The organism is Vibrio sp. ED004 (genome assembly GCF_023206395.1).
Taxonomy (GTDB): Bacteria; Pseudomonadota; Gammaproteobacteria; order Enterobacterales; family Vibrionaceae; genus Vibrio.
In genome coordinates this window covers 2,249,010-2,364,352 of record NZ_CP066149.1, presented here as the reverse complement: position 1 = coordinate 2,364,352, position 115,343 = coordinate 2,249,010, and the positions used below count along the sequence as shown (strand labels likewise).

Genomic DNA, 115,343 nt, shown 5'->3' with positions numbered 1-115,343 from the left:
GGTTAAAAGCCATCAGGCAATAAAAAAGGTGAATGATTGCTCATTCACCTTTCTCTTAACCATCTAAGTTCTACACATAACGTTTGTGAAAAACTACGCTGGTTGAACTCGACGAAGTACCGCTTTTAGCGCTTCGAAATCGTTATCTAGATCTTCAGACAACAACTCCATCGCAGCGTGTTTTGCTAGCGGGCCAGGTAGTTCAATGTCAGAACCTAGGATGTCATCAACCACTTCTTTGAACTTCGCTGGGTGCGCTGTACATAGGAACAAGCCAGTTTCGTTCTCTTGCAGTTGCTCTTCCAATAGACGGTAAGCAATCGCACCATGTGGTTCACATAGGTAACCTTGTGCTTTTAGGTCGCGTACTGATTCAGCGCTCTGCTCGTCAGATACTTTACCCTTACCTAGGGTATCTAAGCCCCAACCTTTCAGTTGGCAAAGCTCTTCGATACGAGGCCAGTTGTTCGGTTGGCTTACATCCATCGCGTTCGATGTTGTTGCAACGGTCGGTTTTGGATCCCATTGACCTGTTTCTAGGTAACGAGGAACCGTGTCATTTTCGTTGGTTGCAGCAATGAAACGCTTCACTGGTAGGCCAAGCGCTTTCGCTAATAGGCCAGCCGTTAAGTTACCAAAGTTACCACTTGGTACAGAGATAACCAGGTTTTCACGCTGTTCTTTAGTCAGCTGAGAAGCCGCTTCAAAGTAGTAACAGATCTGAGCCATTAAACGGCTGATGTTGATAGAGTTTGCCGAGTTAAGGCCAATCTCTTTACGCAGTTCAGCGTCATCAAATGAGTCTTTAACCAGTGCCTGACACGCATCAAAGTCTCCATCAATTGCTACAGTGTGGATGTTCTTACCCAGTGTACAGAACAGCTTCTCTTGTAGAGGGCTGATCTTGCCTTTCGGGTAAAGGATCACAACGTTGATGTCTTCCATGCCGTAGAAAGCATGCGCAACCGCCGCACCAGTATCACCTGATGTTGCCGTTAAGATAGTGATTTGACCACCATCTGAAACTGCTGCTAAAGATTGAGCCATAAAGCGGCCACCGAAATCTTTAAATGCCAGTGTTGGACCGTGGAAAAGCTCAAGTGCGTAAACACCGTCTTTCACTTGGTTGATTGGTGCAGGGAATTGGAATGCTGCGTCAACCATCTGGTCAATTTGCTCTTTCGACAGTTCATCACCGATAAGCGCCGACAAAATCTTTGAGCTACGAGGGACAAAGTCCTCTGCTAGCAGCGCATCGATATCATCAAACTTAGGTAGTTCTGATGGGAAAAATAGACCTTGATTACGGCCTAAACCTTGACGAACGGCTTGGCCAAAAGAGACTTGTTCATCATTTTCTTTGATGTTGTACAGTTTCATAACTCACTTCCTGTAACGATCGAACCCTGCTTATCTAGGCGACAAACGTGAACGAATCCTTCTTCATTTTGTACGTAATTTTGTTCTAACCAGCGTGCAACACGCTCGGCGACATCTTGTTCTTTGCAAATGCTAAATAGAGTTGGGCCACTACCAGAAATACCAGTAGCCAATGCACCTGCCGACAGCGCGTATTTACGAGCGTCAGCAAACCCTGGAAGCAGTTTCTCACGATATGGTTCAGCGATCACGTCTTTGATCATCTTCGCCGCCAGTTCAGGTTGACCTGAGTGACACGCGTGGATAAAGCCCGCTAAGTGGCGACCATGAGCAATGATATCCTGACGACGGTATTGAGATGGTAGGATCTCTCTCGCTTCTGCCGTTGAAACCTTAATGCCCGGATAAGCCATCACCCAGTACCAGTCGTCAAAACACGGCACTTCTTGGCTTATGATGCCTAGCTCTTCAAGCATTAATTGCACGCCACCAAGGTAACATGGCGCAACGTTATCGTAGTGAATACCGCCTGATATCTTACCTTCCATTTCGCCCATCAGAGCAAGCAGTTCAGTTTCATTCAGTGGATGACCGTGAAAACGGTTTAGCGCATCAAGCGCCGCTACGATTGAACATGCACTTGAACCTAAACCAGAACCAATAGGCATGTTCTTTTCGAGTGTCATTTCTAAAGGCTTTAGCGCAACGCCTTTTTTATCAAGCTCTCTAGAAAACACCACCCAGCAGTCGTAGACGATGTTTTCTTTGGCTTCAGTCGGCAGCTTAGATACAAAGCTGCCTGCTGTTTTAAGTGAGAATGGTTCATCACCTGCTTTAACCATAACTCGGTCACCCAGCAGTGTGCCATCCACTGGAGACACAGCGGCCCCCAGCACATCAAACCCTACACTGACATTACCGATTGATGCAGGAGCATAAACGACAACATCCATATCACTTGAACTCATTCCTAAACTCCTAATTTCCAACCAAGAGTACGCATCACATCAGAGAATACGCCTGCTGCTGTTACTTCAGTACCAGCACCGTAGCCACGAAGTACTAGCGGGATTGGTTGGTAGTAACGGCTGTAGAATGCCAGCGCGTTCTCGCCATCTTTAATCTTGAACATTGGGTCGTCGCCATCAACAGCAGCGATACGAACCTTACATTTACCATCGGCGATCTCACCAACATAACGAAGTACTTTGCCTTCTTCTGCTGCGATAGCTGACTGCTCTTGGAAGTAAGCGTCTGCTTCTGGCAAGCGAGCCATGAACTCTTCAACCGTACCTGAATCATCAAAACCTGGTGGAAGCGCTTGGTCTACTTCAACGTCTTCAAGTTCAAGTGCCATGCCAGCTTCACGAGCAAGAATAAGCAGCTTACGCGCCACATCCATACCTGATAGATCGTCACGAGGATCCGGTTCAGTAAAGCCGTTGTCTTTAGCAATGTTGGTTGCTTGGCTTAACGTCATACCTTCATCAAGCTTACCGAAGATGTAAGACAGTGAACCAGAAAGGATACCGTTGAACTTCTCAAGTTCATCACCTGCAGAGATCAGGTTCTGTAGGTTTTCGATTACTGGCAGGCCTGCACCTACCGTTGTTTCGTACATCAGCTTACGACGTGAGTTACGTGCAACTTCACGAAGCTGATGGTAGTAAGCCATGCTTGCTGTGTTCGCTTTCTTGTTTGGTGTTACCACGTGGAAACCCGCAGCTAGGAAGTCTGCATATTGAGCAGCAATACCTTCACTAGACGTACAGTCAACCAATACCGGGTTGATGATGTGGTTACGTTGAACCAGAGCCGCTAAGCGCGCTAGGCTGAACTCTTCTGTCGCGCTCGACATGCGATCACGCCACTGTTCTAGTGGTAAGCCTTCACTGTCTAGCAATAAGCCTTTGCTGTTTGCTAAACCACATACGCGAATCACGATGCCTTTTTCAGCCAGTTTGCCTTGCTGACGTTGGATCTGGTCAACAAGCTCACCACCAACGCCACCAACACCCACAACGAATACATCAAGGAAGTGCTTAGAGTTAAATAGGTTTTCGTGACACGCTTTGATTGCTTCTGAAATTTTATCTTCAGGGATAACCGCAGAAATAGCACGCTCAGATGAACCTTGAGCAATCGCAACTATGTTCACGTTCACTTCAGCCAAAGAAGAGAAGAACTGAGAAGCAACACCGCGTGAAGTACGCATACCGTCACCCACCAGCGTTACAATCGCTACATCGTCCATGAACTCAACTGGCTCTAATAGGTCATCTTTAAGTTCAAGTTCAAATGCGTCAGACAATACTTGCTTCGCTTTTACTTTATCAGCTGATTCAATGCAGAAGCTGATGCTGTATTCAGAAGAAGATTGAGTAATAAGGACAATAGAAACGCCAGCTGAAGACATCGCGCCGAATACACGGCTCGCCATGCCAACCATACCCTTCATACCTGGGCCTGAGACGTTAACCATTGTTAGGTCACTTAGCGTCGTGATGCCTTTGATTGCTAGGTTATCTTCGCCAGTGTCTTGACCGATCAAAGTACCTGCGCCCTGTGGGTTAAAGCTGTTTTTGATCAGACAAGGAATGTGGAATTGTGCGATAGGAGCAATGGTTTTCGGGTGCAGAACCGAAGCACCAAAGTAAGAAAGCTCCATTGCTTCTTGGTAGCTCAGTGACTTAAGCAGACGTGCATCATCGACTAAGCGTGGGTCACAGTTGTAAACGCCGTCTACATCTGTCCAGATTTCACAGCAATCAGCACGTAGACATGCCGCTAGCACTGCCGCTGAGTAGTCAGAACCATTACGACCAAGTGTAACTAGCTCACCTTTATCATTACCCGCAGTGAAACCCGGCATGATGTTAACGTGACCTTGTGGAAGTGGCGATTGACGGAAGTTCTGAGTAGACACATCCACATCAACCATAGCTTCAAGGTGATCACCTTTAGCGTATAGGTATTGAACTGGGTCAATCAGGCTTGCTGGTTGGCCTTTTGCTTCAAGTACCGCTTTCATTAACTGGATAGAGATTCGCTCACCTTTACTGATGATGCGAGCATTGACGTGGTTCGGGCACATACCAAGTAGGTTGATGCCGTTCACGAACTGCTTTAGCTGAGCAAGAGAGGTATCAACCTGCTCTTGGAACGCAGTACCATCAATCGAAGGTACAACCGCTTTAATCTCTGCAAACAGCGCAGTAAATGAAGATTCGATCTCTGTGATTTGTGCGTCAGCTTCACCATTTTTCAGTGCAGCTTCAATAACAGCGACCAACTTATTGGTTGTTTTTCCTGGAGCCGATAGTACAACGGCTAGCTCTTCTTGCTGGGCATTATTAGCGATGATATCAGCAGCTCGTAAAAAACGATCTGCATCAGCTAATGATGAACCTCCAAACTTTAAAACGCGCATCCCTTTCTCCATAAGTCATAAAAATGGTACAAAAAAAGGCCTGTATCTTGTTGGATACAGGCCTTTTTTTAAAATCCGTTACTTAGCAGCCTGCCCCAACAATGTTAATGTCGGTAATAATAATGGTTGTGGTCATTACTAGGTGGCTTACGTGCTGCATATCAAATTCTCTGCTTGTGCTTTACTCTACGTGTATCAATTTTTACCACTAGACGTCAATGAAAAGTTGCGTTTTTTTTACATTCACACCGTTTTTCAGAGCAAACCGTCATTTAAGGGATAAATCACCCTGTATGCACCTGTAATTCAGATCGTGGATTTATCCTATAAACACTCAAGAGTAATTGATTGCATATATAGTCATAACAAAATGCTATATCGATTGTTCAGCAAGCATACAAGAACTGTGCTTTAATTGAACGATAACGTTCAAAGAACAATAATAATGACATCAGGAGTGGGAAGTGAAGAGATTACTTATTCTTTTAGCCTTTGCTATGCCTGTTGTTTGTTCAGCGAACAGCTTACCCCTGTTAAGCAACCTGCCCCTATTACCCGGACAAATCGATCGCTCTTCTCATAAGTTCTTTATCTCAACTCAAAATGCATCGAGCGAAAGTTTCGATACTTGGAAAGTCGATAGTGGCTACGCCTATAGCTTGTTTGATGATGTTGATCTTTATGTCGGTACACGTATAAACAGTGCGTCTTTGAAAAGTGAAAGTGGATTCTTGAGCGGTGTCAGTTATCAGTTCTCTGAAAGAATCTCTTTCAACAGTTCTCTTCATACCTATAAAGATGAAACTGAAGAGAATGAAAAGTCTGTGGCTGCGGAAGTTTCAAGCCGAGTTCAACTGACGGACAACTTGGACCTACATGCCACCCTTGATTATGAAGAGTGGCAGCAAGGTGTTGAAGTGGGGTTAGGGTTTCGCTTCTAATCCAATAAGCTTGTTACCCATTAACAACTGCGAATCAAATCGTCGTTATGATTCGAGCAGCAGCTCCGACGAAATTAACACGCCATTCCAATCTGCATAAATGTAATCACCAGGCTGAATCAGTTGGTTATGCATTGTCAGTGTCACATTCACTTGGCCTACGTCACGCTTCTCGGTTTTGAATGGTGATGCACCTAGTGCCTGAACACCCAAGTCCATTTGCGACATCATGCCAACATCCCGCACAGCACCATTAACAATCACGCCCTCCCAGCCATTTTCTATTGCAAGAATAGCAAGTTGGTCACCAAGCAGTGCTTTCTGGCACGAGCCATTTCCGTCAACAACCAGTACTTTACCGCTGCCGTCGGTCGCTAAAACCTCGCGAACCTTGGAATTATCGTGATAACAACGAACTGTTACAATTTTTCCCCAGAACGCACCACGTTGACCGAAGTTCTGTAATGGAAGGTTAAGTAGGGTGACTTTGCTTTCAAACTCATCACACAAGTCGGGTGTTATATCGTGCATATATCCTCCGTGAGTAAGGCGCTACCTGTTAAGTCAGGCTTACCTCTATGCTTTTATATGTTATTAAAATTAATCCTTTGTTTTCATTGTTCTATGCTCAATTTAATCATTAATTAAAGTTGATTGAGCATATTTATCTACTAGACTCTAAGGACAGCTTTCCGCTTCCTTGGTTCATAATCAGGTCTTTAGCATGCGAGATGTGAAAACTATCTCGAATAACCATTCTGGTTTTGATGCTAAATAATCACCATAACACTGGTTAAGTTGTAGCCATACTATTAAAGTTTGTTGCGATACGGCAATTGATGTAAATCAACAAAGTGAATGGAATTAACATTCTCGCGTTGTTAGCATGCTGTTAACATTATAGAATCCGTTGCAATCACTAAAAGAATGATTGAAAGGCGTACTGGATCTACGTTATTGGGCAATACTTCAAGGAAGGCAGATAGCTGGAAGTAAGTGTTTTTTTGAAAACTTTAAGTTATCATCAAAAATACATTACCTGTATGTTATGTTTTTGCCTAGAATTTATTCTATTAGCACAGTTTCGTCACAAATTTAGGTACCGCCAAATGCAAACCCCGCAGATTCTTATCGTTGAAGATGAGCAAGTAACTCGTAACACTCTAAAGAGTATTTTTGAAGCAGAGGGATATGCTGTTTTTGAGGCTAGCGACGGTGAAGAGATGCACCAAGTGCTATCTGACAACCAAGTTAACCTTGTAATTATGGACATCAACCTTCCAGGTAAGAATGGCCTACTACTTGCGCGTGAACTACGTGAGCAAGCAAATGTAGCGCTTATGTTCTTAACTGGTCGTGATAATGAAGTTGATAAGATCCTTGGCCTAGAGATCGGCGCTGATGACTACATCACTAAGCCTTTCAACCCTCGTGAACTGACTATCCGTGCACGCAACCTTCTTAACCGTTCAATGAGCACAAGCTCTGTTCAAGAAGAAAAGCGTAGCGTTGAGAAGTACGAGTTCAACGGTTGGGTACTAGATATCAACAGCCGCTCTCTGGTTAGCCCAGATGGCGAAGGCTACAAGCTACCTCGTTCAGAGTTCCGTGCTCTACTTCACTTCTGTGAGAACCCAGGTAAGATCCAAACACGTGCTGACCTTCTTAAGAAGATGACTGGCCGTGAGCTTAAGCCACACGATCGTACTGTAGACGTAACAATCCGTCGTATTCGTAAGCACTTTGAATCTGTTTCTGGTACGCCAGAAATCATTGCAACGATTCACGGTGAAGGCTACCGCTTTTGTGGTGACCTAGAAGACTAATTCGATTCGCGTTTCTAGTCGTTTAGCACTTAGTGTTTTAACAGTAGAGGCGCAATCAATAGTTATTAAAAAGGGAGAATGCCTACGCATTCTCCCTTTTTTGTTGTTCATTGTTCGCTAAGGTTTAGTAAACCGTATCAACCTTAACGTCTTTCTCCACCAGCCACTTCACGGTTTCACCATCTTTCAGTTCAACCGCAACATCTACAGGCTTGTCACTGTCGATCTCTAGCTGCCACACAAAAGCGACTTCCCACTGAGTTTCACTGTGCGTTCTTAAATCAAGATCGTCAGCCGTCACTAACAAGGTATCTGCACCTTGCTTTACCGTAACACTTTCAACCGCTAGCGTTGCTGGCAGCTCTGAGTCTGATTCTAGGTAGATAGCACCATGCAGTGTCTTATCTTGAGTCTCTCCGATCGTTGGCATCTTGTTGTGCCAAAGATTGCTTTTCATTGTTACTGTCGTTGCAGATACTTCAACTTGGTTACCTTGCTGCCATTCTACTTGCGGTGCAGAACAACCTGCTAATGCCACTACGCATGCGGCGAATGCTAATTTTTTCATTATTCTTCTACCTTTGGTTTAACCAACTTTTTAGGACTTCAATGTCATTCTGGTATTCGTTATTAATTTCATCGACCCAATCTGAAATATTCTCCCACCAAGCAGGCATATCTGGAGACTGAGCTTTCTGAGCAACTTGCTGTATGCGTTTCAAACCAATCGAACCTGCCGCGCCTTTGATCTTGTGCGCCTCAGAAACGATGCTGGCTTGATCTTTCGCGACCATGTTGGAGTTCAATATTTCCATATACTCCGGCATCATATCTTCAAACATCGCGATGCTATCCAAAACCGGTTTCGGCCCAACAATATCAACATAAGACTCTAGCATATCAATATCAAGCAAAGTGGTGTCAATCGATGAAAGAACTGGCTTACTCTCTTCACTCTTTTCAATATTTCCGACTTTCTCGACCACCTCTGGCGCATCCTCGATAAGCTCGCTGATCACATCTTGGATAGCTCGAACCGACAATGGCTTACTGATCGCCTCGTCCATGCCTTTCTGGAAGTACTCTTGTTTGTTATTTAACACGTTGGCAGTTAACGCAACCAAAGGTGGTAACAGGCTGTACTTCTCGCGGTAGTACTGAGCGATGTCGAAGCCGGTCATGTCTGGCAGTTGGATATCCAACAGTACCAAGTCATAGTCTTCAGGGTTGAAAGCAATTTGCGCTTCTTTACCCGTCATCACCACCGTCACTTCGTGACCTAAGCTTTCAAGTAGAGAGCGAGCCACTGTGATGTTAAGTTCAATATCTTCGACCATGAAGATCTTAAGATTCGACTGCTTTCTTGGCGTTTTAATCAGAGCTTGAGTGTCGTGATTAACAGGAACTCGAATTGATACCGTAAAGGTACTACCAAAGCCCTCTTCACTGGTCACTTCGATGTGGCCGTCCATCATATTGATCAGCTGTTGCGATACAGCAAGGCCAATACCTGTGCCCACCGCATGCAGATTATCCGTCCCAGATTTAACTTGATAATACATCGCGAAGATCTTTTCGATTTCACTTTCAGGGATACCGATGCCGGTATCTTCCACTTCCATCGTAATGTTGGCAAAGTCGCCATCAATGTCGGCGCTGACTGTCATCACCACACCACCATCTTTGGTGAACTTCATCGCGTTACTTACGAGATTCCACAACACCTGTCTCAGGCGAGTGCCATCCACTTCAACGGCCGCAGGGAGATCAGACAATCGTTCTAGATCGAATCTCAATCCTTTTTGTTCAGCCATCAATGCAGAGATACTTTCGATCTCAACAACGAAATCTTCAAAGTTGATAGGGGTTGGGAATAGCTCAAGCTTACGACGGTCGAACTTATCCATGTCGATAATATCGTTGAAAATATTACCCAGTGTCACTGCGCTCACCTTGATAGTTTGCATCTGCTTACGCTGTTCAGTGGTCAGTTGGCTATCGAGCAACATGCGGCTCAAACCAATGATGCCGTTAAGCGGTGTTCTTAGCTCATGACTAATGGTTGAGATAAAGGTGGTCTTATCGCGACTGGCTTTCTCTAGCGACTCTTGATGCTCTTTACGCTCGGTAATATCACGACCAAAACCCACTAAGCCTAAGTGGCGACCATCTTTGCTGTAAAAAGGCACTTTACGCAGTTCGAAGTAGCTCTTACGCCCATCTGGATATTCAAGCCATTGGTCATAAGTGAGCGCTTGGTTGTCGGCAAACACCTTCTTATCGGTTTCGACAACTTGTTGAGCGACCTCTTTGCTGTAGACATCCCAAGGTGTCAAACCGACTAGCTCTTTTTCTGTCTTGCCGGTGAGCTCTTCAACCGCACGGTTACAACCAGAGAAAACACCCTCTTCATTGCGATAGTAAATAAGGTCAGGCGAGGCATCGATAAACGAGCGCAACAATGCAGTACGTTCTGCTAATTCAAGCTGAGTACGTTCACGTTGAAAGACTTCATTCTCGAGATCGTGCATCGCTTCAGCACGCGCTTCTTCGGCTTTTTCACGCTCTTCGATTTCTTGATTCAGCTTTTCGATATTGAGTTGCAGTTTATTGTTGAGCTCTTGGTCTCGCTCACGCATGTCACCAAGCTTAGAGACCAACTTCGCCAATCTTTGACGAGACTCTTCCAGCTGATCAACAACTACAGACAGGAAGTAAACCGCCCAAGGTGTGATCACTAAACCGAAGAAAACTGAGCGGACAATGTCGATATCATCAACATTACCTTTGAGTGCGAGGGTTATGCCGACTTGCACAACAACAGCGAGGGCAACAAGCGCTAGGGCGAGTAAGATAGAAAAGCGGACAATCCCCAGTTTTACGAGTAGATCCACGTAATACTGGGCGAGATTTTTCATGGGTTTCATTTAGCGCTCCATGCGATAAGACTAGCAACATTCTACCCTGTTTGAAGATAGGAGGTAAGCTAGCTACATCACATGCAGCAAGAGAGCTAGGGTTATATTGTTTAAAACAGATACCCCGAGTAAATACTGGTTAAGTCAGTGATAGGTTTGTTTAGCGGATCGACGATGGATGCACGATTGAACGGTTTCGTCCGTCCGATTTTGCTTGGTACAACGCGCTATCAGCCAAGGCAACCGCAGACTCCATTTCATCATCAGGAGTCGGAATGTAAGAGATAATACCAATACTCACCGTGATGAATTCGGAGACTGCCGATTTCTCGTGTATTAGCCCCAGTTTAAGGACTTCACTATGAATGCGCTCTGCCACCAGCTGCGCACCATCAGCCGTTGTATTAGGCAGAATAAAGCCGAACTCTTCACCGCCATAACGAGCCACACAATCTGACGAGCGATTGAGCACCTTTTTAAAAGCCTGAGAGACTTGAATCAGCGCATCATCACCTTGCTGGTGTCCGTAATAATCGTTATAGCCTTTAAAGAAGTCGATATCACACAGCATAATCGTCAGTGGCAACTTCTCACGCACATGATAGTGCCACAGTGTCGACAGCTGCTCATCAAAACGGCGTCGGTTAGATACTTGAGTCAGGCTGTCCATAAAGCTGAGACGCTCAAGCTCAAGATTCGCTTCTTCCAACTTCTGCTCAGCAAGGTAACGTTCGGTGATATCACGCGCCATGATCAGCACACCATTGGTGCTTGAGGCAGGATCTCTAAACGGAGATTTCACCACATCGTACCAAGTGTATTCGCCATCACTAGACACCACCTTATCGATGTAACGCAGTGATTTACCGTGATGCAGTACTTGATGATCGGTGTCTGATATGCGCATGTACATGCTGTTTGGCACCACGTCTTGCAGACGCTTACCGACTAAATCACTCACTTCAGAAATACCAAGCGCCGCGACGAATGGCTTATTACACGCTTGATAAACCATGTTCTCGTTGAAGATACCAATCGAGTCAGGGCTGGCCTCTAAAATGTTTTGTAAGATGGTGTCACGCTGGGCAAGTGCGACTTCGGTATCTTTACGCTTCTCCATCTCGCCACGCAGTTTCTGCTGCATGTCATGCCAATCGGTCACATCATGGCTAATAGAGAGCGTACCTATGGTTTCTCCGTCTTGGGAAAGCAACACACTTTGATAGGTTTCGAGCAGGCAACCTTTGCCGTCTTGGTCGGTTGTCCACGACCGCTCACTGACACGACCTTTTAATGCACCGCCAGATACACTCAAGGTGCCCTCTTCAGGACGACCATGCCAAAACTTTTTAAACGAACGATTACTCGCGACCAACTCACCCTTCTGATCTTTTACATAGATCAGCTCAGACAGAGAATCCAAAGCCGTACGCGCAACATTTAGTTCGCGAACCTCTTGGGACTGCTCTTCATTAGTATTCTTGTAGGGAGAGGCGTGAATCATCCACGCTTTCTTGCTTCTAAAGCGGATCTTACGGGCCACTAAATTGATCTTAAAAGATTCAAATTCAGAAAGAGCCCAAAACGAGATCTGCTCAAATGCTCGAGAGTTGATGTGATTGGTTAAATAGTGGCGAAAGCTGTTCTCACTCTCCACGGTAGGAAAGCGAAAATTAACACCGATTTGGCGGATACCAAGCAACTGCATCGCTTGGCGATTGGCATAGAGGATCTCGCCACTTCGCACATCGACGAAATAGAGTGGCGACGGAGTAGAGAGAAGAAGCTGTTCAATATGCGACTGATAACGTGAATAAAGATGCCAGCAGATGAGAGCAATCAGCAACATGAGAACGATATAAATACCGTAGCCATACGCCCTGTCCCACAACCAAGTCATTACCAGTTCCATTTACTCTCAATCTATACCATAAATTCTGTGAGGGAAATGTTACCACTATTTGTTGGTTTTATCTGCTGTTACCTACTCTCACCTATTTCTATCAATTGGCTGCGTTTAAAACGGGTAGCGTGTACTCAAATGCTGAACCCGCTTTGATGCCTTGCGCGCCAGTTTTATCGAGTGAACGACCAATCTCAGTCATCGCCAACCAGCGGTTTTCACACCATAAAGGCGAGAGCAACGTTGGACGTCTCGCGGCTGATGAAACGCGATGATAAACCACGTTCGCAGGTGTACGTTGAATGATATCCGTAGCAACATCTATGTACTCTTCAAGGCTTGGTGCTTCTAGCTTTCCTGCTTTCCACGCCTTAGCCATGGTACTACCCTCTACTATATGAAGGCCGTGAAGTTTGATGCCATCGGTTCCTACCACTAATACCTTGTCTAAAGTTTCAAGATTGTCCGCTTTGGTCTCTTTTGGCAGGCCAACAATTAGATGAGTACACACCTTGATACCTAACGCACGTGCGCGGTTGGTGATCGTTTCATACACCGCAAAATCGTGTCCGCGGTTAATGCGTTTTAGGGTCTTATCATTGGCGGTTTGCAAGCCAAGTTCCAGCCAGATTTCATAGCCTTGCTTTACGTAACCCGCGAGCAGATCCAACACCGCATCAGGTACACAATCTGGCCTTGTACCAACACAAAGACCAACGATGTCGGCGCCCGGTGCTTTTAGTGCTTCTTCATACATATTCTTGAGCACTTGCACCTCAGCATAAGTGCTGGTGTACGCCTGAAAATAAGCAAGATACTTCTTAGCACGAGCAATTTCACCCGCACGATCTTTTAACTGGTCAGCAATACTTTGAACCTGAGTTTGTTCATCAGCAAAGGAAGCCACATTGCAAAAAGTGCAGCCTCCGCGGCCAATGGTGCCATCTCGGTTTGGACAACTAAATCCGCCGTGCAGTGTTAGCTTGTGAACCTTTTCGCCATAACGACGTTGAAGATCTTGGCCGATAGTATTGACCAACTCATGTAATTGCATATTTTCAAAGCGCTCAAGTAAATAAGAATGAATATCAGTCTTTTTTTGAAAAAAAATTACATCCCTGCAAAATTCGACCAATTAGTTTACTCAAGGCTTTTTGCGAGCAACCTATCAAATATCAATAAACATGCAAAAAATCGGCTCTATTTGCCTAATGTTGCACATTTGTTAGACAAAAAATTCAAAATAAAACGAAAAAAATGGTCTACATGGGTCAACTTTCATTGCAATTCGCCTAGACAAAATTGTAGGATACTTACACATATTGGCTATTTTTGAGTATTTACTTACAACGAAAACTTGCTAATAAGTCGGTGATATCTAACTCCCACCTATATAAACCACTAGTTTGTGGTTAAAAATAAACGGATATCACTAAGGATTGTTTTTCTCGCAATACTTTTCCTGCGAGATACGGAAAGGATTCAAACCGCCAGCATAGGCAGGTTTAGACCCATAAATATAAAAGGACAAGGCTGACTTTATACAAAGAAGTTGCGCCTAGATTTAACTGGAAGGATGTATCTATGGTAGATCAAGAGCAGAACTCACAGGGTCTGTATACTCCTGAACTGGAGCATGACGCTTGTGGTATCGGTTTTGTTGCGCATCTAAAGAATCGCAAATCTCATGATGTAGTAACTCAAGCACTCGATATGCTTGCACGTATGGAACACCGTGGCGGCCAAGGCTGTGATCCGTGTTCTGGTGATGGTGCAGGTATCCTGCTACAGAAGCCGCACGAATTCTTACTAGAAGAAGCCGTAAAGCTTGGAATTAAACTGCCATCTTTTGAAAAATATGGTGTTGGTGTTGTACTTTTCCCTAAAGATGAACACAAACGTGCACAGTGTCGTGACATTCTAGAACGCAATGCACAACGCCTAGAGTTAGAAGTTATCGGCTACCGTGAACTTCCAACTGACAACTCAATGATTGGTGCTGACCCACTAAGCACTGAACCTCAATTTGAACACGTATTTATCTCTGGCGGCCCTGGTATTACTCCAGAAGAGCTTGAGCGCAAACTGTACGTTCTACGTAACTACACCGTTCGTGTGTGCCTAGAAAGCGTGTCAAATATCGGTGATGACTTCTACATTAACTCTATGTCTTACAAGACATTGGTGTACAAAGGTCAGCTAACAACAGAACAAGTTCCTCAGTACTTCCTAGATCTGCAAAACCCAACTATGGTGACAGCTCTAGCACTTGTACACTCTCGCTTCTCTACCAATACATTCCCACGTTGGCGTCTAGCTCAGCCTTTCCGTTACATCGCGCACAATGGCGAAATCAATACGGTTCGCGGTAACCTAAACTGGATGAAAGCGCGTGAAGCGATCCTTGAATCGGATCTATTCACACAAGCTGAAATCGACATGCTACTGCCTATCTGTCAGGAAGGTAGCTCGGATTCATCAAACTTCGATATGGCACTTGAGTTACTTGTTCTTTCAGGTCGTACTCTGCCACACGCATTGATGATGATGATCCCGGAAGCATGGCAAGAAAACAAAAACATGGACCCAACACGTCGCGCGTTCTACCAGTACCACGCGAACGTAATGGAACCATGGGATGGCCCAGCATCTGTATGTTTCACTGATGGTGTTCAAGTAGGTGCAACACTTGACCGTAACGGTCTGCGCCCTTCTCGCTACACAGTGACAAAAGACGATTTCCTAGTGATGGCGTCTGAGTCTGGCGTTGTTGAAATCGCACCAGAAAACGTTGAATACCGTGGTCGTCTACAACCAGGCCGTATCTTTGTTGCTGACCTTGAGCAAGGCCGCATCATTTCTGATGAAGAAGTGAAAGATGGCATCGCGAAAGCACAACCTTACGAGAAATGGGTTGAAGAAAACCTTCTGAGCTTGAAAAAGCTACCAGACGCGAGCAACGAATTTAGCCAACCTTCTCCAGAGAAGCTTCTGCACAAACAACAATCGTTTGGTGTGAGCTCTGAAGAAGTAAACGAAATCATTCTACCTCTTGCGAAAACAGGCTATGAGCCGCTTTCTGCAATGGGGGCTGACTGGCCGCTAGCGATTCTTTCTCACCAATCGCAGCACCTTTCAAACTACTTCAAACAGCTGTTTGCTCAAGTAACTAACCCGCCTATCGACCCGATTCGTGAGCGCATGGTTATGTCTCTGAACACTTACCTAGGTAAAGATCAGAACTTACTTGCTGAAACACCTGAGCACTGTCAAAAAGTAGAGCTTGAGTCTCCAGTACTGTCTAACTCTGAGCTAGAAAAGCTACGTGCAATCGATAACGAGCACCTTCAAGCGAAGACGCTGGATATCGTATTCCAAGCAAATGGCGACCAAGGTAAGTTAGAGCGCGCACTTAAGCGTATCTGCCAATACGCAGAAGACGCAGTAATTGATGGCTACTCTATCATCCTACTGACTGACCGTGCGGTTAACTCTAACCACGCCGCTATCCCAGCAATGCTGGCAGTCGGCGCGGTTCACCACCACCTAATCCGTAAAGGCCTACGTGCTAAGTGTGACATCGTTGTTGAGACGGGTGATGCTCGTGAAACACACCACTTTGCAACGCTTATCGGTTACGGTGCGAACGCAGTTAACCCATACCTAGTGATTGAAACGATTGTTGAACTGCAACGTACTAAAAAGCTAGATCCAAACGTACACCCACGCGAGTTCTTCGATAACTACCGTAAAGGTGTTAACGGCGGTCTACTGAAGATCTTCTCTAAAATGGGGATCTCTACGCTGCAGTCTTACCACGGTGCACAAATTTTTGAAGCACTTGGTGTAAGCAAATCAGTGGTTGAAAAATACTTCACTGGTACTGTTTCTCGTATCCAAGGTCTAACGATCGACGATATCGCACGTGAAGTGCTTGTTCGTCACCGTGTTGGTTACCCAGCTCGTGAAATCCCAGCTCAAATCCTTGATGTTGGTGGTGTTTACCAGTGGAAACAACGTGGTGAGAAACACTTATTCAACCCAGAAACGATTTCTCTACTTCAAGAGTCGACGCGTAACAAAGATTACGGTCAGTTCAAGAAGTACGCAAAAGCAGTCGATGACCAAGGCGACAACGCAGCAACGCTACGTAGCCAACTTGATTTCATCAAGAACCCTGCAGGCTCTATTCCTCTAGCAGAAGTAGAACCAATTGAGAACATCCTTAAGCGTTTCGCTACTGGCGCAATGAGCTTTGGTTCAATCTCGCATGAGGCTCACTCAACACTGGCTGTTGCAATGAACCGCATTGGCGCGAAATCAAACTCAGGTGAAGGTGGTGAAGACCCAGCACGTTTCGAACGTAAAGAAAACGGCGACTGGGAACGTTCAGCAATCAAACAGGTGGCTTCTGGTCGCTTTGGTGTAACGTCTTACTACCTATCTAACGCTGATGAGCTGCAAATCAAGATGGCTCAAGGTGCGAAGCCTGGTGAAGGTGGTCAACTACCTGGTGATAAGGTTGATGACTGGATCGGCGCAACGCGTCACTCGACTCCGGGCGTAGGTCTTATCTCGCCACCGCCACACCACGATATCTACTCAATCGAAGATTTGGCTCAGCTAATCTACGATCTGAAAAACGCCAACCGTAACGGCCGTGTAAACGTGAAGCTAGTATCAGAGGCTGGCGTAGGTACAATTGCATCAGGTGTAGCAAAAGCGAAAGCTGACGTAGTACTTATCGCAGGTTTTGATGGTGGTACGGGTGCATCTCCGATGTCTTCTATCCGTCACACTGGTCTGCCTTGGGAGCTGGGTCTAGCGGAAACGCACCAAACACTACTGAAAAACGGCCTACGTAACCGTATCGTTGTTCAGTCTGATGGTCAGATGAAAACACCACGTGACCTTGCAGTAGCAACACTACTTGGTGCTGAGGAATGGGGCGTAGCAACAGCAGCATTGGTTGTTGAAGGCTGTATCATGATGCGTAAGTGTCACAAGAATACATGTCCTGTTGGTATCGCAACACAGAACAAAACTCTGCGTGAGCGTTTCGACGGCCGCGTAGAAGACGTAGTGACTTTCTTCCAATACATGGCTGAAGGCCTACGTGAAGTAATGGCTGAACTTGGCTTCCGCTCTATCGATGAGATGGTGGGTCAATCGCACAAACTTAAAGTTCGTGACGACATCGGCCACTGGAAGTACAAGAACCTAGATCTAACACCTGTACTGCACATTGAGCAGGCTCGTGAAGAAGATGGTATCTACAACCAGACACAACAAAACCACAACCTAGAAGATGTTCTAGACCGTAAGTTGATTCAAGCTGCAATTCCTGCACTTGAGAAAGGCGAAGCCGTAAATGCGACCTTCCCTATCATCAACACGGACCGCTCTGCGGGTACCATGCTGTCGAACGAAATATCGAAGGTTTACAAAGACCAAGGTTTACCACAACCAATGAACGTTAAGTTCCACGGTAGTGCTGGTCAATCTTTCGGTGCGTTCCTTGCGAAAGGCGTTAAGTTTGAAGTAGAAGGCGACGCGAACGATTACTGGGGTAAAGGTCTGTCTGGCGGTACTTTGGTACTGTACCCAGATGCGAAATCTTCTATCGTTGCTGAAGATAACATCGTGGTTGGTAACGTATGTTTCTACGGTGCGACCTCAGGTGAATCTTTCATTCGCGGTATGGCTGGCGAACGCTTCTGTGTTCGTAACTCAGGTGCGAAGGTTGTTGTTGAGGGAGTTGGTGACCACGGTTGTGAATACATGACTGGCGGTGTTGCTATTATCCTTGGTTCAACAGGTCGTAACTTTGCTGCGGGTATGAGTGGCGGTGTCGCTTATGTTTGGGATAAAGCGGGCGACTTCGAAACCAAGCTTAACTCTGAACTTGTAGACCTAGATCCAATTGAACAAGAAGATAAAGATCTTCTACTAGATATGCTAACCAAGCACGTTGAATTCACAGGAAGTGAAGTTGCTCAGTCTTTCCTAGACAACTTTGAAGCAAGTGTTGCATCACTAATTAAAGTAATGCCACGCGACTACAAAGCAGTTCTTGAGAAGCGTAAAGCTGAAGCACAACAAGCACAAACGGAAGAAGTGGAGGCAGTATAATGGGTAAGCCTACTGGATTTTTAGAACACGGTCGTGAGCTTCCAAAGAAGCTCGACCCGTCAGTTCGTATCGAAGACAACAAAGAGTTCGTACTTAACGAAGAGTTTGGTGACAAGATCAATACTCAAGCATCTCGTTGTATGGACTGTGGCGTACCTTTCTGTCACAGCGGTTGTCCAATTGGTAACATCATCCCAGAATTCAATGACGCGGTTTACCGTGACAGCTGGGAAGAGGCTTGGAACATCCTGAGCTCAACCAATAACTTCCCTGAATTTACAGGTCGTGTGTGCCCTTCACCTTGTGAGAGTGCTTGTGTACTAGGTATTAACCAAGACCCAATCACCATCTGTAATATCGAGAAAACCATTGTAGAAACTGCGTACCGTGAAGGGTACGCAAAACCTAAAACACCTCGTTCTCGTACAGGCAAAACAGTAGCTGTTATCGGTTCGGGTCCTGCTGGCCTAGCCGCTGCTGAGCAACTAAACAGTGCTGGTCACTCAGTAACTGTATTTGAACGTGACGAGAAAGTTGGCGGCCTACTGCGTTTCGGTATCCCAGATTTCAAACTGGGTATGGACGTGATCGATCGTAAGATCAATCTAATGGCTGAAGCGGGCGTTGAGTTTAAAGTGAACCAGCACATCGGTGTTGATGTTAACGCTCAGCAACTACGCCAAGAGTTTGATGTAGTCCTGCTAACAGGTGGTTCTACGGTTCCTCGTGACCTACCAATTCCAGGTCGTGAGCTAAAAGGCGTTCATTTTGCGATGGAATTCCTTGGCCAAAACAACCGTCGTGCCAACGACCTAGATCTGAAAACAGAAGAGATTCACGCTCAAGATAAGCACATTGTGGTTATCGGTGGTGGTGATACTGGTTCTGACTGTGTAGGTACATCAAACCGTCATAAAGCAGCAAGCATTACTCAGGTAGAGATCATGCCGATCCCACCAGAGAAACGCCCTGCAAATATGCCTTGGCCTCAATACCCAATGATCATGAAAACAACAACTTCTCACGAAGAAGGTTGTGAGCGTCACTGGAACATCTTGACTAAAGAGTTCATCGGTAACGAGCAAGGTCAAGTGACGGGTCTACGTATTGCTGACATCGTTTGGCAAGATGCGAAACCTGGTGAGCGCCCAAGCTTTGATGAAGTGGCGAACACAGAACGTGTTATCCCTTGTGATATGGCATTCTTAGCGATGGGTTTCTTACACCCAGAGCCAACAGGTGTGCTAGCTCAACTAGACATTAAACTGGACGAGCGCGGTAACGTCGCATCTGAAGGTTACGCGACTAACCAGAAAGGCGTTTTCGCTGCTGGTGATATGCGTACTGGCCAGTCTCTAGTAGTACGTTGTATTAATGAAGGTCGTGAATGTGCAATTGCTATTGATGACTTCTTAATGGGTAACTCAAACTTAGAAGCGAAAGCTGATTCACTCATGCTTTCCGCATAATATTTCTCGGGCTAGCGTCAATGACGTTAGCCTAGAGGAAAAGCAACACCCTTCCTAACTTTTATATTTGGCTAGCACTCGATGCTAGCCTTTTTTCTATCTGGCCTTCGGCGTTTTCAAAAACACCCTGTTGTATATGTTAAATGCCATTAACATTCACCTTGCGTATCTCATTGATATCCATCGACTATTTTAGATTATTAAGTGGCTAATCGCGTTTATGCATGATAATTAACCATGAACTTGACCTTAAACACAATTAGCTATACGTTGTAAAGCTGATGAAAATAAAATCAATCGGTTTTGTTAACACAACCAATAACGTTTTAACTGGCTAAAGCAAACTATCAGTTTATAAAAAACAACAAGTACATGAATAGTTAGTCATTTACTGTCTGGATGACAGAGAAGCAAAAGGGAGAATTGCAATGGCTCTATATGATCCTAGTCTTGAAAAAGACAACTGTGGATTTGGTTTAATAGCGCAAATGGAAGGCCAACCTAGTCATAAGTTGGTAAGAACTGCTATTTCAGCCCTAGATCGCATGACACACCGTGGTGGTATCGCTGCGGATGGTAAAACCGGAGATGGCTGTGGCTTATTACTGCAGAAGCCAGACTCTTACCTCAGAATTATCGCAGAAGAGAATAACTTCAACCTCGGCAAGCAATACGCTGTCGGCATGATTTTCTTCAGCCAAGACCCAATCAAAGCGCAATCCGCGCAAGACATCGTCAATAAAGAGCTAGCTCAAGAGACACTCACAGTCGCAGGTTGGCGTGTCGTGCCGACTAACACCGACGTTTTGGGTCCAATCGCAAAAGACTCGGTTCCAAACATTCAACAAGTGTTTATCTCAGCACCTGCAGGCTGGCGTGAGCGTGACATCGAACGACGCCTATACATTGCTCGTCGCAGAATTGAAAAACAGATCACCGAAGACAAAGATTTCTATATTTGTAGCCTTTCAACACAGGTAATGGTCTACAAAGGTCTGTGCATGCCGGCCGATCTTCCGCGATTTTACCTCGATCTTGCAGACTTACGTATGGAATCTGCAATATGTCTGTTCCACCAGCGTTTCTCAACTAACACACAACCGCGCTGGCCACTGGCTCAACCATTCCGCTATTTGGCACACAATGGTGAGATCAATACCATAGAAGGTAACCGCCAATGGGCCAAGGCTCGTGCTTATAAATTCTCTTCACCGCTGCTACCCGATTTGCAAACCGCAGCACCCTTTGTAAATGAGACAGGCTCAGACTCTTCAAGCTTAGATAACATGCTCGACCTGTTCCTTGCCGGAGGTATGGATGTGTTCCGAGCGATGCGTATGCTTGTTCCGCCCGCTTGGCAAAATCACCCAGACATGGACCCAGATCTGCGTGCCTTTTACGACTTCAACTCCAAGCACATGGAACCGTGGGATGGCCCTGCAGGTATCGTACTTTCAGATGGTCGTTACGCCGCATGTAACCTCGATAGAAATGGCCTGCGCCCAGCGCGTTATGTGATTACTAAAGACAATCTAATCACGCTGGCATCTGAGGTCGGTATCTGGAACTACGCACCGGATGAAGTTGCAGAAAAAGGCCGTGTTGGTCCAGGTGAATTACTGGTGATCGATACTCGCCGCGGCAAGCTATGGCAATCTAATGAGATCGACAATGACCTCAAAGGTCGCCACCCATATAAAGAGTGGATGGAAAAGAACGTTCACAAGTTAACGCCATTTTCTGCGCTGCAAGATGACCAAGTCGGTAAGCGTAGCTTTGACGATGACACGCTCAAGACCTACCAAAAACAGTTTGCGATGAGCAACGAGGAGTCTGACCAAGTACTGCGTGTGCTTGGTGACATGGGGCAAGAAGCGGTAGGCTCAATGGGCGATGATACGCCGATGGCTGTGCTCTCTTCAAAAGAACGTCTGGTCACCGATTACTTCCGTCAGAAGTTTGCACAGGTCACCAACCCACCGATTGATCCATTACGTGAAAAACACGTGATGTCTTTGGCGACCAGTATTGGTAAAGAGATGAACGTGTTCTGTGAAACAGACGGTCACGCCTATCGTGTCACGTTTGATTCACCAGTACTGCTTTACTCAGACATGCAGCAGCTTTTGCAGTTGAGTCAAAAACATTACCGTCATGTCATTCTCAGCATGCACTACGATCCTAACCACCAAGACCTTGAACAAGCTATCAAAGCGGTATGTGATAATGCAGAGCAAGAAGTCCGCGAGGGTGCGGTTTTGGTTGTGCTGTCGGACAAAGGTTTAGAAAAAGGCAAACTACCAATCCCTGCAGCAATGTTAGTTGGTGCGGTGCAAACAAGACTTGCTGATACCAATCTGCGTTGTGATGCCAACATCGTGGTTGAAACAGCAACGGCTCGTGACCCACACCAGTTCGCAGTGCTACTTGGCTTCGGTGCGACCGCGGTTTATCCATACTTGGCTTATGAAGCATTAGGTAAAATGTTGGATGATGGCTCTTTAGACAAAGACTATCGCACCGCGATGCAAAACTACCAAAACGGCATCAACAAAGGTCTGTATAAGATCATGTCGAAGATGGGTATTTCTACGATTGCTTCATATCGCTGTTCGCAGCTTTTCGAAGCTGTTGGCCTACATTCCGACGTTGTTGAGCTCTGTTTCCGCGGAGTTACTACACGAATCCAAGGCGCGAGCTTTAGCGATTTCCAACAAGACATCTATAACTTATCTCGTAAAGCGTGGACTAAGCGTAAGCCTATCGAGCACGGTGGTTTACTGAAATACGTGCATGGCGGAGAATACCACGCCTACAACCCAGATGTAGTCGGTACACTGCAAACCGCAGTTAAAACCGGCGAAACGTCGGATTACCTATCTTTTGCTAAACAAGTAAATGCTCGCCCTGCCGCGATGCTGCGTGACTTAATGAGCCTTAAAAAAGCCGATAATCCACTAACGCTTGAGCAAGTAGAGCCGAGTAGTGACCTCTTTAAGCGCTTTGACTCGGCGGCGATGTCGATTGGTGCCCTGAGCCCAGAAGCGCATGAAGCACTGGCAATGGCGATGAACCGTTTGGGCGGTTATTCAAACTCAGGTGAAGGCGGTGAAGATCCAAGACGTTTTGGTACCGACCGTAACTCACGCATCAAACAAATTGCGTCTGGTCGTTTTGGGGTAACACCACATTACCTAACCAATGCGGATGTTCTGCAAATCAAGGTAGCGCAAGGTGCGAAACCCGGTGAAGGTGGGCAGCTGCCAGGCCATAAGGTGACGGCAGAGATCGCCAAACTGAGATACTCAGTTCAAGGTGTTACGCTGATCTCCCCTCCTCCGCACCACGATATCTACTCAATCGAAGATTTGGCTCAGCTGATTTTCGACCTTAAGCAAGTGAACCCTAACGCCTTGGTTTCAGTGAAGTTGGTGTCTGAACCGGGTGTTGGTACGATCGCAACAGGTGTAGCAAAAGCCTACGCCGATTTGATCACCATTTCTGGTTACGATGGTGGTACCGCCGCGAGCCCACTGACCTCAGTAAAATACGCAGGATGCCCTTGGGAACTTGGACTAGCAGAAACCCAGCAAGCACTGGTTGCTAACGGACTTCGCCATAAGATCCGCCTACAAGTCGACGGTGGCTTGAAAACGGGTCTCGATGTAATTAAAGGCGCGATTCTCGGTGCTGAAAGCTTTGGCTTTGGTACTGCGCCGATGGTGGCAATGGGTTGTAAATTCTTACGAATCTGCCACCTCAACAACTGTGCAACGGGTGTCGCGACTCAAGATGAAACACTGCGCCGCGAATACTTCAAAGGCCTACCTGATATGGTGGTGAACTACTTTACTGGCCTAGCCGATGAAGTTCGCCAATACCTTGCAGAGCTTGGTGTAGAAAAACTCACCGACCTGATTGGTCGCACTGATTTGCTTGAAGCCGTTCAAGGTCTCACTGCGAAACAGAGCAAATTGGATCTCTCATCAATACTCGAAGATCCTGTTTCTCCAGAAGGTCACCCTCTGTTTTGGACAGAACCAAACGCACCGTTTGATAAGGCGCAACTCAATCAACAGATCCTTGATGATGCACTCGATGCGATTGAGAAACGTCAATCCACCAGCCTTTACTACAACGTGATCAACACAGACCGTTCGATTGGCGCTCGTATCTCTGGCGAAATTGCTAAGCGATACGGCAACCAAGGGATGGCAGGTTCACCAATTAAGTTGTATCTCGATGGTACTGCAGGCCAGTCTTTTGCAGTTTGGAACGCAGGTGGCGTAGAGCTGTACCTAACAGGCGATGCCAATGACTATGTTGGCAAAGGCATGGCTGGCGGCAAAGTCGTTATCAAGCCTCACCAAGGCACTGCATTTACTTGTAACGAAGCGACCATCATAGGCAACACTTGTTTGTATGGCGCAACCGGAGGCAAGCTATTTGCCGCAGGTACTGCTGGTGAACGATTTGGTGTACGTAACTCAGGTACGGTTGCAGTGATTGAAGGTGCGGGTGACAACGCCTGTGAATATATGACTGGCGGTATTGTTGCCATTCTTGGCGCAACCGGCGTCAACTTCGGCGCGGGTATGACAGGTGGTTTTGCTTATGTCATGGATAAGAATGAAGACTTCCAAGGTCGAGTAAATAACGAGTCGGTCGAGGCACTTTCTCTGTCTGACTTATTTATCCACCAAGAACATCTGCGCGGCTTAATTGCAGAACACTTAGAAGAAACAGGCTCAGTGCACGCTGAAGCTATTCTGGCGAACTTTGATGAATGGATTCCGAAGTTCTACCTCGTGAAGCCAAAGACAGCGGATCTGAACACCTTGCTCGGCCATCAAAGCCGCAGCTCAGCTGAACTTCGTGTTCAAGCGCAATAATTGGAAGGAGCCAATAATGAGCCAGAATGTATACCAATTTATTGATGTGAATCGCGTAGACCCAGCGAAGAAACCAATCAAGATACGTAAGATTGAGTTTGTAGAGATCTACGAACCTTTCACCAAACAACAAGCGAAAGCGCAAGCAGACCGTTGTTTAGACTGTGGTAACCCATACTGTGAATGGAAATGTCCTGTTCACAACTACATCCCTCAGTGGCTTAAGCTTGCCAATGAAGGGCGTATTATCGAAGCGGCTGAATTGTCTCACCAAACCAACAGCCTGCCTGAGGTTTGCGGACGAGTTTGTCCTCAAGACCGTTTGTGCGAGGGCTCTTGTACCCTCAACGACGATTTCGGCGCAGTAACCATCGGCAACATTGAAAAATACATCAATGACAAAGCGTTTGAGATGGGTTGGAAGCCAGACATGTCGCATGTCGAATGGACCGACAAAAAGGTCGCAATCATCGGTGCAGGCCCCGCTGGTCTTGCTGCTGCTGACATCTTAGTTCGAAACGGAGTGAAGGCCGTAGTATTTGACCGCTATCCGGAGATCGGTGGCCTGCTCACGTTTGGTATCCCATCGTTCAAACTCGAGAAAGGCATCATGGAAAATCGTCGCCGTATCTTTAGCGAGATGGGCGTTGAGTTCCAAATGAATACCGAAGTCGGCAAAGATGTACAACTTCAGCAATTGGTCGATGATTACGATGCTGTCTTCTTAGGTGTCGGCACCTATAAAAACATGCGTGCGGGTTTAGATAACGAAGATGCACCAGGCGTTTATGATGCTCTGCCTTTCCTAATCTCTAACACCTACAAGGTAATGGATTTAGAAAACCCAACCCCTTTCATCGACATGCAAGGCAAGAAGGTGGTTGTGCTTGGTGGTGGTGATACCGCGATGGACTGTGTAAGAACCTCGATTCGCCAACACGCGGCTAATGTTGTGTGTGCTTACCGCCGAGATGAAGCCAATATGCCAGGCTCTCGCCGTGAGGTAAAAAATGCACGTGAAGAGGGTGTGAAGTTCAAGTTCAACCTACAACCTATTGGCTTAGAACTAAATAGCGCTGGTCATGTGGTTGGCGTCAAAGTCGTGAAAACCGCTTTGGGTGAACCTGATGAAGCAGGCCGTCGTCGTCCAGAACCTGTCGAAGGCAGCGAGCACATTCTTGAAGCCGATGCCGTGATCATGGCATTTGGTTTCCAACCTCACGCAATGGAGTGGCTAGAACCCTTCGGTGTAGAACTCGACCAATGGGGGCGAATTAAGGCACCCGGACAGCAAGAGTTTCAATACCAAACCACCAACAGCAAGATCTTTGCAGGTGGCGATGCAGTTCGAGGATCTGACTTGGTAGTGACCGCTATCGATGAAGGCCGCAAAGCCGCGGAAGGGATATTAGATTACCTAGAAGTGTGATGAGTATAAGGTTTCCTTTATTACTCAAGCCGTTACTATAAAAAAAGGATCCAATTATGGATCCTTTTTTGAATTAGATACGTCTATCACAAGCACAACAAAAATAGCAAACAAACCAATACCGATAACTACAATTAGAATTGAAAACAAGCCATAGGAAACACTATGAAAAAAGCCGCTCTCCTCTCGCTATCACTTTTAACGTTAACCGCATGCAGCCAAGGAATTACGGACATGAAAGACAGAACTTCATCACCTTGTGGAGACAAACCAAACTGCGTATCCACTCAAGATGACCGTGAGCAGCATGCATTGGCCGCGTTTGAGTTATCAGATTCAGCAAACCTAGATGCGATTGAGCAGGTTGCACTCACCTTACCGGGATCGAAAACCGCGAGCAAAACAGAAGATTACCTGCGTGTTGAATGTACCTCTCGCATCATGCGCTTTGTCGATGACTTAGAGCTTAAAATCACCAATGACAAACTGATCGTGCGTTCTGAGTCTCGTACTGGCCATTCTGATTTTGGTGTGAACCGTAAACGTGCTGAACAACTTCGCGCAAGCCTAAAAAGCGAAGGCCTAATCAAATAGATAAAAGAATACGCAGATAAATCGCTGCTATTCGGATGAGAAGTGCCTCAGGGCTGTCGCTCGACACTTCTCTTCCATGCTACAATTTCGCTCTACTGTTTAAATATTTTTATTAAGAGACTACACATGAAAATCGGCATCATTGGCGCAATGGAGCAAGAAGTTGCGATCCTAAAAGCAGCAATTTCAGACATTACTGAAGTTAATAAAGGCGGTTGTACCTTTTTCTCTGGTCAGCTAAATGGTGTTGACGTTGTTTTGCTTCAATCAGGCATTGGTAAAGTAGCAGCAGCAGTTGGTACTTCAATCCTACTAAGCGAATACCAACCAGATGTCGTTCTAAACACTGGCTCTGCTGGCGGTTTTGATTCAACACTGAACCTTGGCGATGTTGTTATCTCGACTGAAGTTCGTCACCACGATGCAGACGTTACGGCTTTCGGTTACGAAATCGGTCAAATGGCAGGTCAACCTGCAGCATTCAAAGCTGACGACAAACTGATGCAAGTTGCTGAACAAGCGCTATCTCAAATGGAAGATAAGCACGCTGTTCGCGGCCTTATCTGTACTGGCGATGCATTTGTTTGTACCGCTGAACGCCAAGAGTTCATCCGTAAGCACTTCCCATCAGTGGTTGCTGTAGAGATGGAAGCTTCTGCGATTGCTCAAGCTTGTCACCAATTCCAAGTTCCATTCGTGGTTGTTCGTGCAATCTCTGACGTTGCAGACAAAGAATCACCAATGAGCTTCGAAGAGTTCCTGCCGCTAGCAGCACAAAGCTCTTCTGAAATGGTTATCAAAATGGTTGCCCTACTAAAGTAAGCGACTAGACATGCAAACACTGTTTGATCAGGTATTTGCAAATGGCGTGCTCCTTGTAATGTGGGGAGCACTGCTTTTTCATTTAATCTTACCTATCCCTCATGCCGCGCACCCCACGACCTTATGGCATAAGTTTGCTGAACTTTTAGCAAGCAAGGTTAATAACAACCACAACTATTCCCAAAGCTTAATCTCGGGCACATTAGCCTGGGGGTTAATGGTATTACCGACTCTGGTTATTCTGTTGGCCTTGCAACCTTTGGTTTGGCAATCTCAGCTGTTTGAGTTAGCACTGCTATTACTCGCAATTGATTGGCGTAATAATGAAAAGCTGGCTAATCAGTTGATCAAAGCACTTGGTCGAGAAGATAAAGCCGCCGCTCGTCAGTTACTGGCTCCAATTGTCAATCGCCAGACCGAATCACTTTCATCACTAGGCCTAGGCAAAGCCGCTACAGAAACTATCATCATGGGTTACGCTCGTAACGTGGTTTGTGTGCTGTTCTGGTACGCCATCGGTGGTGGTATCGCCGCATTAATGTATCGCCTGATTGTCGAGTTGGCTCGAGCTTGGTCACCAAGCCGTAAACAGTTCTCTCCTTTTGGCTCAACGCCAATCAAGATCGTCGCTATCCTAGAATTTATACCAATGCGCTTGTTTGCCTTGATGATCGTCTGTGGTGATAAAGCGTCTCACACATTTAAGATGATGCTCGTTCAAAGTCGCTCTTGGCCTCTACCAGGCCCTGCATGGTTAATTACCGCCGTAGGTAACAAGTTAGAGTTATCACTAGGTGGCCCTGCCATTTATGACAACACCAAAGCCATTCGTGCAAAATTAGGCGGCAGAATCGCCCCATCAGCGCTGCATTTATCTCAGGTTCAAAAGCTACTTTTTGGTCGCATCGCTGTCTGGATATTCTTACAGAGCCTAGCCTTACTCATTATTCACCAAGGGATTTAAAGTGAAACCCTCTCAACTTGTTACACGATGCTCAGCCCTCGCGTTCACTCTCAGCTTCAGTTTATGGGCACCCACTTCACTTGCTACAGAAGTAGCAACAGCCGAACGTGTTATCAGCCTAGCACCTCACGCAACCGAGCTAGCGTACAGCGCTGGCTTGGGTGACAACCTTATCGCGGTAAGTGAACGAAGTGATTACCCACCAGAGGCTGATAAGCTTGAGAAGGTAGCAAACTATCAAGGCATCAAGGTTGAGAAAATCATCGCACTGCAGCCAGATCTGATTCTTGCGTGGCCTGCAGGCAACCCGCCTAGAGAACTCGCGAAATTAGAGCAGTTTGGTTTCAATATTTACTACTCAAAAACCAAAAGCCTAGACAGCATCGCGACCAATATTGAACAACTCAGCCAATACGCCAGCGACCCGAGTATCGGTGAAAATAATGCCAAACAATACAAAGAACAGCTCAACGCGTTAAGGCTAAAATATAAGGACGCCGAACCGGTAAACTACTTCTATCAGCTTAGCGAAAAACCGATCATTACCGTGGCACAAGGACACTGGCCAAGTGAGGTGTTTGAATTTTGTGGTGGTCACAATATTTTTGAAGACAGCGCCTCCCCTTATCCGCAAGTTGGTATTGAACAGGTTGTGCTTAAGAAACCGGAAGTGATCTTCACGTCTCAGCACGCAATCGAGAACGGAACAATGTGGCAAACTTGGGAAGAAGAGATCCCTGCTGTCGCTCAAAATCAGATTTGGTCACTCAATTCAGATTGGATTAATCGCCCGACAACCAGAACTTTGCAAGCGATCCAACAAGTGTGCGATTTCTTCGATAGAGCTAGGCAAAATCACTAACTTTTTGCTGCGTTTTTTCGTACAATTCGCCACCGACCTGTCCCTACAATTTTAACTATAAGAGCACCAGTATCATGGACTCCATGCTGCTTTATATTATCGATTTATTTGGCACTGCCATCTTTGCTATTTCTGGCGTTTTTGTCGCAGGCCGTCTTAAGATGGACCCCTTTGGCGTAGCCGTTCTAGGCAGTGTAACCGCGATTGGCGGCGGTACTATTCGTGACATGGCATTGGGTGCAACTCCAGTGTTTTGGATCACTGACACCACCTACCTTTGGGTAATCATCATTACCTGCTTGCTAACCATGATCATTGTAAGACGTCCCAAGCGTCTGGCGTGGTGGATACTGCCAGTATGTGATGCAATAGGCCTAGCGGTATTCGTGGGTATTGGTGTAGAAAAAGCGCTGATTTACCAAGACTCTGCATTGGTGGCCATTATCATGGGTGTCATCACCGGTTGTGGTGGCGGTATTATTCGTGACGTGCTTGCCCGTGAAGTGCCGATGATCCTAAGAAGTGAGGTCTACGCGACCGCTTGTATTATTGGTGGCGCTTTCCACACCATGGCAATCAGCATGGGTCACGACTCAGAAACGGCATTTTTAGCCGGTGTATTCTCAACGCTGCTGATCAGGCTTGGGGCTATTCGCTGGCACTTATCACTGCCGACGTTCGCCATCAAATAAGCTAGCGCTACACAATTGATTAAAGGCTCCGTAAGGGGCCTTTTTTAAGGTTCATCGCGGATTAGCGGGAACTAAAAACAAAAACGGTAGTAAGTGATATGGTTTAGTCGCCAAACAAAAATCATACACAAACTACCGTTTCCATGCCGAATCATACTTTCCTATCTTCATTCTGGGAAGGCTTTCAAATAGTAAAGTCTCACCAGACAGCATCACTTATTACCCTTACTCTTAAACCTAACTCTGAGGCTAAATGCCTTTGTGGTCTCGAGGCAGAAGCTATCCATGAATATCAATGGCGCAATGTGAAAGAGGCCATGTTACTCGGTGTTCCTGTTGAACTTTCCGTTCAAACACGAAGGGTTAAGTGTAGTGACTGCGGCATAAAAACAGAGTCGCTATCTTGGTTAGAGCCTTATGCTCGTATAACGAAGCGCCTAAAAAGCTATATAGAACAACTTTTACCCCTTCTTCCCATTAAGCATATTTCTCAGCTAACTAGCGTTCATTGGCACACCATTAAAGAGATAGATAAACGCCGACTTAGACAAGTGATACCGCCAGTGAAATGGGAGGGACTAAAACAGCTCGTCATGGATGAGTTCGCCATCTTTAAAGGACATCGGTATGCCACTGTCATCGCTGATGCTAAGACTCACCAAGTCATTTGGATAGGGTTAGGCCGTAGCCGCAAGGACATACGACCGTTCTTCGAGCAGTTAGGCAAGCATGGCAATAATATCGAGGCGGTCGCGATGGACATGAATACGGCTTTTGACCTTGAAGTTCAAGCGCACTGCCCGAACGCAAAAATCGTTTACGACTTGTTCCATGTTGTAGCTAAGTTCGGTCGTGAGGTAATGGATAGAGTCAGAGTCGACCAAGCCAATAAACTCAAGCAAGATAAAAAAGCGAGACAATGGGTCAAACGCTCACGCTGGGTGTTGTTGAAGAACAGAGGCAACTTAAATACTCGGCAAGACAGCTATCTTACCGAAATATTGAATATCAATAAGGACTTGATGACCACTTATATACTCGGAGCCCAACTCAAAGAGCTTTGGTATTGTGAGTCAGAAAGGCACGCTAAGGGGCTCTGGGATGCGTGGTATGAACAGGTACAAGAGAGTGGAATTAAACCATTGAAAGAGTTTGCACGAAAACTGAGTCCTTATCTTCACGGCATTATCGCATCGGCAAGTTACCCGTTAAACACCTGCACACTGGAAGGGATAAACAACAAGATAAAACTAATCAAGCGAATGGGGTATGGGTATCGAGATACAGACTACTTCTTCTTGAAGATAAAAGCGGCTTTCCCCGGAAAGCCGCGATGAACCTTTTTTTAATTCTACTTCATCTTCTAATTCACTCATAAACATCAGTCATTAAATACGAATTCCTCAATTTCACTTTCCAAAGTCCCTCTCTCGTTTCCAAATTTCAATCCAGTTAATAATGTTTTTTGTTTACTTATCTAATTACCAGACTATATTAGTAAACAAATTACTTTATAAATATATTTACTTACTAATGCTAACTACGAGGGTTTAAGGATGAGCAGTAATAAAATTGGAATTGTTTTCTTCTCCAAATGCGGGGCAACCAAGCAAGTAGCAGAGCTCATCGCAGAAGGCTTAAACTCTCAAATGCCTAGCTCGGCATTGCTCATCGAGGTTCTCTCGTCTGAAATCATTGAAGGAAGGTATGACAATGACGATAAGCTCACAGCATTAGACCACTGTGATGCGATTGTCTTTGGCGCGCCAACTTACATGGGGTCACCCGCTGCCCAGTTTAAGAGCTTTATGGACGCCAGTAGCGATACCTACGGTAAGAAAGCATGGAGAAACAAACTCGCTGCAGGCTTCACCACTGGCGGTAGTCTCAACGGAGAACAGCAGCAAACCCTATTCAGCTTTTTCACTCTAGCTTGCCAACATGGCATGATTTGGGCAGGGCTTGATGTATCTAAGCACATCGACGACCTAGGTCTGAATCGCACTGGTTCGAGCATTGGCTTGGTTGCCAGTGTCGACGAGGATCCAAACTCGACAAACAACAGCGTTAATGCGAATGACCTAAAAACCGCTTTCTATTTTGGTCAACGCATCGCGAGCTTGGTTCAAAGTTCGTAGCTTGTTTGATATCTATGAGCTCAAGACTAGAGAATGAATGTTGTTTGAGGTAAGTTGAAACAATCATTCCCAACTTTCATGAATATTACTAAATGCTACTCGAAGGAATCGAAACTCTATTGGCATTGAGTAAAGCAAAGACGATGAGCCGTACCGGCAGTTTGCTTTATATCAGCCAATCAGCGGTCAGCAAACGGATTGCAAATTTAGAAAAGAAGCTAGGTAAAAAGCTCATCGAACCGAGTGGCCGACAGATAAAGCTGACACCGGATGCGGTTGCATTGATCGAGAGTATTGGTCCTACGTTCAATGAGCTTCGTGGTCTTATTTATGAACAACAAGAGTTGGAAGATACTACTTTCATCACCTTAGACAGCTCTAAATCTCTAATAGCGGGCTACTTAGGTGAGATGATGGGGCAATTTATCCAGCAAGATAAATACATCACCATTACCACCAACCACACGCCAAGAATCATAGAGCGAGTGCAATCAGGCAAGGCAACTCTAGGGTTGTGCGCAGGCTTATTGCCACCGCATCATGGATTGATGACTTTCCACCTGTTTGATGAGCCGTTTTACATTGTGAGTAAGCAGCCACTCACGGCTCTTCCTCCATTGGTCATTACCAACGATATGACCAACCCTGCTAACTCTTATCAATTATCTGTGTTAGAAAAATTCGGCATCAAACCCTTGATGGAGATGGATGCCTACACCGCAGCGGCGCAACTTGCATTGGGCGGGACTGGGCCAGCGTTAATCCCGCTCTCTATCGTAAAAACACTCAATATAGAGCCTCAATACTTGTATAGCTTCCCTGAATTAGTAGGCTTAATTCGACCGATTCATATCTGTGTGAGACCAAATAGCTATCAGTCTCCGAGAGTTAAAATACTGATAGAATCCATTGTTGATGCTGTTCCCAAAGCAATTTAGAAGCCATTAGCATCGACATTACGATCACAAAGGGGCGAATCCATTTCTGCCCTTTTGTCACCACGACTTTAGCGCCAAGCTGAGCTCCCATAAAGCCACCAACCGCCATCACTAATCCTAACTCCCAAATTGGCAAACCAGCCAAAATAAAGAAGATCAGTGCAGCGATGTTCGAGGTGAAGTTCAGTACTTTGGTACGTGCCGTAGCATCGACTAATGAGAAATGACCAATCGCAACAAAACAAACCGTAAAGATTGAGCCTGTACCTGGTCCAAAGAAACCATCATAGAAACCAACACCGCCGCCCACACATAGCGCAAACATCGCCTCAGAGATCTTTTGTTTTCCTTCAGAAGCTCTAGTTTGTGGTGCTAATAGGAAATAGAGAGAGATAGCGATAAGCAACAGTGGGATCACACTGGTCAGAAGGCTCGCATCAATGTACTGCACTAATTCTGCACCAATCGCAGAGCCTATAAAGGTACAAAAGATAGCGAGGCGCATCTCCTTAATACTGACGATACCGTTACGTACGAAGTACCAGCTCGCTGAGAAGCTGCCAAATGAGCTTTGGAGTTTGTTGGTCGCCAGTGCTTGCGTGGGTGGCACTCCAGCCGCGAGCAATGCAGGTAGAGTCAACAACCCACCGCCGCCAGCCATTGCATCAATAAAGCCCGCTGCCGTTGCAACAACAAACAATATAGCCAATATTTCCAGAGTGATTTCCATATACCCAACGCCTTAAATTCTTGTGTAGCGACAAGTTACCACCCTGAGCAAACGAACAACAACGAAACACAAGATTCTAACCTATTCCTGATTTTCATCATTTAACACATGCTATTTAACAGGCATAAAAAAGCCCACTCCGGAGAGTGGGCTTTGAGCATTTATATCCGCTTAACAGCGATACACTTTAGGCGATTAAGCTTGAGAAGCTTTAACCTGTGCGTGTAGCTCTTGAACTGAAGTTACTGACGTCTTCGCGTCTGCAGTGTGCGCCATACAAGTCGCGAATGCAGCGTTTAGCGTAGTCGTGTAGTTAACTTTCTCAGCCAATGCGCCACGACGAAGTACTTTAGAATCTTCAATCGCTTGACGACCAGCAGCTGTGTTCACGATGTACGTGTACTCGTTGTTCTTGATACGGTCAAGAATGTGAGGACGACCTTCGTGTACCTTGTTTACTAGACGTGGGTTGATACCCGCTTCGCCAAGGATAACTGCTGTACCGTGTGTTGCGTCTAGCTGGTAACCAAGCTTAGATAGCTTAGATGCTAGGTCAACAACACGCTCTTTGTCGCCTTCGCGAACAGAAAGAAGTGCACGGCCGCCTTCTGGGTAGATGTTGCCACAACCCAATTCAGCTTTAGAGTATGCTTCTGCGAACGTCGCGCCAACACCCATAACTTCACCAGTAGAGCGCATTTCTGGGCCTAACAGTGGGTCAACACCAGGGAACTTGTTGAATGGAAGTACAACTTCTTTCACTGAGTAGTAAGGTGGGATGATTTCTTTCGTAAAGCCTTGAGACTCTAGCGATTGACCCGCCATTACACGAGCTGCAATCTTAGCGATTGGCGCGCCAGTTGCTTTAGATACGAATGGAACCGTACGTGCTGCACGAGGGTTAACCTCGATTAGGTACACTTCGTTGTTCTTAACAGCAAACTGCGTATTCATCAGACCACGAACACCCAACTCGAACGCTAGCTTTTCAACTTGCTCGCGCATTACGTCTTGGATTTCTTGGCTTAGCGTGTATGCAGGAAGAGAACATGCTGAGTCACCAGAGTGAACACCCGCTTGCTCGATATGCTCCATGATACCGCCGATTACAACGCGCTCACCGTCACAAATCGCATCTACGTCTACTTCAACAGCGTCGTCTAGGAAGCTATCAAGTAGTACTGGAGATTCGTTTGATACGCTAACAGCTTCATTGAAGTAGCGACGTAAATCTTGCTCGTCGTATACGATTTCCATCGCACGACCACCAAGTACGTAAGAAGGACGTACAACAAGTGGGAAGTCGATTTCGCGAGATTTCTCAACCGCTTGCTCCATTGTTGTTACTGTTGCGTTCTCTGGCTGAAGTAGGCCTAGACGGTCTACAGCAACTTGGAAACGCTCACGGTCTTCTGCACGGTCGATTGCGTCTGGGCTAGTACCGATGATTGGTACACCAGCAGCTTCAAGAGCACGAGCCAGTTTAAGTGGCGTTTGACCACCGTACTGAACGATAACGCCTTTTGGCTTCTCAACGCGAGCGATTGCTAGTACATCTTCCAGTGTTACTGGTTCGAAGTACAGACGGTCAGATGTATCGTAGTCTGTAGAAACAGTCTCAGGGTTACAGTTAACCATGATAGTTTCGTAGCCATCTTCACGTAGTGCTAGTGATGCATGTACACAACAGTAGTCAAATTCAATGCCTTGGCCGATACGGTTTGGACCGCCGCCTAGAATCATGATCTTGTCTTTGTCTGTTGGGTTCGCTTCACACTCGTCATCGTAAGATGAGTACATGTAGGCTGTATCTGAAGAGAACTCAGCCGCACACGTATCTACACGCTTGTAAACTGGGTGGATATCGTATTGGTCACGTAGACGACGGATTTCGCTTTCCGCTACACCTAGAATCTTAGATAGGCGTGCATCAGCAAAACCTTTACGCTTAAGCTTGTTTAGCTCGTCTTTGTTCAGACCAGCAAAGCCTTTCGCTTTCAGTTCTTGCTCTAGCTTAACGATGTCTTCGATTTGAACTAGGAACCAACGGTCGATTTGCGTTAGGTTGAATACACCATCTACAGACATACCAGCACGGAATGCGTCAGCGATGTACCAAATACGCTCTGCGCCAGCTTCTTTTAGTTCATGACGGATAGTCGTTAGAGCATCAGGTGCATCTAGGTCTACCATTTCGTCAAAACCAGTCGCGCCAACTTCTAGGCCGCGGAGTGCTTTTTGTAGAGATTCTTGTTGGTTACGGCCGATAGCCATAACTTCACCAACAGACTTCATTTGAGTCGTTAGACGGTCGTTAGCACCAGCAAATTTCTCGAAGTTAAAACGAGGAATCTTAGTTACTACGTAGTCGATTGTTGGTTCGAATGATGCTGGCGTTGCGCCGCCAGTGATGTCATTCATTAGCTCGTCTAGCGTGAAGCCAACAGCCAGTTTCGCTGCAATCTTAGCGATTGGGAAACCTGTAGCTTTAGATGCTAGTGCTGAAGAGCGAGATACACGCGGGTTCATCTCGATGATAACCATACGGCCATCTTTCGGGTTGATACCAAACTGTACGTTTGAGCCACCTGTTTCAACACCAATCTCACGCAGTACTGCTAGAGATGCGTTACGCATTAGTTGGTATTCTTTGTCTGTCAGCGTTTGAGCTGGAGCCACAGTGATTGAGTCACCTGTGTGAATACCCATTGGGTCGAAGTTTTCAATCGCACATACGATGATGCAGTTGTCGTTTTTGTCACGAACCACTTCCATCTCGTACTCTTTCCAACCGATAAGTGATTCATCGATAAGAAGTTCGTTAGTTGGAGATAAATCCAAACCACGACGACAGATTTCTTCAAATTCTTCTTTGTTGTAAGCGATACCGCCACCAGTACCACCCATCGTGAACGATGGACGAATGATACAAGGGAAGCCAACCATGTCTAAAACTTTGTAAGCTTCTTCCATCGTTTTCGCAGTATCAGCAGTTGGACACTCAAGGCCAATTGCTTTCATTGCTTTATCGAAGCGTGAACGGTCTTCTGCTTTATCGATAGCGTCAGCCGTTGCACCAATCATTTCAACACCGAACTCTTCAAGAACGCCGTGCTTTTCTAGGTCTAGAGCACAGTTCAATGCAGTTTGGCCACCCATAGTAGGTAGAACTGCATCAGGCTTCTCTTTAGCGATGATGTTACGCACAACTTCCCATTGGATAGGTTCGATGTAAGTTGCATCGGCCATGTCTGGGTCAGTCATGATTGTCGCTGGGTTCGAGTTTACAAGAATAACTCGGTAACCTTCTTCGCGAAGCGCTTTACAAGCTTGAGCACCAGAGTAATCGAACTCACATGCTTGGCCGATAACGATCGGGCCAGCACCTAGAATAAGAATACTTTTAATGTCAGTACGTTTTGGCATTGTCTACTACTCCGAATTACGCTGTGTGCTGTTTGATTAGTTCAATAAAGTGGTCGAATAACGGCGCTGCGTCTTCTGGACCTGGGCTTGCTTCAGGGTGACCTTGGAAGCTGAATGCTGGTTTGTCTGTACGGTGAATACCTTGTAGAGAACCATCAAATAATGATTTGTGCGTTGCACGTAGTGTCTCTGGAAGGGTTTCTTCGTCAGCAGCAAAGCCGTGGTTTTGCGAAGTAATCATCACAACATCACGATCTAAATCTTTAACCGGGTGGTTTGCACCGTGGTGACCAAACTTCATCTTCACTGTCTTAGCGCCTGACGCAAGAGCAAGAATCTGGTGACCTAGACAGATACCGAAGATTGGTAAGCCTTTTTCTAGGAACACTTTTGTCGCTTCAATTGCGTAAGTACATGGTTCTGGGTCACCAGGGCCATTTGAAAGGAAAACACCGTCTGGGTTCAGAGCTAGTACTTCTTCAGCAGAAGTTTCAGCTGGAACAACCGTTAGGCGGCAGCCGCGGTCAACAAGCATTCGTAGGATGTTTCGTTTTGCACCGAAGTCATAAGCAACAACGTGGTATGGCAATTCAGAGTCTGCTTTCGCTTCAGGAAGTCCCCCCGTAAGCGTCCACGAACCTTGTTTCCATTGATACGCTTCTTTTGTTGTAACTTCTTTCGCAAGGTCCATACCTTTCAGGCCAGGGAATTCTTTTGCTTTAGCTAGAGCCAAAGCTTCGTCTAAGTTTCCGTCGTTTACTGAAGAGCCAGCTACAATACAACCGTTCTGAGCGCCTTTTTCACGAAGAATACGCGTCAGCTTACGTGTATCGATATCAGCGATACCAACAACGTTTTGCGACTTAAGGTAATCAGAAAGGGATTGTTCATTACGGAAGTTAGAAGCGATAAGAGGGAGATCGCGAATCACAAGGCCTTGAGCGTGGATTGAAGAGGATTCTTCGTCTTCGGAATTGGTTCCGGTATTGCCAATGTGAGGGTAAGTAAGGGTAACGATTTGTTGAGAATAGGAAGGATCAGTGAGGATTTCTTGGTACCCCGTCATCGAGGTATTAAAAACGACTTCACCAACTGCAGAACCTACAGCGCCAATGGCTTCACCGTGAAATACTGTCCCATCTTCTAGGACGAGTAGTGCTGACTTCTTCAAGACAACCTCCAGAAATAAAAATGCATTAAAATTGATTTAATTTGCAAATCTACCTTCCTGCAACACCAGAAACTGCGTGTTTATGGAAATTAGACAAATTGGCGGTATTTTAGTGATGTGCGTGATACGTGTCAACATTTAACGCAAAAGAAATTAAACATTTGTAAGGACTAATTCAATTTACGCCATCAAAGCTTCAAAAGTTTAACTTTCATGCTCATTTCGGCCGAATATTACGATTTTCTAATTTTCACCCCTCATTTTGACCAACCATAGAGTGATAAAAATATCAGCAACAAAACGCAATCGATAAATACAAAGAGAAAAGTTCGCAATTTAAAGATCTAAAACAAAAAACACACTATAAGCATTAAAAAACAAAGTTAAATAAGGAAAAGTCGACGATCAGAAGAAACTAAAGGGAGGTTTGTAAAAGGGATATTACGAAGGAAAATGTACCAAATAAAGAAAGCGCCGGCAATTGCCAGCGCATAAATATCTATTTACAGGTCATTCAAACCTAGGACATCAGTCATGGTATAAAAGCCGGCTGGTTTATCATTTAACCAGACTGCAGCCTTGATTGCGCCATTAGCGAAAGTCATTCGGTCCGTGGCTTTATGAGTAATTTCGACTCGCTCACCGATATCAGCAAACATAGCGGTGTGTTCACCAATAATGTCACCGGCACGAATAGTAGCGAAACCAATCTCATCTTTCGTACGCTCACCAGTAATACCTTCACGTGACCATACGGCTACATCATTAAGCTCATTGCCCATCGCACCAGCAATCGCTTCGCCCATGCCAATCGCTGTACCAGAAGGAGCATCGACTTTATGACGGTGGTGAGCCTCAACGATCTCAACATCACAGTAATCGCCCATCACTTTAGCGGCCTTTTCTAGCAGCTTAAATACCAGGTTCACACCGACACTGTAGTTAGGTGCCATTACGATAGGCATCTCTTTTGAAGCCGCATCAATCACCTGTTTCTCTTCTTCAGAGAAACCCGTCGTACCAATGATCAGCTTTTTACCGTGACGTTTACAAAGTTCAATATTCGCTAATGTGCTAACAGGGGCAGTAAAATCGACAATCACATCAAACTCTTCGATGGCTTTAGACAAGTCATCCACTAGAGCGACATCAAAACGACCTTCACCACATAACTCGCCAACATCAACACCAACCAAAGATGACTCTGGACGCTCTGAGCCAGCACCAACACTTGCTTCTGAATTATGATGAGCGGCTTTCACCAAGTTGCGACCCATGCGGCCCGCTGCTCCTGCAATTGCAATTCTTACCACTGCGAATATCTCCATTGTTTTGGTTACCGTTGCCACTTATCTCTTGCAGCAACGTTCATTCGATTAATCTCTTTAAACTAACAACAATCTCAAACTCAGGCTAGCAATTACGAAAACTCTTTTACCACTCGCTCTAAAATTGGCACATTTGCTTCAGGGAAGGCGTATTGATTCAATGATTCTAGGCTTACCCATTCACCTTGTTGACCTTCTTTGCCATAAGGCTGCTCTTCAAAATCGGTCACAAGGATGAAATCAAACTTAAGCGACTTATCGGTGTAATCAAATTCAAGGTGTTCAAACAGAGACTGTTCTGTCACCTTAATGCCAACCTCTTCATCCAACTCACGAGTCATTGCTTGTTCAATGGTTTCGCCCGCTTCAACCTTGCCGCCAGGGAACTCCCAAAAACCGCCCTTATGCTTGTCGTCTGGGCGCTTAGTGATAAATACCTGTGACTTATCTTGGTTAAAGATAATGCCCGCTACAATATGGATTCTTTTCATGTGATGGTGTTCCTTAATAAAACGCTTAACTCACATAGTCCCTGAATACGTCATCCTCAAGAAGGAGGAACGACTGAGTTGGGGATCTAAAACAACGTGAGCCTAACTAAACGAGATTCCCTATTACGCTCGTTTCTCGCTATAGGGAATGACGACTTCCTTGTATAACAAAGTAAGCCATGAAATTTACATACAAAAAGAGCCGCCTAAGCGACTCTTTTTATCAAAACTATATTAAGGCAAAGCTGTATTGGTTGAGAACGAGGCGACGACGCGGAGTTTACAAGTGTAAATGAGCATCGCCGACGAAGTTATCAGCCACTACAGCAAAGCATTAGTCAATTTTACCGTGACACTGTTTGTATTTTTTGCCACTACCACATGGGCATGGTTCGTTACGACCCACTTTACGCTCATCACGTACTACCGTTTGTGGAGATGCTGCTTCAGCTTCATCATCACCCAACTGATTTTCAGCCGTTGCATGTTGTGCTTGTGCACGACGCGCCGCTTCTTCAGCTTGAGCTTGACGTTGAGCTTCCATCTTTTCTACTTCTTCTTGTTGCTGAACGCGAACTTTAGAAAGGATGGTAATAACATCTGATTTCAGTACTTCTAGTAGACCTTCAAACAGCTCAAACGACTCGCGCTTGTACTCTTGTTTCGGGTTCTTCTGAGCGTAACCACGTAGGTGGATACCTTGACGAAGGTGATCCATAGCAGCCAAGTGCTCTTTCCAAAGGCCATCTAGCGTTTGTAGCATTACAGATTTCTCGAAGTTACGTAGTACTTGAGCACCAACCACTTCTTCTTTCTGTTTGTAAGAATCAACCGCCATACCTAGGATACGTTCGCGCAGTGCTTCTTCGTAAAGCTTGTCGTCTTCGTCCAACCAACCTTGAATATCGAACTCTAGATCGAAGTCGTTCTTCAGGCGATCTTGCAGACCAGCGATATCCCACATATCTTCAAGCGATTGAGGAGCAATGTACTCATCGATAACCGAAGTAAACACGTCTTCACGGTTATGTTCGATCATTTCGCTGATGTCGTCAGAACTCATCAGTTCATCACGAAGCTCATAAACCACTTTACGTTGGTCATTGGCTACATCATCGTACTCAAGAAGCTGCTTACGAATATCGAAGTTACGACCTTCAACTTTACGTTGTGCTTTTTCAATTGAGCGAGAAAGCATCTTAGATTCGATCGCTTCGCCTTCGTCCATACCACTTTGGATAAGACCTGCCATACGATCTGATGTGAAGATACGTAGCAGTGAGTCTTCCATTGATAGGTAGAAACGAGAAGAACCTGCATCACCTTGACGACCAGAACGACCACGTAGCTGGTTATCGATACGGCGAGATTCATGACGCTCAGTACCAATGATGTGCAGACCACCTGACTCAAGTACTTTATCGTGGATTACTCTCCAGTCAGCTTTGATCTTATCGATCTGCTCTTGAGTTGGGTTATCTAGCTTCTCAACTTGTGCCTGCCAGCTGCCACCTAACACGATATCGGTACCACGACCGGCCATGTTCGTTGCGATAGTTACCGCGCTTGGCGTACCCGCTTGTGCAACGATCTCAGCTTCCATTTCGTGGAACTTAGCGTTTAGAACGTTGTGCTTAATTTTTGCTTTTTTCAGTGCGTTAGACAGTAGCTCAGATTTCTCGATAGAAACTGTACCAACCAATGATGGCTGACCAGCAGCAACACGGTCTTTAATGTCTTCAATGATCGCATTGAACTTGTCTTCTTCAGTACGATAAACCACATCTGGCATATCGTTACGAACCATAGGCTTGTTGGTTGGGATAACCACAGTTTCTAGGCCGTAGATAGACTGGAATTCGAAAGCTTCTGTATCGGCTGTACCTGTCATACCTGACAGTTTTTCGTATAGACGGAAGAAGTTTTGGAAAGTAATCGATGCTAGCGTCTGGTTTTCATTCTGAATCTTCACACCTTCTTTCGCTTCAACAGCTTGGTGTAAACCTTCAGACCAACGACGACCTGGCATTGTACGACCAGTATGTTCATCAACGATAACGACTTCGCCGTCTTCAGTAACGATGTAGTCTACGTTCTTCTCGAACAATACGTGTGCACGAAGCGCTGCATTAACATGGTGCAGTAGGCTGATGTTTGTTGGAGAGTAAAGCGTGTCACCCTCTTCCATCAGACCGTTTTTCACCATTAGCTCTTCTACAAATTCTTGACCGTTTTCAGTCAGGTGAACCTGCTTCGATTTCTCGTCCATGGTGTAGTGACCTTCACCACGGTACTCTTCAGAATCTTCTTTATCTTGGCGCTCAAGGTTAGGAATTAACGTGTTAATACGCGTGTAAAGATCTGAGCTATCTTCAGCAGGACCAGAGATAATTAGTGGAGTACGAGCTTCATCGATTAAGATTGAGTCAACTTCATCGACAACAGCAAAGAAGCGTTCGCGTTGAACACGGTCTTCAGCACGGAAAGCCATGTTGTCACGTAGGTAATCGAAACCAAACTCGTTGTTTGTTCCGTATAGGATGTCAGCTTGGTACGCTTCTTTTTTCTCTGGCGGAGCCATGTTTGGCACGTTCACGCCAACCGTCATACCAAGGAATTCAAATAATGGGCGGTTTGTTTCCGCATCACGCTTCGCTAGGTAGTCGTTCACCGTTACTACGTGAACACCTTTGCTAGGTAGGGCGTTAAGATAAGCTGGTAAGGTTGCTGTAAGAGTCTTACCTTCACCAGTACGCATTTCTGCAATTTGGCCAGCATTTAGAACCATGCCACCAATCATTTGCACGTCAAAGTGACGCATGCCGTAAACACGCTTAGACGCTTCACGTACCGTAGCAAATGCTTCCGGTAGAAGTTGGTCTAGCGATTCACCTTTGTCTAAGCGCTCACGAAACTCAACCGTTTTTGCTTTTAGCTCTTCGTCTGAAAGTGCTTCAAACGTTGGTTCGTAGTTATTAATTTCTTTTACAATTTTTCTAAGGCGGCGCAGTGTTCTGTCATTGCGACTGCCAATTACCTTTGTCAGCAGCTTAGTAATCATGTGCTTGGAATCTCTTCGTTCTCAGATCGTCCGCGATCTATTTTAAATGCCGTCAGTCTCTACTAGCTATGAACTAGTCTTCAGTTACTAACCAAGGATACTGAGATAAATCTAGTATCTTTGATATTGTACTTGAGAGTAGAGTTTTCAAGGCTTGAGTTAAAATTAATGCCCTTTAGTGTAAGTAATTTTCACACCAACGACCATTTATAACCCCATTTGTTTGATGTGCTTGGAACTTTTCTTTCTAATTGCTGACGGATTAGCCAGACTGTAGCCCATTGGTAGTCAACTTTCGGATGTTGACGACACTGTATCTGGAAAATAGATACAAAAAAACCAGGTCAATGACCTGGTTTTCGAAATCTTATATTGTTGTAAACAACAATTACGCTAGAACCATTCCTGGCTCAGCAAATGCAACAGGAGAGCCTACTTCTTCTTCGAATGTTGCCCATTCCCAAGCTTCTGCGTCAGCAAGTACTGCACGTAGTAGTTGGTTGTTTAGGCCGTGACCTGATTTGTATGCACGGAACTCACCAATAATAGCGTGTCCACACATGTACAAGTCACCAATCGCATCCAGTACTTTGTGAGTTACGAACTCATTGTCAAAACGCAGACCTTCTTCATTAAGAATTCGGTATTCGTCTAGAACGATAGCGTTATCGAAGCTACCACCAAGTACTAGGTTTTGAGATTGTAGATACTCAATATCGCGCATGAAGCCGAAAGTACGAGCGCGAGAGATTTCTTTCACAAAGCCTTGTGAAGAGAAATCAAACAACAAACGTTGCTCATCAGATTCAATTGCTGGGTGGTTAAAGTCGATCTCAAAGTCCATACGGAAGCCGTTAAATGGAACAAACTCTGCCCATTTATCGCCATCTTCAAAACGGATAGGCTTTTTGATACGAATAAAACGCTTCGCTGCATTCAGTGTTTCTACACCCGCTTGCTGTAGCAAGTATACGAATGGGCTTGCGCTACCATCCATAATTGGGATCTCTGGTGCATCTACTTCAACAATAATGTTGTCGATGCCCATGCCCGCTAGAGCTGCGTTAAGGTGTTCCACTGTAGAGATACGTACGCCTTCGTCATTAACAAGAGCAGTACATAACATAGTGTCACGAACTGATGCTGGATCAGCTGGGAAATCTACAGGTGGATTTACATCTGTACGACGATAAACAATGCCTGTATTTGCAGCTGCCGGGCGAAGAGTAAGTGTGACTTTACGACCAGAGTGGAGACCCACACCAGTTGTTTTCACAATTTCTTTCAGAGTACGTTGTCTGATCATCTGCTTGCCTCGTTATCAGTGCTACAAATCACGGTCAGTATTTACCGACCGCGAATTTTACCATTAATTCGACTATAGTCAAATTTTGGGTGTTTGTTAATCAGCCTGACGTCGTAAGAATGCTGGAATATCTAAATATCCACTCTCTTTCTCAGCTTTAGGTGCTGCACTTTGGCTAGCGCCTGTACCTGAAGAAACAGGTGACGTTGTTGGCTGTGGCTTAACTTGAGGTTTAACCTCAGTTTTTTCTTGCAATGGCGGTGCCACTTTCTCTTCCACTTTTGGTGCAGTTTGAGCCGCTACCTGTGGTTGAGGAGTTGGTGCAACCTTAGCTTTACCACCAGCAACTAAAGTAATGTCTGGTTTTTTCTCTGTACCGATACCTGTTGCAACAACAGTTACACGGATTTCATCCGTCATATCAGGGTCTAGAGAAGTACCAATCACAACTGTTGCGTTATCAGATGCGAATGCCTTAACTGTGTTACCTACTGTTTCGAACTCATCTAGACGCATATCTAGGCCTGCTGTGATGTTCACAAGAACGCCACGTGCACCAGCTAGGTCGATGTCTTCTAGTAGTGGGCTAGAAATTGCCGTTTCAGCAGCTTCTTCAGCACGGTCTTCACCTTTTGCGATACCGCTACCCATCATTGCATGACCCATCTCAGACATTACGGTGCGAACATCCGCGAAATCGACGTTAATCATACCAGGGCGAGTAATTAGCTCAGCGATACCTTGTACAGCGTTTTTAAGTACATCGTTTGCACTTGCGAAAGCTTCTAGCAGTGTTACGCCGCGGCCAAGTACTTTAAGTAGCTTTTCATTTGGAATCGTAATTAAAGAATCCACATGCTTAGAAAGCTCTTCGATACCTTGCTCAGCAAACGCTAAACGCTTTTTGCCTTCAAAGCTGAATGGCTTAGTTACAACAGCAACCGTTAGCACACCCAACTCTTTCGCAACTTCAGCAATAACTGGAGCAGCACCTGTACCAGTACCACCGCCCATACCAGCTGCGATAAATACCATATCGGCGCCAGTTAGAACTTCTTTAATTCTTTCTCGATCTTCGAGAGCTGCATCACGGCCTACTTGTGGGTTTGCACCAGCGCCCAAACCTTTAGTGATATCACCACCAATTTGGATCACGCTGCTCACGCTTGTTTTACGAAGTGCTTGGGCATCAGTGTTAACACTGATGAATTCTACGCCTTCGATTGATTCACGTACCATGTGCTCAACAGCGTTACCGCCACCGCCACCAACTCCAACGACTTTAATTACTGCATCGTCAGACATTTCCATCATCGGTTCAAACATGTGTTATCTCCGTTTTTTCCTGCAACTCAGGTTAAAACTCTTTTTGTATCCAATTACGCAATTTGCCAAATAAACCAGACATAGAAGGTGCTGAACGCTTAGGTTCGCTGTAATCACCTTCATCACTGATCTGACAATCTCTTGCGTAATGAAGTAAACCAACCGCCGTAGAATGATACGGCTCTTTAACATAGTCAGTTAAGCCACTAACTTCTAATGGCTTACCAACTCGAACTTGATTGCGGAAAACACGTTCCGCACACTCTACCAATCCGTCAATTTGTGCCGCTCCACCAGTGAGAACGACGCCAGCTGCAAGGTGGTGTTTAATACCTTCATCTCGTAGCTGTAATTGAACCGTATCAATAGTTTGGTTAACGAGCCCCATAAGTTCAGTGTAACGTGGTTCAATCACTTCCGACAAAGTTTGTCGTTGCAAACTTCTCGATGGGCGACCACCAACACTTGGGACGTTAACAGAGTCATCCTTGCTTACGAGTTCACTCAGAGCGCAACCATGGTTTACTTTTATCTCTTCAGCATCGCTCACTGGCGTGCCGAAAGCGAAGGCAATATCACTGGTTACTGCATTTCCTGCGTAGGAAAAGACTTCTGTGTGTCGCAGTGCGCCGCCAGTCCAAATGGAAATATCCATCGTACCCGCGCCGATATCCACCACACATACTCCAAGCTCTCTCTCGTCTTCAGTAATTACCGCATTACTTGAGGCAAGTCCTGAAAACACGATCTGTTCTACTGTGAGACCACATCGTTCAACAGCTTTAATAATGTTTCTCGCCATGTCGCTATGGCAAGAAATTAGGTGAACGCTGACTTCCATTCGAACACCAGATAAGCCAAGTGGGTTCTTAATCCCTTCTTGATAATCAATGGTAAATTCTTGTGGGATCACGTGCAGAATTCTCTGCTCATCACCTATTTTAATTGATTTCGCGGTATGGATCGCTCGATCCATATCGTCTTGGGACACCTCTTCATCAGAGATAGTACCCATGCCTTTTTCAATTCGGCTTGCGATATGTTTGCCCGATAGCGAGATAAACACATTGCTGATTTGGCATTCCGCCATCAACTCTGCTTGATCAATAGCTCGCTGAACCGACTTAACTACCGACTCTAGGTCGTTTACACCACCTTTATCCATACCTCTGGATGGGCTTTGCCCAGAACCAATGATATTGATTTGACCATCAGGCAATATTTCACCAACCAGAGCTGATATGGTCGCAGTGCCTATATCAAGACCAACGATTATGTTGTCATCTGCGGTCTTAGTCATCTGTACTCTCTTCTAACTCTTGCTCTGGAAACCAGCCTACAGCGGCTCCCGTATCATACCTGAGGTCGATGTAGCTCACTTGATTCGCCTTACTACCTAACTCGTTGTAAAGCGAAATGAAGCGTTCAACACGCTCATCTAAGGAATCTTTACCTAGTTCTAAACGGATACCGTTATCTAGGATTATTTGCCAAGCGCGACGCTCATTGAGAACGAGCGAGGTAACGGTTAACCCAAGACTGTTAATCAAAGGGGTTATCTGTCGCCACTTTTCTATCACTTCTTGACTGGTGCCGTCTGGGCCGTAAAGCTTAACTCTATCGCCCTTTAATAGGCCGATATCACCATTGAACACCTGACCATCGTCATTCAGCAGCATGTTGCCGTTCCAGATTGCTGCCGCATGGTACTCAGTCAAAAATACTTTTATTGTGTCTGGCCACTGCTTACGAATAGAGACAACAGATACCCAAGGTAACGCTTCTAAACTGTCTTGCAACACGCCGATGTCTTGCGACATAAATGTTCCAATGTGTTCAAGCTCGCCAAAGGCATGTTGAACATCACCAGCGGTTACGTAAGTTAAGTCGCCTTGAAGTACTATTTTGGAGAGAGGCAATCGCTGATCGTCCCACATCCAAGTCAGTGTGGTATAGAAAAGAAACCCAATGAATAGCAATACCATGACAAAAAAAGACCCGCCTAAGGCGTGTTTCTTGAGCGATGGTAAACTGAATAGGTGGCGGTTTTCGCTAAAAGTACTTTCTACCAAAGCCCGCATTCCCTGTCGTTGGTTCGCAATTCTATTCCCTATCTTCGTAATAGAGGTAAAAGCACTTACTTTAACCTATGAATTATACTGAGCAAAATCAAACTATCAAACGTTGATAATAAGATTTTTGGTCAATTTTAGGTCAATCGCAAGAAGTGAGCGATCGACCACAGTATGTAGACGCTATTCTGTTACGCGTTCTGCATTTTATTAATGTCTAATTGTAGCGATTCAAGTTGCTTAGCTACACGACCAACATCACCTGCACCCTGTGTTAAAACAAGGTCGCCGCCTTGAATTACGTTCGCTAGAACCGATGGCAGAGTGTTGATATCAGCAACAAAGATTGGATCAATCTTACCACGCCCACGAATAGTTCGACTTAGTGAACGTCCGTCAGCCCCTGCAATTGGTTTCTCACCTGCTGAATACACATCTAATAAGATTAAGACATCAACCTGTTCAAGAACGTTCGCAAAATCATCATACAGATCACGCGTTCGGCTGTAGCGGTGTGGTTGGAAGATCATCACGAGACGTTTGTCAGCCCAGCCACTGCGAGCCGCTTGAATCGTCACATCCACTTCCGTTGGGTGATGACCGTAATCATCGACCAACATCGCCACGCCTTTACCCGTTTCGTACTCACCAAGGTGATCGAAACGACGACCAGTACCTTCGGTTCCCGCCATCGCTTTTAGAATCGCTTCATCGCTGATGTCGTCTTCAGTCGCAACCGCAATCGCCGCAGAGGCATTCAATGCGTTGTGGCGACCTGGAATGTTCAACGTGATATCTAAGTTCGCTTTACCTTCACGTACAACCGTAAACTTGCCTTGTTGACCTTCTTGTACGTAGTTTTCAATACGGATATCTGCATCTTCTGAGAAACCGTAAGTAATCACTTGGCGGCTTACCTGAGGGATAAGTTCACGTACAACAGGATCATCTACACACATCACAGCCTGACCGTAGAACGGCAGGTTGTGTAAGAAATCAATAAACGTCTGCTTTAACGTTTCGAAGTCACCGCCGTAAGTATCCATATGATCCGCTTCAATGTTAGTTACGATACTAACCATAGGTTGCAGATGTAAGAATGACGCATCACTTTCATCGGCTTCAGCGATAAGGATACGGCTCGAACCTAAACGTGCGTTTGTGCCTGCACTTTTCACCAAACCACCGTTGACGAAGGTTGGATCTAAGCCCGCTTCAGAATAAATCTGTGTAACCAAAGCCGTTGTTGTTGTTTTACCGTGCGTACCTGCCACAGCAATACCATGACGAAAACGCATCAGCTCAGCCAGCATTTCTGCACGACGAACGATAGGTGTGCGCGCTTCACGAGCAGCAATAATCTCTGGGTTTTCTTCGTTGATAGCGGTTGATACCACCACCACACTTGCATCGGCAACGTTACTTGCTTGGTGACCAATGTAAACGGTAGCGCCCTTGCTAACTAAACGATCTGTCACTGGATTTTGAGCAATATCAGAACCTGTGATTTGGTAGCCTTCATTTAGCAGGACTTCAGCGATCCCGCTCATGCCTGCACCACCAATACCAATGAAGTGGATAGATTTAACACGGCGCATCTCTGGCACCATTGCACGGATTTGCGCTAAGTCTTGGGTATGTTCAATCGTCATCAATTCAATCTCATTATTTTGCTAAAGCTTTAATCGCTTCAGCGACGGTCACATCAGCATCAAGCTTGGCTGCTTGACGAGCTTTTGTTGCCATCATTTTTAATTCATTTCTATCAAGCTCGGCGATCGTGTTCGCTAGCTTATCAGCCGTCAATTGAGGCTGTTCAATCATTAACGCTGCGCCACACTCAACTAAGTGATCGGCGTTCAGCGCTTGTTGTCTGTCTTTGTGCATAAACGGAACAAATATAGAGCCCACACCCGCCGCAGACACTTCTGATACGGTTAATGCACCTGAGCGACACACTAATAGATCTGCCCACTCATAAGCTTGCGCCACATCATCAATAAATTCAGTCACTTGAACATTATCTACAGAATGTGATTTGTATTGCTCAATGACTTGTTGTTGGTTGTTCTTGCCCGCTTGGTGCATCACAGTGAAGCCTTCGCCAAGCTGCGCCATAGTCACTGGCAAGGTGTCATTTAGGATCTTAGCGCCTTGGCTACCGCCCATCACCAAGATGCGAGTATCGCCGTCACGCTCCGCCATGCGTTGCTCTGGTTCGGCTAAGGCAACCACATCTTCACGTACAGGATTACCTACAACTTCCGCAGTAGGAAACGCACCAGGGAAAGCTTGGAATACCTTTTTAGCAATTTTAGACAGCCATTGGTTAGTTAAACCTGCCACTGCATTTTGCTCATGCAGTACCACTGGAATGCCAGACAACCATGCCGCGATACCGCCGGGACCACTTACGTAACCGCCCATACCAAGCACCACATCTGGCTGCCATGCTTTGATGTGCTGCCTTGCTTGAAGTATGGCATTGATAATCTGGAACGGCGCTTTAATTAGCTTGCTAATACCTTGACCTCGAAGGCCTTTCACTTTGATGAAGTCGATCTCAATGCCATGCTTTGGCACTAAATCCGCTTCCATTCTGTCTGCGGTTCCTAACCAGCGAATTTTCCAACCTTGCTGCTGAAGCTTTTTAGCTACCGCTAACCCTGGGAAAACGTGACCGCCAGTACCACCAGCCATCACTAAAAGTTTTTTGTTTTGTTTCATCACGTTAGATTCTTATTCTACTAATTCGTTTTGATTGTCGGCTTGTTCTTTTTGTTGTATCCGGCATTCGTGATCGATACGCAGCAGCATAGAAACCGCCACCGACATCACGATAAGACTTGAACCACCATAACTGATCAATGGCAAGGTTAGACCTTTAGTTGGAACAATACCTGAAGCAGCGCCTACGTTAACAAGCGTTTGAAAAGCAAACCAAATACCAATACCGAAAGCCAAATAGCCACTGAACACTTGATCGTTATCGAAGGCTTTTTTGCCAATAAGAATGGCTTTAAACACCAAGCTAAAGATCAGCATCAGCACTAAGGTAACACCAACGAAACCGAGCTCTTCTGCCAATACAGCAAATACAAAGTCAGTGTGTGCTTCCGGTAGATATTCGAGTTTTTGAATTGAGTTGCCAAGCCCTTGCCCCATCCAATCACCACGACCGAACGCCATCAATGATTGGGTTAACTGGTAGCCACTGCCGAACGGGTCATTCCAAGGTTCCCAGAAAGAGGTCACACGTCGAACACGGTAGGGTTCTATGACAATCAAGCCAACAACAGCGGCAATGCCTGCCACCATCAAGGCAATAAACTGCGAAAGTTTTGCACCGGCGATAAATAACATGCCGAACAGGGTAACCAGCATTACGACTACGGTACCTAAATCGGGTTGACCGAGCAGCAACACAGCAAAGGCGCCAAACACCATGATAGGTTTACCGAAACCACCGAAGAAGGTTTTCCTTACTTCGTCTTGTTTTCGAACCAAGTAGCCCGCCATAAAGATAAACAGTGATAACTTAGCGACTTCGGCTGGCTGAAGGTTAAATAGGCCGAGAGGGATCCAACGCGATGCACCGTTAACCGACTTACCGACCGCTAATACCACGATCAGCAAGAAGAAGGACAGGCCCAATAGGTACATACTGTACTGAAACCAGCGCTGCATCGGAATCTGCAATATGACGCTGGACACGCCTAATGCCAACACAAGGAATATGGCATGACGGAACATAAAGTGAAACGGCTGATCGGTTAAACGAGCACTGATTGGGAACGAAGCCGACGTTACCATCACCAAGCCCGTCAGCATCAGTCCAAGAGCAATCCAAACCAATTGACGATCGTAGAGCGCCTCTGGTGTGGCGCGGTTAAGCCATTGCCAAATAGATTGATTGATCTCTTTCACTCTTTGCACTGAATGTTAGTCCTTCAACACGTTAGGCAAACTCATGAGCAAGTTCAGTGAACGCGTCACCTCTCGCCATGAAATTATTAAATTGATCGAAGCTCGCGCACGCAGGAGACAGCATCACCATATCTCCAGCAACCAGTTGTGGTGAGATAGATTCGATTATCTGCTGCATGGTCTCGAACTTTTGTGCTGATGGATGCAGCGGCATAAATTGCGCAGCATCTTCACCGAAGCAACACAACTGAACACGATCTAGTTGCGCCAATACAGGTTTAAGCTCGCTAAAGTCAGCACTTTTACCAACACCGCCAACCAAGAGATACAAAGTACCTTTGTATTCTAAACCAGACAGAGCCGCTAATGTACTCGCTACGTTGGTTGCTTTTGAATCGTTAACCCATTTGATTTCGCGCTTGTCAGCCACCACTTGGCAGCGGTGCGTCAAACCGTTGTAGGCTTTCAAAGCGTCAAGGCTTTTACTGTAATCGATGCCAACTTGCTTCAATAAGGCTAATGAGACTAACGCATTCGCCACATTATGACGTCCAACCAATGTTAAATCTTGAGTAGCAAGTACTGGTTTACCGTTATCGATTAACCATTCTGTACCATCAATAATTGATACACCAAACTCTTGGTCATCGAGTCCAAATGTCACCAATGGCATTGTGTGGTCTGGGTTAGTCTCTTTATCTTCGCGATTTACAATCGCACACTGCGCGTTATTGAAGATTCTTAACTTAGCCTCGCGGTAGTCAGCCATGCCTTGATAGCGATCCATGTGATCTTCAGACAGGTTCAAAAAGGCTGCCGCTGCAAGGTTCAGATTCGATGTGGTCTCTAACTGGAAGCTTGATAGCTCAAGCACATATAAATCTGCATCAAGTTCAAGAAGGTCTAAAACCGGAATACCAATATTGCCACCGACACCAACGTTAAGGCCTGCCGCTTTAGCAAGCACACCAGTCAAATCCGTCACGGTACTCTTGCCATTTGAACCAGTGATCGCCACGACGGGTTTATTCACCGCCCAGCCAAACAACTCGATATCACCGACAACAGGCGTACCTGCTTGAAGCACGTCTTGAATTTCAGGGGTTGCTAAGGCGATACCTGGGTTAGCTACCACTAAATCAGCCTCAGCCAACCATTGGCTATTCCAGCTTCCAGAATGCAGTTCTACCGATTCAGGCAAAGACTCTCTGCCCGGTGGTAGCTCTCGCGTATCAATGACCTTCACATGAGTGTGAGGTTGATATTTTACGAGATGTTTAACGACAGAGAGCCCGGTAATACCGAGCCCCACAACCACTACATTTTGAATATTTTGCCAACGTTCCATTTAAACAAGATGCTCTTAATAGTTTTAAAGAGCCTCTACTCAGAGGCTCGCATAGGATTAACGAACTTTTAGTGTCGCTAGGCCAACCAGTACTAATACCATTGAGATGATCCAGAAGCGCACGATTACGCGCGGTTCAGGCCAACCTTTAAGCTCATAGTGGTGATGAATCGGCGCCATGCGGAAAATACGCTGGCCACGCAATTTGTAAGAACCCACCTGCAGGATTACTGACAAGGTCTCCATTACAAACACACCGCCCATGATAACCAGTACCAACTCTTGGCGAACCAACACAGCAATCACACCCAGTGCACCACCTAGTGCTAAAGAGCCAACATCGCCCATGAATACTTGTGCTGGGTAAGTGTTAAACCATAGGAAACCAAGGCCAGCACCCACGATAGCAGTACATACCACAACCAGTTCAGAGGTGTATGGGATGTATGGAATGTGTAGGTATGCCGCGAAGTTAACGTTACCCGTCGCCCAAGCGATAACAGCAAAGCCAGCCGCAACCATAACCGTTGGCATGATCGCCAAACCATCTAAGCCATCCGTTAGGTTTACCGCGTTACTGGTACCCACAATAACAAAGTAAGTTAGTACAATGTACAGTAAACCAAGCTGTGGCATCACATCTTTGAAGAAAGGAACAACCAATTGCGTTGCAGCGGTGTCGTGTCCGTGAGCATACAGAGCGAATGCCACGACCAATGCAATCGCTGATTGCCAGAAATACTTCCAACGCGCAATCAAGCCATCGGTGTTCTTACGAACAACTTTACGATAGTCATCAACAAAGCCAACCGCACCGTAGCCACCAAGCACAACCAACACAGCCCAAACGTAAGGGTTGGAAAGATCAGCCCACATCAATACTGTAATAATGATGGCAGCAAGGATCATCACACCACCCATGGTTGGCGTACCACGTTTGCTGAAGTGAGATTCTGGACCGTCATTACGAACAACTTGGCCAATTTGTAGCATTTGCAGACGCTCAATTAAACGAGGTCCAATCCACAGCGACAGACATAAAGCAGTCAAAATACTCGCGATTGCACGAAACGATAGGTATTCGAACAAACGGAAGAAAGAAAAGTGTGGCTGTAGTAGCTCTGCAAGCCAAATTATCATGAAAAGTTCTCCTTTAAAGCAGCGGCTATTTTACTCATTCCTGCACTATTCGCGCCTTTTACCAACAAGGTATGTGACGCGTTTTCTGGCAAGCTTAAGTGCTGCTCTATGTGCGCGATCATCGCTTGATGCGTTGCAAAGTGAGTCCCATTACAGACCTCACTAATCACCTTGGTATCATCACCGTAAGTGAGTACATGCTCAAAAGCGAATGGGGCAGCATATTCACCGACTTGACGGTGAAGTGCAAGGCTTTCGTCGCCTAATTCAGCCATATTGCCTAAAATCAACCAACGTTGACCTTTGAAGCTCGACAGCAATTTAGCTGCGGCCTTCATTGCAGGTACGCTGGCGTTATAACTGTCATCTATCAGCTTGATATTCTGACTTAATTGTTGAACCTCAACTCGACCTTTAACCGAGATAAGGTTTGCTAAACCGCTTTTTATTTCCTCAAGCGTGGCACCAAATTGAGTGCTTAACGCTGCAGCCGCCAACGCATTTGCCACGTTGTGCTGACCAATAATGCCAAGTTCGACTGCCATTGCACCTTGCGGAGTCTGCATATCAAAGCACGCTTCACCCTGCTCATTAATGCGAATATTCTTAGCAAAGTAATCCGCCTTGCTGTCGCTTTCTGAAAATGTCAGTACGCTTTTATCTGCAAGTACGTCATTCCAAAAATCACCACCGTTGCTTTCTAGATTAACAATAGCAGTATCACCGGCAGCAAGCCCCTGAAAGATTTCACCTTTCGCTTGCTTAACACCATCGATAGAACCAAAACCTTCTAAGTGCGCCGCAGCAACATTGTTCACCAAAGCAACCTGTGGTTTCACTAGGTGAGTGGTGTAAGCAATTTCACCGATATGGTTCGCGCCCAGTTCGATCACCGCATAGTCATCGCTTGGCTCACTGCGTAGCAGAGTTAGCGGTACACCAATATCATTATTGAAGTTACCCGCTGTAAACAGCACCTTGCCACGTTGTTGTAGAATACTGGCGACCATCTCTTTAACGGTCGTCTTGCCGCAGCTACCTGTAATCGCCATAGTTGGGACATTACATTGCTCGTGAATCCAAGCACTTAGCTGACCTAAAGCAAGTTTAGTGTCTTCAACAACAACTTGAGTAATATTTAGGTCAAGTTTTTGTTCGACTAACAACGCGCTCGCATTAGCCTCTACCGCTTGATGACAAAAGTCATGCGCATCAAAACGTTCACCAACAAGAGCAACAAACAGTGCACCTTCTTCAACAGTGCGAGTGTCAGTAGAAACCGCATTAATAACACTATTGCTCGACTTGCCAGCCTCAATCAGCTGACCGCTCACCGTTGAGCAGATCTGCTCGAGTGATACATCAATCATTATGAAATACCTAAAAGTTGTAGCGCAGACTCGCGATCTGAGTAATGGATCGTTTTGTCTTTCAATACTTGGTAATCCTCATGGCCTTTACCAGCCAAAAGAATAATGTCATTACTACCAGCCTGTTCTAGGGCAAACTTAACCGCTTGATAGCGATCGTGCTCGACGAATGCAGATTCAGGTTCGCTTAAGCCAGCTAGCATGTCTTTAACAATCAAAGCAGGATCTTCGCTGCGAGGATTGTCATCTGAAATAATAATTTTGTCGGCAAACTGCTCAGCCGTTACCGCCATCATTGGGCGCTTGCCGGTATCTCTATCACCACCGCAGCCAAAGATTGCCCATAGTTTTCCAGAGCAGTGAACTCGTAGTGCCGCCAATGCTTTTTCTAGAGCATCTGGCGTGTGCGCGTAATCGACAACGACTTTTGCTTTGCTCGGAACTTGGAACAGTTCCATGCGGCCAATCACAGGTTGCAGTTGAGGTGCTGTGTCGACCAAGATTTGCTTGTCGATGCCTAATGAAAGCAGAGTCGCGAAAGCAACCAATACATTTGATGCGTTGAACTGACCAATTAAAGGAACCGAAAGCTGGCCTTGCCCCCAACTACCATCAAAAGACATCTGAATACCTGTTTCTGCATAAGCGACATCAGAGGCCCACACCGACTGTTGGTAACCAGACAACGGAAGCAATGAAACCGCTATCGCATTGGACAAGTCTGGCATCCACGCTTTGCCGACCTCATCATCCACATTGATCACTGCATGTTTGCATTTGTGTTGAGTAAACAGGCTTTTCTTAGCCAATGCGTACTCTTCCATCGTGCCGTGGTAATCAAGGTGATCACGGCTCAGGTTAGTAAAGACACCAACCTCAAAATCCAACGCTTTTACTCGGCCTTGAACCAAACCATGAGAAGAGATTTCCATCGCGGTATAAACGGCGTTTTCTTCAGCCAACTCACTCAGTGTGCGCTGTATTTCAATCGCGCTGCCTGTGGTGTTAGTTGCTGTTTTTAGATTATCTAAGAAGCCATTACCTGTAGTGCCCATTACCGCAGAGCGTTGACCAACGAGATCAAGCCATTGAGCAATCAATTGAGTGATAGTGGTTTTGCCATTGGTCCCTGTAACGCCAATCAGATTGGTCGCTTGAGAAGAATAAACTCGGCCAGCCAGTTCAGAGAGAATTGAATTTAGCTCTGCTACATAAACAACAGGAACTGCATTTAACCACTCAACCAAGCCATGAGCTTTGTCATCACTAGCCTGTGCAATAACGGCTTTCGCACCTTGAGCGACGGCTTTGTCGATAAAGCGACGACCATCAATGGCATGCCCTACAATGGCAACAAAGATATCACCGTCCTTGATCGCACGGCTATCCAACTCCAACTGCTCAACAGCAATCGCATCTAGCTCAGAAGAACTGAAGTCTCCCCAAGGAGAAAGTAAAGATGACAGCGTGAGGCTATTACTCATATTGAATCCTGATTAGCTCTATTCTTGAAACTTGTTTTCATCAGCAGGGACATTAAGTATTTGCAGTGCACCCTTCATGATTTCAGAAAAAACGGGGGCAGCGACGGAACCGCCATAGTAAAGGTCGCCTTGAGGTTCGTTGACCACAACAACCAGCGCGACTCTTGGGTCACTAACTGGGGCAAAACCAGCGGTAATCGCAATGTATTCATCACTGTATCCGCCCGCTTCAGCCTTACGAGATGTACCCGTTTTGGCTGCTACTCGGTAACCTGGTACCGCAGCTCTTGTTGCCGTACCGCCTTTTTGGGTTACGCCTTCTAGCATATTCAAAACCAATTCCGCGTTCTCGCGCTTGATGATCTGCTTAGAAAAGTCTTGGTCGTTACTCTTAATAATATGAATTGGTTCATACATGCCTTTGTTTGCCAACGTCGCATAAGCATGCGCCAACTGCATCGGCGTCACTGACAAGCCATAACCGAATGATAAGGTAGCAATTTCAAACTTAGACCAACGACGTCGATTCGGGAAAATACCACTGGTTTCACCGATTAAGTTCAGACCAGACATCTCACCCAAACCAACTGAGCTATACATTCCAAGCAAGGCTTCAAGTGGCATGTTAAGTGCCAATTTCGCCACACCGATGTTACTCGACTTCTTGAGGATCAAAGCCAAGTCAGCCTTACCCACTTTAGAAGAGTCTCGTACACGGCTACCACCGATCTGCATAATGCCGTTGCCAGTATCAATAACGATATCTGGGTCTGCGGTACCGTTCTCTAAGGCTGCCAAAACCACAAACGGTTTTACTGTAGAGCCGGGCTCCATCGCATCGGTCAGCACGCGGTTACGCATTTTAAAACTTTGTAAGTCAGCACGATTGTTCGGGTTGTATGAAGGGGCATTAACCATAGCCAACACGGCACCGGTTTTTACATCTAATAAAATCGCAGAGCCAGAAGTCGCCTTATGATCGGCCACGGCCTGCTTAATTGCTCGATACGCAATGGCTTGTAATCGTTGATCGATCGTTAATTCAAGAGGCTTACCCTCTTCACGCTCTTCTAGAGCAATGTTTTCAACAACACGCCCGTAACGGTCTTTACGGATAGTTCGCTTACCCGCCTCGCCCGTTAGCCATTTATCATAGCTGCGCTCAACGCCTTCTAGGCCGTGACCATCTATTCCGGTCACACCAATAAGGTGCGCACTGACTTCGCCTGCTGGGTAGTAACGTCGAGATTCAGCTTTAAGGCCAACGCCCACTAGCTTTAGCTCACGAATATACTTAGCCATTGCAGGGCTAACTTGTCTTTGCAGGTAAATAAATCGACGGGATTTGTTGCTAGAGATCTTATCGATCATCGATTGACGTTCTAGACCAAGTACATCGGCTAGCGCATACCAACGATCAATCTGAGCCATGCCATTTTTATCGAAAATGGTCTTAGGATCGGCCCATACCGCTTCTACCGGAACACTGACGGCAAGCGGTTCGCCATTGCGGTCAGAGATAATACCGCGAGCGGAAGGAATAGCTTTGACACGTACCGAGCGAAGGTCGCCCTGACGAATTAAGTTATCTGGTTCAATGATTTGGATGTAAGCCACACGACCTACGAGTGCAGCAAAGGCAAGAAACACGAAAGCAATAACAACGTTAAAACGCCATTTAATCAGAATGGGATCCGAATCCTTTTCGCTCTTCACACGCTCTTTCGTTGATTTCTTAACGGTTTTCGCGGCTGCTTTTTCCTTTTTACCGGTCATTTCAGTGTGATCACAACTTCTTTGTCAGAGTCTGGACGTTTCATGTCTAGCTCTCGTTTTGCCGATGCTTGAACGCGGCTGTGTTCAGCCAAAGCCGTCTCTTCAAGCATTAAATTTCGCCACTCATCATCAAGCTGTTCTCGCTCCACTAATGCCATATCTTTTTGCGTAATAGCCTGACGTGACATATGTGTCGTAAGAACGACCCCCATCGCACTCGCAAAGATACAGATAAGAAGCACCAATGGGACCTTGCCCGCGGAGATCAAATCAAAAAATATTATCTTGGCTAAGTTTGGTTTGGAGGTCTTCATTGACTATAGCTTTTCTGCGATTCGTAATACTGAGCTACGTGAACGAGTATTCTCATCCACTTCGCCTTTCGATGGTTTGATCGCTTTACCTACTGGCTTAAGATCTGCACTGCCTAGCGCTTTGATCTGCTCTTCAGTCAAAGGCAAGCCGTGTGGAACTTGAGGGCCTTGGCTCTCTTTACGGATAAAGCGTTTCACCATACGGTCTTCAAGTGAGTGGAAGCTGATAACAGACAAACGGCCTTCTGGAGCAAGAATGCTTGCCGCGCCTTTTAGTGCTGTATCAATCTCTTCAAGTTCACTGTTGATGTAAATGCGGAATGCTTGGAAAGCACGTGTCGCTGGGTGCTTTTTCTCTTTGAAGCTTTTTGGTGCTACATCAGAGATCAACTTAGCCAACTGGCCAGTACGCGTTAGCGGTTCGTTCTCTTCGTTTTCTTGATAAGCAATGATGCCTTTCGCGATACGGCGAGCGTGTTTATCTTCACCGAACTCACGAATAACCCATGTGATGTCATCTAGGTCTGCTTCAACTAACCACTGAGAAACAGGGATGCCTGACGTTGGATCCATACGCATATCAAGCGGGCCATCTTTCATAAAGCTAAAGCCACGCTCAGCGTCATCTAACTGTGGTGAAGAAACACCTAAATCCAGTAAAACGCCATCCACTTGACCGACTAAGTCGTAACGCTCTGCATATTCAGCCATACCTGAGAAAGGGCCGTGAATAATAGTAAAACGAGGATCATCAATCTTTTGCGCTTCTGCAATCGCTTGTGGATCGCGGTCGATACTAAAGAGTCGTCCATTCTCGCCCAGTTTAGACAGGATTGTACGGCTGTGACCACCACGGCCAAAAGTACCATCGATGTAAGTACCGTCAGGTTTGATCGCAAGTCCGTCAATAGATTCGTTAAGCAATACTGAAATATGTTTGAATGCTTCTGTCATAGTCTTCTCAGTGAGTGGATTGAGCCAATAGTTCGGCAATAATTTGTTCTGTTAACGTTTTAGTGTACTGATTTCGCGCTGTATCTCCACCATATTGTGTATAGGCTTTGGGAATTTTTGACCCAAGCTCATATCAGGATGAAGGATTCTAAGGAAATCTAAATAATTTACGTCAATATAAAGCAAAAAACCCATCACTACCGTTAAGTAATGATGGGTTCTTTAGATAGGTGGAGTTGACACATACGCCGGGTTCTGTTCCGCTTGCGCGGCGGTAACCATTCGTCTAGGCCTGCAATCGCTCACAGGCTCAAGCAATCTACCCGCCCCCATACGCGAGCAACGCAATGTGAGGGCCTATTTGATCTTGCTCCGGGTGGAGTTTACCTTGCTACGAACTGTTGCCAGTCGCACGGTGCGCTCTTACCGCACCCTTTCAGCCTTACCTGTGCCTCTTCCGAAGAAATGAGGCCATCGGCGGTCTTCTCTCTGCTGCACTTGTCGTGGGCTCGCGCCCCCCAGACGTTATCTGGCACCCTGCTCTATGGAGCCCGGACGTTCCTCCCCTCTGCCAGTCTCCCGAAGGACTTCAACGTCAGTTTCCCGAAGGACCTCAACGTCAGTCTCCCGAAGGACATCAGCAAAGCAGCGATTACCCGTTCAACTCCGAGGGCGGATTGTATAGAGATTAGAGTGCAGTGTCTAGCGAGATCACAAATATGCTGCAAACCGCTAAGTAAACGCATGAATTTCACACAATCCAGACAAAAAAAGAGGAATGAAGGGACTACCCTCATTCCTCACAAGCTTTGAAATAGCGCTCTGGCAACTTATCCACTGAGCGACTATTTAGTTATATAGTTATTCAGCGTTAACCATCTAGGTGCTCAAGGCCCCACTTGTATAACGCGTTCTTTTTCAGGTTGTAGATTTCTGCAGTCATTGCCGCCGCTTTTTTAAGAGGTAACTCTTTGGTTAGGATACCCAGCGTACGAGTCGCTTCGTCTGGCAGTTCTGTACTCGCTTCTTCACGGTGACCATGAATCAGTAACACCATCTCACCGCGCTTACGGTTCGAATCTTCTTCAATCCACTCAATAAGCTCACCCAATGGCAATCCTTGAATGGTTTCGAAGGTCTTAGTCAGCTCACGCGCCAATACCACTTCGCGGTCTGGGCCTAAGATCTCAAGCATGTCTTGTAGAGAGTCAGAAATGCGGTGTGGTGATTCGTAGAAGATACACGTGCGTTCTGCTTTCGCGATCTCTAGGAACTTATCTTTACGACCTTTGCTCTTTGGCGGTAAAAAGCCTTCAAAGCTGAAACGATCAGACGGTAAACCAGACGCACTCAACGCCGTAATCACTGCACAAGCACCAGGAAGTGGCACAACTCTCACACCCGCTTGACGACATTGTGATACAAGATGGTAACCTGGGTCACTGATTAAAGGTGTACCCGCATCAGAGACTAATGCGATAGACTGACCTTCTAATAACCTTTCGACTAGAACTTGCGCTTTAGTTTGTTCATTATGATCATGTAAAGCGAACGTTCTGGTTGATATATTGAAGTGAGCAAGCAGCTTACCCGTGTGGCGTGTGTCTTCGGCTGCAATAACATCGACACTTGATAAAATTTCAATTGCTCTTTGAGTGATATCTCCCAAATTTCCGATTGGGGTTGGCACAATGTAGAGAGTTGGGCTCTCTGTGAGCAAGGTTTTGTTATCTGTCATTTGTTTACCATCACTTCAACGATTAATATAGATACAAATTTATACGGAATTTAAAGAACTCATGGCAACGATGAACCATAAGAGACTCAGTGTACCACGCTTACTAACTCCAATTGCATTAGCAATTACATTGGCGGCTTGTTCTTCAGGTCCTCAAGCACCAACGAGCGTTGATATTACACTAGATCCAGCGCAATCAACTGAAAGTTACATGATGCAGGCGGATAGTAGCAAAGGAAGTCTACAAAACGACTGGTTAATCATGGCGCTTAAGTCTTCTGTGCAAGCTGGGAAAACCGATCAAGCAACGCTGCTTATCAAACGCTTAGCAAAACAAGAGCTCACTGAAGTTCAACAAGCGGAATGGCAATTAGCTCGCGCTCAGCTGTTAGTCAATAACTCACAGCCTGATCAAGCTTATAGCCAACTGAATTTCCAACCTTGGTGGAAACTGCCTAACGAACAGTGGAAAGATTATCACGAGCTACGCGCGAACATCTCAGAGATGAAGAGTGAGTATTTCGAGGCAAGCCGTGAATTAGTGCTCTATTCAGAGTACCTAGACGCTGATGAAGAGCTTCAACAGCAAACTGCCGACCGTATTTGGCAAAACCTGAATAGCTACTCTCAATACGAGATTCTAGAACTGAAAACATCGCCGACAGAAGATGTGCTTTCAGGCTGGTTGCAACTGGCTATCTACATGAAGACGCTGAACTCGAATTTACCAAACCTACAGGAAACCCTGTCGGATTGGTTAGCAGAGAACCCTCAGCATCCTGCTGCTACTTACACACCTCAAGCGATCACCGACATCTTGGCGCTAGAGATCAGCAAGCCAACTAGCACTGCACTGTTGCTGCCGCTAACGGGTAAATACGGTAAGCAAGCACAACTGGTACGTGATGGCTTCATCTTTGCGATGATGAACGACAAAGAACGCGAAGAAGATGCAACGCTGACAGTAATGGATACCAACGTGCAAAGTGCCGCTGAGATCAAAGCGACACTGGAAGAGAACAACGTTGATTTCATTGTTGGCCCGCTGATTAAGAGCAACATCACTAAACTTCAGCAAGCACAGAAAAACCACGAGAACTCGATTCCAGCTTTAGCTCTGAACATTCCAACTCAACTAGAGCCTGATACCAATATTTGCTATCTCGCTCTATCGCCTGAACAAGAAGTAGCTCAAGCAGCGAAGCATCTTTTTGCTCAAGGCTACAAGTATCCGCTTATCCTTGCTCCAAAAGGACGTCTCGGTGATCGCGTTGAACAAGCGTTTAAAGAAGAGTGGAAAAAATACAGCAGCAACGATGTAGCAATCAGCTTCTTCTCAGACAAGCGTCAACTACAGCGTAATGTGAATCAGGTATTCGGTTTACAAGAGAGCCAACAACGTATCGCTCAAATGGACGGTCTACTTAACCTTGATCTAGAAACTGAGCCGCGCAGCCGTCGTGACATCGATTCAGTTTACATTGTGGCTAAGAACTCAGAGCTAACGTTGATCAAGCCTTTCATTGAAGTGGCGATTAACCCAGATGCTAGCCAGCCTGCTCTGTTCTCGAACTCACGCAGTAACAGTGGTGATAAGCAGTATGAAGACCTGACAGGTGTATTCTACAGCGACATCCCACTATTGGTTGAGAACAAGAACGAGCTTAACAAAGAGCTAAACGACCTATGGCCTTCATACTCAAATGGCCAAAAACGTCTGCAAGCACTTGGAATGGATGCTTACTACCTAATGGATGCTCTTCCACAGATGAAGGCAGTTCAGGGTTACAGTATTCCAGGTGAAACAGGTGTGCTCACTATCGACAACAACTGTGTTGTTCAACGTGAAATCAGCTGGGCAGAGCATGGGGCTTTTTAGCCGAACGTTCTTAGCGAAACCAACTATCACCCACAAACAGGTGGGTGATAAATACGAGGCCGTGGCAAAATCTTATCTGATTAACCACGGTTTATCGTTAATTCAAGAAAACTTCATAGCAAAATGTGGCGAGATTGATCTTATAATGCGCCATAACAACACGATTGTGTTTGCCGAGGTAAAATACCGCAAGCAAACCCGCTACGGACATGCCGCAGAAATGGTGACAGCCAAGAAGTCACAGAAGCTACTCAAAACAGCTAATATTTGGCTGATGCAGCAAGGCCTGTCGGTGCACTCTACAGATTTCAGATTTGATATCGTTGCCATTGAAGGGCCGAATGACAATATCAATTGGATTCAAAACGCGATTACCCAAGGATAAACATGCTAGACAGCATTAAAGAAAGTTTTACAGAAAGTATTCAAATCCAAATTGCGGCTGCAGAAGCACTGCCAGACGCAATCACGCATGCCGCTCAAGCCATGGTTGCAACCTTGCTTAACGGAAACAAAATTCTTTGTTGTGGTAATGGTGGTTCGGCGTCGAATGCTCAGCAATTTGTATCGTGCCTACTTAATCGCTTTGAAACCGAGCGCCCTAGCCTTCCAGCGATGGCGCTAATGGCAGACAACACCACGCTAACGGCAGTTGCTAACGACTACCACTATGAAGAGATCTTCTCTAAGCAGGTACGTGCGTTTGGTCAAACTGGCGATATCCTGTTAGCTATCTCTACCAGCGGTAACAGCAAGAACATCATCAAGGCAATGGAAGCGGCAGTAACTCGTGACATGACGATCATCGCCTTTACGGGTAAAGATGGTGGTGAAATGGCAGGTTTACTTGGTGAACACGATGTCGAAATTCGTATCCCTTCACACCGTACCGCGCGCATTCATGAAGTACACATGGTGACACTGCACTGCCTATGTGACCTAATCGATCAAGTACTCTTCCCTGCTCACGAAGAGTGATATACGGAGCATCACAATGAAATCATTAACCCCTATGAGGCTGTTTAAGCTGATTAGTGTTTCGCTACTTACACTGTCCCTATCTGGTTGTGCTGGCATTTTCATTGCTGGTGCAGCAACCACTGCAAACCTAGTCACGGACACTCGAACCACTAAAGAGATTTGGAACGACAACAATATCGAATTTGAAGTCGCGGCCATCACCAACAAACAACCTTACCGTGGCAATGTTCGCATCACAGCGAGCTCTTACCGAGGTTCAGTTGTACTGATGGGACAAGCGACCACAGACGCCGAGCGCCGTGCTTTTGAAAGCCAAGCTAAAGATGTAGCTGGTGTAGAGAGCATCCACAATCAGGTTCGAGTTAAACAACCATTGTCTATCAGTGCCATCAGTAACGACAGTTGGATTACTACTAAGGTGAAATCTGCACTACTGGCTAATGCTGAGTTAAATGGTATTAAAGTGAAGGTAATTACTGAGGATTCAGAGGTCTTCCTGCTTGGACTAGTTTCTCGCGAGCATGCGGATATCGCAACCGAAGTGGCTCGCAATGTCTCTGGTGTAAAACAGGTGATCCGAGCGTTTGAATATGGTGAAGAAGAGACAGCCGTTAACTAGCGTTTTATTTGAAGGCTTGTAGAAAGCAGCGTATTGCACAAAAAGAAAAAGCAGCGACGAGTCGCTGCTTTTTTATTTGGTTCGTTATGTAATACCAATCGTAGTAAATAACTGGTCACCCTAGCTTGTTAAAAAACTTGATAACTGCGTTAAAATTTTTGATTGTAGAATAACTACTTACCAAAAAATTCTACCTTGCTCTCAAGCTTTTTTCCTGCGCTATCTTTGATCACTTACTTACTGTGATTGGTATAGCTACCATTATTTGATAACACGAAGGCTTGGGCGACCTTTTGCTGGACGAGGTGGCTCAGGGTCTGAGTCTGGCTCTTCAGCATCTACGTCTGCCGTTGCTACGCTCAAAGATGGGCCTTTTTCTGGTTCTTCAAAAGGAGTTTCTTCAATCCCTTCTTCAAACGCTTCCATGTAAGCCTCTTCAGGTTCAAACATGGTGCCAGCACCGTTCTCACGAGCGTAAATCGCTTGTACTGCGTAAAGTGGCACGATCACAGAGTGTGGGCGACCACTAAAGCGTGCACTAAACGTCACAGCTTCGTTACCCAGTTCAAGTTGTCCAACAGCACGAGGCGCGATGTTCAGAATGATCTGACCATCTTGAACAAACTCTTCTGGTACTCGCACACCCGGTAATGTTGCTTCAACAACAAGGTGAGGAGTCAATTCGTTATCAACCAGCCAATCGTAAAATGCACGAAGCATGTATGGACGGCGTGGTGTCATATTTGAAATATCCATAACGCTTAGCGAACGAGTCGCATCTCGCGCTCAGCTTCAGTTAGAGAAGCTAGGAATGAATCACGTTCAAATACGCGGTTCATGTAAACTTTAAGTTCTTTAGAACCAGGGCCAATCAGTTCAATACCAAGCTCAGGTAAACGCCATAGTAGCGGAGCTAGGTAGCAATCAATTAGGCTAAACTCTTCGCTCATGAAGTATTCATACTCAGCGAAGATTGGTGCAAGAGTCAGTAGGTCGTTGCGTAATTTAACGCGAGCTGCTTCAGATTCTTCAGCGTTGCCTTTAACGATCTTCTCTGCAACTGAATACCAGTTACGCTCAATGCGGTACATCATTAGACGACTGTTACCACGAGCAACCGGGTATACAGGCATCAATGGTGGATGAGGAAAACGCTCATCTAGGTATTCCATGATGATCTTTGAGTCGTATAGAGCAAGCTCACGATCAACAAGAGTTGGTACTGATTTGTACGGGTTCAGTTCAACAAGCTCTGCTGGTAGATTTTTCTCATCAACCAACTCAACTTCAACACTTACGCCTTTTTCAGCAAGAACGATGCGCACCTGATGGCTATACATATCAGAAGCACTTGAGAAAAGAGTCATTACAGAACGTTTATTGGCAGCTACAGCCATGGAGCCCTCCAGTACACTTTAAATAAAAACAATGGAGGCCTAAAGCCTCCATTGAACATTAACATAATTTGGGAATTAGCACGGTATTATAGCACAATTAGTGCACATCACGCCAATACTCTTTCTTAAGCAAAATCACGATGATAGTGAAGATGACTAAGAAGGCCATTACCCACCAACCCATAGCGTGACGCTCAAGTTGAACAGGGTCGCCTGAGTAAACCAAAAAGTTAACAAGGTCACGAACCGCTTCGTCGTATTCACCGGAACTTAGTTCACCAGAACCGTCAGTTTCAGTACCAACAACCACAGTTACCTCTTCACCATCTACCATGTGAGTATCGTAGATTGGTGTCGGGATACCTTGCAGCTCTTCAAGAACGTGCGGCATACCAACACTTGGGAAAACAATGTTGTTCACACCAAATGGACGTGATGGATCTTCATAGAAAGTACGAAGATACGTGTATAGCCAATCGGCACCACGAACACGAGCAACCAAGGTTAGGTCAGGTGGCGGAGCACCAAACCAACTTGCCGCTTGCTCTGAAGGCATCGCGTTAACCATCAAGCTACCGATTTTCGCTTCAGGGTCGAAAATTAGGTTTTCCTTCATTAGATCAACTGGGATCTCTAAATCATTCGCAACACGTTCATAGCGCTGGTACTGCGTTGAGTGACAAGCAAAACAGTAGTTCATGAACATCTTAGCGCCATTTTGCAATGAAGCTTTATCTGTTAAGTCGTTGTTTGCTTTGTCTAATGGTACGTTTGCACCCGCTGCCATCGCCAATGACGGCAACATAGCAAATAAAATTACAATCCACTTTTTCATTTGAATGTCACCCTTTCTGGTAATGGTTTCGTCGCTTCATTTTTACTGTAGAACCACAGTAGAACGAAGAACATGAAGTAACCTAAGCTAAAGATTTGAGCTAGTAGCGTGTATGTTGGCGTTGCTGGAAGCGCACCAAGTACACCAAGCGCAATAAAGCTTATTGTGAATTGGATGATGTTAATCAAATGCAGTTTGCTACGGTAACGGTAAGAGCGCACTTTACAACGGTCGAACCATGGCAGTAGGAATAGCACAACAATCGAAGCGCCCATTGCTACTACACCTAGCAGCTTATCAGGAACAGCACGAAGTACAGCGTAGAACGGCGTGAAGTACCAAACTGGAGCAATGTGCTCTGGTGTTTTCAGTGGGTTTGCAGCTTCAAAGTTAGGCGGCTCAAGGAAGTATCCACCCATCTCTGGGTTAAAGAACAGCACATAACAGAACAAGAATAGGAAACCAGCAACACCTACCATATCTTTCACAGTCCCGTATGGGTGGAAAGGAATAGAGTCGATGATGTCGTATTTCTTAGTGTAATCCTTGTGGAATGGGAACTGAGTTTTGTAGTCGTCGCCCATTGTGCCTTTCGGAAGCTTAGTCTCGATACCGTCTGGGTTATTCGAACCCACTTCGTGCAGAGCCAGTACGTGAAGTACGATAAGCAGCAGAAGAACAATTGGTAGTGCGATAACGTGCAGTGCGAAGAAACGGTTCAGCGTTGCACCAGAGATGATGTAGTCACCACGGATCCAAAGCGTTAGGTCATCACCGATAACAGGGATCGCACCAAACAGAGAAATGATTACCTGAGCACCCCAGTAAGACATTTGACCCCATGGTAGTAAGTAACCCATGAAAGCCTCAGCCATAAGCACTAAGAAGATCAACATACCGAAGATCCAAAGTAGCTCACGAGGTTTTTGGTAAGAACCGTAAATTAGACCACGGAACATGTGCAAGTAGATAACAACGAAGAATGCCGAAGCGCCCGTCGAGTGCATGTAACGTAGTAGCCAGCCGTATTCCACATCACGCATGATGTATTCAACAGAAGCAAATGCACCGTCGCCAGACGGTACGTAGTTCATTGTCAGCCAAATACCTGTAAGGATTTGGTTAACTAACACCAACATTGCCAAAGAACCGAAAAGGTACCAAAAGTTAAAGTTCTTAGGCATTGGGTATTCAGATAAGTGCTTTTTGTAAGCATTCATCGCGGGTATACGTTTTTCTACCCAGTCTAGTAGTCCTTGCATTATGCATCTCCCTCGTCAATACCGATAAGGATCTTGGTGTCGCTTAAATACATATGCTTTGGCACAACAAGGTTCAACGGTGCAGGTACGCCTTGGAATACTCGACCAGCCATATCAAATTTCGAACCATGACACGGACAGAAGAAACCAGACTTAACACCCTGAACTTGTTCTGCAAAAGAATCTGGCAGGTAAGTTGGAGAACAACCTAAGTGCGTACAGAAACCAACAGCAACGAAGAATTCCGGCTTAATTGAACGGAATTCGTTCTGTGCGTATTCAGGTTGTTGTTCAGCTTCAGATTGAGGGTCACGAAGTTGACCACCAATAGACTTTAGGTTTTCTAATACCGATTCAGCACGGCGTACAACCCATACAGGTTTACCTTGCCACTCGACACGAACCATTTGTCCCGGTTCCAACTTACTGACTTCCACTTCCACCGGCGCGCCCGCAGCTTTCGCCTTGGCACTCGGATTCCATGATTTAATAAAAGGCACGGCTACAGCAGCTGCTCCTAAACCACCAACAACGGCTGTTGTTGCGGTTAAGAAACGCCTGCGACCGTTATTTAAAGGCGCGTTGCTCATCCAAACATTCTCCCATTTGCTCCTTATGGATTGAAATTATTCCGATTAAAGAGCATGGCTAACAAAATATGTATTTAGTTCTATTTATTGACGGCAAATGATAAATAAAACCCTACTTTTTGACAAGATAAAGCTACCTTTTTGTAACAATCATGAGGCAAAGCGCACATTGGGTTACAAAAGCTTTCAAAATATAAGAATTTGGAAATAAAACGAGGGAGGGAAAGCGTTTAGCGGGGGTATAAAAACAAAAAGCCCGGCATATAGCCGAGCTTTGAACCACAATTCCAGTAATAAAACTGGGGGCGTGTACTTTTTCGTAAAGAAAAATTAACGCTTAGAGAATTGAGGTTTACGACGTGCTTTACGTAGACCAACTTTCTTACGTTCAACGCAACGAGCGTCACGAGTAACGTAGCCAGCTGCACGTAGAGCAGGACGTAGAGTTTCATCGTACTCCATAAGAGCGCGAGTGATACCGTGGCGGATTGCGCCAGCTTGACCAGAAATACCACCACCAGAAACAGTGATGTAAAGGTCAAGTTTCTCAGTTAGTTCAACTAGCTCAAGAGGTTGCTTAACAACCATACGAGAAGTTGGACGACCGAAGTAAACATCAAGGCTACGCTTGTTGATTACGATCTCACCAGAGCCTGGTTTGATGAAAACACGAGCTGCTGAGCTTTTGCGACGACCAGTGCCGTAGTATTGATTCTCTGCCATTTTCATAATCCCCTTAGATGTCTAGTACTTGTGGCTGTTGAGCAACATGGTTGTGCTCAGTACCAGCGTACACTTTAAGCTTACGGTACATCGCGCGGCCTAGAGGACCACGTGGAAGCATACCTTTAACTGCTAGTTCTAGAACCATTTCTGGTTTCTTAGCAATTAGCTTTTCAAAAGTGATAGTTTTAAGACCACCTGGGAACTCAGAGTGACGGTAGTAAACCTTACCCTTAGCTTTGTTACCAGTTACAGCAACTTTCTCAGCGTTAACAACGATGATGTAATCACCAGTGTCTACGTGAGGAGTGTATTCTGCTTTGTGCTTGCCGCGTAGGCGAGAAGCGATTTCACTTGCTAGACGGCCAAGAGTTTTGCCTTCAGCGTCTACAACATACCAGTCGCGTTTTACAGTTTCTGGTTTAGCAACGAAAGTTTTCATGCTAATAATTACCTATTTAAAAAATTTACACTTAAGGAATACTCGCGTATTCCCACTGTCTAAGAGTTACCATTCATCACCCCTTCGAGTGTTGGAAAACTCTTGGCATAACGTGATTTTACTCATCGCTAGAGGCCCGCAGTAACGGTAGGTCGCAGGATTATAGAGAAGAGCGAAGAAAAAATCACCTCTTTTTGAACAAAATCACGATTTTTTTAATTCTATTTCTTATTCGAGATAATCAGAGCTAACTTAAGTGTTCTTTTGCCAAATATTCATGGCTCTGCATTTCGATTAAACGCGACTGACAACGTTTAAATTCAAACTCTAGCTGGCCATGGGTATACAGTTTTTCTAGCTCAACTTCCGCTGAAATAATCAATTTCACATTACGCTCGTAGAACTCATCTACCAACGCAATAAAACGTCTAGCTGCGTCATCTGAAGTCGCGCCCATTTGCAGTACATCAGCCAACAGAACGGTATGGTAAACACGTGAGAGCTCAATGTAGTCATTCTGGCTACGAGCCGACTGACAAAGCTGAGCAAAAGTACCATGCAGTACGCCATCGCTCGCTTCAACGACATCCAGTTGACGGTGGTTAACCTCGATCTGCTTAAGCTTCTCTTTATCTTCACCGACTAACTGTGCGTAATATTTTTCTAGGTTGATATTCGCTTGGCTATCCAACGGGTAATGATAAATTTCAGCCTGCTCTAAGGTACGTAGACGATAATCAATGCCGCTATCAACATTAAGAATATGGCAGTTATCTTGAATCAGCTTAATTGCAGGTAAGAAACGCGCGCGTTGCAAACCGTTACGATACAGATCTGCCGGCGGAATGTTTGAGGTTGCCACCAAGATAACGTTACGAGCGAATAACTCTTGGAACAAAGTTCCTAGGATCATGGCATCCGTAATATCGGAAACAAAGAATTCATCGAAGCAGATAATATCCGCCTCTTCTTTCAATTTATCCGCGACCAAAGGCAATGGTTCGCTAACGTTACCTAATCCCTTCAACTCATCATGCACTCGATACATAAAGCGGTGAAAGTGAACACGCATTTTTTTAGTGGTCGGTAGGGCATCGTAGAACGTATCCATTAGATAAGTTTTACCGCGCCCTACACCGCCCCAAAAATAGAGACCTTTCGGTGGTTGTGGCAGTTCTGGCTTTTTACCCATTAATTTCTGGAATCGAGTCAGTTGAGGAATGGGCGTATTCATGTAATCTTGGAATTGATGAAAGAGTTCATCTAAAGATTTAACTGCTTGCTCTTGTGCTGGATCTCTTTGAAATCCATGTTCTTTTATATCTTGTTCGTATTTTTTGACGGGATTCATGACGACATTTCCACAATGAAAGCGATATTCAGACAGCAAATAAAAATGGGCTCAGACAGTACGATAGATTAAGTAATGCGGTGAATAATGCAGCACTAAACTGCTAACTAGCGCACACGCATTTCTCTTTATACTGCGGCTCTCTCATAGTACCATGGAGCCGTAGCACGTGTAACTAAGCAGTAACAAACATGTTAAAAACAATAATAAGGAGCTGTTATGCCTTGGATGTATGCCGTTGCCGGTTTACTAGTCGGAGTTATTTTAGGGGTCGCTATTTCTCGTCTTATGACACCTGAATACAAAAAACAAAAGAACGTACAGAAAGAATTGGATAGCGCAAAGTTTGCCCTGGAACAGCAGCGACAAGAGCTGGCTGACCACTTTGCGAAATCAGCAGAAATGTTGGACACCTTAGGTAAGGACTACACGAAACTGTACCAACACATGGAAAAAACAAGCTCAGAGCTGATTCCCAACCTGCCAGAGCAAGATAACCCGTTTGTGAAAACAGCTGCGGCTCATTCGGACAAATCACAAGATAAGCCTTCAATTAAAGAAGCGACTCTTGAGGAACAACCGAAAGATTACGCGAATGGCGCAACCGGTTTATTTACAGAACAGAAGAAAGAGATCATTGATGCTCCTGATGTAGTGACAGCAAAAGCATCATAAACATTTAACACTTCTGTGAACTTTACAAAGGTTTTTGAGTCATAACTTTCACTCAGGTCATTTGAAACTTCTCATACTTATTACACGTAGTGAGAGGGGTAAGACCTTAACTAGAGAGGAGTTTATGATGAAAAAACCTTTGCTTGCTTTATCAGTACTGACTTTAAGCTTAAGTTCAATCATCACCCCCATTCAAGCAACAGCCGCACTGCCATTAAGTGTGGGTAACGAACAATTACCAAGCCTCGCGCCTATGCTTGAACAAGTGACCCCCGCTGTGGTTAGTATTGCCGTAGAAGGCAAACAGGTACAACGTCAGCAAATCCCTGAACAATTTCAATTCTTTTTTGGTCCCGAACAAACACGAGAGCGCCCATTCCGCGGATTAGGCTCTGGTGTGATCATTGATGCCAAGAAAGGCCATATCGTGACTAACTACCATGTGATTAATGGTGCCGACGATATCAAAGTAAAACTTCATGATGGTCGAGAATACGATGCCGAGCTTATCGGTGGCGACCAGATGTCAGATATCGCACTACTTAAACTCGAAGAAGCGAAAAACCTTACCCAGATAAAAGTCGCAGACTCGGACAAGTTAAGAGTCGGTGATTTTAGTGTCGCAATCGGTAACCCATTTGGGCTCGGTCAAACCGTGACATCCGGTATTGTTTCTGCGCTTGGTCGCAGCGGCCTGAATCTAGAGAACTTTGAGAACTTCATTCAAACCGATGCAGCAATCAACAGCGGTAACTCTGGTGGCGCACTAGTGAATCTCAACGGTGAACTGATTGGTATCAACACTGCCATTCTTGGCCCTAACGGAGGTAATGTCGGTATCGGCTTTGCAATCCCATCCAATATGATGAAAAACCTGACAGAACAAATCCTCGATTTCGGTGAAGTAAAACGTGGCATGCTTGGTGTTCAAGGCGGAGAAGTCACCTCTGAATTGGCAGAAGCACTAGGTTATGAATCCAGTAAAGGGGCCTTTGTTAGCCAAATTGTACCTGACAGTGCCGCAGACAAAGCAGGCCTGAAAGCGGGCGATATTATTGTCTCTATCAACGGTAAGCGCATTGATACCTTTAGTGAACTGAGAGCCAAGGTGGCAACTCTAGGTGCGGGTAAGCAAATTGAACTTGGTGTGGTTCGCGATGGAAAGAGTAAGACCTTTGACGTAACCCTTGGTGAATCAACCAACAGTAAGACACAAGCAGAAAAGCTCCATGAGGGACTTGCTGGCGCTGAACTCACCAACACAACAGACAGCGACTCAGCAACAGGCGTGAAGGTGTCAAGTGTGGCTCAAGGCTCACCAGCAGAGGCTTATCAACTTCTCAAAGACGACATCATTATTGGCGTCAATCGCCAAACCGTTAAGAACCTTGCTGAATTTAGAGAGATTCTTGAGAAACAACCGGGCGTCTTGGCGCTAAATATCCAACGCGGCGACAGAACTATCTACCTCGTTATTAGATAGTCATACGTCAGCGTAATAACAGGGAGGCTCGGTAAGTTTGCTTTAAACTTACTCAGTCTCCCTTTTCTTTAGATGAATCAAAATGCTATGCTTCACTAGTAATCAAGTCAGTCATCCATCTACGGAGGCTTCACACCTTACTTGTTGAAGAGGGAAACATGCTGTCCTTTCTATTTCGTTCTATTTCCCTTGGACTCGTTTCAGCGGCGCTTATTCTTCTCGCATTCCCGAGCTTAAGACCAGCGATTGTTGCTGACGTCACTAGCCCTAAAGTCGATAACATTGGCTCTCTTCAGATTTCATTTAACCAAGCAGTTCGCCGCGCGGCACCCGCTGTGGTTAACATTTATAGCCGTAAATACGCTGAAAGCGATCGCAACAAACTGCTCACTCAAGGTTTGGGTTCTGGGGTAATTGTCAGCGAGAAAGGCTACATCATTACCAACTTCCATGTGGTGGCTCAAGCTGACCAAATCGTAGTGGCACTTCAGGATGGCCGAGTAGCCGCAGCACAACTTGTCGGCTCAGACAAACGCACCGATATCGCGATACTGAGAGTCAGCGGTGACAACCTACCAGTAATTCCATTAAACCCAAGCTACAAAGCTAATGTCGGTGATGTCGTACTGGCGATCGGTAACCCATATAACCTAGGCCAAACAACAACCTTCGGCATCATCTCAGCAACGGGTCGCTCTTCGATCAGTGCCGATGGCCATCAAGCCTTTATCCAAACCGATGCGGCGATCAATGAAGGTAACTCTGGTGGTGCACTGGTTAATTCACAAGGTGAGTTAGTTGGCATCAACACCGCTTCTTTCCAGCAAGCTACGGATATGGAAACCTACGGAATCTCGTTTGCTATCCCTTACCCACTGGCGAATAAAATCATGGAGAAGATCATCGCTGATGGTCGTGTGATTCGTGGTTATATCGGTATCGACGGACAAGACATCAATTCAGTCACGTCACGTTTACTTGGTACTAAAAATATCGGCGGGATTGTTGTACTGGGTATAGACCCGAACGGGCCTGCAGCTGATGCAGGCTTTGAAGCGCAAGATATCATCGTTAGCATCAACAACACCCAAGTTAATGGACGTCAGAGCGTGATGGACATTGTTACTGACTTACGCCCGGGCACGGTTATTGATGTCGGTATTTTACGCCAGGGTGAGAACAAGACTCTTAAGGTCACCATCGCTGAAGATACTCGTTTGTAGGCTAAACGCTTACAGGTAACCGTTAAAGTACGAATACAAAAGAATACAGATACAAAAAACCCAGCTCTCAGGCTGGGTTTTCTTTTATCCGAAGATACTTTCAAGCGTCTCTATGACTCACTTGGCTCATCGATATCGATACGAGTCACTCGCTGTAGTCCTCTCGGCAGTAACCCACCACGACGACCACGCTCACCACGGAAGTTCTCGAGATCCGATGGTTTCAAACCAAGCTTACGTTTACCCGCGTAGATAGTCAGCGTCGCATTCTCTGGGATAGCCATCAAGTGCGATACAAACTCTTCACGCTCTTTTGCTTTCGCAGAAGGGATGTTGATGATCTTGTTACCCTTACCTTTACTCAGTTGAGGTAGGTCTTTAATCGGGAACAACAACATACGTCCTTGGTTCGTAATCGCTAGAATCTGGTTACTGTCCAAATCAGCAATCGGGCTTGGCATCATCACTTCAGAAGACTGTGGCAAGTTAACTAACGCTTTACCGCTCTTGTTCTTCGAAAGCAGATCACTGCCCTTACAAACAAAGCCGTATCCGGCATCAGAACCGACTAACCATAGCTGCTCATTCTCTCCCATCACCACTTGGCGAATAGAAGTACCAGGGCTCACGTTCAGGCGACCTGTAATCGGCTCACCTTGGCTTCGTGCCGACGGTAATGAATGAGATTCAAGGGAGTAGCTTCGGCCATCACTGCCTAGGAACACCGCTTGTTGGTTACTCTTACCCTTAGCGCTCGCTAAGAATTTATCACCTGACTTGTAGTTCAAGCCCTCAGCGTCAACCTCATGCCCTTTCGCATGACGAATCCAACCTTTCTCAGACAGCACAACCGTGATTGGCTCACTAGGAACAAGGTCACGCTCTGTTAGCGCTTTCGCTTCTGCGCGTTCTACCAATGGAGAACGACGATCGTCACCATATTTCTCGGCATCCGCTTGGATTTCTTTCTTGATCAGGGTGTTTAGACGACGCTCAGAACCCAGTAGTTTTTCAAGCTTATCGCGTTCCGCTTCAAGCTCTTCTTGCTCGGCACGAATCTTAAACTCTTCTAACTTAGCTAAGTTACGAAGTTTAATATCTAAGATAGCGTTTGCTTGTGTCTCAGTAATATTGAAGCGGCTCATCAGTACAGGACATGGTTCGTCTTCTGTACGAATGATTTCAATCACTTCATCAATATTGAGGTAAGCAACCAGCAAGCCTTCTAAGATGTGTAGGCGAGCTAATACTTTGTCTAGACGGTATTGCAGACGACGACGAACTGTTGTGCGTCGGAACTCAATCCACTCTTTCAGGATTTGAACCAGACCTTTAACTTGAGGACGATTGTCTAAGCCAATCATGTTCAAGTTAACTCGGAAGTTCTTCTCTAGATCCGTCGAAGCAAACAGGTGACTCATCAGCTGATCACAATCGATACGATTCGAACGAGGAACCACTACGATACGCGTTGGGTTCTCGTGATCCGACTCGTCACGCAGATCGTCAACCATTGGTAGCTTCTTAGCGCGCATCTGGTTAGCGATTTGCTCAAGCAGTTTAGCGCCTGACACTTGATGAGGCAGAGCTGTGATAACAATATCAGAGCCTTCTTTATGCCAAACAGCGCGCATCTTGATGCTGCCTCGGCCTGTTTTGTAGATCTTTTCGATATCCGACTTCGGAGAGATGATCTCAGCTTCTGTTGGATAGTCAGGACCTTGCACGCTTTCCATGATGTCCGATAGCTCAGATTTAGGGCTATCAATCAGCTTAATGGTTGCGTCCGCAATCTCACGCACGTTGTGTGGTGGAATGTCGGTAGCCATACCTACCGCGATACCCGTGATACCGTTCAGTAGGATATGAGGCAGACGTGCTGGCAACATTTGTGGCTCTTTCATCGTGCCATCAAAGTTTGGCTGCCATTCAACCGTGCCTTGGCCTAATTCACCCAGCAGAACTTCAGCAAACTTAGACAGTTTTGCTTCAGTATAACGCATTGCAGCGAATGATTTCGGATCATCCGGAGCACCCCAGTTACCTTGACCATCTACCAATGGGTAGCGGTAAGAGAACGGCTGCGCCATCAGTACCATGGCTTCGTAACAAGCAGAGTCACCGTGTGGGTGGTACTTACCTAGTACGTCACCAACGGTACGTGCTGATTTTTTATATTTCGAAGCAGCTGATAAACCAAGCTCAGACATCGCATAGATAATACGACGCTGTACAGGCTTAAGGCCGTCACCGATATAAGGCAATGCACGATCCATGATCACGTACATTGAGTAGTTTAAGTAGGCGTCTTCGGTGAACTTGCGCATTGGCAACTGTTCAACGCCATCAAATGTAATTTCGTTAGACATCCATTATACCTCGGCCATATCACCGTTAGTCTGTAGCCATGTGCGGCGATCATCAGCACGCTTTTTACCTAGCAGCATGTCCATCATCTCAAGAGTCGCTTCGTTGTCATCAATGGTTAATTGAACAAGGCGACGAGTGTTTGGATCCATGGTGGTTTCGCGCAACTGAAGTGGGTTCATCTCACCCAGACCTTTGAATCGTTGTACGTTGATTTTGGATTTCTTCTTAGACAAACGCTCAAGCACGCCATCTTTTTCATCATCATCCAATGCGTAGAACACCTCTTTACCACAGTCGATACGATACAGTGGCGGCATTGCTACATAGATATGACCCGCTTCAACTAATGCACTGAAGTGACGAGTGAATAGCGCACATAGAAGTGTTGCGATATGAAGACCATCCGAGTCCGCATCGGCAAGGATACAGATCTTACCGTAACGCAGGCCTGATAAATCGTCGTTGTCTGGGTCAATGCCCAAAGCAACTGAGATATCGTGCACTTCTTGTGAAGCCAGAACTTGGTCTGCTGACACTTCCCACGTATTTAGAATCTTACCGCGCAGTGGCATTACCGCTTGGAACTCACGATCGCGAGCTTGCTTAGCAGAACCACCCGCCGAGTCCCCTTCCACGAAGAAGATTTCGGTACGGCTTAAATCTTGAACCGAACAGTCAGTTAGTTTCCCCGGCAGTGCTGGGCCAGATGCGATTTTCTTACGCACAACCTTTTTGCTCGCGCGCATACGGCGGTGAGCATTGGCAATACAAGCTTCAGCTAGCTGCTCTGCCAATTGCGGTTTTTCATTCAACCATAGGCTGAACGCATCTTTTACCACACCGGAAACAAATGCTGCGGTTTGACGAGACGATAGACGCTCTTTTGTTTGACCAGCAAACTGAGGATCTTGCATCTTCACCGACAGAACGTATGAACAACGATCGAAGATGTCATCACCCGTTAGCTTTACACCACGTGGCAGTAGATTACGGAATTCACAGAACTCACGCATTGCATCAAGCAGACCTTGGCGAAGGCCGTTTACGTGTGTACCACCTTGCTTGGTCGGTACTAAGTTCACGTAACTCTCGGTGATCATATCACCGCCTTCTGGTTGCCAGATAATAGCCCAGTTAGCCATTTCCGTTTCAGCAACGAACTCACCCACATAAGGTTCTTCTGGCAACAGGGTATAACCTTTCACGCCTTCAGCAAGGTAGTCTTTTAGACCATCTTCATAGAACCATTTGTGCTCTTCACCACCAACTTTGTCGACAAAAGTGATTTCTAAACCTGGGCAAAGTACTGCTTTTGCTCGTAGGTTGTTGATAAGGCGAAGTGTCGAAAATTTAGGGCTGTCGAAGTATTTTGGATCAGGCCAGAAGTGGACTGATGTACCGCTGTTACGATGACCACAAGTGCCTGTTACAGTCAGTTCTGTTACTGCATGACCACCTTCAAGTGCGATCTCGTGAACCTGACCTTCTCGACGAACGGTCACTTCAACACGTTTTGATAGTGCGTTTACAACCGAGATACCTACCCCGTGCAAACCACCAGAGAACTTGTAGTTGTTGTTTGAGAATTTACCGCCAGAGTGGAGCTTAGTTAAGATCAGCTCAACACCTGAGATCCCTTTTTCAGGGTGGATATCAACGGGCATACCACGGCCGTCATCGGTAACTTCTAACGATTGGTCTGCATGAAGCACAACTTTGATCTTCTTAGCGTGTCCCGCTAGTGCTTCATCGACCGAGTTATCAATGACTTCTTGGGCAAGGTGGTTAGGTCTTTCTGTCTCGGTATACATTCCCGGGCGGTGTCGCACAGGATCGAGACCTTCAAGTACCTCGAGGTCTTTTGCATTATATTGTTCAGTCATAATACGGAGTTTACTCAAAAAGTTTGCGTCAGTTCGCTGGCTCTAGTTTCACTAAAGCAGAATCATTACTATGAACCGTCATAGTAGAGCGAACGAGCGAAGTATTGGGGAATATAGTCTGGAAGCTGAGTAATGATGTCAAGCTAGTTCAAAAACTAAGACATCAAACTATGATATTTCACCATTGATAGATGAAATAACAGGCAAACAAGAGAAAATCACTCGATTGGTGGAACAGATTAAAGATTTAGAAAGGTGATGATTTGCTGTGGGTAGCGTTCAAAATCAACAAAGCTATGATCCCCACCCTCTTCTACTGTCTGTGTTGCACCTTGGTACTTCTCTACCGCTTGTCGGTAATCCAGAACTTCGTCTTCCGTTTGCTGAAGCAGCCAGAAGTCGCTCGGCTTTTCGATAGCCGGCACATCTAACGCCTTCAATTCATCAATATGCTTTGTTTCCAGTACATATCGTTCATCTGTGTATGGGTTTACTTGCTCACCTAAATAGTCAGCCAACAACTCATAAGGCTTCACTGCAGGGTTAACGACAACTGCTTTAAAACCATAGTGACTATTAAGCCATGTTGAAAGGTAGCCACCCAACGAGCTGCCGACTAATGCGATCTGGTACTGATCTTTATATTGCTCCACTAGCGTTTGCAAATGAAGTGCCGCTTGCTGAGGAAAACTCGGCAGTTGAGGGGTAATCACCTTGATATCAGCGCGATGCTCTGCACAGTAATCTGCCATCACCGTCGCCTTGTGGGAACGTGATGAGCTGTTAAATCCGTGAATATAAAGAAGCAGTGATGGCTTAACTGTTTGTTTATCGGTGCCAGTCATTAATAACCGCCTGCAGCAAAGTCAGGTAGGAATTGCCCATGAGGTAAACGGCGAACTTGCGTGGTCACCGTGCCATCTTGATGCAATTCAATCTCTCGCCAACCTGGAGACAAAGTATCCACCGCAAAGTCATTCGAGTTAGGTTTGAATTGAACACAAGTCGACGGTGTTGCCATGACTTGTACACCATGATGGTCTCGATTCATGTCTTGGTGAACATGACCACACAACACGGCTTTCACATTGGTGTGTTGTTGAACCACATCCCAAAACTGATCTGCATCTTTAAGATTGTGTTGATCCAACCATGCACTACCAACCAAAAGCGGATGATGGTGCAATAGAACCAAGGTATTGCGTTCTGGGAATTCTGATAGTTTTTGCTCGAGTAGATCGAGCTGTTGATCACTGAGTCGCCCGTGAGGCACACCCACGACTTGCGAGTCCAACATCACCATCTGCCAGTTATCACCTAGCAAGACATGCTCAACGCATTGAATTTGTGGAGATGGTAATACGCTGCCCATATTCGGCTTGAAGTCATGGTTGCCCGGAAGCCAGTAACAAGGCTTTTCTAAAGGCTGAATCCCTGACTCAAATTTCTGGTAAGACTCAGCACTGTGATCTTGCGAGATATCACCCGTCGCTAAGATCGCTTGATAGTCAAAGCCCTGACTAACAATGCCATCGACTACAGCACGAAAGCTATCTTGAGTGTTGATGCTTAATAAGCTGCCATTGCTCGGCGCAAATAAATGCGTGTCCGTTAGCTGTACAAGCTTAATACTGCTCTCATCAAATTTTGAAGTGTGTGATAATTCCAAAATAACAAATCCAGATACGTTACTGTTTAGACTTTAAAGTGTTCTTAAATAGGCTCAATTAAAAGGCAATTGGGGTTCGGCTGATACCAGTTTTTAAACAAAACGTTAACCATTCCCCAAGAAATTTATTCAATTGAAATTTCTCGTCCTTTTGCAGAAGCTTAGTGTTGGGATAGTCATATTTCGCTTTGACACGCGAAAAATCCCCGCTAGCGCACACTTCTGCAACTCGAGCGTCGTGATATAGCCTGACAGACATTTTTGGCAAAGGAAACACTGGCATCGCGTCACTCTGACATATATCTATTAATGTGGTGTATTTTGTGACCTCATTCACTGTCAATTGATACACCATATTAACGGCTTGGTAACAGCGAACGTCACCAACCTCATGCCCAACCGGTAACAAAGCGTTAAGTTTGGCATAGTTAGTCTCGTAAACTCGCATCAATTCAGCAAGATCAACATGATACGGTTTTTTGACCGCTATATTTGGCATGACGTTAATCTATCCACTCTGACTGTAATTCTTGGTAGTTCAATTGTAGCCACTGTAGCGCAATGATCGTGGCTCCATTTTCAAACACACCGTCTTTTACTAACTGATAAGCGGCTTCGCGACTCATCACTTGTACACGAATGTCTTCACCTTCGTAATCCAGTCCGTGCACCCCTTTTGCTGTCGTGGCATCAACGCAGCCAACAAAAACGTCGAGCTTTTCTGAGCAACCACCAGATGAAGGGTAATACGAAGTAATAGGCAACACAGATCCGACTTCGACTCCCGCTTCTTCCATCGCCTCACGACGGGCAACGTCTTGCGGTGATTCATCGGTATCAATGATCCCGGCAACAATTTCGTATTGCCATGGGTTCTCATGCTCTAAGGCACCGACACGAATCTGTTCGACGATCACCACTTCATCACGCACGGGATCATAAGGTAGCAAAGCGGCAGCATGACCACGCTCAAACATCTCACGCTGTATTGGTTGGCTCCAGCCTCCCTCAAACAGTCTATGTTTAAATGTGTACTTAACCATTTTGAAAAAACCACGAAACAGCGTCTCTTTTGAGACTATTTCCACATCTTGCGGAGTAAACTCATGTCGTTGATTGTCATACTGTTGCATTTGGTACCTCACTAAGTGATCTTTATAGTTTACTCATTGTCCGAGTTAACTACCAAGGATAAGGTTCAACTTTTTATATAAAATTTATAATTAAAGTTAAGTTTTAAAAAATAAATATTGCACAAGTGGACAGTTAAATGTAAAAAAGTGCAAAGTTTCGAGTAAATTACCACCAAACTGGGTTAAACTCTTTTAAAGAAAATTCCATAAAAGGCAGGAATAGGAAAATGAAGAAACTGCTTCCACTATTTATCAGTGCAGCAATTGGCAGCCTGAGTTCGTCAGCTTTTGCTGATACGCTAGCTGAAGTTTACGACCAAGCAAAACAGAACGATCCACAACTTCTTCGTTCAGCAGCGCAGCGCGATGCCGCTTTTGAAGCAGTAACGTCAAGCCGTAGTGATTTGCTACCTCAAATAAACCTAACAGCAAACTACGATATTAATCGTGGTGATCGAGACACGTCAGGTGTTGGTAGTTCAAGTATCGATAACAATACTTGGGGAGCTGCGATTGGTTTTTCTCAAGAACTTTACCAACGCTCTTCATGGATCACTCTAGATACCGCCGAGAAAACGGCTCGTCAGGCTGATTCAGCATACGCGGCAGAGCAACAAGCGTTGATTCTACGTACCGCGACAGCTTACTTCGACGTACTTCGTGCTCAAGATAACCTAGAATTTGTTCGTGCTGAAAAAGCAGCGGTAGCTCGTCAACTAGAGCAAACTAAGCAGCGTTTTGAAGTTGGTCTTTCAGCAATCACCGATGTACATGATGCACAAGCTCAGTACGATGGCGTTTTGGCTGATGAAGTTCTTGCAGAGAACGATCTGACTAACAGCTACGAAGGTCTACGTGAGATTACAGGTCAAGAACACTCTAACCTAAGCATCCTAGATACTGACCGCTTCTCAGCGAGCAAATCTTCTGAGTCGGCAACCGCTCTTGTTGAACAAGCCGAGCAAAAGAACCTTAGCCTACTAGCAGCACGAATCTCTCAAGACGTAGCAAAAGACAACATCTCTCTAGCAAGTTCTGGTCACCTACCAAGCCTAACGTTAGACGGTAGCTATGCTCTAGCAGATCAATCAAATAGCTCTCAAGATTATGACCAAGACAACCTAAACATTGGCTTGAACTTAGTTGTACCTCTATACACGGGTGGTAACACAACTTCTTTGACTAAACAGGCCGAATACAACTACGTTGCAGCAAGTGAAGATCTAGAAGCGACTTACCGTAGCGTTGTGAAAGACGTACGTGCATTCAACAACAACATCAGTGCTTCGATTGGTGCTCTACGCGCTTACGAACAATCTGTAGTGTCTGCTCAGTCTGCTCTAGAAGCAACTGAAGCAGGTTTTGATGTTGGTACTCGTACGATTGTTGACGTACTTGATTCGACTCGTCGTCTATACGATGCGAACAAAAACCTGTCAGATGCTCGTTACAACTACATCCTAAGTGTACTTCAGCTTCGTCAAGCGGTTGGTACGCTAAGCGAACAAGACATTGTTGATGTAAACGCAGGTCTAAAAGTAGCAAGTAAGTAATTCAGAATAGCTTACGTTACAGTTACAAAAATGCCGCTCATTGAGCGGCATTTTTATTATCTGTTCTAGAGCTAACTGTGAAGTTTCGAGCTAAAAGGCAAAACGTTAACCTCGACCGCCTTTGATCGCTTTAATGATTTCAGTAGTAGAACAACCGTCTTCAAAGTTAAGCACTTTCACTTCACCGCCAGCTGCAATCACTTCCGCTCCACCCGCTATCTCTTCAGGTTTGTAATCGCCACCTTTCACTAAAATGCTTGGTAGCACTTCAGAGATCAAACGTTGAGGCGTATCTTCAGAAAACGGAACAACCCAATCAACTGCGCCTAAACCAGCCAAAACGGCCATACGACGATCGGTAGGGTTCACAGGGCGACCTGGGCCTTTTAAGCGTTTCACTGAATCGTCAGTATTCACTGCAACGATCAAACGATCGCCTAATTCAGCAGCGTGGTTCATGTAAGAAACATGGCCAGCATGCAAAATATCAAAGCAGCCGTTAGTCATCACCACTTTCTCGCCTTTGGCACGAGCACGCTTCACCGCTTCAACCAGTGCTGCTTCAGAGATCACGCCATAGTCTGTATCTTGGCTACCGTGAATCGCTTCCGCTAATTCAATTGTCGACAAGGTTGATGTGCCCAACTTACCAACCACAACGCCTGCGGCAGCATTTGCTAATGCACACGCTTCATCCAATGGTTTACCAGCAGCAACAGAAGCAGCAAGAACGGAGATAACCGTATCACCAGCACCCGTCACGTCATACACTTCTTTCGCTTGAGTTGGCAAATGGAATGGTGCCTGATCTTTACGCAGTAGCGTCATACCATGCTCACTACGAGTCACTAACAAAGCTTCGAAGTCATACTTATCAATCAAAGCGATGCCTTTCTCGATAAGGTCTTCTTCTGATTTAACCTTACCAGCCACCAGCTCGAACTCTGCCATGTTTGGCGTAAGCAGAGTCGCACCACGATAACGTTCTAAATCAGCACCTTTCGGGTCAATAAATACAGGAACGTTAGCCGCACGCGCTTTTTGAATAAAGCTCTGCACATGCTCCAACGCACCTTTCGCGTAATCTGACAGGATTACAGAGCGAACATTAGGAAGCGCTTGTTCCATGCGAGACAAAACCAATTCAGGATCGGTGTTTTCAAATTTGTCTTCAAAATCAAGACGGATCAACTGTTGACCACGGCTCATCACACGCAGCTTAGTGATCGTTGGGTAGTCTTCTAGCTCAACGAAATCACACTTAACCTTAAGTGCGCCCAAGGTATTTTTTAACACCTCAGCTGGTTCATCTTTACCAGTTAAACCAACAACATGAGCATGACCACCAAGAGAGGCAATGTTCATTGCAACGTTGGCAGCACCACCAGGACGCTCTTCGTTATTTTCTACTTTTACAACGGGTACAGGTGCTTCTGGCGAAATACGGCCAGTTGGACCATACCAGTAACGATCAAGCATGACGTCACCGACAATAAGAACACCTGATTGGCTGTAGTCAGGTAGAATTGGTTTCATTGTTGAACTCCAAAAATCGAATCTGGCTAGAGTCTAGCACACTGATTACAGTGGCTAAACCATATAAAAATGAGTAAAACCTATCTCAATAGGCACTGTGATAGATAAGCAAAAGACAACTTATGCTTCCATCCACTGCTTCCAAGCTTGAACTACATGTTCTCTTTCCATTTCGAACTTATCAATCGCCACATCCGCATCTAGGTTGAGTAGATTGCGGTGATGAATTTCATCCCTTAGCGTTGTATAGGCGTTGGTCAATGCCATGCCTTGTTGCTCGTCCATGATTCCTTGTGATAACAAGCTTTCAAAGATTCGTACATTGTCACACCAGCGAGTCAGTTTAGGCTTTTCATTGCTGTATCGCAGTACTAAGTATTGAGCCAAGAACTCAACATCGGTAATACCACCCGCATCTTGTTTAAGCATGAATCGATCGGCTTTTTTACCGCCAAGATGACCGCGCATTTTTTCACGCATATCCACAACAGATTTTTTAAGCGTGGCTTCATCACGAGCCAAGCACAACACATCATGACGTGTCTTATTGAACGCAGACGCTAACAGATCATCACCATAAATCATACGAGCGCGAGTCAGTGCTTGATGCTCCCATGTCCACGCGTCATTATGCTGGTACTCATCAAAGGCATCGGTTGGGCTAACTAACAAACCGGAAGCGCCCGAAGGACGCAGGCGAGTATCAACTTCATACAAAATCCCAGAAGCGGTTCTGGTCGAGAAAATATGAATAAGACGCTGAGCCAATCTCAGGTAAAATTGGCGTCCATCGATCTCTTTCTTACCATCAGTATAGATGTGTACTGGGCAGTCGTGCATAAACACAATATCGAGATCTGAGTTGTAGCCAAGCTCCCAACCTCCGACCTTGCCGTAACCAACAACCGCAAAACCGCGACCTTCACGATCTTTCACATGAGTCGGTCCACCGAATTTAGCCAACACCTGCAGCCAAGCCTGGTTAACACCCGCCTCAACAATCGCCTCGGCCAAGTAAGTAAGGTGATCGCTGACCTTCATCACAGGCAGTACGCCCGCAATATCAGCTGCGGCTATTCTCAAAATGCAGGTCTGTTTGAACTGACGCAGACCTTCCATCTGCTGCTCCATATCGTCTTCAGGAATACGTGCAAGATAATCACGCAGTTCCGTCTTGTAAGACTCGAGCGGCACTGGGTTATAGAGCTGTTGAGGATCAATAAGTTCATCTAATAGAATCGGATAGCGACCAAGCTGCTCCGAGATCATTGGGCTAGCGGTACATAAACGCACAAGCTGAGTCAGCGCGGCAGGGTGTTCGTCCAATAGCTCTAGGTAAGTGGTACGTGTAACGATTTTATGCAGTAGATGAAGCACTCGAGACAAGCCAAACTCTGCATCCTTAGCGGTATACAAAGCTTGAAAGACTTTTGGCATCAGTCGATTGAGAACTTCACGTCCTCGTGGGCCCAGAGTCTTCTTCGCCAAGTCTGCTTTAAACTGGATGATAGTTTTCGCCGCCTCTGGTGGGTTGGCGATAGCAATATCATGCTCTAGCACATGCTCAATGACGTCCGGCTTATGCGCCATATCCCACAATTCACTAAAGTGACTCGCAATAGGATTTGCGTCTTCTTCATCAACCCCAATCAGGTCTTCAAACACGGTGTGTACATTAGCCATGTGAGCGCGAGTTGCGGTAATCAAACTTTCCCAATCAGAAAACTGCATCGCAACCGCGAGTTGCAGTTGTTCGAACTCCCCATCAGGCAGGGTTTGAGTTTGTTTATCAGCCATAGCTTGCAGTAGGTTTTCAAGACGACGTAAGAACAGGTAAGCATCACGCAGATGACCTACCTCTTCTGACTCTAGTAAATGCAGTGACTCGATTGCCGCTAGGGTTTCCAGCAACCCTCGGCCACGTAGGCTAGGTTCACGCCCACCACGGATCAATTGGAAAACTTGCGCAATAAACTCAACCTCACGAATACCACCAGAACCTAGCTTGATATTGTTTGATAAACCACGACGGCGCACTTCGCTGCTGATCATCGACTTCATACGACGCAAAGATTGAATCGCACTAAAATCGATATAACGACGGAAGACAAACGGGCGCAGCATCTGGCGAAGCTCTTGATATTCAGGGTACATTTCGCTACCCATCACCCGCGCTTTAACCATGGCATAGCGCTCCCAATCACGCCCTTGTTCTTGGTAGTAATCTTCCAGTGCGGCGTAGCTCATTACCAATGGACCACTCTCACCAAATGGGCGCAGGCGCATGTCGACGCGATAACAGAACCCATCAAAGGTTTGTTGATCCAGCGCCTTAATAATACGTTGCCCTAAACGCGTGAAGAACTGCGCATTGGCAATACTGCGTCTAGCGCCTTGGGTTTCACCGTTCTCAGGGTAAGCAAAAATCAAGTCGATATCGGAAGAAAAATTGAGCTCACCGCCACCTAGCTTACCCATGCCAATAATAAGCATCGGCTGCGCTTCGCCTTGTTCATTGCATGGTGTGCCCCACTCTTTACAACAAATATCGTACTGCCATTGATAGGTCTCGAAGATCATCGCCTCAGCCAGCATCGATAGATGATTCAAGCTTTGTTCTAACTCCCAAGCCCTCATGAAGTCACGCCACGCAATATAGGTCATTTCTCGGTTGCGGAATTGGCGCAACACACGCTGACCGCTCATCTCATCAGCACAACCAGAAAGTAATTCAGCCAATCGTCCACGATACCCTTCTGCACGCTCTTCGCATGCCAACATCTCCGGTAAGGTCGTGGATAAGATCGTGTCGCGTTGTAAACAATCCCCCACAAAACAGCTCAAGCCTAATACATGTTTGAGATCTTCAATAAGTGGCTCAGACCAAGTACTAATGGCTTCACTTTGATGCTCTAGCAATTGCTCAAAAGCAGACTGTGAGTGAGTGACGAGTTGAGAAGGCAATGGCATGTTTCTTCCTTGTATAAGCTGCGCGACGAACGTTCGGGTATCAGTTCGAGTCTTCAATAGCGAGTTTTAAAACTAAAGCTAAGTTATACCAAAGTTACGCCAATAAAAAACGCCCACATTAGCAATGTGGGCGTTTATCAGTGAACTTATCGAGTTAAGCCTTTCTCTTTAGAAAGTAGGCTCTAGCAACAAGGATTTGGAGCTTAAAGCTAGACCTTGAATTGCTTAATCTTACCGTCGAGTTCTTGCGCGTTGCTTTCCATTAGTTGAGAAGTTTCTAGAAGCTCGCCAACCACGACAACAGAAGCTTCAACCAGCTCTCTAACATTGGTTAGGTTCACACTCATCTCTTCCGCAACGCTGCTCTGTTGGCCTGCAGCGGTTGCGATTTGGAAGTTCATATCATTGATTTGGTTTACTTGGCTTACGATACCATCTAGCTCAGAACCAGCGTTGGTCACCAGATCAACACCTTCGGCCGCTTCCACAACACTCTTTTCCATCAACTCTACAGCCGAGTTCGCACTACTTTGTAGATGGCTGATCATGTCTTGAATTTCTACCGTCGCTTGTTGCGTACGCTGTGCAAGGTTACGAACCTCATCAGCAACAACCGCAAAACCACGACCCGCTTCACCAGCACGCGCCGCTTCAATCGCTGCGTTTAGTGCCAGTAAGTTGGTTTGTTCTGAAATGCCTTGGATAGTGCCAACAACGCTACCGATTGAGTCAACACGCTCTTCAACTTGGTTAACTGCTGCCGCTGAAGCTGCGATATCAGAAGACAGTTCACTCATCTTAGACACAGAACCCTGAACGAACTTCTGCCCAGTCAACGCTTGACCTGATGCCTGCTCTGTTAGAGAAGAAGCACTTTGTGCATGTTCAGCAACCGTTTGAACCGTAGAGGTCATCTCGCTCATTGCCGTTGCCAGCTGATCGATCTCGTTAAACTCTTCTTGCGCCGACTCTTTGGTTTCAGACATGCTGATGGTCATCACTTCTGTCAAGGCAAACAATTCATCTGAGGATGCAACCTGAGCTTTAACCATGTCATGCAGTTGAACTCGTGTTTTCTCAAGCTCTCGTGCCACATCGCCGTATTCATCTTTACAATCCATGTGAATTGGCACTGACAGGTTCTTGTCTGCCATGGTTTTGATTGCATCGCTTAGATATTGAGTTTGGCGCAGCATCACTCGCGCCGCTGCTAATAGAAGAACCACAAACACAATGATCATCAAGGCTGTTTGCCAAACCACTTGAACTAGGTAAGTCTCGTAATGCTGCTGTGCAACTTGCGCATTGTTCGTTACTGCAAGTAATGAATCGTAAAACGTGCTCGCGTCCCATAACTGCTTCGAAATGATCAAGATAGTGCTGAATATCATCAGCATGACCATTTTTGGAACGAGACGAACGTCAGAGATTACCCTTTCCCACGGCTTGAATGACAGTTTAGTCATTGTCAGTTCTCCATTAACTCTTATATATTGATGGCTTCTATATCCGCGAGATGGCTATTGGAGTCACAGTTCGCGATTTATTTTGAGCCTCGTATGAATGTTAAATAGTATCAAAGACACAACCAAGCCGATGAGCTTATTATCACTGATTCTCTCTTTCTTAGCGTTATTTGTGATCTCTGGCTTGTTGTTTGCGCCGATTGATAAAGAATCGAAACAAGTCCTTATCGGCCTCGATTTTATAATCTGTAGTGTTTTTCTTTTTCAGCTCACGATTGATCTATTCAGATCACAAAACAAGAAAGAATACCTAAAAGTACACTGGATCGATTTCTTAGCAAGCATCCCTATGGTCGAACCGCTTCGTTTCGCTCGCATTTTTCAGATCCTGCGTGTCATCCTCGTTTTGCGTTCAAGTAAACGAGTATTCAGAGAGCTGTTTCGTAATCGTAAAGAGACCACCTTCGCCTCGATCATTCTGCTATTGGTGATTTTGCTGACTATCGGCGCTGGCACGATCTTGCTGTTAGAGCACAAAGCTCCCAATGCCAACATCACTACGGGTCATGATGCTTTATGGTGGGCGTTTGTGACCATCAGTACTGTGGGCTATAGAGACCATTACCCAGTGACAACTTCGGGTCAGTTAGTGGCTTCGATGGTGATCATCTGTGGAGTAGGTGTATTCGGTATGATTTCAGGTTTGATTACTTATCTGATTACCTCTCCGACTGATCTTCAAAATCAGCAACGAGAAAACAAAGAGCGCAAGTTAGATAAGATTTTAGAACAGCAGCAAGTGATACTTGAACGGCTAGACGCTTTGGAAAAACAAACATCGAGTAGGGTGAGGCGTTACCGCCTCATCCCTCTCACAGAACCGTACGTACGGACCTCGTATACGGCTCATGCACACTTCCATTCAGCATATTGGCTGAACACATGCCCTGTCCTTATTGTTCCAAGATTTACCAACCCTTGGTCATTAAACCATTGATTTGGCATCGCATAGCTTGATAGGGGACTCGCTGCACTGACCCAACTTGTCATTGAGATATGTTGGAACGGCGGCTTATACCCTAACTGTTTTAACCTTCGGTGTAACCGTTGAGGCTTCTTCCAAAGTTTCAACTGGATACTACGAAGTCTTCTTCGTAGCCACCCTGCTAACCTTGAGAACTCTCTGCTGCTATTGGTGATCCTGAAGTATTGACTGAACCCTCTTAACACTGGGTTTAAAGCTTTTATGACTTGCTCAAGTGGCTTACCGCACCCTCGCTTTGTCAGTCGCTTTAACTTACTTTTGAACCCTTTCAGTTTCTTAGTTTGAATGCGGGTAAATTGACTCCCGATTTCTACACCTAAGAACTTCACGCCATCACGGCTGTGCGCTATATGTGATTTCGTCTGATTCACTGTGAGTTTAAGCTCTCCTTCTAGGATCTTCGTCGCTTGTGCAAGGGCATTCTCTGCTCCTGCCTTGCTACGACAAAAGATGAGTATGTCATCCGCATAACGAACGAGCCTATGGTCACGCTTTCGCATTTCCTGATCGAAACGCATCAAGGTAGATATTGGCAATCAAAGGACTGATAACACCACCTTGTGGACTTCCTAGCTCTGTCTCCTGCCAACTACCGTCTATCATCACGCCACTTTTCAGAAACTGTTTTATCAGCTCTAACACGCTGCTATCTGTGACTCGCCTTCTGATGCTCTTGAGGATCAACTCATGGTCGAGTTTGTCAAAGCACTTCGACAAGTCCATATCTACGACGTGCTGTAATCCGTATCGGCGGATAAACATCGTGGATTTGTTGATTGCATCGTGACAACTTCGATTCGGTCTATACCCAAAACTTGATGGGTGAAATTGCTCTTCGAAGATGGGGGTGAGGATATCATTGAGTGCTTGTTGGACAACTCTGTCCCTAACGGTTGGGATCCCAAGCAATCGTACCCCTCCGTCTTCTTTGGGTATCTCTACTCGTTTGACTGGCTGAGGTTTGTATTGCTTGGTTTTGAGTTCAGAGAGGAGTTGATCGAGGTTATCACTCAGATTTTCGGCGTAGTCGCTCAGGCTCTGCTCATCTATTCCAGCCGCGCCTTTCGCTTTCTTTACCTTTTTAAACCCTTTATACAGCCTCTCTTTGTTGAGCAGATGACCATATAAACTGTAATAAACTCGCACTTTCTCTCCTTGGGTTGTGTGCTGTGTGGGGACAAGTGTTTCATGTCCAGTGTGGGTGTTATTTCTCTCTGCTATTCAGCCTTCTAGCTCAATGGCAATTTACTGAAGTGTGTCAGAGTTACTCCCCTATACGGTTTCTTAGCTCAGTATCTTGCTTCCACAATCAACCAAACTAGGAATACCCCGATAGCGATTCGGTTTGGGTATCACTGAAAAAAACATCTGTTCATCACAGACTTAAAGTGTACTTCCTCCCTTCGCAGCACTGAGTGCTTTTGGCATTTCAGTGCTCCATCAGACTTGATGCTGATGGTCAGCTAAGTTTTCTCCTCCACACCATTACTGGGCTTCTCGGGCTTAGCCTTACTCACTACTACGGATTCATCTGCCACCTCGCACCAACACAGCTCTTAGCTTTCGCTTCGAGTTTGTGCTTCCAGACTTTTGGATGTGGTGTCAGGCTTCCCCAGTTACTGCACTGGCTCCCTGTTAACAATGCCACCCTCAAGCACAGCATAGGTCTGACTGAGTATAGGGCTTCGCGCTATTTCGGACGCTTACCCACCTATACTGCCGAAGCAGGTTTACTTGCGTTGTGTACTGTTAACTTCCTATCGCTTCCTTCAGACCCTGCCGTTAGCCAGCAACGCCCTTGCGATTCGGATTATCTTCCCCTCAGTCGGGGTGATTCAGGTTTCTTTCAACCTAACGGGTTTGCCAGCTTCGCTGGGCAAACAAAAAAATAGGGCCGAAGCCCTATTTTCAAATTCATGGTTATATTGATACTGGTGTTGAGGTTAGTCTTGCCAGTATGGCTCAACCTCTACACTGATTTGACGTGTCTGTTCCATCGCATGCAGGATAGAGACCTCTTGACGAGCCAACCAACGCTCTAGCTGAACCTTCTCATCGCCTTCTAACTTCTCAGTTAACGGCTCTAATGTTTTAAGTGCCAGCAAGTCATCAATACCTTGTACCATGTCAGCCCAAGGTAAACGGAAGCTGTTGCGCTCTTCATCGTCATACAAGCTCGCGAAACCTACACCTGAGTATAGATTGCGCATCAAACGATATTGCTGATCAATATAGGCTTGGCTGGTCATCACACGTTCAGGTGGGAAAGCTTCCATCAAGTCCGCCCATGTGCGATCAAGCTGCTTCACCGAAAACCATTCGATACCACGAGCCATTTGCTCACGCGCTTTTTCGTCGAGGAAAGGCTGCCAACCACGAGACAGGATCCAACGGCTCAGGTCGAGCAATAAACCGGTGTAACGAGCCGAACTCAGCAAAGTAAGCAAGTCTTCACGATCTGGAAGTTGCTCTTGCATCTCTTTCAGCTCAGCCACCAAGAACTTACGCGCATCGAGTTTACGCAGCACATGGCCTTTATCTTCCAGCAAATCTTCGAAGTGGTCATAGCTTTTTAGCCACTCAAGCTCTTGCTCAAGCCACTTTAGCTCTTGGCGTAAAATCGCACTTGCTCGTCTTGGAACAATGCCGCCATAGATAGTGAAGGTTTGGCGAATAAAACTCAGCGAGTGACTGATCTCATGCAACGCTTCAATCGACTGACGCTCAGTAAAAATCTGCTCGTGATAATGCCAATGAGCGAGAGCATGCTCTAAAGATTGAATGAAACACGATTCAACGGTATCACTTTTGTCAGTATCAACTAAGGTCAAAGGAGTAACTTCATCTCCTTGATAACCTTGAGCAAGACGGTAACCCTTAGCTGCTTTGCTGAGGTTACCTAGGCGCATGCCACCTTGCTCGCAGAATTGACGAGACAGTGTAAATAGGGCATCGGTTTGACCGGATTTAAGTTCTAGTTCGACTTCGCAAATTGGCTCTTGCTGGTCGCCAGATTCAACAAAGCCTTGGTCAAAAGCCACTTCAACTTGGCTACCATCAGGCATACCAATCAACCACTGCTCTCGCGTGAAGTTAGTAGAGAACAGAGGTGTGAGCTCAGCTTGCAGCGTTTCGATGTCTTTACCTGCTGGCCAGATATCTTCTGGGTGCAGGGCGAGCTTAGGCTCATTGCTGTCATGCTCAGCGTTGTATTCCGGCCTTTGATGCAAGCCAGCAACGACACGTCCTGCGGTCTTTACGGTTTGTACAAATACGTCATCAAAGCGTCGAATGCGCAAGCCTGTATCGTGCTTACGTAGCCAGTTGTCAGGGGTGTCAAAGTAGATGTTACCTAGCTCGCGACAACTGTGCTGAAGTACTTTAGTTTCAGCAATTTTATTGCGCAAAGTCTCTGAAAAATCAGGAGAAACAAAAAACTTCAGTTCTATCTCGGTTTCCATAGTTATACCTTTCTGTGAAGATAGGGACAGGATATTGCCAATTTAAAAACTCGGCAAGTCAGAAATATCGCCCTTATGATGATCTAAAACAGTTTTAATGAGAGATTGATTAGGTTAACATGCGCGACTTTGTAGCCATCGCTTAACATTTCACCATGAATATGGTGTATGTTGTTTTAAGGTTATTATTTATTAGGTTGGATGACCATGCCAGTAAATACAATTATGGGGTTATTTGCAAAGTCCCCAATTAAACCTTTGCAGCGTCACGTAGTATGCGTGAACGAATGTTGTTCTCACCTAGTTAATTTCTTTGAAGTTTCTTCAAAGGGTGACTGGGAAAAAGCAGCTGAAATTCGAGCTCAAATTTCTCACCTTGAGAAAGAAGCTGACGTACTAAAACGTGAAATTCGCCTTAAACTTCCTCGTGGTTTGTTTATGCCAGTTGATCGCACCGATATGTTGGAGCTATTAACGCAGCAAGACAAACTAGCAAACCTAGCGAAAGACATTGCTGGCCGTGTATATGGTCGTCAACTTGTCATTCCTGCTCCTCTACAAGAAAATTTCATCGCTTACGTTAAACGTTGTCTAGATGCAGCGAACCAAGCACAAAACGTAATCAATGAACTAGACGAATTACTTGAAACTGGCTTTAAAGGCCGCGAAGTAACACTCGTTGCTGAAATGATTCATCAATTAGATGTAATTGAAGATGACACGGATGCGATGCAGATCGAATTACGCCAACAATTGATGGCGATCGAAGACGGTCTGAATCCAGTTGATATCATGTTCTTATACAAAATTCTTGAATGGGTTGGTGGTATTGCAGATCAAGCACAGCGTGTAGGCGCTCGTCTTGAAGTAATGCTTTCTCGATCTTAAATCATACGTTAACCATATAACGAAGAGCACTTTTTGAACAAACCACTTATGCGCTGAGTATTTCTCTCGCTGAGCGGTTTTTTGCGTCTAAATTTGCTCCGCTTGTTATCAAACAACTAGGTATTACGATGGATATCCTTGCTAACTACGGCACTGTCCTGATTATTGTTGCAGCAGCTTTCGGTTTCTTGATGGCTATTGGTATTGGTGCAAATGACGTTGCGAACGCAATGGGCACCTCAGTAGGCTCTAAAGCTCTAACCGTTAAACAAGCGATCATTATCGCAATGATCTTTGAATTCGCTGGCGCATATCTTGCCGGTGGCGAAGTTACCGATACGATCCGTAAAGGTGTAATCGAAACATCTCTATTCGCTCATCAACCAGACGTACTTGTGTACGGTATGATGTCTGCACTTCTAGCAGCAGGTACATGGCTACTTCTAGCTTCATACATGGGCTGGCCTGTTTCTACTACTCACTCAATCATCGGTGCAATCATCGGTTTTGCTTGTATCTCTGTAGGTACAGAAGCGGTTGACTGGAACAGTGTTCAAGGCATTGTGGGCAGTTGGATTATCACACCTGTTATTTCCGGCTTCTTTGCTTACGTGATATTTGTGAGTGCGCAGCGACTGATCTTTGATACGGAAAACCCGCTATTCAATGCGAAGCGTTTTGTTCCGGTATACATGTTCATTACGACAATGGTCATTGCTCTTGTAACTATCAAGAAAGGTCTTAAGCACGTAGGTCTTCACCTAAGCAACACTGAAGCATGGGTTTGGGCTGCTGGCGTTTCTGCTCTTGTTATGATCGGTGGTTACCTATACATCCAGAAGAAATTCGCTAACCGCGAAGAAGACCACGGCTTTGCTGGCGTTGAAGGCATCTTCTCTGTACTAATGGTTATCACAGCTTGTGCGATGGCTTTCGCACACGGTTCAAACGACGTTGCAAACGCGATTGGTCCACTGTCTGCTGTTGTATCAACCGTTGAGCACATGGGTGAAATCACAGGTAAGAGTACTATCGCATGGTGGATTCTTCCTCTAGGTGGCTTCGGTATCGTTGTTGGTCTTGCAACAATGGGTCATAAAGTAATGGCAACCGTTGGTACTGGTATTACAGAATTAACACCAAGCCGTGGCTTTGCTGCACAACTTGCAACTGCATGTACGGTTGTACTAGCTTCAGGTACTGGCCTTCCAATCTCTACTACACAAACACTGGTTGGTGCGGTATTGGGTGTTGGTTTTGCTCGTGGTATCGCAGCACTGAACTTAGGCGTTGTACGTAATATCGTAGCTTCTTGGATTGTGACACTACCTGCAGGTGCTCTACTTGCTGTTGTGTTCTTCTACGGAATTCAAGCTGCGTTTACTATGTAATCGCGACTGCGTTAGTGATGACTAGCGTCAGAATAGTGTGAGCTTCGGTAACGATATGTAAATGCCATGTCATTATTGACTCAAACGCACAGAAAGGGAGGCTTTGCCTCCCTTCTTTGTTGCACCGCATAAAGAAACTAAATATTATTTGCTAATTGAGGCTGACTCATCCGCCTACCCAATTTGAATCGTTAAGGGATTTACTGTGAAAAAACTGATTAGCTTAGTTTTGTTCGCAATGCTTGCGGCTCCAGCTGCCTTTGCACAAGACCGTTATATTGCTGACAAACTATTTACTTATATGCATTCTGGCCCAAACAATACCTTCCGTATCATCGGTAGTGTTGACGCTGGTGAGAAGATTACATACCTACAAACTAACAAGAGTACGGGTTACACCCAGATTCAAGACAACCGCGGCCGCAAAGGTTGGGTTGAAAGTAAGTTTGTAAGCACTCAAGAAAGCATGGCACTGCGCATGCCTAAACTAGAGAAAGAACTGACTGAAGTAAAAGGCAAGCTAGCAAACGCTCGTCAAAGCGCTGACAGTGAAAAAGCTGGCCTAGCGAGCTCTCTAGATTCTCGTAACAAGCAAATTGCTGAACTTGAACAGAACTACAGCGAAATTAGCCAACAGCTAACAAGCTCTCAAACAGAAAACCGTGAACTGCGCGCTAAGCTAGACACGCAGAAAGATGACCTACTACTGAAGTACTTCATGTACGGTGGTGGTGTTGCTGGTATTGGTCTACTTCTAGGCCTTGTTCTACCACACATCATGCCTCGTCGCAGAAAGTCACCAAACGGCTGGGCGTAAGCTAACCGCTTTACTTGCCTTTCACTAAGGTAAATCCAGTAGCGAATATCAAAAAGGAGCACCGAGGTGCTCCTTTTTATTTGTCTTAAACTTCACTCAGCTAGTGTGCCAACAGCAACGCACTAACCCTTCCATTCATACAGCGCAGGGATTTCTATCTTCTGCTGGTTGAACTCAATAACCACTGATTGCGGTTTAATCTCGAGTAACTGAATGTCTTGGTCGATCCAATCTCCTTGAGCCACTTCGTGACCATTCACTTTTACCCAACGCTTGGTTTCACTGCTTGAGTACATGTGAGTCTGTAGATCTAACTTAGGTAGAACTCCAGACAAGCTATTGGTATGCGTTTCTAACTCGATGACCTGTGACCCCATTTGTCCGGCGGGTCTAGAATCCATCGGTTCAGGCGCATCATTTTGTTGTTCACCCATAATGGATTCAAGCTTTAATGCCAAATCGGGTGGAAGCTCAGTAAGATCCAACCCTTGCAGCAAATCACTATCCGCTTGCAGTTCAGTATTCTCATCATTCGAACTGGGTTGAACAGTTGGTTGGGTTGGTACCGGTTCTGCACTCGCTGTTGTTTGCTGTGTGTTATCGGTATTGGCCATCGCTACTGTTGTTCCACCCGCGACATTGTTACTTTCTAGCTCAACCTGCGCATACACCTCTTGGCGCGGTAATGCTTTTAACGCCTTGCTTGTCGGAGCAATACGAACAGCAAACAAGGCATCATCTTGTGCAGGCTCGACAGCTGTTGCTTCACTCTTTGTTCTGGCTTCAACGGTTTGCGTTTCAATCTCTGGCTTAGGCTTTGACTCTGCCATCACGGCATTAACAGGTTGATTTGCTAAGTGTGTCTGTTGCTGGTTATAAGATTGATAGACCAGAACCCCACCTACCAGTAAGGACGGAACCAAAATTAGGAGTAGCCCCATCGCGAGCGATGAACCACGTTTGTTGCTCATCCCTTTAGCTGAGCTAGGCACATGATGATTCTGATAACCTTTGAAGCTTGGTCTGCTAAGAGAGTGCTGTTTTCCAGAAGAGTGTTTAAGCTCATGCATAATACGTGACATTAGCTTGCCCCTCCTTCTAGTGACATCAATTTAGGAGAATCAAGCTGCGCCAATCTTTGCAATCTTGCTAGCGTGCGCTTACCTGCGATGCCATCAACAGACATCCCTTGCCAAATCTGAAAGGCTTCCACCTTCATTTTCAACTCGTTATCAAACACATCACTGCCAGACACCACTTCACCCAAGACTTCAGAAAGCAGCAAATCAAGCATAGCAATTGCCTCACCTTGATAACCCTCTTTAAGGGTCTCTCTTAACGGCTGTTTCCAAATCGCGACATAGTCGCCTTGCCATACTTGTTCTAATGATTGCTTTGGCATAGACAGTAGCTTTTCGTTAACAAGCAATTCGACCGAATCCTCAGACACACCATAGAGCACAGCAAATACAGGCTCTTGGTCGATTTCGAGATTGAGTACCACAGGCACGCCGAGTTCTAACAGAGACGCTAAATCAGAATGATGTTGTTCACACACAAAAACACTCTGCGGCTCACTCAAACACAAGCCATCACGCAAGGAGGATTGATATCCCCATAGGGTGTAGAGATCTTTAATCGCAAGAGAACGGTTGGTTCCCTGCATCAAGTGTTGTTGGATATGTTGTGGCAGCGCGAACTTGGTTGGCTTAGGTTCTGCAACCAACTTAGGAGTATCGGCTACTAGTGAGCGCTGAGCGTGTGCCAGTACCTCAGTTTTAGCTTCACTTTCCGTCTCTGCAGGTAACCATGAATCGATATAGGATGGCGCGAAATTAAAGGTCGCAATGGCAAGACCGACACTTAATGTAGCAATACCTGCATACTGAAACATTTTTGGCGCGACACCGACGCCACGTGGCTTCTCGACATGATACACATCTGCCTGAAAAGCCATAACCTGTTGGCAGGCTCGGCTGACGGTTTCATTGCTTGGTAACTGCTCTCCGTCATGAAAAGCCAATTGCAGCGCCTTGTCACACACCAAGTTAATCAACCGTGGAATACCATGAGTATATTGGGCGATCAGCTTAATAGAACGATTCGAAAATAACATCTGTTCGCCACCCGCCGTTTCCAAACGAAACGCGATGTACTTACCGGTTTCTTCCGTATTAAGAGGCAGTAGGTGATAACGACCAGTAATGCGCTGCGCTAATTGGCGTAGCTGCGTGGTTTGTAGGTGTTGCTGCAATTCGGGTTGGCCAACCAGCAGCACTTTTAACAGCTTACGACTGTCGGTTTCCAAATTGGTTAGAAGGCGCAGCTGTTCCAACACATCGGCAGCGAGGTGTTGCGCTTCATCAATGACCAATAAGGTTTGAATACCGTCTGCATGGCTATCAAGCAGGAAATGATGAATCGCCTGACTCAACTGCTTGAGCGATGCTTGTTCAGGGTAGTCGACCTCAAACTCATCACAGATAGCTTCGAGCAAATCGGTGTTGGAAAACGTAGGGTTGAGTATAAGGCCAGCTTGAGTCTGATTATTGAGTGAAGACAACATCGCTTTGGCGACGGTTGTTTTACCTGTACCTACTTCACCAGTAAGCATTGCAAAGCCCCCACCCTCGCCTAGACCGGCTTGTAGGTTCTGCATCGCTTCTTGATGACGCTGACTCAAAAACAAATAACGAGAATTTGGTACAATCGAAAATGGCATCTCAACGAAGCCAAAATATTCCTTATACATGTGCTGCCCTATAATTACGATTAATGGAAAGTACCATTGCTTGCCGTAAAGTCCAGCAGTGATAAAACATTTCGAGGTGATAAGTTGCAAATATACGATAGCCTACCAAAAGAGAATGGGCTACAGCGCTATCTAGTCGGTGGGGCGGTGCGCGATAAGCTACTCAATATTGATAGCTATGATAAAGATTGGGTGGTGGTCGGCAGTACCCCTCAAGAGATGGAAAGCCTTGGCTTCACTGCGGTGGGTAAAGATTTCCCGGTATTCCTGCACCCAAAAACCAAGGAAGAGCACGCACTGGCTCGCACTGAGAGAAAGTCAGGTTCTGGTTACACAGGCTTCGAATGTTACTTCGCGCCAGATGTCAACCTAGAAGAAGATCTCATGCGCCGCGATCTAACGATCAACGCTATCGCTCAAGATGATGAAGGCAACCTTCACGATCCTTACCACGGCCAGCAAGATCTCTCAGATCGTATTCTTAGACACGTATCCGATGCCTTTGTCGAAGATCCACTTCGTGTGCTACGTGTTGCCCGTTTCGCTGCCAAGCTTCACCACCTCAACTTTACGATTGCACCTGAAACCATGTTGATGATGAGTGAAATTGTCGAATCTGGTGAACTCGCGCATCTTACGGCAGAGCGTGTGTGGCAAGAATGGCATAAATCACTCAGCACACCACACCCAGAAGTGTTCCTTTCAGTGCTCAAAGAGTGCGGAGCGCTAGCGGTTGTTTTGCCAGAGATTGACGCTCTATTTGGTGTCCCTCAACCTGAGAAATGGCACCCAGAAATCGACACAGGTATCCACACGCTGATGGTGGCTCAACAAGCAGCGCTATTAAGCCCATCGTTACCAGTACGCTTTGCAGCTCAAGTGCATGACCTAGGCAAAGGCGTGACACCACAAGCTGAATGGCCAAGCCACAAAATGCACTGTCATACTGGCGTGAAGATCATCAAGAAACTGTGTGAACGAGTAAGAATACCCAATGAATTCAGAGACCTCGCACTTTTAGTGTGTGAGCAGCACTCTAATATTCATCGCGCGGGTGAACTTAAGCCCACGACTTTCCTTAAGGTTTTAAACAAGTTCGATGTGTGGCGTAAACCAGACAGGCTCAACGACATTCTTCTATGTTGCCAAGCTGACCACGCAGGTCGTAAAGGTTTAGAAGATCAGCCTTATCCTCAAAAGGCTCGTTTTGAAGCAGCCTATCAAGCGGCGCTGAAAGTCGAGGTAAAAGCGATTATTGCCGATGGTTTTAAAGGCAAAGATATTCGAGAAGAACAAGAGAAGCGCAGAGCTGCGGCAATTGAAAGCGCACTAGCAGAACTCGCTAATCACTAATCTTCAGTGCGCTGATAAACACGCATGAAAAAGCCCGCGATAAAGCGGGCTTTTTATTTCAATCTTTACGACGAGACTGTTATCAGAGCCTGTTACTGCATCATTAAGAAGGCAAACAGACCACAACCTAGAATGAGGCGGTAGATAACAAATGGTGTCATGCCCATGCGAGAGATAAGCTTCAAGAAGCAGTGAATACAGATATAAGCACTGATGAAAGACACCGCAACGCCCGTTAGCAAAGTGCCAACATGGATTGGGTCGCCACTGGTCACCAACTTAAGGCCTAAGTAGCCACCAGCCAAAGTGATGATTGGGATAGACATCAAGAAAGAGAATCGAGCTGCTGCTTCACGTGTGAAACCAAGGTAAAGCGCTGCAGTAATCGTAGCGCCAGAACGAGATGTACCCGGAATGATCGCCATTGCTTGAGCAAGACCAATGAACAAGGCTTTTTTCCAACCCGCTTGGTATTCGTCATCACGTAGACTTGAATTCTTATCCACCCACCATAAAAGCAAACCAAAGATGATAGTGGTTGTCGCAATCACCCATGCACTGCGCAGGTAAAGTTCAACAATGTCTTTCATTAACAGGCCAAAGATACACGCAGGAATCGTCGCGAGAATGATCATCCACGCCAACTTCGCTTCTTTGCTGCGATCGCCTTTAAATACCGAACCAAAGAAAGCACTCAAAAGAGACACCACTTCTTTGCGGAAATAGATAACTACGGCAGCTAAAGTACCAACATGGACCGCGACATCAAAAGCCAAACCTTGATCTTCCCAGCCTAAAACAGCAGAAGGGAGGATTAAGTGTGCAGAACTGGAAATAGGTAAAAACTCAGTAAAGCCTTGCACCAACGCCAATATAAACGCTTCAAAATAACTCATTACTTACCTTAAAAATTATAGTTTTATATCTACAACAGAGAGCGAGTCTAATTGCTGCATCTTCTGCCATATTTCACTGACGGTTCGTCCGTCTTGCGGGATCACTCTCGCAGGACAGAGATCATAAAGTGGTTGTGTTACAAAAGGATATTTATAGATATCACTGCGTGGTAATTCTGGTTCGCGCTCAGAAACCACGTCTCCAAACAACACAATATCAAGATCGAGCTTTCGATCTTGAAGTTTGTGCGCATCTTGAGAGCGACCCCATTTAAACTCAATTTTACGAAGTTGCTGTGAAAATTCAGTCAATGAAAGTGATGTGTCGAGCTCTATCACAAAGTTATAAAACGGGTAGCTATTAAAACCCACAGGCTCACAGTGATAGATTTTAGAGCATTTAAGGTTAATCCCTAACGATTGAAGCTCTGTCCATGCCACCCTTGCATGCTTGTCGCGGTCTATGTTCGTGCCAACACCAACATAGGCTACTGTCATGCTTGGCCTCGTTCAATGATCACGCCAACAGCTTTTGCTTGTGGAACGGCACCCGGCTTCGCTAGGCGGATCTTAATCCAAGGTACAGAGAATTTAGTCATGATTAACTCAGCGACTTCTTCTGCCACACGCTCAACCAGTAGGAAACGACCGTTAGCAATATGGTCAAGCACAGCCGTACTCACTGTTGAGTAATCCAAAGCGTCAACAACATCATCACTCTTGCCAGCTGGGCGGTTGTCATGAGCCATCTCAATATCAAGCACCAGTTTTTGTTTGATCTCTTGTTCCCAATCGTAAACACCGATCGTTGTAATTACTTCTAACTGTTCAATGAAAACTTTATCCAGTGCCATGACTTGTCCTTTTAGAGGTCGGATACCCATATTGGGGAAAAAAACGTATTATTTGCGTAATTCGAGATATGATATCAATTACTCTTGGATTGAGCATTATTTTCCCATCGTTAGGCTTATAACCGTTTAAGGACAGACATGACCCCATTGGCACTTATCATGATCATTGCTGCCTACTTACTAGGTTCAATCTCTAGTGCGGTCTTGATATGCCGAGTCTTGAGGCTCCCTGACCCAAGAACGGTGGGTTCGAATAATCCCGGAGCAACCAACGTGTTACGTGTCGGAGGTAAAGGTGCTGCGGCGTCAGTACTGCTATGCGACATGCTCAAAGGCACCATCCCTGTCTGGCTTGGTTACTACCTAAAAATCGACCCAATCATTTTAGGCGTTGTTGCAATTGCAGCCTGTCTTGGCCATATGTACCCAATATTCTTCCACTTCAAAGGTGGTAAAGGTGTCGCAACCGCACTTGGCGCTATCGCCCCAATAGGATTCGATCTAACGGGCATGATCATGGCGACGTGGTTAGTGGTCGCATTTTTGTTTCGTTACTCTTCTTTAGCGGCACTGGTTACCGTACTACTTGCACCTTTCTACGCTTGGTTAGTCAAACCGCAATACACACTGCCCGTGGCCATGCTGTGCTGTTTGATCGTGCTACGTCACCACCAGAATATCCGCCGCCTACTCGATGGCAGCGAGCCAAAACTCGGGCAAAAAAAATCGGCTTAATCTTATATATCCATTTGAATATAAAGATTTAAGCCGATAAATTTTAACTATCGAGAGTGCTTATAGCAGGTGCTTATCTAAAAAGCCTTTCAGCATCGTATTCACAAACTCTGGTTGTTCTAGCGAACTAATATGGCCTGCGCCAGGAATCACCACTAGCTCACTCCCTGTAATGCAATCGTGCATTAAGTAAGATTCTAGTACTGGGCGAGGCTTATCTTCTTGCCCTACCGCAATCAACACAGGCAATGCAAAGTTCTCTACTGATTCGATCATGTCACGACGGCCAAAGACCATTCGGCCGATGCGAGCCACTTGTTCTGCTTTATCACTCTTAAGTTCAGATAACTGCTGAGTAAAACCTTCAACCAAATCTGGTGTGTTGGTTTGAGCATCGTTTGCGAAGAACAATGGAACCACCGCTTCAACAATCGGTTGAGGGACCATCTTAGTCTGGGTGATGGTGTCTAACATGTTGAAGTATTTAGCGTGCGCAACTTCTGGCTCCAGACCCACAAAGGTATCCATTAATACCAGAGATTGAATTCGCGCAGGTGCTAACTCGGCAAGCTCTGTGCCCCACATGCCGCCAACCGATAAACCAACAACTGAAAACTTATCGATGTTTAGGTGATCAAGCAGTGCCAAAACATGTTGAGCGTAATCTTTCAGGTTACGCATTGCACTCGGTGCCGCTTCAGATTCACCATGAGACCAAAGCTCAGGCACAATACAACGGTACTGAGTTTTCAATACCTCAATCTGTGGCTTCCACATCGCGCTATCCCAAAGGTAGCTGTGACCCAATACAACAACCGGGCCCTCACCTTCATCTAGGTACGCCATCGATTGATTATCTACAGTGAACTTGTTCATCTTCTTCCCTAATCTCTATCAGCAATTATTTATCGACATATAGTCGGTAAGCTAGGATATAAAAACGGCCGCACTAGGCGACCGTTTATAGAAACATCTTGATGTATTAAGCAATTGGCTCTAATTGGTCAATCGGCCAACGCGGTGTTGCTTGAACTGAAAGGTCAGCAGTCTCACCATTTTTTAGGCGCTGCATACCCGCATAAGCGATCATTGCACCGTTATCAGTACAGAACTCAGTGCGCGGGTAGTACACCTCACCACCAATTTTCTTAGCAAGCGCTTCAAGCTCAACACGCAGTTGCTTGTTTGCGCTTACACCACCAGCAATCACTATACGTTTCATGCCAGTCTGTTCCAAGGCACGCTTACACTTGATTACCAAGGTGCCACAAACCGCTTCTTGGAATGCGTAAGCAATGTCCGCGCGAGTTTGATCATCGTTGTCATTGTCACGAATCGTATTCGCTGCAAATGTTTTTAGACCAGAGAAGCTCATGTCTAGGCCTGGGCGATCGGTCATAGGACGAGGGAACTTAAAGCGACCTGGCGTGCCTTTCTCTGCTAATCGAGAAAGCAACGGGCCACCTGGGTAATCTAAGCCCATCAGCTTAGCCGTTTTATCAAAGGCTTCGCCCGCCGCATCATCAATCGATTCGCCAAGGATCTTGTATTCACCAATCCCCTTCACTTCAACCATCATAGTGTGACCGCCAGAAACCAGCAGCGCCACAAATGGGAACGGCGGTGGGTTATCTTCTAGCATTGGTGCAAGAAGGTGACCTTCCATATGGTGAACCGGTACTGCTGGTACACCCCAAGCGTAAGCAATACTGCGACCAATGGTTGCGCCCACAAGCAGTGCGCCAACCAAACCTGGGCCAGCTGTGTAAGCCACACCATCAATATCTTTCGACGTTAGGTTAGCTTCCGCTAAAGCTGCTTTAATCAGTGGAATGGTCTTTTTCACGTGGTCACGTGAAGCAAGCTCAGGTACCACACCACCGTAATCGGCGTGCAGTTTTACTTGGCTATATAATTGATGAGAAAGCAGCCCCTGCTCATCATCATAAATTGCGATTCCTGTTTCATCACAAGAGGTTTCAATACCAATAATGCGCATAATTTTCTCGGCACGCTTTCGTCTAAAATGGGAAATTAGCGCAATATTACCCTGCCTAAGCTCTTCAAACAAATATTGTACAGACTATAATCGACAAAATGCTTTACAAAGCTACTGTGATCGGATTAAAATTCCGCACCATTTTTGATCAAGCTGGTTAATGGCCAAACGCGAATAGAGAGTTAGCTCGATGGGTAACTTCTCTGATTTGGTACTGAGTAGCCAGCGATAATGAATAACCCCTGAGGTGAAAGGCATATGCCAATAGTTAAAGTACGTGAAAACGAACCGTTCGACGTTGCACTACGTCGTTTCAAGCGCTCTTGTGAAAAAGCAGGTATCCTTTCTGAAGTTCGCCGTCGCGAGCATTACGAAAAGCCAACTACAGTTCGCAAACGCGCTAAAGCAGCAGCTCAAAAGCGTCACGCTAAGAAGCTAGCTCGCGAAAACGCACGTCGCGTTCGCCTGTACTAATAACTTAATCCATAAGGACTGAGTTATGGCTCTTATTGAACAACTCAAAGAAGAGCAAAAATTAGCGATGAAAGCCAAGGACAAACCGCGCCTTGGCACTATCCGCTTAGCTCTTTCAGCAATTAAGCAACGTGAAGTTGACGAACGGATCACTCTGAACGACGACGACATTCTTGCTGTATTAGTTAAAATGGTTAAGCAACGTCGCGATTCTGTTGCTCAATATGAATCGGCAAATCGTCAAGATCTTGCTGACGTGGAAAAAGCAGAAATTGCTGTACTTGAAGGCTTTATGCCTCAACCGCTAACTGATGAAGAAGTTATTGCACTACTTGATAGCGCAATTGCAGAATCTCAACCTGCGGGCATGCAAGACATGGGTAAAGTAATGGCTATCTTGAAACCACAAATTCAAGGGCGTGCAGATATGGGTAAAGTTAGTGGTTTAGTTCGTTCTAAACTCGCTTAATCCCAAATCAAATTGCAACAAGCCGTGCAATCCTTCGGAACGCACGGCTTGTTTGTATCTGTAACCTATTCAAACTATTATTATCCACACTCTCAGTTAGTGCATTTTTCTAAGGTTTTATGGCAGGACACATCCCGCGTAGTTTCATCGATGATCTCCTAGCGCGTCTCGACATTGTCGACATTGTGGACGCACGCGTGAAACTTAAGAAAAAAGGCAAAAACTATGGTGCTTGTTGCCCATTCCACAACGAAAAGACCCCTTCTTTTAGCGTAAGCCAAGAAAAACAGTTTTATCACTGCTTTGGTTGTGGCGTACACGGTAATGCTATCGACTTCATTATGGAGTTCGAACGTCTCGATTTTGTTGAAGCTATTGAAGAACTGGCTTCTTACTTAGGGCTCGATGTTCCTAGAGAACAGCGCAGCGGCGAGATATCAACAACACCTAGAGCCAACAGCGAACAAAAACGTAACCTCTATGATTTGATGGGTGGCATCAGCCAGTTCTATCGCTCACAGCTAAAAATAGCAGCCAATAAACCGGCGATTGAATACCTAAAGAATCGTGGTCTGTCTGGCGAAATCGTCCAGAAGTTTGGCATTGGTTATGTGGCGGATGAGTGGGACTTAGTTCGTAAGAACTTTGGCCAACAGAAAGAAGCCCAAGACATGCTCGTGACTGGCGGCATGTTAATAGAGAACGATAAAGGCAACCGATACGACCGATTCCGTGGACGCGTGATGTTCCCGATTCGCGATCGTCGCGGCCGTGTGATTGGTTTTGGTGGCCGTGTCTTAGAAGACGGCACACCAAAATATCTGAACTCACCAGAAACGCCTATCTTCCATAAAGGTAAAGAACTTTACGGCCTTTATGAAGTGTTGCAAGCCTACCGTGAACCGCCACAAGTACTTGTGGTTGAAGGTTACATGGATGTCGTAGCACTCGCGCAATACGGTGTCGATTATTCAGTGGCATCACTGGGCACCTCAACAACTGGCGACCACATTCAAATGTTGTTCCGCCAAACCAGCACTGTGGTTTGTTGTTACGATGGTGACCGTGCAGGTAAAGAAGCTGCGTGGCGTGCATTAGAAAATGCCCTTGAGTACCTGAAAACAGGGAACACGCTCAAGTTTCTATTCTTGCCAGACGGTGAAGACCCAGATAGCTATATAAGAGAACACGGCAAAGACGCTTTCGAACAACTTGTTCATAATGCGACGCCGCTTTCGACTTATTTGTTCGATAACCTGATTGAAATACACAAGTTGAACTTGGGAACAACGGAAGGAAAATCGGCACTGCGTGCACACGCTAGCGCCTTGATTAACAAAATTCCTGACAGTTACTTCCAAGAACTGCTCGAAAAACTGCTCGATGAGCGGACTGGATTTGATAACCAATTGCGACGTGCGCGTGTTCATACACAGAACCCGACACCTCAACCGCATAAAGAGCTGAAGCGCACTCCAATGCGTGAAGTTATCGCTTTGCTTATCCAAAATCCGAGCTATGCTGATATGGTACCGGATTTATCAAGTGTCAAAGGCTTACAGTTGCCTGGACTAAGTTTATTCGTCGAAGTACTTGATAAATGCCACGAGCATCCCCATATCAACACAGGCCAATTATTAGAGCATTGGCGACACAATAAACATGAGGCTCTTCTGTCTCGTCTCGCGAGCTGGGAAATCCCCCTCGACGAAGACAATCAAGAAGACATATTTTTAGACTCATTGGACAATATACTTGCCCAGTGCGTTGAAAAACAAATTGAAAACCTGCAGGCCAAAGCAAGAAGCGTCGGTTTATCAGCCGAAGAAAAAAGGGAGCTACTAGCTTTAATGCTAGATCTAAAAGCGTAACCCTGTTTGATTAGTCAGCATTTAATAAATTTGTTAACATAATTGGTTTGCATTTGAGAATGCAACGTCCTTCACCAGACCTGAAGTTGGATATCATCTATGGATCAAAATCCGCAGTCACAGCTTAAATTACTTGTTATTAAAGGCAAGGAACAAGGCTATCTGACCTACGCCGAAGTAAACGACCACCTACCTGCAGAAATCGTGGATTCTGAACAGGTAGAAGACATCATTCAAATGATTAACGACATGGGTATCAAGGTAGTTGAAACTGCACCTGATGCTGATGATCTAGCGCTTAATGATGACGATGCCAATATAGATGAAGATGCAGCCGAAGCTGCAGCTGCTGCGCTTTCAAGCGTAGAAAGCGAGATTGGCCGTACTACTGACCCAGTTCGTATGTACATGCGTGAAATGGGTACGGTTGAACTACTGACTCGTGAAGGCGAAATCGACATTGCGAAACGTATTGAAGATGGTATCAATACGGTTCAACTTTCTGTTGCTGAGTACCCAGGCACTATTCCATACATCTTGGAACAGTTTGACCGCGTACAAGCGGAAGAGATTCGCTTAACAGACCTAATCAATGGCTTTGTTGACCCAGATGACGATGGCACTGCTGCGCCAACGGCAACTCACATCGGTTCAGAACTTGCTGAAACTGATCTGGAAGACGAAGACAAAGAAGACGCTGAAGACGACGAGGAAGAGGAAGAAGAAGATACAGGTATTGATCCTGAGCTTGCTCTTGAGAAGTTCACAGCACTTCGTACTAGCTACCAGAATCGTCAACTAGCGATCAACGAGTACGGCCATGAAAGCCCGAAAGCTATGCTTGCAACGACAATGATGCAAGACGTATTCAAAGAGTTCCGTCTAACACCAAAACAGTTTGATTACCTAGTAAACGAACTGCGTAACTCTATGGATCGCGTACGTACTCAAGAACGCCTAATCATGCGTCAAACGGTTGAGTACGGCAAAATGCCGAAGAAATCTTTCATTGCTCTATTTACTGGCAACGAATCTAGCGAAGCATGGTTGGATGAAGTTCTTGCTTCTGACAAGCCATACGCAGAAAAGATCAAACGTAACGAGAACGATATCCGTCGCTCAATCCAAAAACTGGATATGATCGAGAAAGAGACGTCTCTTACTGTTCAAAGCATTAAAGACATCAGCCGTCGTATGTCTATCGGTGAAGCAAAAGCTCGTCGTGCGAAGAAAGAGATGGTTGAAGCGAACTTACGTCTAGTAATCTCGATTGCTAAGAAGTACACAAACCGTGGTCTACAATTCCTGGATCTAATCCAAGAAGGTAACATCGGTCTGATGAAAGCCGTAGATAAGTTTGAATACCGTCGTGGTTACAAATTCTCTACTTACGCTACATGGTGGATCCGTCAAGCAATCACTCGTTCGATTGCCGACCAAGCTCGTACTATCCGTATTCCGGTTCACATGATCGAAACGATCAACAAACTAAACCGTATCTCTCGTCAAATGCTACAAGAGATGGGTCGTGAACCACTTCCGGAAGAATTGGCTGAGCGCATGCAAATGCCTGAAGACAAGATCCGTAAAGTACTGAAAATCGCTAAAGAGCCAATCTCAATGGAGACACCAATTGGTGACGACGAAGATTCGCACCTAGGTGATTTCATCGAGGATACAACGCTAGAACTACCTCTAGACTCTGCAACGGCAACAAGCCTACGCGGTGCAACGAAAGACGTTCTTGCTGGCCTAACACCTCGTGAAGCTAAAGTACTGCGTATGCGTTTCGGTATCGACATGAACACAGACCACACTCTTGAAGAGGTTGGTAAGCAGTTCGACGTAACTCGTGAACGTATCCGTCAGATCGAAGCAAAAGCACTGCGTAAACTTCGTCACCCAAGCCGCTCAGAAACTCTGCGTAGCTTCCTAGACGAGTAATCACACACTCAAGTGTGGTTAGCTTTTAAGCATAAATAAGAAAAGGTGAGCCTTGGCTCACCTTTTTTTTATCCGTGTGATTTAAGTGGCTAAGATGTAAGCGGAATTGCCCCTTATAGTGTCTAGACACCACTGAATGCTTCCCCTATAATCTATGCCTACGGCCCCTTAGCTCAGTGGTTAGAGCGCACGACTCATAATCGTTCGGTCCCCAGTTCAAATCTGGGAGGGGCCACCAAATTAGAAAAGTCAGAACAGTTCATGCTGCTCTGGCTTTTTGCTTTTCTGAAACCGCACAAATCACGCCCTACACTTACTAACGATTACGAATCATCTCGCACACAATTCCAATTGCCTCTCTGTGACTAAGCTTACTTTTCTTTTATGGAAAAATCGGCAATATGAATGTACACAAATTACTCAATTGTTCAGGGAAGACACATGAAAGACGAAACGCTCTCGATTCACTTCGGCTACGAAACCGATCCAACTACCAAATCGGTAGCAACACCTATCTATCAAACCGTCGCGTATGAATTCGATGATGCACAACACGGCGCCGACCTCTTTAACCTTGCAGTGCCAGGTAATATCTATACTCGCATAATGAACCCGACCAATGATGTGTTAGAAAAACGCATGGCCGCTTTAGAAGGTGGTATTGCAGGCTTAGTGGTAAGTGCGGGCAGTGCCGCAATCAACTATGCGATCCAAACCTTGGCACAGATCGGTGACAACATCGTTTCAACCCCTCAGCTTTACGGTGGCACGTACACCCTATTTGCTCACATGCTGCCAAACCAAGGGATTGAGGTTCGCTTTGCTAAAGACGACAAACCAGAAAGCTTAGCGGCGCTGATCGATGAAAAAACCAAGGCGGTTTACTGTGAAAGTATCGGTAACCCGGCAGGTAATATCATCGACCTAGAGCGTGTCGCAGAGCTTGCTCACGCACAAGGTGTGCCTGTGATTGTCGATAATACCGTCGCGACACCTGTGCTATGTAAGCCCATCGATTTTGGTGCTGACATCGTCGTTCATTCACTAACGAAGTACGTTGGTGGTCACGGTACAACCTTAGGTGGCGTGATTGTCGACTCAGGTAAATTCCCATGGGCAGAACACAAAGACCGCTTCCCTGTGTTTAATCAGCCTGAGCCTTCTTACCATGGTGTGGTTTATACCGAAGCATTTGGTGAGGCTGCGTTTATCGGTCGTGCTAGAACGGTTCCCCTGCGTAATACAGGCGCCGCACTGTCACCAATGAATGCTTTCATGTTGATGCAAGGTTTGGAGACGCTGTCGCTACGCATGGAGCGACACACAGAGAACGCATTGAAAGTAGCAGAATATCTCAAACAACACGAGAAGGTCAGTTGGGTAAGCTACGCAGGCTTGCCTAGTTCAGAATTCTACCCGCTTGCTGAAAAGTACATGCAGGGTAAGCCATCGGCTATTTTGTCTTTTGGCTTGAAGGACGGATATGAAGCAGGTGTTCGCTTCTATGATACGCTGCAAATCTTCAAGCGCTTGGTGAACATTGGTGATGCCAAGTCTCTTGCTTGTCACCCTGCATCAACAACACACCGTCAATTAAGCGAAGCGGAACAAAAACAGGCTGGCGTGTCACCAGAGATGATTCGCCTTTCAGTAGGCATCGAGCACATCGAAGATATCTTGGCTGATCTGGAGCAAGCTCTTAACGCTTAATCAAGGTAACGACACCGAGATATTAAAGTGCCATGTAGCATGAAAAAAGTAACAGGTACAAAGAAGCCCATCACTGGATGGGCTTCTTATTATCTATTGCTTAGATAATCTGTCGATTACTCAACGGTTACCGCTTTCGCTAGGTTACGAGGTTGGTCAACATCGGTACCTTTGATTAACGCTACATGGTAAGACAGCAGTTGCATCGGTACTGTGTAGTAGATAGGTGCTGTAACTTCGCTTACGTGAGGCATCTTGATGATCTTCATGTTCTCATCGCTTTCAAAGCCAGCGTCTTGGTCAGCGAATACGTAAAGTAGACCGCCTCGAGCACGTACTTCTTCAACGTTTGATTTTAGCTTCTCTAGTAGGTCATTGCTTGGTGCAATTACCACTACTGGCATATCTGCATCAATAAGCGCTAGAGGACCGTGCTTAAGCTCACCCGCTGCGTATGCTTCAGCGTGAATGTAAGAGATCTCTTTCAGCTTCAGAGACGCTTCCATTGCGATTGGGTAGAACTCGCCACGACCTAGGAACAATGTGTGGTGCTTATCAGCAAAGTCAGGTGCTAGTGCTTCGATCTCTTTATCGAATGCTAGAGCTTGTTCAATAGCCGTTGGTAGCTCATGCAGCGCTTTAACGATTTCAGCTTCTTTTTCTTCATTGATACGACCTTGTAGACGACCAATTGAAGTAACCATCATCAGCATTGCTGCTAGTTGAGTTGTGAAAGCCTTAGTTGAAGCTACACCGATCTCTGTTCCTGCGCGAGTCATGAAAGCAAAGTCAGATTCACGAACCAGCGAAGAACCCGCAACGTTACAGATAGTCATTGCTGACATGTAGCCTTTCTCTTTTGCAAGACGAAGGGCTGCAAGCGTATCAGCCGTTTCACCAGACTGAGACAGAGTAACGAGTAGGCTGTTCGGGCGAACAACGAAATCACGGTAACGGAATTCAGAAGCAATCTCTACGTCACAGCTTACGCCCGCTAGAGACTCAAACCAGTAACGAGCAGCCATACCTGAGTTGTAAGAAGTACCACATGCGATGATCTGCACGTGTTCAACCTTGCTCAAGATCTCTTCAGCTTTAACACCGATTGCGTTAGTGATAACCGAAGTTTCAGAGATACGACCTTCCATTGTGTTGATCAACGCGGTTGGCTGTTCGAAGATCTCTTTCTGCATGAAGTGACGGTATTTACCTTTGTCACCTGCATCGTGTTCTGCGTTTGATTCTACGATTTCACGCTCAACACGCTCACCTGCAACGTCAAATATCGTTACATCACGACGAGTAACCTCAGCAACATCACCCTCTTCTAGGTACATGAAACGACGAGTTACGCTTAGTAGTGCAAGTTGGTCTGATGCTAGGAAGTTCTCACCGACACCAAAACCAATAACGATTGGGCTACCAGAACGAGCAACAACAATGCGGCTAGGATCTTTGCGATCAACCACAACCGTGCCGTACGCGCCGTCTAGCTGTTTAGCGGTTTTTTGCAGTGCTTCAACCAATGAATCAGAAGTACGAAGTTCCCACTCAACTAGGTGAGCGATAACTTCTGTATCCGTTTGTGAAGTAAACACGTAGCCACGCTCTTGCAGCAGAGCACGCAGTGCTTCGTGGTTTTCGATAATGCCGTTGTGTACAACTGCAATATCACCAGACATGTGTGGGTGTGCGTTCGCTTCAGACGGCTCACCGTGTGTTGCCCAACGTGTGTGAGCGATACCTGTACCACCAATAACTTGTTGCTCTTCTACCGCGTCTGCTAGCTCTTGTACTTTACCTAAGCGACGAACACGAGTTAGGTTAGATTCGCTATCCACCACAGCGACACCTGCAGAGTCGTAGCCACGGTATTCTAGGCGGCGAAGGCCTTCTACTAAGATTTCGGCTACATCACGTTGTGCTACTGCACCAACAATTCCACACATAGTTTTACTCCATCAATTTTGTTTATTCCTATTGGCAGCAAGCAAAGGCCATATCTTTAATCAGATCAATTATAGGAAGTTAAATGCATAATATTTAAAATTAGTTTTAAGCTGGATCAGTCAGGATCACTCGAACGTCATGTGATTCGATACTTGCTTGAGATTCTTTGCTCAAATCTGTATCGGTAATCAAAATATCGATGTGGTTCCAAGCCAGCTCTAAATTGGGGATCTTTCGTCCCACTTTTTCAGACTCAACCATCACGATCACTTCTCGTGACACTTCAGCCATAACTTTACTCAGGCCAACCAACTCATTGAATGTGGTTGTGCCTCTGTCGAGGTCGATACCATCAGCCCCGATAAACAGTTGGTCAAAATCGTAAGCACGCAAAACTGACTC

General features: G+C 45.7%; 88 protein-coding genes, 1 tRNA gene, 1 other RNA gene, 3 pseudogenes and 1 other annotated feature (1 of these 94 only partly in view). Of the genes and pseudogenes, 35 read left to right on the top strand and 58 right to left on the bottom strand.

Features of this window, described 5'->3' with window-relative positions; genetic code table 11:
- Positions 1-93 precede the first annotated feature (93 nt).
- Genes thrC through thrA form a run of 3 tightly spaced genes read right to left on the bottom strand, consistent with a single transcriptional unit; the run spans position 94 to position 4,810 of the window.
- The gene (thrC, locus tag ITG10_RS10660; RefSeq protein ID WP_017630232.1) at positions 94-1,380 is read right to left on the bottom strand and encodes a threonine synthase; all 1,287 of its coding nucleotides are present in this window, start codon (positions 1,378-1,380) and stop codon (positions 94-96) included.
- Positions 1,377-2,333: a homoserine kinase gene (gene thrB, locus ITG10_RS10655; protein ID WP_128644350.1), complete on the bottom strand. Its 957-nt coding sequence runs from the start codon at positions 2,331-2,333 to the stop codon at positions 1,377-1,379. Before thrB ends, thrC begins: the two co-directional genes overlap by 4 nt.
- A 17-nt stretch (positions 2,334-2,350) precedes the next feature.
- Positions 2,351-4,810 carry a bifunctional aspartate kinase/homoserine dehydrogenase I gene (thrA, locus tag ITG10_RS10650; protein ID WP_017630234.1) on the bottom strand — a complete coding sequence of 820 codons (2,460 nt, stop codon included), beginning with the start codon at positions 4,808-4,810 and terminating at the stop codon, positions 2,351-2,353.
- A 29-nt stretch (positions 4,811-4,839) separates the two neighbouring features.
- Positions 4,840-4,957 (bottom strand) — a sequence feature (Thr leader region).
- Positions 4,958-5,274: 317 nt separating this feature from the next.
- Between thrA and ITG10_RS10645 the strand changes: the two genes are divergently transcribed.
- A complete protein-coding gene (locus tag ITG10_RS10645) occupies positions 5,275-5,751 on the top strand; it encodes a hypothetical protein (RefSeq protein WP_017630235.1) in 477 nt (158 codons plus the stop codon).
- Between the two features lie 45 nt (positions 5,752-5,796).
- On the opposite strand, the gene ITG10_RS10640 is transcribed toward ITG10_RS10645, so the two are convergent.
- Positions 5,797-6,282: a putative 4-hydroxy-4-methyl-2-oxoglutarate aldolase gene (locus ITG10_RS10640; RefSeq protein ID WP_017630236.1), complete on the bottom strand. Its 486-nt coding sequence runs from the start codon at positions 6,280-6,282 to the stop codon at positions 5,797-5,799.
- 47 nt (positions 6,283-6,329) lie between these two features.
- Here ITG10_RS10640 and ITG10_RS10635 point away from each other — a divergent pair.
- A pseudogene (locus ITG10_RS10635) lies at positions 6,330-6,488 on the top strand (ribonuclease activity regulator protein RraA).
- Positions 6,489-6,860: 372 nt separating this feature from the next.
- Positions 6,861-7,577 (top strand): two-component system response regulator ArcA, encoded by a 717-nt coding sequence (arcA, locus tag ITG10_RS10630; protein ID WP_004741534.1) that lies wholly within the window; start codon positions 6,861-6,863, stop codon positions 7,575-7,577.
- 124 nt (positions 7,578-7,701) lie between these two features.
- On the opposite strand, the gene ITG10_RS10625 is transcribed toward arcA, so the two are convergent.
- The 4 genes from ITG10_RS10625 to ITG10_RS10610 all read right to left on the bottom strand — a co-directional run bounded on the left by ITG10_RS10625 (position 7,702) and on the right by ITG10_RS10610 (position 13,452).
- Positions 7,702-8,145, bottom strand: a complete 444-nt coding sequence (locus ITG10_RS10625; protein WP_017630237.1) for a hypothetical protein — start codon at positions 8,143-8,145, stop codon at positions 7,702-7,704.
- A gap of 7 nt (positions 8,146-8,152) precedes the next feature.
- On the bottom strand, positions 8,153-10,504 hold the full coding sequence (gene arcB, locus ITG10_RS10620) for an aerobic respiration two-component sensor histidine kinase ArcB (RefSeq protein ID WP_017630238.1): 2,352 nt from the start codon (positions 10,502-10,504) through the stop codon (positions 8,153-8,155).
- A 151-nt stretch (positions 10,505-10,655) separates the two neighbouring features.
- Positions 10,656-12,407: a diguanylate cyclase gene (locus tag ITG10_RS10615; RefSeq protein WP_026084177.1), complete on the bottom strand. Its 1,752-nt coding sequence runs from the start codon at positions 12,405-12,407 to the stop codon at positions 10,656-10,658.
- A gap of 91 nt (positions 12,408-12,498) precedes the next feature.
- Positions 12,499-13,452: a TIGR01212 family radical SAM protein gene (locus ITG10_RS10610; RefSeq protein ID WP_017630240.1), complete on the bottom strand. Its 954-nt coding sequence runs from the start codon at positions 13,450-13,452 to the stop codon at positions 12,499-12,501.
- A 530-nt stretch (positions 13,453-13,982) separates the two neighbouring features.
- Between ITG10_RS10610 and gltB (ITG10_RS10605) the strand changes: the two genes are divergently transcribed.
- From gltB (ITG10_RS10605) to ITG10_RS10550, 12 genes are all read left to right on the top strand, one after another.
- The gene (gene gltB, locus ITG10_RS10605; RefSeq protein ID WP_017630241.1) at positions 13,983-18,530 is read left to right on the top strand and encodes a glutamate synthase large subunit; all 4,548 of its coding nucleotides are present in this window, start codon (positions 13,983-13,985) and stop codon (positions 18,528-18,530) included.
- Entirely contained in the window at positions 18,530-19,999 is a 1,470-nt protein-coding gene (locus ITG10_RS10600; RefSeq protein ID WP_017630242.1) for a glutamate synthase subunit beta, read from the top strand. The genes gltB (ITG10_RS10605) and ITG10_RS10600 overlap by 1 nt, the downstream gene beginning before the upstream one ends.
- A 428-nt stretch (positions 20,000-20,427) precedes the next feature.
- Positions 20,428-24,891 (top strand): glutamate synthase large subunit, encoded by a 4,464-nt coding sequence (gene gltB / locus ITG10_RS10595; RefSeq protein WP_017630243.1) that lies wholly within the window; start codon positions 20,428-20,430, stop codon positions 24,889-24,891.
- A 16-nt stretch (positions 24,892-24,907) separates the two neighbouring features.
- Entirely contained in the window at positions 24,908-26,320 is a 1,413-nt protein-coding gene (locus ITG10_RS10590) for an FAD-dependent oxidoreductase (protein ID WP_017630244.1), read from the top strand.
- A gap of 165 nt (positions 26,321-26,485) precedes the next feature.
- The gene (locus tag ITG10_RS10585) at positions 26,486-26,914 is read left to right on the top strand and encodes a DUF1499 domain-containing protein (RefSeq protein ID WP_026084178.1); all 429 of its coding nucleotides are present in this window, start codon (positions 26,486-26,488) and stop codon (positions 26,912-26,914) included.
- 126 nt (positions 26,915-27,040) lie between these two features.
- A complete protein-coding gene (gene mtnN, locus ITG10_RS10580) occupies positions 27,041-27,736 on the top strand; it encodes a 5'-methylthioadenosine/S-adenosylhomocysteine nucleosidase (protein ID WP_017630246.1) in 696 nt (231 codons plus the stop codon).
- A gap of 10 nt (positions 27,737-27,746) precedes the next feature.
- Entirely contained in the window at positions 27,747-28,700 is a 954-nt protein-coding gene (locus ITG10_RS10575; RefSeq protein WP_017630247.1) for a cobalamin biosynthesis family protein, read from the top strand.
- A 1-nt stretch (position 28,701) separates the two neighbouring features.
- Positions 28,702-29,562 (top strand): vitamin B12 ABC transporter substrate-binding protein BtuF, encoded by an 861-nt coding sequence (gene btuF, locus ITG10_RS10570; protein ID WP_017630248.1) that lies wholly within the window; start codon positions 28,702-28,704, stop codon positions 29,560-29,562.
- A 74-nt stretch (positions 29,563-29,636) separates the two neighbouring features.
- Positions 29,637-30,254 (top strand): TRIC cation channel family protein, encoded by a 618-nt coding sequence (locus ITG10_RS10565; RefSeq protein ID WP_048658038.1) that lies wholly within the window; start codon positions 29,637-29,639, stop codon positions 30,252-30,254.
- A 143-nt stretch (positions 30,255-30,397) separates the two neighbouring features.
- The gene (locus ITG10_RS10560) at positions 30,398-31,591 is read left to right on the top strand and encodes an ISL3 family transposase (RefSeq protein ID WP_248386384.1); all 1,194 of its coding nucleotides are present in this window, start codon (positions 30,398-30,400) and stop codon (positions 31,589-31,591) included.
- Between the two features lie 219 nt (positions 31,592-31,810).
- Positions 31,811-32,392 (top strand): flavodoxin family protein, encoded by a 582-nt coding sequence (locus ITG10_RS10555; protein ID WP_017629337.1) that lies wholly within the window; start codon positions 31,811-31,813, stop codon positions 32,390-32,392.
- A gap of 92 nt (positions 32,393-32,484) precedes the next feature.
- Positions 32,485-33,330: a LysR family transcriptional regulator gene (locus ITG10_RS10550; RefSeq protein ID WP_017629338.1), complete on the top strand. Its 846-nt coding sequence runs from the start codon at positions 32,485-32,487 to the stop codon at positions 33,328-33,330.
- Here ITG10_RS10550 and ITG10_RS10545 read toward each other — a convergent pair.
- The 22 genes from ITG10_RS10545 to rsmI all read right to left on the bottom strand — a co-directional run bounded on the left by ITG10_RS10545 (position 33,281) and on the right by rsmI (position 62,292).
- The gene (locus ITG10_RS10545) at positions 33,281-34,060 is read right to left on the bottom strand and encodes a TSUP family transporter (RefSeq protein ID WP_017629339.1); all 780 of its coding nucleotides are present in this window, start codon (positions 34,058-34,060) and stop codon (positions 33,281-33,283) included. The genes ITG10_RS10550 and ITG10_RS10545 overlap by 50 nt on opposite strands.
- Before the next feature lie 195 nt (positions 34,061-34,255).
- Positions 34,256-37,486 carry a carbamoyl-phosphate synthase large subunit gene (gene carB, locus ITG10_RS10540; RefSeq protein WP_017629340.1) on the bottom strand — a complete coding sequence of 1,077 codons (3,231 nt, stop codon included), beginning with the start codon at positions 37,484-37,486 and terminating at the stop codon, positions 34,256-34,258.
- Between the two features lie 16 nt (positions 37,487-37,502).
- Entirely contained in the window at positions 37,503-38,657 is a 1,155-nt protein-coding gene (gene carA / locus ITG10_RS10535) for a glutamine-hydrolyzing carbamoyl-phosphate synthase small subunit (protein WP_010434758.1), read from the bottom strand.
- Between the two features lie 503 nt (positions 38,658-39,160).
- Positions 39,161-39,985: a 4-hydroxy-tetrahydrodipicolinate reductase gene (dapB, locus tag ITG10_RS10530; RefSeq protein WP_026084086.1), complete on the bottom strand. Its 825-nt coding sequence runs from the start codon at positions 39,983-39,985 to the stop codon at positions 39,161-39,163.
- 92 nt (positions 39,986-40,077) lie between these two features.
- Positions 40,078-40,476, bottom strand: a complete 399-nt coding sequence (mutT, locus tag ITG10_RS10525) for an 8-oxo-dGTP diphosphatase MutT (RefSeq protein WP_017629342.1) — start codon at positions 40,474-40,476, stop codon at positions 40,078-40,080.
- 334 nt (positions 40,477-40,810) lie between these two features.
- Entirely contained in the window at positions 40,811-43,537 is a 2,727-nt protein-coding gene (secA, locus tag ITG10_RS10520) for a preprotein translocase subunit SecA (protein WP_248386383.1), read from the bottom strand.
- 388 nt (positions 43,538-43,925) lie between these two features.
- Positions 43,926-44,843 carry a UDP-3-O-acyl-N-acetylglucosamine deacetylase gene (gene lpxC, locus ITG10_RS10515; protein WP_010434751.1) on the bottom strand — a complete coding sequence of 306 codons (918 nt, stop codon included), beginning with the start codon at positions 44,841-44,843 and terminating at the stop codon, positions 43,926-43,928.
- 96 nt (positions 44,844-44,939) lie between these two features.
- Positions 44,940-46,169, bottom strand: a complete 1,230-nt coding sequence (gene ftsZ, locus ITG10_RS10510) for a cell division protein FtsZ (protein ID WP_017629343.1) — start codon at positions 46,167-46,169, stop codon at positions 44,940-44,942.
- A gap of 31 nt (positions 46,170-46,200) precedes the next feature.
- Positions 46,201-47,469 carry a cell division protein FtsA gene (gene ftsA, locus ITG10_RS10505; protein WP_010434747.1) on the bottom strand — a complete coding sequence of 423 codons (1,269 nt, stop codon included), beginning with the start codon at positions 47,467-47,469 and terminating at the stop codon, positions 46,201-46,203.
- Positions 47,462-48,241, bottom strand: a complete 780-nt coding sequence (locus ITG10_RS10500; protein ID WP_026084087.1) for a cell division protein FtsQ/DivIB — start codon at positions 48,239-48,241, stop codon at positions 47,462-47,464. Before ITG10_RS10500 ends, ftsA begins: the two co-directional genes overlap by 8 nt.
- Positions 48,242-48,432: 191 nt before the next feature.
- Complete coding sequence (gene murC, locus ITG10_RS10495; protein WP_017629345.1) at positions 48,433-49,893, bottom strand: UDP-N-acetylmuramate--L-alanine ligase; 1,461 nt, start codon at positions 49,891-49,893, stop codon at positions 48,433-48,435.
- A gap of 13 nt (positions 49,894-49,906) precedes the next feature.
- A complete protein-coding gene (gene murG, locus ITG10_RS10490; protein ID WP_017629346.1) occupies positions 49,907-50,968 on the bottom strand; it encodes an undecaprenyldiphospho-muramoylpentapeptide beta-N-acetylglucosaminyltransferase in 1,062 nt (353 codons plus the stop codon).
- A 12-nt stretch (positions 50,969-50,980) separates the two neighbouring features.
- Entirely contained in the window at positions 50,981-52,177 is a 1,197-nt protein-coding gene (ftsW, locus tag ITG10_RS10485) for a cell division protein FtsW (protein ID WP_017629347.1), read from the bottom strand.
- A gap of 22 nt (positions 52,178-52,199) precedes the next feature.
- A complete protein-coding gene (gene murD, locus ITG10_RS10480) occupies positions 52,200-53,516 on the bottom strand; it encodes a UDP-N-acetylmuramoyl-L-alanine--D-glutamate ligase (RefSeq protein ID WP_017629348.1) in 1,317 nt (438 codons plus the stop codon).
- Positions 53,517-53,573: 57 nt separating this feature from the next.
- Entirely contained in the window at positions 53,574-54,656 is a 1,083-nt protein-coding gene (mraY, locus tag ITG10_RS10475; protein ID WP_017629349.1) for a phospho-N-acetylmuramoyl-pentapeptide-transferase, read from the bottom strand.
- Positions 54,653-56,026 carry a UDP-N-acetylmuramoyl-tripeptide--D-alanyl-D-alanine ligase gene (gene murF / locus ITG10_RS10470; RefSeq protein ID WP_017629350.1) on the bottom strand — a complete coding sequence of 458 codons (1,374 nt, stop codon included), beginning with the start codon at positions 56,024-56,026 and terminating at the stop codon, positions 54,653-54,655. The genes mraY and murF overlap by 4 nt, the downstream gene beginning before the upstream one ends.
- Positions 56,026-57,510, bottom strand: coding sequence for a UDP-N-acetylmuramoyl-L-alanyl-D-glutamate--2,6-diaminopimelate ligase (gene murE, locus ITG10_RS10465; protein WP_017629351.1), 1,485 nt, complete (start codon positions 57,508-57,510; stop codon positions 56,026-56,028). Before murE ends, murF begins: the two co-directional genes overlap by 1 nt.
- Positions 57,511-57,528: 18 nt before the next feature.
- Positions 57,529-59,286, bottom strand: a complete 1,758-nt coding sequence (locus ITG10_RS10460) for a penicillin-binding transpeptidase domain-containing protein (protein WP_017629352.1) — start codon at positions 59,284-59,286, stop codon at positions 57,529-57,531.
- On the bottom strand, positions 59,283-59,600 hold the full coding sequence (gene ftsL / locus ITG10_RS10455) for a cell division protein FtsL (RefSeq protein ID WP_017629353.1): 318 nt from the start codon (positions 59,598-59,600) through the stop codon (positions 59,283-59,285). The genes ITG10_RS10460 and ftsL overlap by 4 nt, the downstream gene beginning before the upstream one ends.
- A gap of 3 nt (positions 59,601-59,603) precedes the next feature.
- Positions 59,604-60,554 (bottom strand): 16S rRNA (cytosine(1402)-N(4))-methyltransferase RsmH, encoded by a 951-nt coding sequence (gene rsmH, locus ITG10_RS10450; RefSeq protein WP_017629354.1) that lies wholly within the window; start codon positions 60,552-60,554, stop codon positions 59,604-59,606.
- 228 nt (positions 60,555-60,782) lie between these two features.
- Positions 60,783-61,222, bottom strand: an RNA gene (gene rnpB, locus ITG10_RS10445) — RNase P RNA component class A.
- Positions 61,223-61,425: 203 nt separating this feature from the next.
- Positions 61,426-62,292 (bottom strand): 16S rRNA (cytidine(1402)-2'-O)-methyltransferase, encoded by an 867-nt coding sequence (rsmI, locus tag ITG10_RS10440; RefSeq protein ID WP_017062903.1) that lies wholly within the window; start codon positions 62,290-62,292, stop codon positions 61,426-61,428.
- 61 nt (positions 62,293-62,353) lie between these two features.
- On the opposite strand from rsmI, the gene ITG10_RS10435 reads away from it, so the two are divergent.
- From ITG10_RS10435 to ITG10_RS10420, 4 genes are read left to right on the top strand one after another with little or no spacing between them, the layout of a single operon-like run.
- Positions 62,354-64,171, top strand: coding sequence for a penicillin-binding protein activator (locus tag ITG10_RS10435; RefSeq protein ID WP_017629355.1), 1,818 nt, complete (start codon positions 62,354-62,356; stop codon positions 64,169-64,171).
- Positions 64,158-64,556, top strand: a complete 399-nt coding sequence (locus tag ITG10_RS10430; RefSeq protein ID WP_017629356.1) for a YraN family protein — start codon at positions 64,158-64,160, stop codon at positions 64,554-64,556. The genes ITG10_RS10435 and ITG10_RS10430 overlap by 14 nt, the downstream gene beginning before the upstream one ends.
- Positions 64,557-64,558: 2 nt before the next feature.
- Positions 64,559-65,149 carry a phosphoheptose isomerase gene (locus ITG10_RS10425; protein WP_010434705.1) on the top strand — a complete coding sequence of 197 codons (591 nt, stop codon included), beginning with the start codon at positions 64,559-64,561 and terminating at the stop codon, positions 65,147-65,149.
- A gap of 16 nt (positions 65,150-65,165) precedes the next feature.
- Positions 65,166-65,771, top strand: a complete 606-nt coding sequence (locus tag ITG10_RS10420; RefSeq protein ID WP_017629357.1) for a BON domain-containing protein — start codon at positions 65,166-65,168, stop codon at positions 65,769-65,771.
- Between the two features lie 261 nt (positions 65,772-66,032).
- On the opposite strand, the gene sspB is transcribed toward ITG10_RS10420, so the two are convergent.
- From sspB to zapE, 8 genes are all read right to left on the bottom strand, one after another.
- Positions 66,033-66,527, bottom strand: coding sequence for a ClpXP protease specificity-enhancing factor (sspB, locus tag ITG10_RS10415; RefSeq protein WP_164913282.1), 495 nt, complete (start codon positions 66,525-66,527; stop codon positions 66,033-66,035).
- Positions 66,528-66,532: 5 nt separating this feature from the next.
- A complete protein-coding gene (sspA, locus tag ITG10_RS10410) occupies positions 66,533-67,168 on the bottom strand; it encodes a stringent starvation protein SspA (RefSeq protein ID WP_017629359.1) in 636 nt (211 codons plus the stop codon).
- A 97-nt stretch (positions 67,169-67,265) separates the two neighbouring features.
- On the bottom strand, positions 67,266-68,003 hold the full coding sequence (locus tag ITG10_RS10405) for a cytochrome c1 (RefSeq protein WP_017629360.1): 738 nt from the start codon (positions 68,001-68,003) through the stop codon (positions 67,266-67,268).
- On the bottom strand, positions 68,000-69,265 hold the full coding sequence (locus tag ITG10_RS10400; RefSeq protein WP_017629361.1) for a cytochrome bc complex cytochrome b subunit: 1,266 nt from the start codon (positions 69,263-69,265) through the stop codon (positions 68,000-68,002). Before ITG10_RS10400 ends, ITG10_RS10405 begins: the two co-directional genes overlap by 4 nt.
- Positions 69,265-69,855, bottom strand: a complete 591-nt coding sequence (petA, locus tag ITG10_RS10395) for a ubiquinol-cytochrome c reductase iron-sulfur subunit (protein WP_004740757.1) — start codon at positions 69,853-69,855, stop codon at positions 69,265-69,267. Before petA ends, ITG10_RS10400 begins: the two co-directional genes overlap by 1 nt.
- Positions 69,856-70,185: 330 nt before the next feature.
- Positions 70,186-70,578, bottom strand: a complete 393-nt coding sequence (gene rpsI / locus ITG10_RS10390) for a 30S ribosomal protein S9 (RefSeq protein WP_004740758.1) — start codon at positions 70,576-70,578, stop codon at positions 70,186-70,188.
- A gap of 13 nt (positions 70,579-70,591) precedes the next feature.
- Complete coding sequence (gene rplM / locus ITG10_RS10385; protein ID WP_010434689.1) at positions 70,592-71,020, bottom strand: 50S ribosomal protein L13; 429 nt, start codon at positions 71,018-71,020, stop codon at positions 70,592-70,594.
- A gap of 247 nt (positions 71,021-71,267) precedes the next feature.
- Complete coding sequence (zapE, locus tag ITG10_RS10380) at positions 71,268-72,371, bottom strand: cell division protein ZapE (protein WP_017629362.1); 1,104 nt, start codon at positions 72,369-72,371, stop codon at positions 71,268-71,270.
- A 219-nt stretch (positions 72,372-72,590) separates the two neighbouring features.
- Between zapE and zapG the strand changes: the two genes are divergently transcribed.
- The 3 genes from zapG to degS all read left to right on the top strand — a co-directional run bounded on the left by zapG (position 72,591) and on the right by degS (position 75,752).
- Entirely contained in the window at positions 72,591-73,046 is a 456-nt protein-coding gene (zapG, locus tag ITG10_RS10375) for a Z-ring associated protein ZapG (protein ID WP_017629363.1), read from the top strand.
- A gap of 127 nt (positions 73,047-73,173) precedes the next feature.
- Positions 73,174-74,529 (top strand): Do family serine endopeptidase, encoded by a 1,356-nt coding sequence (locus ITG10_RS10370; protein WP_017629364.1) that lies wholly within the window; start codon positions 73,174-73,176, stop codon positions 74,527-74,529.
- Between the two features lie 158 nt (positions 74,530-74,687).
- Complete coding sequence (degS, locus tag ITG10_RS10365; protein WP_017629365.1) at positions 74,688-75,752, top strand: outer membrane-stress sensor serine endopeptidase DegS; 1,065 nt, start codon at positions 74,688-74,690, stop codon at positions 75,750-75,752.
- Positions 75,753-75,862: 110 nt separating this feature from the next.
- Here degS and parC read toward each other — a convergent pair whose 3' ends face one another.
- The 6 genes from parC to nudF form a co-directional block, all read right to left on the bottom strand.
- Positions 75,863-78,121 (bottom strand): DNA topoisomerase IV subunit A, encoded by a 2,259-nt coding sequence (gene parC / locus ITG10_RS10360; RefSeq protein ID WP_017629366.1) that lies wholly within the window; start codon positions 78,119-78,121, stop codon positions 75,863-75,865.
- Between the two features lie 3 nt (positions 78,122-78,124).
- Positions 78,125-80,005: a DNA topoisomerase IV subunit B gene (parE, locus tag ITG10_RS10355; RefSeq protein ID WP_017629367.1), complete on the bottom strand. Its 1,881-nt coding sequence runs from the start codon at positions 80,003-80,005 to the stop codon at positions 78,125-78,127.
- A 239-nt stretch (positions 80,006-80,244) separates the two neighbouring features.
- Positions 80,245-80,850 carry an esterase YqiA gene (yqiA, locus tag ITG10_RS10350; RefSeq protein WP_017629368.1) on the bottom strand — a complete coding sequence of 202 codons (606 nt, stop codon included), beginning with the start codon at positions 80,848-80,850 and terminating at the stop codon, positions 80,245-80,247.
- On the bottom strand, positions 80,850-81,674 hold the full coding sequence (cpdA, locus tag ITG10_RS10345) for a 3',5'-cyclic-AMP phosphodiesterase (RefSeq protein WP_017629369.1): 825 nt from the start codon (positions 81,672-81,674) through the stop codon (positions 80,850-80,852). The genes yqiA and cpdA overlap by 1 nt, the downstream gene beginning before the upstream one ends.
- 58 nt (positions 81,675-81,732) lie before the next feature.
- Positions 81,733-82,173 (bottom strand): DUF1249 family protein, encoded by a 441-nt coding sequence (locus ITG10_RS10340; protein WP_008222561.1) that lies wholly within the window; start codon positions 82,171-82,173, stop codon positions 81,733-81,735.
- A 4-nt stretch (positions 82,174-82,177) separates the two neighbouring features.
- Entirely contained in the window at positions 82,178-82,807 is a 630-nt protein-coding gene (gene nudF / locus ITG10_RS10335; protein WP_017629370.1) for an ADP-ribose diphosphatase, read from the bottom strand.
- Between the two features lie 227 nt (positions 82,808-83,034).
- Between nudF and tolC the strand changes: the two genes are divergently transcribed.
- Positions 83,035-84,360, top strand: coding sequence for an outer membrane channel protein TolC (gene tolC / locus ITG10_RS10330; RefSeq protein WP_008222558.1), 1,326 nt, complete (start codon positions 83,035-83,037; stop codon positions 84,358-84,360).
- A 105-nt stretch (positions 84,361-84,465) separates the two neighbouring features.
- Here the strand turns inward: tolC and hldE are convergent, their stop codons facing one another.
- From hldE to ITG10_RS10315, 3 genes are all read right to left on the bottom strand, one after another.
- Positions 84,466-85,896, bottom strand: coding sequence for a bifunctional D-glycero-beta-D-manno-heptose-7-phosphate kinase/D-glycero-beta-D-manno-heptose 1-phosphate adenylyltransferase HldE (gene hldE / locus ITG10_RS10325; RefSeq protein WP_017629371.1), 1,431 nt, complete (start codon positions 85,894-85,896; stop codon positions 84,466-84,468).
- A gap of 120 nt (positions 85,897-86,016) precedes the next feature.
- Complete coding sequence (gene glnE / locus ITG10_RS10320) at positions 86,017-88,866, bottom strand: bifunctional [glutamate--ammonia ligase]-adenylyl-L-tyrosine phosphorylase/[glutamate--ammonia-ligase] adenylyltransferase (RefSeq protein ID WP_248386382.1); 2,850 nt, start codon at positions 88,864-88,866, stop codon at positions 86,017-86,019.
- Between the two features lie 209 nt (positions 88,867-89,075).
- Complete coding sequence (locus ITG10_RS10315) at positions 89,076-90,332, bottom strand: methyl-accepting chemotaxis protein (protein ID WP_017629373.1); 1,257 nt, start codon at positions 90,330-90,332, stop codon at positions 89,076-89,078.
- Positions 90,333-90,429: 97 nt separating this feature from the next.
- Between ITG10_RS10315 and ITG10_RS10310 the strand changes: the two are divergent.
- Positions 90,430-91,170 (top strand): annotated as a pseudogene (locus ITG10_RS10310) (ion transporter); the annotation flags it as partial.
- Positions 91,171-91,238: 68 nt separating this feature from the next.
- Here the strand turns inward: ITG10_RS10310 and ltrA are convergent.
- Positions 91,239-92,523 (bottom strand): annotated as a pseudogene (ltrA, locus tag ITG10_RS10305) (group II intron reverse transcriptase/maturase).
- A 797-nt stretch (positions 92,524-93,320) separates the two neighbouring features.
- Entirely contained in the window at positions 93,321-94,838 is a 1,518-nt protein-coding gene (locus ITG10_RS10300; RefSeq protein ID WP_017629375.1) for an inorganic triphosphatase, read from the bottom strand.
- Between the two features lie 207 nt (positions 94,839-95,045).
- Between ITG10_RS10300 and ITG10_RS10295 the strand changes: the two genes are divergently transcribed.
- The 3 genes from ITG10_RS10295 (at position 95,046) to ITG10_RS10285 (ending at position 97,934) form a co-directional block, all read left to right on the top strand.
- Positions 95,046-95,726 (top strand): TIGR00153 family protein, encoded by a 681-nt coding sequence (locus ITG10_RS10295; protein ID WP_017629376.1) that lies wholly within the window; start codon positions 95,046-95,048, stop codon positions 95,724-95,726.
- Between the two features lie 128 nt (positions 95,727-95,854).
- Positions 95,855-97,117, top strand: coding sequence for an inorganic phosphate transporter (locus ITG10_RS10290; RefSeq protein WP_017061418.1), 1,263 nt, complete (start codon positions 95,855-95,857; stop codon positions 97,115-97,117).
- A gap of 205 nt (positions 97,118-97,322) precedes the next feature.
- Positions 97,323-97,934: a TIGR04211 family SH3 domain-containing protein gene (locus ITG10_RS10285; protein WP_017629377.1), complete on the top strand. Its 612-nt coding sequence runs from the start codon at positions 97,323-97,325 to the stop codon at positions 97,932-97,934.
- 122 nt (positions 97,935-98,056) lie between these two features.
- On the opposite strand, the gene ITG10_RS10280 is transcribed toward ITG10_RS10285, so the two are convergent.
- Both ITG10_RS10280 and ITG10_RS10275 read right to left on the bottom strand, forming a co-directional pair.
- A complete protein-coding gene (locus ITG10_RS10280; RefSeq protein WP_017629378.1) occupies positions 98,057-99,016 on the bottom strand; it encodes a general secretion pathway protein GspB in 960 nt (319 codons plus the stop codon).
- Positions 99,016-100,686: an AAA family ATPase gene (locus ITG10_RS10275; protein WP_017629379.1), complete on the bottom strand. Its 1,671-nt coding sequence runs from the start codon at positions 100,684-100,686 to the stop codon at positions 99,016-99,018. The genes ITG10_RS10280 and ITG10_RS10275 overlap by 1 nt, the downstream gene beginning before the upstream one ends.
- A 36-nt stretch (positions 100,687-100,722) precedes the next feature.
- Here ITG10_RS10275 and ITG10_RS10270 point away from each other — a divergent pair, with 36 nt between their 5' ends.
- Positions 100,723-102,039, top strand: coding sequence for a multifunctional CCA addition/repair protein (locus ITG10_RS10270; protein WP_017629380.1), 1,317 nt, complete (start codon positions 100,723-100,725; stop codon positions 102,037-102,039).
- 92 nt (positions 102,040-102,131) lie between these two features.
- On the opposite strand, the gene ITG10_RS10265 is transcribed toward ITG10_RS10270, so the two are convergent.
- Genes ITG10_RS10265 through folB form a run of 3 tightly spaced genes read right to left on the bottom strand, consistent with a single transcriptional unit; the run spans position 102,132 to position 103,789 of the window.
- Positions 102,132-102,935: an undecaprenyl-diphosphate phosphatase gene (locus tag ITG10_RS10265; RefSeq protein ID WP_017629381.1), complete on the bottom strand. Its 804-nt coding sequence runs from the start codon at positions 102,933-102,935 to the stop codon at positions 102,132-102,134.
- A gap of 15 nt (positions 102,936-102,950) precedes the next feature.
- Entirely contained in the window at positions 102,951-103,433 is a 483-nt protein-coding gene (gene folK, locus ITG10_RS10260) for a 2-amino-4-hydroxy-6-hydroxymethyldihydropteridine diphosphokinase (protein ID WP_017629382.1), read from the bottom strand.
- A complete protein-coding gene (folB, locus tag ITG10_RS10255) occupies positions 103,430-103,789 on the bottom strand; it encodes a dihydroneopterin aldolase (protein ID WP_017629383.1) in 360 nt (119 codons plus the stop codon). Before folB ends, folK begins: the two co-directional genes overlap by 4 nt.
- Positions 103,790-103,927: 138 nt before the next feature.
- Between folB and plsY the strand changes: the two genes are divergently transcribed.
- A complete protein-coding gene (gene plsY / locus ITG10_RS10250; RefSeq protein WP_017629384.1) occupies positions 103,928-104,524 on the top strand; it encodes a glycerol-3-phosphate 1-O-acyltransferase PlsY in 597 nt (198 codons plus the stop codon).
- Positions 104,525-104,584: 60 nt separating this feature from the next.
- On the opposite strand, the gene ITG10_RS10245 is transcribed toward plsY, so the two are convergent.
- Positions 104,585-105,400: an alpha/beta hydrolase gene (locus tag ITG10_RS10245; RefSeq protein ID WP_017629385.1), complete on the bottom strand. Its 816-nt coding sequence runs from the start codon at positions 105,398-105,400 to the stop codon at positions 104,585-104,587.
- 106 nt (positions 105,401-105,506) lie between these two features.
- Positions 105,507-106,523, bottom strand: a complete 1,017-nt coding sequence (gene tsaD / locus ITG10_RS10240) for a tRNA (adenosine(37)-N6)-threonylcarbamoyltransferase complex transferase subunit TsaD (protein WP_017629386.1) — start codon at positions 106,521-106,523, stop codon at positions 105,507-105,509.
- 258 nt (positions 106,524-106,781) lie between these two features.
- Between tsaD and rpsU the strand changes: the two genes are divergently transcribed.
- The 6 genes from rpsU (at position 106,782) to ITG10_RS10210 (ending at position 112,991) form a co-directional block, all read left to right on the top strand.
- Positions 106,782-106,997 (top strand): 30S ribosomal protein S21, encoded by a 216-nt coding sequence (rpsU, locus tag ITG10_RS10235; protein WP_004396009.1) that lies wholly within the window; start codon positions 106,782-106,784, stop codon positions 106,995-106,997.
- A 25-nt stretch (positions 106,998-107,022) separates the two neighbouring features.
- Complete coding sequence (locus tag ITG10_RS10230; protein ID WP_017629387.1) at positions 107,023-107,466, top strand: GatB/YqeY domain-containing protein; 444 nt, start codon at positions 107,023-107,025, stop codon at positions 107,464-107,466.
- 119 nt (positions 107,467-107,585) lie between these two features.
- Positions 107,586-109,337 (top strand): DNA primase, encoded by a 1,752-nt coding sequence (dnaG, locus tag ITG10_RS10225; RefSeq protein WP_017629388.1) that lies wholly within the window; start codon positions 107,586-107,588, stop codon positions 109,335-109,337.
- A gap of 99 nt (positions 109,338-109,436) precedes the next feature.
- Positions 109,437-111,281 carry an RNA polymerase sigma factor RpoD gene (gene rpoD / locus ITG10_RS10220; protein WP_017629389.1) on the top strand — a complete coding sequence of 615 codons (1,845 nt, stop codon included), beginning with the start codon at positions 109,437-109,439 and terminating at the stop codon, positions 111,279-111,281.
- Positions 111,282-111,443: 162 nt separating this feature from the next.
- Positions 111,444-111,519: transfer RNA gene (locus ITG10_RS10215), tRNA-Ile, on the top strand.
- Between the two features lie 203 nt (positions 111,520-111,722).
- Positions 111,723-112,991, top strand: a complete 1,269-nt coding sequence (locus ITG10_RS10210) for an O-acetylhomoserine aminocarboxypropyltransferase/cysteine synthase (RefSeq protein ID WP_248386381.1) — start codon at positions 111,723-111,725, stop codon at positions 112,989-112,991.
- 116 nt (positions 112,992-113,107) lie between these two features.
- Here ITG10_RS10210 and glmS read toward each other — a convergent pair whose 3' ends face one another.
- Entirely contained in the window at positions 113,108-114,940 is a 1,833-nt protein-coding gene (gene glmS, locus ITG10_RS10205; protein ID WP_017629390.1) for a glutamine--fructose-6-phosphate transaminase (isomerizing), read from the bottom strand.
- Between the two features lie 106 nt (positions 114,941-115,046).
- A protein-coding gene (locus tag ITG10_RS10200; protein ID WP_026084089.1) for a DeoR family transcriptional regulator crosses the window boundary here: on the bottom strand, positions 115,047-115,343 show its end. Its footprint extends 474 nt past the window's final position; the window shows 297 of its 771 coding nt (coding positions 475-771); its start codon lies off the right edge, out of view; it ends in the stop codon at positions 115,047-115,049.

Excerpts from the sequence above, each read along its gene's own strand:
- ITG10_RS10245 (WP_017629385.1), bottom strand. The coding sequence starts at position 105,400 with ATGAACAAGTTCACTGTAGATAATCAATCGATGGCGTACCTAGATGAA.
- thrC (WP_017630232.1), bottom strand. The coding sequence starts at position 1,380 with ATGAAACTGTACAACATCAAAGAAAATGATGAACAAGTCTCTTTTGGC.
- ITG10_RS10280 (WP_017629378.1), bottom strand. The coding sequence starts at position 99,016 with ATGTCACGTATTATGCATGAGCTTAAACACTCTTCTGGAAAACAGCAC.
- ITG10_RS10340 (WP_008222561.1), bottom strand. The coding sequence starts at position 82,173 with ATGCCAAATATAGCGGTCAAAAAACCGTATCATGTTGATCTTGCTGAA.
- carB (WP_017629340.1), bottom strand. The coding sequence starts at position 37,486 with ATGCCAAAACGTACTGACATTAAAAGTATTCTTATTCTAGGTGCTGGC.
- ITG10_RS10265 (WP_017629381.1), bottom strand. The coding sequence starts at position 102,935 with ATGAGTTATTTTGAAGCGTTTATATTGGCGTTGGTGCAAGGCTTTACT.
- parC (WP_017629366.1), bottom strand. The coding sequence starts at position 78,121 with ATGTCTAACGAAATTACATTTGATGGCGTTGAACAGTTGCCAATGCGC.
- ITG10_RS10315 (WP_017629373.1), bottom strand. The coding sequence starts at position 90,332 with ATGACTAAACTGTCATTCAAGCCGTGGGAAAGGGTAATCTCTGACGTT.
- murG (WP_017629346.1), bottom strand. The coding sequence starts at position 50,968 with ATGAAACAAAACAAAAAACTTTTAGTGATGGCTGGTGGTACTGGCGGT.
- ITG10_RS10545 (WP_017629339.1), bottom strand. The coding sequence starts at position 34,060 with ATGGAAATCACTCTGGAAATATTGGCTATATTGTTTGTTGTTGCAACG.
- glnE (WP_248386382.1), bottom strand. The coding sequence starts at position 88,866 with ATGCCATTGCCTTCTCAACTCGTCACTCACTCACAGTCTGCTTTTGAG.
- dapB (WP_026084086.1), bottom strand. The coding sequence starts at position 39,985 with ATGGAGATATTCGCAGTGGTAAGAATTGCAATTGCAGGAGCAGCGGGC.
- ITG10_RS10625 (WP_017630237.1), bottom strand. The coding sequence starts at position 8,145 with ATGAAAAAATTAGCATTCGCCGCATGCGTAGTGGCATTAGCAGGTTGT.
- ITG10_RS10420 (WP_017629357.1), top strand. The coding sequence starts at position 65,166 with ATGAAATCATTAACCCCTATGAGGCTGTTTAAGCTGATTAGTGTTTCG.
- mraY (WP_017629349.1), bottom strand. The coding sequence starts at position 54,656 with ATGATAATTTGGCTTGCAGAGCTACTACAGCCACACTTTTCTTTCTTC.
- tsaD (WP_017629386.1), bottom strand. The coding sequence starts at position 106,523 with ATGCGCATTATTGGTATTGAAACCTCTTGTGATGAAACAGGAATCGCA.
- gltB (WP_017630241.1), top strand. The coding sequence starts at position 13,983 with ATGGTAGATCAAGAGCAGAACTCACAGGGTCTGTATACTCCTGAACTG.
- ITG10_RS10560 (WP_248386384.1), top strand. The coding sequence starts at position 30,398 with ATGCCGAATCATACTTTCCTATCTTCATTCTGGGAAGGCTTTCAAATA.
- arcB (WP_017630238.1), bottom strand. The coding sequence starts at position 10,504 with ATGAAACCCATGAAAAATCTCGCCCAGTATTACGTGGATCTACTCGTA.
- thrB (WP_128644350.1), bottom strand. The coding sequence starts at position 2,333 with ATGGATGTTGTCGTTTATGCTCCTGCATCAATCGGTAATGTCAGTGTA.
- ITG10_RS10300 (WP_017629375.1), bottom strand. The coding sequence starts at position 94,838 with ATGGAAACCGAGATAGAACTGAAGTTTTTTGTTTCTCCTGATTTTTCA.
- folB (WP_017629383.1), bottom strand. The coding sequence starts at position 103,789 with ATGGCACTGGATAAAGTTTTCATTGAACAGTTAGAAGTAATTACAACG.
- yqiA (WP_017629368.1), bottom strand. The coding sequence starts at position 80,850 with ATGACTGGCACCGATAAACAAACAGTTAAGCCATCACTGCTTCTTTAT.
- ITG10_RS10565 (WP_048658038.1), top strand. The coding sequence starts at position 29,637 with ATGGACTCCATGCTGCTTTATATTATCGATTTATTTGGCACTGCCATC.
- mtnN (WP_017630246.1), top strand. The coding sequence starts at position 27,041 with ATGAAAATCGGCATCATTGGCGCAATGGAGCAAGAAGTTGCGATCCTA.
- murD (WP_017629348.1), bottom strand. The coding sequence starts at position 53,516 with ATGGAACGTTGGCAAAATATTCAAAATGTAGTGGTTGTGGGGCTCGGT.
- mutT (WP_017629342.1), bottom strand. The coding sequence starts at position 40,476 with ATGAAAAGAATCCATATTGTAGCGGGCATTATCTTTAACCAAGATAAG.
- ITG10_RS10615 (WP_026084177.1), bottom strand. The coding sequence starts at position 12,407 with ATGGAACTGGTAATGACTTGGTTGTGGGACAGGGCGTATGGCTACGGT.
- ITG10_RS10555 (WP_017629337.1), top strand. The coding sequence starts at position 31,811 with ATGAGCAGTAATAAAATTGGAATTGTTTTCTTCTCCAAATGCGGGGCA.
- ITG10_RS10600 (WP_017630242.1), top strand. The coding sequence starts at position 18,530 with ATGGGTAAGCCTACTGGATTTTTAGAACACGGTCGTGAGCTTCCAAAG.
- thrA (WP_017630234.1), bottom strand. The coding sequence starts at position 4,810 with ATGCGCGTTTTAAAGTTTGGAGGTTCATCATTAGCTGATGCAGATCGT.
- ITG10_RS10405 (WP_017629360.1), bottom strand. The coding sequence starts at position 68,003 with ATGAAAAAGTGGATTGTAATTTTATTTGCTATGTTGCCGTCATTGGCG.
- sspA (WP_017629359.1), bottom strand. The coding sequence starts at position 67,168 with ATGGCTGTAGCTGCCAATAAACGTTCTGTAATGACTCTTTTCTCAAGT.
- ftsA (WP_010434747.1), bottom strand. The coding sequence starts at position 47,469 with ATGACTAAGACCGCAGATGACAACATAATCGTTGGTCTTGATATAGGC.
- murF (WP_017629350.1), bottom strand. The coding sequence starts at position 56,026 with ATGATTGATGTATCACTCGAGCAGATCTGCTCAACGGTGAGCGGTCAG.
- ITG10_RS10370 (WP_017629364.1), top strand. The coding sequence starts at position 73,174 with ATGAAAAAACCTTTGCTTGCTTTATCAGTACTGACTTTAAGCTTAAGT.
- ITG10_RS10575 (WP_017630247.1), top strand. The coding sequence starts at position 27,747 with ATGCAAACACTGTTTGATCAGGTATTTGCAAATGGCGTGCTCCTTGTA.
- sspB (WP_164913282.1), bottom strand. The coding sequence starts at position 66,527 with ATGGATATTTCAAATATGACACCACGCCGTCCATACATGCTTCGTGCA.
- dnaG (WP_017629388.1), top strand. The coding sequence starts at position 107,586 with ATGGCAGGACACATCCCGCGTAGTTTCATCGATGATCTCCTAGCGCGT.
- degS (WP_017629365.1), top strand. The coding sequence starts at position 74,688 with ATGCTGTCCTTTCTATTTCGTTCTATTTCCCTTGGACTCGTTTCAGCG.
- ftsL (WP_017629353.1), bottom strand. The coding sequence starts at position 59,600 with ATGAAGACCTCCAAACCAAACTTAGCCAAGATAATATTTTTTGATTTG.
- ITG10_RS10295 (WP_017629376.1), top strand. The coding sequence starts at position 95,046 with ATGCCAGTAAATACAATTATGGGGTTATTTGCAAAGTCCCCAATTAAA.
- rpsI (WP_004740758.1), bottom strand. The coding sequence starts at position 70,578 with ATGGCAGAGAATCAATACTACGGCACTGGTCGTCGCAAAAGCTCAGCA.
- ITG10_RS10590 (WP_017630244.1), top strand. The coding sequence starts at position 24,908 with ATGAGCCAGAATGTATACCAATTTATTGATGTGAATCGCGTAGACCCA.
- murC (WP_017629345.1), bottom strand. The coding sequence starts at position 49,893 with ATGACGATTGAACATACCCAAGACTTAGCGCAAATCCGTGCAATGGTG.
- ITG10_RS10425 (WP_010434705.1), top strand. The coding sequence starts at position 64,559 with ATGCTAGACAGCATTAAAGAAAGTTTTACAGAAAGTATTCAAATCCAA.
- zapG (WP_017629363.1), top strand. The coding sequence starts at position 72,591 with ATGCCTTGGATGTATGCCGTTGCCGGTTTACTAGTCGGAGTTATTTTA.
- tolC (WP_008222558.1), top strand. The coding sequence starts at position 83,035 with ATGAAGAAACTGCTTCCACTATTTATCAGTGCAGCAATTGGCAGCCTG.
- plsY (WP_017629384.1), top strand. The coding sequence starts at position 103,928 with ATGACCCCATTGGCACTTATCATGATCATTGCTGCCTACTTACTAGGT.
- glmS (WP_017629390.1), bottom strand. The coding sequence starts at position 114,940 with ATGTGTGGAATTGTTGGTGCAGTAGCACAACGTGATGTAGCCGAAATC.
- gltB (WP_017630243.1), top strand. The coding sequence starts at position 20,428 with ATGGCTCTATATGATCCTAGTCTTGAAAAAGACAACTGTGGATTTGGT.
- hldE (WP_017629371.1), bottom strand. The coding sequence starts at position 85,896 with ATGAAACCAATTCTACCTGACTACAGCCAATCAGGTGTTCTTATTGTC.
- rsmI (WP_017062903.1), bottom strand. The coding sequence starts at position 62,292 with ATGACAGATAACAAAACCTTGCTCACAGAGAGCCCAACTCTCTACATT.
- rsmH (WP_017629354.1), bottom strand. The coding sequence starts at position 60,554 with ATGACAGAAGCATTCAAACATATTTCAGTATTGCTTAACGAATCTATT.
- murE (WP_017629351.1), bottom strand. The coding sequence starts at position 57,510 with ATGAGTAATAGCCTCACGCTGTCATCTTTACTTTCTCCTTGGGGAGAC.
- ITG10_RS10275 (WP_017629379.1), bottom strand. The coding sequence starts at position 100,686 with ATGTATAAGGAATATTTTGGCTTCGTTGAGATGCCATTTTCGATTGTA.
- ITG10_RS10550 (WP_017629338.1), top strand. The coding sequence starts at position 32,485 with ATGCTACTCGAAGGAATCGAAACTCTATTGGCATTGAGTAAAGCAAAG.
- ITG10_RS10230 (WP_017629387.1), top strand. The coding sequence starts at position 107,023 with ATGGCTCTTATTGAACAACTCAAAGAAGAGCAAAAATTAGCGATGAAA.
- rpsU (WP_004396009.1), top strand. The coding sequence starts at position 106,782 with ATGCCAATAGTTAAAGTACGTGAAAACGAACCGTTCGACGTTGCACTA.
- ITG10_RS10610 (WP_017630240.1), bottom strand. The coding sequence starts at position 13,452 with ATGCAATTACATGAGTTGGTCAATACTATCGGCCAAGATCTTCAACGT.
- secA (WP_248386383.1), bottom strand. The coding sequence starts at position 43,537 with ATGATTACTAAGCTGCTGACAAAGGTAATTGGCAGTCGCAATGACAGA.
- parE (WP_017629367.1), bottom strand. The coding sequence starts at position 80,005 with ATGACTGAACAATATAATGCAAAAGACCTCGAGGTACTTGAAGGTCTC.
- zapE (WP_017629362.1), bottom strand. The coding sequence starts at position 72,371 with ATGAATCCCGTCAAAAAATACGAACAAGATATAAAAGAACATGGATTT.
- lpxC (WP_010434751.1), bottom strand. The coding sequence starts at position 44,843 with ATGATCAGACAACGTACTCTGAAAGAAATTGTGAAAACAACTGGTGTG.
- ITG10_RS10460 (WP_017629352.1), bottom strand. The coding sequence starts at position 59,286 with ATGACCGGTAAAAAGGAAAAAGCAGCCGCGAAAACCGTTAAGAAATCA.
- ITG10_RS10640 (WP_017630236.1), bottom strand. The coding sequence starts at position 6,282 with ATGCACGATATAACACCCGACTTGTGTGATGAGTTTGAAAGCAAAGTC.
- ITG10_RS10210 (WP_248386381.1), top strand. The coding sequence starts at position 111,723 with ATGAAAGACGAAACGCTCTCGATTCACTTCGGCTACGAAACCGATCCA.
- ITG10_RS10430 (WP_017629356.1), top strand. The coding sequence starts at position 64,158 with ATGGGGCTTTTTAGCCGAACGTTCTTAGCGAAACCAACTATCACCCAC.
- folK (WP_017629382.1), bottom strand. The coding sequence starts at position 103,433 with ATGACAGTAGCCTATGTTGGTGTTGGCACGAACATAGACCGCGACAAG.
- petA (WP_004740757.1), bottom strand. The coding sequence starts at position 69,855 with ATGAGCAACGCGCCTTTAAATAACGGTCGCAGGCGTTTCTTAACCGCA.
- ITG10_RS10290 (WP_017061418.1), top strand. The coding sequence starts at position 95,855 with ATGGATATCCTTGCTAACTACGGCACTGTCCTGATTATTGTTGCAGCA.
- nudF (WP_017629370.1), bottom strand. The coding sequence starts at position 82,807 with ATGCAACAGTATGACAATCAACGACATGAGTTTACTCCGCAAGATGTG.
- rpoD (WP_017629389.1), top strand. The coding sequence starts at position 109,437 with ATGGATCAAAATCCGCAGTCACAGCTTAAATTACTTGTTATTAAAGGC.
- rplM (WP_010434689.1), bottom strand. The coding sequence starts at position 71,020 with ATGAAAACTTTCGTTGCTAAACCAGAAACTGTAAAACGCGACTGGTAT.
- ITG10_RS10585 (WP_026084178.1), top strand. The coding sequence starts at position 26,486 with ATGAAAAAAGCCGCTCTCCTCTCGCTATCACTTTTAACGTTAACCGCA.
- ITG10_RS10400 (WP_017629361.1), bottom strand. The coding sequence starts at position 69,265 with ATGCAAGGACTACTAGACTGGGTAGAAAAACGTATACCCGCGATGAAT.
- ftsZ (WP_017629343.1), bottom strand. The coding sequence starts at position 46,169 with ATGTTTGAACCGATGATGGAAATGTCTGACGATGCAGTAATTAAAGTC.
- arcA (WP_004741534.1), top strand. The coding sequence starts at position 6,861 with ATGCAAACCCCGCAGATTCTTATCGTTGAAGATGAGCAAGTAACTCGT.
- ITG10_RS10435 (WP_017629355.1), top strand. The coding sequence starts at position 62,354 with ATGGCAACGATGAACCATAAGAGACTCAGTGTACCACGCTTACTAACT.